This window comes from Serratia proteamaculans (assembly GCF_004684015.1).
Lineage (GTDB): Bacteria > Pseudomonadota > Gammaproteobacteria > Enterobacterales > Enterobacteriaceae > Serratia > Serratia proteamaculans_F.
Genome location: NZ_SRIA01000024.1, coordinates 1 through 113947, shown reverse-complemented (window position 1 = coordinate 113947; position 113947 = coordinate 1). Strand labels below are relative to the sequence as shown.

Here is a 113947-nt window from a genome sequence, read left to right as displayed (position 1 = left end):
CAGCACGCTGATCGATGAACGCGACAGGCGGCCGATAATGCGGAACACGTCCTGCATCGCCGGGGCTTCGCCGATAATGTCCGCCACCGGATCGTTGGCCGGCTGGCTGCGTGCCGGTTGTTGCTGCTCCTGATAATGGCTGATGGCACGCTCTACCAGCGCGACCGCTTCATCAATATCAAAGGGTTTTGGCAGATAATCGAACGCCCCTTGCTGGTAGGCGCTGACCGCAGCGTCCAAATCCGAATGTGCCGTCATTATGATGACCGGAAGCATGGGGTGACGCTGCTTGATCTGCTTGAGCAACGCCAGCCCATCCATACCCGGCATGCGGATGTCAGACAGCAACACGTCAGGAGTTTGCGTGGCCAGGGCTTCCAGTACCGCATTGCCACTTTCGAAGCTCACGCAGCTCACACCCGCTCCAGTGAGCGCGCGTTCAAGCACCCAGCGGATGGAGCTATCGTCATCGACGATCCAGACTATCCCTCGTTGCATAGAAAACCTCACTGGCGAATAGGCAGGTAAACCGAGAATTCGGTATGTCCTGGCCAACTGTTAAATTCAATTTTTCCGCAATGCTGATCGATAAGATTACGGGCGATGGATAAACCCAGGCCGGTTCCGCCTTCGCGTCCGCTGACCATTGGGTAAAACAGCGTGTCCTGCAACTGCGCCGGTACGCCGGGGCCGTCATCTTCAATATCGATACGTGCCGCTAACCGGTAGCGGGTGCCGTGCAGGGTTACCTGGAATGCGGTGCGGGTGCGCAGCGTGATGGTGCCGCCGGCTTCACCCAGCGCCTGCAGCGCATTGCGAGTGATGTTCAGCAACACCTGTTCAATTTGATCCGGGTCGTGCGCCAACTCCGGCAGACTCGGGTCGTAGTCGCGCACCAGCGTCACGTTATCCGGCTTCTCCAGCGACACCAGTTGGCAGACTCGTTCCGCCACCTGATGAATGCTCTGAGTAATGTGCTGGCCCGGCCGTTGCGGGCCCAGCAGGCGATCGACCAGATTGCGCAGGCGGTCGGCCTGTTCAATGATCACCTTGGTGTATTCGGTCAGCGACGGATCGGGCAGAGCCTTGGCCAGCAACTGTGCTGCACCGCGCAGCCCGCCAAGCGGATTTTTAATCTCATGCGCCAGGCCACGCACCAGATCGCGGGCGGCAACCTGCTGAGCGTGCTGCAGCTGTTCCTGGCTCAGGCGGCGTTGGTTATCCATGGGCGCCAGTTCGATCAGGATATAGCCTTCAGACAGCGTCTGGGCGGTCAGGGAGAGGATATGTGCGCGCCCGTCAACCACCAGGGTCACTTCGCTATCGGTAAAGCCCTGACCGGCACGCAGGCTCTCACGCATCAGATCGACGTTCAGCGAAAAATAGCCGAGCAGATCGGGTAACGGTGTACCGAAAAGTTTACGGGAACTTTGTGCCAGCAGTTGTTGTGCTGCCGGATTGGCGTAATGAACCGCCAGGTCATCATCCAACAGCAGGATGCTGTTGATGAGAGAATTGAGGATCTGCCCAGCATCGGGCAGCTTGCCAGTTGCCATACAGCAGACTCCTGCACCTTTTTAGTGCATCTATCCTACTCCATCCGCTATCTGCGCGGAACGGAATAGTTTTGCAGAAAATACGGTGGAGAAAAAAACCCATCCGAAGATGGGCAGAAAGTTTCCACGGCAACAAAAAAGACAACTAAATCTGAGCGCCGTCCGCAGACGGCGCGGTAGAACTTAAACGCTGTAGTACAGTTCGAACTCAACCGGGTGCGGCGTCATGCGAACGCGGTCCATTTCTTCTTTACGCAGATCGATGTAAGCGTCAATTGCGTCGTCGGTGAAGACGCCGCCACGGGTCAGGAACTCGCGGTCTTCGCTCAGTGCAGCCAGCGCTTCATCCAGAGAGCCTGCAACTTTTGGAATTTCAGCTTCTTCTTCCGGTGGCAGGTCATACAGGTTTTTGTCCATGGCATCGCCAGGGTGGATTTTGTTAATCACACCGTCCAGGCCTGCCATCAGCAGAGCCGCGAAGCACAGGTATGGGTTCGCCGCTGGATCCGGGAAACGGGCTTCGATACGGCGCGCTTTCGGGCTGGCTACCACTGGGATACGGATGGAAGCAGAACGGTTACGGGCTGAGTAAGCCAGCATTACCGGTGCTTCGTAGCCTGGGACCAGACGCTTGTAAGAGTTGGTGGTCGGGTTGGCCAGGGCGTTGATCGCTTTGGCGTGCTTGATGATGCCGCCGATGTAGAACAGGGCAGTTTCAGACAGGCCGCCGTATTTGTCGCCAGCGAACAGGTTAGTCCCGTTCTTGGACAGTGACATGTGGCAGTGCATACCGGAGCCGTTATCACCGAACATAGGTTTCGGCATGAAGGTTGCGGTTTTGCCAAATGCGTGAGCCACGTTGTGAACCACGTATTTGTAGATTTGGATTTCGTCGGCTTTCTTGGTCATGGTGTTGAAGCGGGTTGCCACTTCGTTCTGACCTGCGGTTGCCACTTCGTGGTGGTGCGCTTCAACCACCAGGCCCATTTCTTCCATGGTCAGACACATGGTAGAACGGATGTCCTGTGACGAGTCGACCGGAGGAACCGGGAAGTAACCGCCTTTGACTGCCGGACGGTGGCCTTTGTTGCCGCCATCGTATTGGGTGCCGGAGTTCCATGCGCCTTCGATATCGTCGATAGCTACGTGGGAACCACGGATGCTGCTGCCGAAGCGAATATCATCGAACAGGAAGAATTCTGGCTCTGGCCCGAACAGCACGGTGTCCGCGATGCCGGAAGAACGCAGGAAATCTTCTGCACGCTTGGAGATTGAACGTGGGTCACGGTCATAGCCCTGCATGGTGCCTGGCTCGAGGATGTCGCAACGAATGATCAGAGTGGATTCTTCGAAGAACGGATCCAATACCGCCGTGCTGGCGTCTGGCATCAGCACCATGTCAGATTCGTTGATGCCCTTCCAACCACCGATCGAGGAGCCGTCAAACATTTTACCTTCTTCGAAGAAGTCGGCATTTACCTGATGAGAAGGGATGGTAACGTGCTGTTCCTTACCCTTGGTGTCAGTGAAACGCAGGTCTACGAATTTCACTTCATGCTCATTCAGCATCGTCAATACGTGTTCAGCGGACATACTTAACTCTCCCGGATTTATCATTGTCTTCGTCGTGGAACGAATCTGTGGAACTGGCTTTTTTTGTCTTGAAAAGACTAAAGCGAAAACTGTGCCAACTTTGCGAAAGCGCTTTAATCGCCTTTCTGTGCGGCTTTTGCACAGAATCAGTATGCACCATTAGTGATGCATTGCACTTAAATGGTGCAATCAATGCGAGGTGGGGCACTGTAATGGTGCAAAAGTGCACCGGATGCTGCTTTTTGCACCGTGAAAGGGATCACATACTGACCTGTACACAGTTGTTTATAAGAGACTGTTGTGATCTTGTTTAGTCCCTCGCTTAATACGTGTACAATAGCGCGCTATTTCTAATGCCTGAGGCAAAGCTGTGATCGAAAATTTGCGTAACATCGCCATTATTGCCCACGTTGACCATGGTAAGACCACCCTGGTTGATAAGCTGCTGCAACAATCCGGTACTTTCGGAGAGCGTGTAGAAGCCACCGAACGCGTAATGGACTCCAACGATTTGGAGAAAGAGCGTGGGATTACCATCCTCGCTAAAAACACCGCCATTAATTGGAAAGACTACCGCATCAACATCGTGGATACCCCAGGACACGCCGACTTCGGCGGTGAGGTTGAGCGTGTGATGTCAATGGTTGACTCGGTGCTGCTGGTTGTGGATGCAATGGATGGCCCAATGCCGCAAACCCGCTTTGTGACCAAAAAAGCTTTTGCTAATGGTCTGAAGCCGATCGTGGTAATCAACAAGGTTGACCGTCCAGGCGCACGTCCTGATTGGGTTGTTGATCAGGTCTTCGACCTGTTCGTTAACCTCGACGCGACCGACGAGCAGCTCGACTTCCCAATCATCTATGCTTCTGCACTGATGGGGATCGCGGGTACTGACCACAACGAGATGGCGGAAGACATGACCCCGCTGTATCAAGCGATCGTAGACCACGTGTCTGCGCCGCAGGTTGAGCTCGAAGCACCGTTCCAGATGCAGATCTCTCAGCTGGACTACAACAACTACGTTGGCGTTATCGGCATCGGCCGTATCAAGCGTGGTAAGGTCAAGCCGAACCAGCAGATCACTATCATTGATAGCGAAGGCAAAACCCGTAACGGTAAAGTTGCCAAGGTTCTGACCCACATGGGTCTGGAGCGTATCGAAGCGCCTATCGCTGAAGCGGGTGACATCATCGCTATCACCGGTCTGGGCGAGCTGAACATCTCTGATACCATCTGTGATGTGAACGCGGTTGAAGCGCTGCCGGCACTGTCTGTTGATGAACCGACGGTAACCATGTACTTCAACGTCAACACCTCTCCGTTCTGTGGTAAAGAAGGCAAGTACGTGACTTCACGTCAGATCCTCGACCGTCTGAACAAAGAGCTGGTGCACAACGTGGCACTGCGTGTTGAAGAAACCGAAGATGCTGATGCATTCCGCGTATCTGGCCGTGGTGAACTTCACCTGTCGGTTCTGATCGAAAACATGCGTCGTGAAGGTTTCGAGCTGGCGGTTTCCCGTCCTAAAGTTATCAACCGTAAAATCGATGGCCGCATGCAAGAGCCATTCGAAAACGTGACGCTGGATATCGAAGAGCAGCACCAGGGTTCAGTCATGCAAGCCATGGGTGAGCGCAAAGGTGACGTTAAGGACATGATCCCGGACGGCAAAGGTCGTATTCGCCTGGATTACCTGATCCCTGCGCGTGGCCTGATCGGCTTCCGTACCGAATTCATGACCATGACTTCCGGTACCGGTCTGCTGTACTCCACCTTCAGCCACTACGATGACGTGCGCCAGGGTGAAATCGGCCAGCGCCAGAACGGCGTGCTGATCTCTAACGGCCAGGGCAAGGCAGTAGCATTCGCCCTGTTCGGTCTGCAAGATCGCGGCAAGCTGTTCCTGGGTCACGGTGCAGAAGTGTATGAAGGCCAGATCATCGGTATTCACTCACGTTCTAACGACCTGACCGTGAACTGCCTGACCGGTAAGAAGCTGACCAACATGCGTGCTTCCGGTACTGACGAAGCGACTACCCTGGTTCCTGCTATCAAAATGTCCCTGGAGCAAGCTCTGGAGTTCATCGATGATGACGAACTGGTAGAAGTTACGCCAACGTCCGTACGTATTCGTAAACGTCACCTGACTGAAAACGATCGTAAGCGTGCAAGCCGCGGTCCTAAAGAAGCTTAATCGCTGATTTAGTCTGCAACACTTAGGGCGCGTCCAGCGCCCTGAGTTTTTTCCTCTGCCTTTTCCCATTTCTGCCGCGTGCTATACGCTTTTCCACCTGCTCTCTATTCAGCCTCTGTTTTTCCCGCTACAGTAAAATCTCACCGGCCCATCAGGAGAGGACTATGCTGTATATCTTTGATTTAGGTAATGTGATCGTCGATATCGATTTCAAACGTGTACTGGGTGTATGGAGCAATTTAAGCGGTACGCCACTGGCGGTCTTGTCCGAACGTTTCACTATGGGCGAGTTGTTCCAACAGCACGAGCGCGGTGAAATCAGCGATGAAGATTTTGCTGAGCAACTCAGTGAAGAGATGGGCATCGCTCTGAGTTTCGAACAGTTCGCTACCGGCTGGCAGGCGGTGTTTGTCGCCCTGCGCCCGGAAGTGATCGACATCATGAAGCGTCTGCGTAGCGAAGGTCATCGGGTGGTGGTGCTATCCAATACCAATCGCCTGCACTGCAACTATTGGCCGCAACACTATCCACAAGTGGCTGAAGCCGTCGACCATCTGTACTTGTCTCAGGACCTGGGTATGCGCAAACCGGATGCCAACATCTTTCAGCATGTGTTAAGTGCAGAAAATACCTCGCCGGAGCAGGCCGTGTTTTTTGATGATGTGGCGGCTAACGTGGCAGCGGCTGAGGCACTGGGTATTAAAGGGGTGCACGTGACCGATCGTGACGTGGTACCGGCTTATTTTGCCCAATGACGGCGAAGGGTTAAGCTTAAGGCGTACAAACTGACATCAAGGAGTGGCTATGTCATTTTTCCGCCGCAAGAAGCTGCCCTCAGCGATCAAACCCAGCGTCACCTTCGGGCGGCTGCTGATCAAACGCGTCGACAGCGATGGCCTGACTATGCTGGCAGGCCATTTGGCCTATGTCTCTCTACTGTCGCTGGTGCCACTGGTGACCGTCGTCTTCGCGCTGTTTGCCGCCTTCCCGATGTTCTCCGATATCAGCGGCCAGCTGAAGAGCTTTATCTTTTCTAACTTCATGCCTGCCGCCGGCAACGTGATCCAGAGTTATCTGGAGCAGTTTGTCGCCAACTCCAACAAGATGACTGCCGTCGGCACTTGCGGGCTGATTGTCACCGCGCTGCTGTTGATCTCCTCAGTAGATAGCGTGCTCAATACCATCTGGCGCAGCAAGAACAAGCGTCCAATCGTGTTTTCGTTCGCAGTGTATTGGATGGTCCTGACCCTGGGGCCGTTGTTGGTGGGTGCCAGTATGGCGATCAGTTCCTATCTGCTGTCGCTTCACTGGTTGGCGCAGACCGGCGTCAATAGCCTGGTGGATCAGGTCTTGCGTATTTTTCCGCTGATCCTCTCGTGGATATCGTTCTGGCTGCTGTATTGCATTGTGCCGACGGTACGGGTGCCGCCCAAGGACGCATTGATTGGTGCGCTGGTGGCTGGGGTGTTGTTTGAGCTGGGCAAGAAGGGGTTTGCACTGTACGTCACCATGTTCCCGTCTTATCAGTTGATTTATGGCGTGTTGGCGGTGATCCCCATTTTATTCCTCTGGGTCTACTGGAGCTGGTGTATCGTGTTACTCGGTGCGGAAATCACGGTGACAATAGGGGAATACCGCGACTACCGCCAACAGAAGGCGGAACAACAGGATAGGTCATCAGAAGGGCAGCTATGATTGCGTTAATTCAACGGGTATTAAATGCCAGCGTCACGGTCGAAGGTCAGACGGTAGGTAATATCGGCCCAGGTTTGTTAGTGTTATTGGGCGTGGAACAAGGCGATAACGAGCAGAAGGCCGTGCGTTTGTGTGAACGTGTACTGGGGTACCGCATTTTTGGCGATGAGAACGACAAGATGAATCTCAATGTCCAACAGGCAGGGGGCAGCTTGTTGGTGGTCTCGCAGTTTACGCTGGTGGCCGATACGCAAAAAGGCATGCGTCCGAGTTTCTCACGCGGCGCGCAACCGCAGGAAGCCGATAGGTTATACCAATATTTTGTTGGCCAGTGCCGCGAGCGCGGCATAGAAACCCAAACCGGTGAGTTCGCTGCGGACATGAAAGTCGCGCTGGTGAACGATGGGCCGGTGACGTTTTGGCTTCAGGTTTAAGTATTTTCAAAGAGAAGGCGTCTATGTATCACCTACGAGTACCGGTAACAGAACAAGAACTGAAGGATTATTACCAGTTCCGCTGGGAAATGCTGCGCAAGCCGTTGCACCAGCCGGTGGGGTCGGAAAAGGATGCCTATGACGCCATGGCGCATCACCAAATGGTGGTGGATGAGGCCGGAAAAATTGTCGCGATTGGGCGGCTGTATATTAATGCCGACAACGAAGCAGCGATTCGTTTTCTGGCGGTAGACCCGACGGTGCAGGACAAGGGGTTGGGTACGTTGGTGGCCATGACCCTGGAGTCTGTGGCGCGCCAGGAAAGCGTGAAGCGTGTAGTGTGTAGCGCCCGTGAAGATGCGGTGGATTTCTTTGCCAAACTTGGCTTCGTCAATCAGGGGGAGATCACTGCACCGCAAACCACGCCGATTCGTCACTTCCTGATGATAAAACCCGTGGCGACGCTGGACGACATTCTGCATCGCCCCGACTGGTGCGGTCAGCTACAGCAGGCCTGGTACGATCATATTCCACTCAGTGAGAAAATGGGCGTGCGCATTAGCCAATACACAGGTCAACGCTTTGTCACCACCATGCCTGAGATCGGCAACCAGAACCCGCACCATACGCTGTTCGCCGGTAGCCTGTTCTCGTTGGCGACGCTGACCGCCTGGGGGTTGATCTGGCTGTTGCTGCGTGAGCGCCATTTGGGCGGCACCATTATTCTGGCGGATGCCCATATCCGATACAGTAAGCCGATCACCGGTCGGCCACGAGCGGTGGCGGATCTCAGTTCGTTAAGTGGAGATCTGGCCCGCCTGGCGCGTGGTCGCCGTGCCCGCGTGCAGGCGGAAGTTCACCTGTTCGGTGACGATGACAGAGGGGCGGTGTTTGAAGGTACTTATATGGTGCTGCCCGCCGAGCCGGAAGTGCCCCTGGACCAGGGCGGCTGCGAGGCGATCGTCTAGCGGAATAAGCATGAGAGTTACCTGGTTTGCATGAGGCTGGTGGCTTCTACAAACAGGTAACTCTCAATGTGTTAGCGGTTAGCAGCCTGGGTGCATGTTATCTGCGCCTTTAATACGCCATACGCCCCATTCACCGGCAGCTCCGGGCACATCGCCCTGGGTCCACCAACCGTTCATCCACTCTTTACCGTCGTAGGTCACTTTGGTGCAGAGTTTGTCGTAAGCCTTACTGCTATCCCAGGTGGGGGCCGATGCGACATCCAGCAGGGTAAAGCTCAAACTTTCCTGCTTTATCGATTCCCCTTGTTCATTGGTCGCCTTATATTTCAGGGCATACTGACCTGCTGTCACGTCCGTCAGCGCGATTTTTACCGTAGTGCTGTCATTTTCAATCGTCTGTTTTATCGCACCTTTTTTAGCGCCATTTTGACTGACCACTTCGGCTTCCAGCGTGATGTTTCCTTCCACCTGAGCGCTAAAACTCAGCGTTGAACGCCCTTGCTGGATGATCTCCGCCTGCAAATTTGAAATCGTCAGGCTTTCCTCTGCCGGGGTTTCACCGAGCATTTTTTCTGCGGCTTTCATCAAATCAGGCTGGGTGCCTATCGGTTGATGGGTATCGACCAGTGGAGTGCCGGTATCGCTCAGCAGCTTGCGCAATTGTTTTGGCGAGAGCGGTTTGCCGTATTTTTTTGCCAGCCCCGACAGACTGGCGGCCCCCCGGCGATAATCGGGTTAGCAGATGAGGTGCCTGCAAATGATCGGGTATATTGTGCATTGGATGCATTCCACAGATCTGCCGAAATATTATGTGACGTGGTGGTGACCACGTCCCAGCATCCCCAACTGGCGCTATCGATTCGTGAACCATAGGTACTGAAATGGGATTTTTTTCCATTTTCGGCACAAACAGCCCCGGCGATAATGGCACCGGAATCTCTGACATTACGATCGAATTTCCCCTGGAAAACAGGGCGATCGAGATTTACGTTCCCATTGCCCGCCGCCATAATGACGTGAATGCCGCTATCCGTGGCGGTTTTAATCGCATCAAACCAGGCTTGTTCATGTTCTACCGGCAGATAGCATTCGTTGCCATAACATTCAGATGCAGGGATAAGCGGAGTCCATCCTTGCTGCCCCAGTTGCACCACGTCCCCGGCTTTCAGCAATTTAACCCCTTTTATAAAGTCATCCACCGGCCAGGCGGCATAGGAAAATTGCGCTTGATGAGCAATGCCCAGCACACCAAAGCCATTGTCTTTTCCGGCCATAATGCCGAGTGAGCTGGTATCGTGATATCGAGATGGGGCATGATCTTGGCCGATGGAGAACAGGGCTTTGGGCAGGTCAACATGATTGGTATCCCAATGCCCGTTTTCGCTGGACATTACGGTGACGCCTTCGCCTTTAGCGCCGGAATAATGTTTGTGTAAGTTTAATGCATTGATACCGCCCAGAGCATAGCCGGCGCGTCGTTCGTCGGGGGATTTAAGGTAATCTTGTCGCTCAATAAAGGAAGGGATGCTACCGGTGCTGCGTTCTGGCATCTTATCCAATGAGAAATGGTCAGCATAGTCGGACTCAGTGGTATATTCATCCATTGGCACCGGTTTAGTGGCTGGATAAATGATATCGACATCTTTATCGTTCTCAAACATTCTGACAATATTGTTAATGTACTCAATACCCCTGGATTTCTCGTCGGGTATTTTCACTACGAAATACTTGTTTAAACCATTAACCTTACTGGCACGGCCAATCAGCGAACTGCGCTGAGTTTCCTTAAACAGTTTTTCAAACTTCATTTCAATCCCATCACTGCCGTACAGCGACAGGCTTTGCCCACCATTCCTGCTTTGTATGCCTTCGCCTATATCCTTCAAACCCTGATCGCTTAATTTAATCACGACTGACGAATAATCGATGTTTTCGCCGGCATAAAAATCGGCCTTGGCCATAGCGTTAACAGAGTAGATGGCAAGCAGGGTAAGAAGTAATGACTTTCTCATGATGACCTCGAGTTATTTTTAGTCTGCATTAAAACTCATGCGGAATATCCATTGATAATAAAAATACCAATTAAAATTGACGCTATCCTGACGGTGGTGGGTTTAACGGTGTGCAAGGTATACTTTGAATAAATACTCAATGACATAATGCTTTTATTAAAAATAATAAAAATTCATTATTTTTATTATTAATGCAGGGATTATGTAAGTCGTAATTAGAGGGATATAAGGCATTGGCACTATACCGATGCTTATCATACGGGCGGTGTTTTAAGGGGAAATAAGGGGGTTAAGAGAGTCAGTGCCACTCAGGCTGTGCACGGGCGGCATACAACGTTAAGTCGCTGCGATGCCGCCTTTTTTGTATCAAGGCAGTTGTTGTTCCAGCGTTTGCCCTGTTTTACTCGTAGCCTGCAACAGGCCCTGCAAAGAAGCCTTAAACGGCCCATCACTGTTCAGCAAGCCTTTCAACTGTAATTGCAGGTTACCGTCACCTTCCAGGGGCACCGGTTGCCAACCCCATTGTTGTAGCGTGTTCACCGGGACCGAGCGGCCGTTTAGCGACAGTGTGAAGGGTTTGCCCGGCAGTTGCTCAACGGTGGCTTTGGCCTCCAGCAGTCCCTGTGGCATAAAGGCACTGAGATCGGTAACGTTGATCTGGCCGTCATTGGCATTCAGCGCCAGAGAGGGGCGACGAACGTCGATCTTGTTGAAGGTGGCTTCGCTACCGTTGAGATTCAGCGTGCCGGACCAAATGCCCCATTGGTGGTCGCGTGCCAGCAGCAGGTTACTGCCGTATCCGTCCAGCGCGGTTATCTGGAACGGGAAAGCCGGATTGATATCTATGATCAGGTTGCGGTTGGTGGTTAGCTTGTTGACGTACACCTCTGCCAACCAGTGCGGTAGTTGTTGCAACCATAGCCCGCGCCAGTCGCTTGGCAAGGTGTATTCCAACGCGGCGACCGCGACCTCATCGAGCTGCAATCGGTTGTTGGCGCGCAGCCAGTTGCCGGAAGTGCGCAACAGTCCACCTTCCCAACGGGTGGTGAATTGTTGAATGGCAATGCCGGCCGGCGAGAGCCGCATATTCATGATCGGATCAATCAAATGGAAACTGCCGTTGATCAGATCGCTGGCATTGAAGTTCAGCGAACCGTCCGGACTGCTCCAGTCGCCCTGCTGAAAGGTGACGTTTTGCAGCGACAGGTCAAGATCGTTGAATGCCCACTCCTTACCTTCCAGACGCGCATCGATCAGATCAAAACGTTTGAGTGTGATCGGCGGCAGGGCAGTAAAGCGCTGCCAGAACTGTTCCAGCGTCAGGGGGGTCTGCAGGCGTACGCCGCTTAGCCGCAGGCGTTCTACCTGCCAACTGCCATCGGCGGCGCGGGTCGCTACGCCAGTCAAATCACCTTGTGCCAGGTCGGCACCGAAGTTGCTGAGCAGCAACTGGTTTTGTTTGAGTTCACCCTGAACCAATACCTGTGATGCGGGGATGCCATTTAGCGTCATGGAACCGGCGCTGAACTGGAACTGATTGTTTTCACCTAATGGATGACCGGTTTTCGGTTGCCATGGCGTGATGCCGGCATTGACCTGTTGCGCATTAAGCTGCCAGGTTTCATCGTTGGATTGCAGCGCCATCTTGCTCAGTTGCAGTACATCGGCCTGTATCGGCAATACTGCATTTTGCTGTGGGAGCTTAAGTGTACCCTCGCGTAGCGTTACGCTATGGAAATAACGCGGCTCGGTAAGTTGGCGCAGACTGAAGCCGAGATCCACCTGTTTGGCGACCAGAGAGGGTGGCTGATTTTTTGTCGCTAACTGAACGTCTTCCAGGCTGATTTGACCCGGCTGGTTCCAGGAGTGCGAGATCTTCGCTACCGACAGGTGATATTCACTGTTATCGCTGACCCAGCGGCTCAAGTAACCCGCGGCCCAACGGGTTTGCCCAATGACGTACAGCAACGCAATGGCAAGCACTACCAGCAGCAGCAACGTCAGCAACAGTTTCCCGATAAATTTCATCGTCTACATCCGCGTCGGTCAAAAAAGATACCCTGTTTATGCCGCAATTGGCCGGGCATCTCAAGTGCAATGGTCTGATAGGCAATAAAAAACGGCCGCGAGCGGCCGTTTAATGGCCAATATGGCCGATTATGGTTTTTCGTGTTCGTGCGGGAACACCAGGTTCAGCACGATAGCGGTGATACCGCCGGCAGCAATGCCTGAGGAGAGCAGGGTTTTCAGCCAGTCTGGCGCGAACTGCAGGATCAGCGGCTGCTGGGAAACGCCCATACCCACCGCCAGCGACAGCGCCATGATCATGATTGCGCGGCGATTCAGTCGTTCGCGTGACACGATACGTACGCCAGACGCGGCGATGGTGCCGAACATCACCAGGGTTGCACCGCCCAGAACCGGCTCAGGAATATGTTGTACGAAGCCGGCGACTGCCGGGAACAGCCCCAGCACGATCAGCATCAGTGCTACCACGAAACCGACATAGCGGCTGGCGACGCCGGTCAGTTGGATCACGCCATTGTTCTGACCAAAGCAGGAGTTGGGGAAGGTGTTAAATACTGCCGACAGCATCGAGTTCAACCCGTTGGCCAGCACGCCACCCTTCAGGCGCTTCATATACAGCGGACCGCTGACCGGCTGTTCCGACACGTCCGAGGTGGCGGTGATATCGCCGATGGTTTCCAGCGAGGTGACCATAAAGATCAGCATCAGTGGCAACAGCAGGTTCCAGTCAAAGCCCAGACCGTAATACAGAGGTGTTGGGATGATGATCGCTGCTGTTGCGGGTGTCGGTTGGTTTTGCGGCAACATGTCCATGGCCCAGGCAAGCAGATAACCGACCGCCATGGCAATCACCAGCGAGGCAACGCGCAGGTAGGGGTTGCGCTGACGGTTAAGCAGAATGATGACCAATAATACTGCACCAGCCAGCAGCAGGTTTTTGGGCGCTCCGAAGCTACCCCCGCTCATGGCGGCATAACCGCCGCCGATGGAGGTCAGCCCGACCTGGATCAGCGATAAACCGATAATCATCACCACGATGCCGGAAACCAGCGGGGTGATAATGCGTCGCGCCAGATGCAGTACGCGTGAAAGCAAGATCTCGGTGCAGGAGGCGACCATCAGCGTGCCAAACAACGCCGCCATCATGGTCGGCACGTCGGCACCGCCGTTTTTCAGCGCCAGACCACCCATAATCAGCGGTGCCACAAAGTTAAAACTGGTGCCCTGAATGGACAGCAGACCAGAACCGACCGGTCCCCAGGTTTTAATTTGCAGGATAGAGGCCAGGCCGGAGGCGAACAATGACATGCTGATAATGTGCTGAGTATCTTGTGCCGGTAAACCTAACGCCTGACAGATCAACAGCGCCGGGGTGATCACCGCAACGAACATCGCCAACAGGTGCTGACTGGCGGCAAACAGCGTCTGCGGCAGTGGTGGACGGTCCTCCAAACGATAAATCAGTTCACTGTTGCGGGCAGGGGAGGATGCTTTTTGCACAGCATCGAGCTCGGCGGATGGCATGGTCATGGTGTGGCATTTCCAGAAACGGCAAAGCAGGCATTTTAATGATTTGCCTCACAAAAGCAAACGGTTGCGCGTTAAAGTTATGTTAGCGTTATCGCCGGTTATGTCGCATTTTCATTCATTTTTTCTTGTGTTATCAGCGTTTTTTACTTCTAATCCTGCACTCATCAAGTTTTAAAAACTAAGCGGTTTTCTATAACTTATTATTTCTTAATTGGATCTTTCCCCTCACATGGAGTACCTGGATGTTTCATCTTGATACTTATGGCACGTTAGTCGCGGCAACATTGGTTTTGCTCCTTGGGGGCAAATGCGTTACCAGCATTCCTCTGTTGAGAAAATACACCATCCCCGCACCTGTCGCCGGTGGCTTACTGGTGGCACTCCTGTTGTTAGCCCTGAAAAAGCTGGTTAACTGGGAAATCAGCTTCGATATGTCGCTGAAAGACCCGTTAATGTTGGCCTTCTTCGCCACTATCGGTCTGAATGCCAACCTGGCGCGATTGCGTGCAGGCGGCAAGGCGTTAATGGTGTTCCTGTTTGTGGTGCTGGGCCTGCTGCTGGTGCAGAACGCCATCGGCATCGGTATGGCAAAAATGCTGGGTCTGGATCCGCTGATGGGTCTGATCGCCGGCTCCATCACCTTGTCCGGGGGCCATGGCACCGGGGCGGCCTGGAGCAAGTTGTTTATCGAGCGCTACGGGTTCGAAAACGCTACGGAAGTGGCGATGGCCTGTGCCACCTTCGGGTTGGTGTTGGGTGGCCTGATCGGCGGCCCGGTAGCTCGCTATTTGGTAAAACACTCTTCCACGCCGGAAGGCACGCCGGATGACAGTGTCCAGCCAAGCGGTTTTGAAAAGCCGGAGAGCGGCCGTTTGATCACCTCGCTGGTCATGATTGAAACCATTGCCATGATTGCCATCTGTCTGAGCCTGGGTCAGCTGATTTCCGGCTTACTGAGTGGCACGGTGTTTGAACTGCCAAACTTCGTCTGTGTGCTGTTTGTTGGCGTGATCCTCAGCAATACCCTGGCCTTCACTGGGTTCTACACCGTGTTTGAGCGTGCGGTATCGGTGCTGGGTAACGTTAGCCTGTCGCTGTTCCTGGCAATGGCGCTGATGAGCCTGCGGTTGTGGGAGCTGGCTTCGTTGGCCTTGCCGATGTTGGCTATCCTGGCGGTGCAAACGCTGGTGATGGCGCTGTACGCGATTTTTGTTACCTACCGGGTAATGGGGAAAAATTACGATGCGGCGGTGCTGGCCGCAGGCCACTGTGGCTTCGGTATGGGCGCGACGCCAACGGCGATCGCCAATATGCAGGCGATTACCGATCGCTTCGGCCCATCGCACCTGGCGTTTCTGGTGGTACCTATGGTGGGGGCGTTCTTTATTGATATTGCCAACGCGATTGTCATTAAGCTGTATCTGCTGTTGCCGATGTTCCCAACGATTGGCTGATTAGCAGGCTGCAATAACGAAAAAGGCGCCGATTGGCGCCTTTTTACATCACAGGGGGGATTAGGCGTTGGAGTAACGCGCTTTTTCCGGTAACCAACGTTCAATCAGGGCATGGGCATGTTGCGGATACTGTTGATGGATATGACGAGCAACGCGTTGTACTTCCGGGATCATGGCCTGATCACGCAGTAAATCAGCCACTTTAAACTCTGCACTGCCGGTTTGACGCGTGCCCAGCAGTTCCCCGGGGCCACGGATCTCCAGATCCTGCTGCGCAATGACGAAGCCGTCATTGCTGTCTCGCAGTACCTGCAGGCGCTTTTGTGCCGTTTTGCTTAACGGTGTTTTGTACAACAACACGCAGTGTGACGCCACGGCACCACGGCCTACGCGGCCACGTAGCTGATGTAACTGCGCCAGCCCCAGTCGTTCCGGGTTTTCGATGATCATCAGACTGGCGTTGGGTACGTCGACGCCGACTTCAATGACCGTTGTCGCCACCAACAGCTGGAGTTCGCCTTGTTTAAAGGCCTGCATCACGGCCTGCTTCTCTTGCGCTTTCATTCGGCCATGTATCAGTGCGACTTTCAGCTCCGGCAGCGCAGTTTTCAGTTCTTCCCAGGTGGCTTCTGCGGCCTGGGCTTCGAGTAGTTCAGACTCTTCGATCAGTGTACAAACCCAATACGCTTGTCGGCCTTCTTCCAGGCAGGCACTTTTCACCCGCTGGATAATATCGGCGCGCCGGGTATCGGGAATGGCGACGGTAGTGACCGGCGTTCTGCCCGGTGGCAGTTCGTCGATCACCGAAGTGTCGAGATCGGCATAGGCAGTCATCGCCAGCGTACGCGGAATGGGGGTGGCGGTCATGATCAACTGATGAGCATGGAAGCCTTGCTCCTCACCTTTCTCCCACAGAGCCAACCGCTGGTGGACACCAAAGCGGTGCTGTTCGTCGATGATCACCAGAGCCAGGCCGGAAAACTTCACCTGTTCCTGGAAGATGGCGTGCGTACCGACCACCATGGACACTTGCCCACTGGCAATCGCCTCTTGCTGCGCGATACGCGCCTTGCCTTTTTGCTTGCCGGCCAGCCAGCCGACTTCCAATCCCAGCGGCTCAAACCACTGGCGGAAATTGTTGGCGTGTTGTTCGGCCAGCAGTTCCGTGGGTGCCATCAATGCTACCTGCTTGCCATGGGCGATAGCGCGTAGCGCGGCCAGTGCGGCCACCAGCGTTTTACCTGAGCCGACGTCGCCCTGTACCAGCCGCATCATCGGGAAGCCTTTTTGCATATCGGCTTCAATATCTGCTACCACGCGGTCTTGTGCGCCGGTCGGTGTAAACGGCAACTGGGCGAGAAATTGTGTTTTAAGCCGATCATCCGGCATTAGAGGCAGTGCCTGATAGCTCTGAGCGCCGGCGCGTACCGCCAGCATACTGAGGTTATGCGCTAACAGCTCTTCCATGATCAGTCGTTTTTGCGCCGGATGTTTGCCCTGTTCCAAATCAACCAGCTGGATATCCGGCGGCGGGCGGTGCAGGGTATGCAAAGCTTGCGGCAGGCTCATCAAACCGCCGCTCAGTTCCGGCGGCAGCAGTTCGGTGATGGCGCAGGTATCCAACAGTTCCAGAGCCTGATCGGTCAGTTTACGCAGCGTAGCCTGCCGGATGCCCTCAGTCGTTGGGTAGACCGGGGTCAATGATTCTTGCAGCTCAACCTCACTGCTTTCCCCCTGAATACGGTATTCCGGATGAATAATTTCTGCGCCGTGGTTGCCGCGTTTGACTTCACCATAGGCGGTTACGCGACGGCCGGTTGCCAGGCTGTTTTTCATCGCCGCATTGAAGTTGAAGAAGCGCATGGTGAGTAGGCCGGTACCGTCGCTAATCTGGCAGGTCAGCATACGTCGACGGCCAAAACTGATGTCCGTACGCAGTACTTCACCTTCCACCGTGGCAAAAATGCCCGGTTGCAGGTCGTTTATTGGGTAGAGGCGGGTGCGGTCTTCGTAGCGCAGCGGCAGGTGCAGCAGCAGGTCCTGAATGGTTTCCAGGCCAATTTTGGCCAGTTTTCCCGCCTGGCTGGCACCCACACCGGAAAGTGTGGTGAGTGGGACAGCATCCAGCAGGCGGCCTTTCATTTGCGTACCGTCGATTGCATGGCTGCCCACCATTCGGCATCGGCGACCACCTGGCCCTGTTCATCAATGTGCGGACGCGGCAGTCTTTTACGTTTGGCGACGTTGGCCAGCACCGGATAACCGCCTTCAAACAGCAGACGCTGTTGCTCTTCCTGGTCGAGCATGCTGTGTTCACGGCGATACATACCGGCATTTTGCCGCTGGCGTTGCGCTTCGTACAGGATCAATGCTGAGGCGACCGACACGTTGAGTGATTGGACCATGCCGATCATCGGAATGATGATGTCCTGATCGGCCAGTGCCAGTGCTTCTTCGGTAATACCGGTTTTTTCCTGGCCCAGCAGCACGCAGGTCGGGCGGGTGTAATCCACCTCACGAAAGTCGACTGCACGGGCGGACAGGTTGGTCGCCAGAATTTGCATACCCTGATCTTTCAGATGGGTCACGGCGTCGACGATGGTGGGATGGGTTTTGACATTCACCCAACTGTTGCTGCCGGCGGCGGAGGAAACCAGGGTGCGCATGCGTGGAGTTGGCCATACGGCATGCAGTTGATGCACGCCGACGGCGTCGGCGGTGCGGATAATGGCGGAGACGTTATGCGGTTTGTGGACCTGTTCCAGGCAGACGGTTAAATCCGGCTGCCGGGTGGCCAGCATTTCACAAATCCGCGCATAGCGTTCAGGACTCATAAGCGCTAATTTCGGTTACGGTTAACTTTAATGACATCCGGCATGATACGGATTTTACGCATAATATTTGCCAGATGGATGCGATCGCGGGTGGTCAGGCGGATAAATGCACTATAGACCCGGCCGTCTTTTTCTTCGGTATTCAGGCTTTGAATATTGGACTCGGCCGCATTGATGGCTGCCGTCAGGTTGGCCAGCGCCCCCTGATGATTAAACATGTCCACTTTGATCTCGGCAATGAATTCCTGCTCGATGTCTTTATCCCACTCTACCGCCATGAATTTTTCAGGCTCTTTCTGGTAGCCGCGGATATTTCGGCAGGACTCATGGTGGATCACCAGGCCTTTGCCTGGGCTGACGTGGGCGATGATCGGATCGCCTGGAATAGGTCGGCAGCACTTGGCGAAGGTGATCAACACGCCGTCTGAGCCCTTGATCGCCAGGTTGCGAACCCCAGAAGAAGTCCCCAGATTAGACTGGTCACCCTGCAGGTTTTTAGCTACCACCACACTCATGGCATTGCCCAGGCCGATTTCAGCCAACAGGTCGTCCAGCGTCGCCAGTTTCATGCGATCCAACTCGTGTTGGATATTTTCCGTTGGAACCTCTGCCAGTTTGCGGCTGCCGCCCAACGCATGATTTAACAAGCGACGGCCAAGGCCGACTGAATCATCGCGCTTAAGGTTTTTCAGCATTTGGCGGATTTTTGCGCGCGCTTTTGAGCTGACGACAAAGTTCAGCCAGGCGGCGTTTGGTCGTGCACCCGGAGCCGTGATGATTTCGACCGTTTGCCCGCTGGTCAATGACTGTGACAGCGGATATGGCTGACGGTCAACACGTGCGCCAACGCAGGCGTGACCGATATCGGTATGCACCGCATAAGCGAAGTCGACCGGCGTTGCGCCCGCAGGCAATTCAACAATGCGGCCTTCCGGGGTGAAAACGTAAATCTCATCCGGGAACAGATCGGATTTTACGCTCTCGATAAATTCAAACGAACTGCCAGCGCTTTGTTGCAGCTCCAGCAAGCTCTGCATCCAGCGCTGAGCGCGGATTTGTGCGGTGGTGCCGGTTTCGCCCTGTTCTTTTTCTTTATAAGCCCAGTGCGCGGCGACCCCCATTTCGGCCATCTGATCCATATCTTCGGTACGGATCTGTACCTCAACCGGTACACCGTGTGGGCCGATCAGTGAAGTGTGCAACGATTGATAGCCGTTGGCCTTGGGAATGGCGATATAGTCTTTGACCCTGCCCGGACGCGGTTTGTACAGGCTGTGGGCCTGGCCCAGCACGCGGTAGCAGGTGTCGACTTCCTTCACGATCACCCGGAACGCGTAGATATCCATAATCGAATGGAAACGCTGTTCTTTCAGGTGCATCTTGAGGTAAATGGAATACAGATGTTTTTCCCGCCCGCTGACGCGGCAGGGAATGCCGGCCTCGGTCAGTCGCCCTTCGATCTCGGAGAGGATCTTCTGGATCATCTCTTTACGGTTACCGCGCGCGGCTTTCACCACTTCTTTGATTACGCGATAACGGTTCGGGTACAACGCCTCAAAGCCCAGCTCTTCAAGCTCGGTTTTCAGGTGATGAATACCCAGACGATGGGCCAGAGGGCTGTAGATTTCCAGGGTTTCACGCGCGATGCGCCGCCGTTTGTCAGGACGCAGCGAACCGAGGGTGCGCATGTTGTGCGTACGGTCGGCCAGCTTGATCAGCACGACGCGGATATCCTGCACCATCGCCATGATCATCTTGCGGAAGTTTTCCGCCTGAGCTTCTTTTTTATCCTGGAACTTCAGCTTGTCGAGCTTGGATACGCCTTCAACCAGTTCGGCGACGCTTTTGCCGAACAGTTGTTCCATATCCTGGTAGGTGGCCGGGGTGTCTTCAATGACGTCGTGCAGCAGTGCTGCCATCAGCGTCTCATGATCGAGACGCATTTCCGCCAGAATGCAGGCCACGGCGACCGGGTGAGTAATGTAGGGCTCACCACTGGAGCGTGTCTGTCCCTCGTGAGCATCACGTGCAACGAGGTATGCCTGTTTGAGGCGCTTAATCTGCTCCTCAGGCAGGTAACGTTGAATCAGCAGATTCAGGCTTTCAAACAGGTACAAAGGCAGACTCGCAGTCTAATTAACGACGACCTTCAGCAATGGCGGTAACCGCTTGAATCTCTGCGGCTTCCTGCTCTTGCTGCTCCTGACGATCACGAACATCGAGGATCTGGCTGGTGATCAGGCCTTCTTCGATTTCGCGCAGCGCGATAACGGTGTACTTGTCGTTTTCTTCCGGAACAAGTGCATCTTTACCGCCAGTCTGGATTTGACGTGCCCGACGAGCAGCGACCAACACCAGGTCAAAACGGTTACCAATTTTCTCTACAGCGTCTTGAACAGTTACGCGTGCCATATTTGTGCTACTCCACAGGTGACGAAAAGACTGGGCATAATACTGAAACTGTCTTCAGTCTGCCAATAGTTTGCTGATTAAAGCGTCATGCCGCAGTAATTGGCGGCCTAAACGCAGGCGTTCGGCGCGAATAATGGTTTTCAGATCGGACAGAGCCAGATCGAAATCATCGTTCACGATTAAATAATCATACTCCGCGTAGTGCGCCATTTCTGCCACGGCCTGCGCCATGCGTTTGGCGATCACTTCATCCGAGTCTTGCCCGCGGCCACGCAGGCGGCGGCCAAGTTCGTCCTTCGACGGCGGCAAAATAAAGATGCTGCGTGCCTGTGGCATTTTGGCGCGAATTTGCTGCGCACCCTGCCAGTCGATATCCAGGAAAACGTCTACGCCGGTCGACAGCACCTGCTCAATGGCGGCGCGTGAGGTCCCGTAATAGTTGCCGAACACTTCGGCGTGCTCAAGAAACGCATCCTGCTCAATCATTTGGCAGAATTCATCTTTTGAGACGAAGAAATAATGATCGCCGTGCTGTTCACCCGGGCGGCTGTCGCGCGTGGTGTGCGAAACCGAAACCTGCGTGTCGTACAGCGGTTGCGTCTTTAACAAAGCCTGAATCAGACTTGATTTCCCTGCGCCACTGGGGGCAGAGACAATATAAAGCGTGCCTTGAGCCATGATGATGTTCGTTGATAGCGGTTGATATGCCAATAACAGCGGATGAGTATTTTCTCCGCACAGTATACACGGCTAACGAGCCGGATGCAGCGTTAGCTCGCATTTTGCCCGCCGCTTTGTGCTGAAAAAACCTCAAACTGGCGGGTTTGCGCAGTGTATCGCTAAGTTTTGGCAGTTTTCTGCAACGCGATCTGCTTTTCTCGAGGTGTTTTGCAGAACGGCAGTTTGGTCATTGCCGTGTTTCCACTTCCCGGATTTACTGCCGGTTATCAGGGAGGTGGACAATGCAAAAGAGTGTCATGAGGATCGGGATGATCCTGCTGGGTTGTTTGGCGTTTAGTGGGGCGCTGTGGGCGGAGACTTGCCCGACATGGCGGCCGGAGAGGCTGCAACTGGAGATAACTACGTTAAAAAACCAGCTTGAGCGTTGGGATGTGGCTTATTACCAACAGGGAAACAGTTTAATTGAGGATGAAGTTTACGACAGCCTGCGGAAAAAGTTGCGGCTGTGGCTAGGCTGCGCCGGGCTGGCACCGGCAGATGAATCTGTTCCACTTTTACCGATGGGCAAGGTGGCGCATCCGGTCGCGCATACCGGATTACGTAAATTGCCGGATACAGCCGCCGTGGCGCAATGGCTAGAGGGCCGTAGTGATCTCTGGGTTCAGCCAAAGGTGGACGGTGTGGCCATTACGCTGGTTTATCGGAACGGCGAGCTGGTGGCGGCGATCAGTCGGGGAAATGGGCTAAAAGGGGAGAACTGGCTGAAAAAAGTACGTGCGATACCGGCGGTACCCACCAGTATCAAGGGGGCTCCACTGGCGCTGACTTTGCAAGGTGAGCTGTTCCTGATGGTGAACGGTCATCAACAGAAAGTCAGTGGCGGTATCAATGCCCGGGCCAAGGTTGCCGGTGCGTTGATGAAAAAGCAGCTTTCGCCGTTATTGCAACAGATTGGCCTGTTTGTCTGGGCATGGCCGGACGGTCCGCAGGCCATGCCGCAGCGTTTGCAACAACTTGCCGCAATGGGATTCCCCCTGGCCCTGGCTTACTCGCAGCCGGTGCAATCATTGGCACAAGTGCAGCAATGGCGGGAACACTGGCACCAGGCCGCTTTGCCTTTCGTTACCGATGGCGTGGTCATTCATCAGTCACATGCACCACAGGGCAGGTATTGGCAAGCGAAGCCCGGTGATTGGGCCGTGGCCTGGAAATATCCCCCGGTGCAGCAGGTTACGCAGGTCAATGGTGTTGACTTCAATGTGGGCCGCACCGGCAAGATTGCCGTGGTACTGAGGCTTGAGCCTGTCAGGCTGGACGACAAATGGGTGGCGCGGGTTAATCTCGGTTCGCTGTTACGTTGGCGGCAGTGGGCGGTTGCGCCAGGAGATCAAGTGGCGATCAGCCTGATGGGGCACGGTATCCCTCATCTCAATAAGGTGGTCTGGCGCGCAGCGGAAAGGGCGCTGCCCAGTGCGCCATCTGCAGAACAGTATCACCCGTTGAGTTGCTTTAGTTGGCGGCCGGATTGCCGTCAGCAATTTCTTGCCCGGCTGGTGTGGCTGGGTGGCCGACAGGGGTTAAATCTGCACGGCGTCAGTGAATCCACCTGGCAGGCACTCATCGATCAGGGTTTGGTACGGCATCTGTTGGACTGGCTGGTGCTGACGCCGGAACAGTTGATGGCGGCACCCGGCATTGGCGAAAAGCGGGGGCAGAATATTCATCGGCAATTTCAGTTGGCGCGGCAGCAGCCATTTGCCCGCTGGTTAATTGCTTTAGGTGCGCCACTGTCCCCACAGCAAGCGGTGACGTTGAAAAGTTGGCATCAGGCCCAGCAACGGCCAACCGAGACGTGGCGGACAATGGCCGGTATTGGTACCAAAAGGGCGCAGCAGATTGCTGATTTTCTCCAGCATCCCCCACTGTTGGCACTGGTCAATACGCTAGAGACCCAAGAAATAGCCGGCTTTGTCCCTGAGGCGGTTCCTGTTAATGATCCGGATGCTGGTAGTTAAATACCGGCAGACCCAAACGAAAACGCAGGGCGAGTAGGCGGGCGCTGAGACCAACGACCAGCGTGATGATCACTACCAGATTATGTGGCAGGCTAAAGTGCTGCAGGCCGATGTACAGCCAGGCGGCTGCAAAGGAGATCCCGGCATAGATTTCTTTTTGGAATACCAAAGGAATGCGGTTACAGAGCATATCGCGCAATACACCGCCGAATACCCCGGTGATCACGGCGGCAATCGCGGCGATGATCGCGCCATGGCCCATATCCAGCGCGACCTGCGCGCCAATGATTGAAAACACAATCAGGCCAACGGCATCCAAAACCAGGAACAGGCGGCGCAGGTGGCGCATCAGGGGGGCCAGCCAGGTAGTGACAATCGCCGCAATGGCGACGATAACGATGTATTCAGGATGTTTGACCCACCCCAGTGGGAAATGCCCGAGCAACATATCGCGTACCGAACCGCCGCCGATGGCGGTGGCAGAAGCGATAATAATGACGCCAAACATGTCCATTTGGCGACGGCCGGCTGCCAATGCGCCAGTCATGGCTTCAGCAGTGATGCCGATGATATAAAGAATGCTCAGTAACATAAGATATTCACAGGGTGAGTGGGAGCGAGTGTTAGGGGAAAGGGTAATCGCCGAGAAGGTATACCGCTACTGAGATTTTCTAACGGGTGATGTTTCGGATTACTTTTATTAATCCTTTAATGACCTGTTTTACTTGTTTGTTGCCTTTAATACTCTTTTATTGCTAGTAAAGGCATTAGAAATTTAGTGTTAGTTTCTATGGCTGACTATATTGATTGAATTTGGTCCGTGGTTGCATGTCGATGGCGGATAATGACCTTCACTAAGGAACATAAAGAAAATGAAAAGTACTTTCCTGCTGGCGACGGCGGTAACCGCGGGCTTACTGTTGAGCGGTTGCGTTACTCAGTCTCCGCACACTGCACAGCAAAAGCTGGCGACATGCACGGTAGGCGATCCCATGACCCAGACCACGCTTTATTTTGGCCTGAACCGGCCTGCGGGGCCGGTGATCAGCGCTACTGAATGGCAACGTTTTGTTGACCGGCAAGTGACGCCGCGCTTTAAAGATGGGCTGTCGGTATTTGATGCCAAAGGGCAGTGGCTGGGTAATGACGGCAAGTTGGCACGCGAGAACAGCAAAGCACTGATGCTGATCCATGCACCGGGCAAGGAAAGTGAAACCAATATCGAAGCGCTGCGTAGTAGCTATAAGCAACAGTTTGCCCAGGATTCCGTAATGCGGGTTGATACGCCGGTGTGTGTCGCGTTCTGATGAAGTCCCGGCCCGCAGGCCGGGATATTGCATTGTCTTACAGTACCAGCCCGGCGATGGCCGCCGAAAGCAGGCTGACCAGCGTAGAGCCGTAGACCAGCTTTAGGCCAAAACGAGAAACCACATTACCCTGCCGCTCGTTAAGCCCTTTGATTGCCCCGGCCACGATGCCGATAGAGGCAAAGTTGGCGAAGGACACCAGGAATACCGACAGGATACCCAGGCCGCGTGGCGTTAGTTCCGCCGCAATTTTCTTCAGTTCAATCATTGCGACAAATTCATTGGCTACCAGCTTGGTCGCCATGATGCTGCCTGCCCGCAGCGCATCCGGCGCTGGGATGCCGATTAGCCAAGCCAGGGGATAGAATACATAACCCAGGATCTGCTGGAAGCTGATACCGAACAGGGCGGAGAACAGGGCGTTTACCGCAGAAATCAGCGCAATAAAACCGATCAGCATGGCAGCGATAATCATCGCAATTTTGAAGCCCGCCAAAATATACTCGCCCAGCATTTCAAAGAAGCTCTGGTCTTCATGCAGCTTATTCAGCTTCAATTCAGGCTCATCGTCCAACTGATAAGGGTTGATGATAGACAAAATGATAAAGGTACTGAACATATTGAGGATCAGCGCCGCAACCACGTATTGCGCATCGATCATCGACATATAGGCACCAACGATGGACATGGAGACTGTCGACATGGCGGTCGCCGCCATGGTGTACATGCGGCGCGGTGATATATCACCAATAATGCCCTTATAAGCGATAAAGTTTTCCGATTGTCCGAGCACCAGCGTGCTGACGGCGTTGAAAGACTCCAGCTTGCCCATGCCGTTAACTTTGGACAACAGGGTGCCGACCACACGGATAACCAGTGGCAGAATGCGGAAATGCTGCAAAATACCGATTAGCGCGGAAATAAAGATAATCGGGCACAAAACCCCAAGGAAGATAAACGCCAATCCATCTTTGCTCATGCCGCCAAACACAAAGTCGGAGCCTTGTGCGGCGTATGTCAGCAGCGTTTCAAAGAAGCCGGCAACGTGTTTGATGACGCTAAGGCCACTTTCTGAATGCAGGAAGAAGTAGGCGAGTGCGCCTTCGATGACCAGAAGCTGAATAATATAGCGCAGGCGGATTTTCTTACGGTCATTACTGACCAGCAGCGCCAGGGCGATGATCACCACCAGGGCAAAAATAAATTGCAGAATTTGCGGCATAAAGGGTCCGTACGGCTTGCGGGCATGAAAAAACACATTTAGCCACAGCTTGGCCTACCTTTCATTACCTTAGGTGATAATTGGAATAAAATACTATCAGTCAGCGAGATAAGTTACCCATTGCCACCCGTGCCCACCCGGTCGCAGTTTTTCATAAACCCAGTTCGATCCGCATCCGATGTAATTTTTGCGTTATGGCGCGCAAAGGTTCTCCACTTCCAGGGTTGTTGCATAACGGCCTGGAACACAATGCTCAGAATACACAACGGGTTGTTCTAATAGATTGGTTTATTAAGGAGTAGCCAGGAAAATAGTCTGACATTTTCTCGCAAAAGATTAGTGACCCTTTTTCTCAGGATGAGGATACAGATGATGAACACCAGTACTTTATTGCGGGCATTAGCGAATGGCGTTAATCCCGATACCGGCGAGTTATTGAAACCCGCCTCAATGGCCAGTTCGCCGGAAGCGATACGCCTTCTGTTCGCTCTGGCCGAGGAGTTTCAGAGTGAAACTGAGCGCCAGAAAAAAACCAAGCTAACGCCTGAGGAAAGGCGACAGAAGAATATTTTCGAGGGGCGGCCGGCAAAATCTTATTTCCCCTGGGATGAAGAAGAGAAACAGCGGTTGCAGGAAAGCCATGCAGCCGGTATGACGCTGGAGATGATGAGCAGTGAATTTGAACGTTCGACCTGGGGCATTGCCGTTCAACTGCAGAAAATGGGATTGATTACCGAAGAGCAGGCCGCTGGTTTACCCAGAGCCTAGCCGTAAAAAAGCCCGCTGACGCGGGCTTTAAACGAATGAAGGAACACATCACTCGATATTCTGGATCTGCTCGCGCATCTGCTCAATCAACACTTTCAGCTCGATGGCGGAGGTGGTGACCTCTGCATTGATCGACTTGGATGCCAGGGTGTTGGATTCGCGGTTGAACTCCTGCATCATAAAGTCGAGGCGGCGGCCTACGGCTTCTTTTTTCTTCAGGATGTTGTGCGTTTCTTTTACGTGCGCTTCCAGGCGATCCAGTTCTTCGGCGACGTCAACACGCTGCGCCATCAACACCAGTTCCTGTTCCAGACGGGTATTTTCCAGCTGTACCTGAGCTTCTTCCAGCTTGCTGACCAGACGCTCACGCTGCCATTGCAGAATGTTTGGCATTTGGGCACGTACCTTGGTCACTTCGGCGCTAACGCCGTCCAAGCGCTGTTCAATCAGCGCTTTCAGTGCGGTACCTTCGCTTTCGCGAGCAATAATGAAGTCATCCAGTGCGCCTTCCAGCGCCTGCATTAGCTGTGCGCTGATAGCGTCCAGATCCTGCTCCTGGGCAGACATTACGCCTGGCCAACGCAGTACGTCGATAGGATCAATTTCCCCTTCGTCGCTTTGCATTTTTACCCAGTTGGCGGCTTCAACCAGCTGCTTGGCCAGTTTTTCGTTCAGGATCATTGAGCTTTGTGCGCTCGGATCCAGTTCGAAGCGCAGATTGCATTCCACTTTGCCGCGGGTCAGGCGGCCACGAATACGTTCGCGGATCACCGGCTCCAGGCTGCGGAACTGCTCTGGCAGGCGGATGTAGGTTTCTAGATAGCGTTGGTTCACGGAACGCAGCTCCCAAGCTGCGCTGCCCCATTCACCCTTGATTTCACGCCGGGCGTAGGCTGTCATGCTGCGGATCATTGATGCGTACCCGTAATAGGAAAAGATGAAGCGATTATAGCGTTGGAGATGCGGGCAGGATAGGCATTACGTCACTAAGCCCGTATAATGCGCAGCCAATCGTTGATTAGAAGCCGGAGAGAGCCCATGCGTCCTGCAGGCAGAGCACCACAACAAGTTCGCCCACTGACACTGACCCGTCACTATACCAAACATGCAGAAGGCTCAGTGCTGGTTGAGTTTGGCGATACCAAGGTTTTGTGCACCGCCACGGTAGAAGAGGGCGTTCCGCGTTTCCTGAAAGGTCAGGGCCAGGGTTGGATCACTGCTGAATACGGCATGCTGCCGCGTTCAACCCACAGCCGTAACGCCCGCGAAGCCGCAAAAGGCAAGCAGGGCGGCCGCACGCTTGAAATTCAGCGCCTGATCGCCCGTTCGCTGCGTGCAGCGGTAGATCTGAAAAAGCTCGGTGAGTTCACCATCACGCTCGACTGCGACGTCTTGCAGGCCGATGGTGGCACCCGTACCGCGTCTATTTCCGGTGCCTGCGTTGCGCTGGCCGATGCGTTAAATACACTGGTGGCCAACGGCAAGCTGAAAGCTAATCCGATGAAAGGAATGGTAGCGGCAGTTTCCGTTGGTATCGTTAATGGTGAAGCGCTGTGCGATTTGGAGTATGTCGAAGACTCAGCGGCAGAAACCGATATGAACGTAGTGATGATGGAAGATGGCCGCATGATCGAGGTGCAGGGCACCGCCGAGGGCGAGCCGTTCAGCCACGATGAGCTATTGGCGCTGTTGGCGCTGGCCCGAGGGGGCATCGATACCATCTTCCAGGCGCAGAAAGCGGCGCTGGCAGACTAATTATTAAGGCGACTCAATAGTCGCCTTTTTTACGCCCGGCGATCGGGCGGCAGTATTAACAGATCTAATCGACCAGACGAGGAGAAGCAGTAATGAAAGCCTATCAGCGCCAGTTTATCGAGTTCGCGCTTAACAAGCAGGTATTGAAATTCGGCGAGTTCACCCTGAAATCCGGCCGCACCAGCCCGTATTTCTTTAATGCCGGCCTGTTTAATACCGGGCGTGATCTCGCGCTGTTAGGGCGTTTCTATGCCGAAGCGCTGGTGGATTCCGGTATTGAGTTCGACCTGCTGTTTGGTCCGGCTTATAAAGGCATTCCGATCGCCACCACCACGGCGGTCGCATTGGCGGAACATCATGAGCGTGATGTGCCGTACTGCTTTAACCGTAAAGAAGCCAAGACTCACGGCGAAGGGGGCACACTGGTAGGCAGCCCGCTGCAGGGCCGTGTGATGCTGGTGGACGATGTCATCACTGCCGGTACGGCGATCCGTGAATCGATGGAAATCATCGGCGCTGGTGGTGCTACGTTGGCTGGAGTATTGATTTCTCTCGATCGTCAGGAGCGCGGCCGTGCGGATATTTCTGCCATTCAGGAAGTTGAGCGTGATTATCACTGCAAGGTCATTTCCATCGTGACGCTGAAGGACTTGATTGTTTATCTGGAAGAAAAACCGGAAATGGCGGATCACCTGGCGGCAGTTCGTGCTTATCGCGAACAGTACGGGGTTTAACGCGGGATCGACTATGCCGGGCGCAGCCAAATGCGCCCGGCATAGGGTTTATTGCAGTTGTGCCGCCAACAGTGGCCAGCGGCCATCGAATTCTTGTGTTGGGCGGTAGCGGAATTCGGAGCGCACATAGCGTGACAGCATGCCTTCGCAGAACGCCAGTAACTGACTTGCCAGCAGCGTTTCGTCCACGATAAAGCCTTTTCCTTCCCGCAGTTTACGTTCTTTCAACACCTGGCGTAGCTGCGCCTCGATGCGTTCAAACAGTTGGTTGATTCGCCCCTGCAGCCGATCCTGCTCAAACATTAGTGCGTGGCCGGTCATGATGCGCGTCAGGCCCGGGTTACGTTCGGCAAACCCCAGCACCAGTAGCAGAATCAAACGCAGGCGGTTAAAGGTCTCTTTCTCATCCTGCAGGATCAGGTTGATGCGGGTGATCAGGCTGTCTTCAATAAACTCGATCAGACTGTCGAACATCCGTGTCTTACTTGGAAAGTGCCGGTACAGTGCAGCTTCGGAGACTCCGACGTTAGCGGCAAGTTTAGCGGTGGTAATACGCTGGCTGCCGTCGCTGGATTCCAGCATTTGGGCTAACGCCTGCAGTATTTCCTCGCGCCGGTTCCTTTTGATTTTTTCTTTTTCTGCCATGTCTGATTAGACCCTTGCTAAAACTGCTTAGACTTTCGAAAACCCGGGCACCGGCCGCTGCAGAGATTATCTCTGTGCGGCTTATGTGATAGCTTTTTTACGATGCTGGGGTCAGCGGCCTTAACGACCTGTATTCTCCGCGCGTCCTGGTCTGCGCTGAAATCGTAGTCGGCCAAACCTTGCCATAGAGTTGTCCTTCTCTCCGGTGTGGCAAGATTTCAGGCAACGTTTCCCTGTCGGCAATCGGGTGTCGCTTAGTGGCGGCCGGAGTGGCCAAAACCACCGGCACCACGTTCGCTACTGTCAAATTCTTCGACCAGATTGAACTCAGCTTGCACCACTGGCACGAATACCATCTGCGCGATGCGTTCGCCGGGTTCAATAGTGAAGGATTTTTGACCGCGGTTCCAGACGGAAACCATCAGTTGCCCCTGGTAATCGGAATCGATCAGGCCGACCAGGTTGCCCAGCACCACACCGTGTTTATGGCCCAGACCGGAACGCGGCAAGATTACTGCCGCAAGATCGGTATCGGCGATGTGAATCGCCAGGCCGGTAGGCAGCAACTGGGTTTCACCCGGTGCCAGTTCAACGGCGCTGTCCAGGCAGGCGCGCAGATCGAGGCCGGCAGAGCCCGGGGTGGCGTAGGTCGGTAATGGGAAATCCTTGCCGATACGCGGGTCCAGGATTTTAACGTCGATTTTTTTCATCATAACGGCTGACTATCTCGTCTATTAAACGTTGGCCAAGGAGTGCCTTGTCGCTCAGCGCCAGGCGCTTTTCTCCATCCTGCCAAAAAAGGTGCAAGGCATTGGTGTCACTGTTAAACCCATGCTCTGCAAGCGATACATCATTAGCGCAAATTAAATCCAGTTTCTTACGCGCCAGTTTTTGTCGCGCGTATTCTTCCACATTCTGGGTTTCGGCGGCAAACCCCACGACAAAGGGGCGCTTTTTCGTCATTGCAGCAACGCCGGCAACGATGTCGGGGTTTTTTACCATTTTGAGGATGATTTCATCACCCTGTTTTTTTATTTTTTCATCGGAAATCTGTTCCGCACGGTAATCGGCTACTGCGGCGCAGGAGATAAAAATATCTTGCGCTGCGGCGCGCTGCTGTACCGCCTGCTCCATTTCCAACGCGCTGACGACGTCTACCCGGGTGACCCAGGGTGGCGTTGGCAGATTGACCGGCCCGGCTATCAACGTGACCTGCGCACCCCTGGCGGCGGCGGCCCGGGCGATGGCAAAACCCATCTTTCCGGAGCTGTGATTGCTGATGAAACGTACCGGATCCAAGGCTTCACGCGTCGGGCCGGCGGTGAGCATAATCTTCAAATGTTGCAGATCTTGTGGTGCAGAGAAATGGCTGTTCGCCAGTTCGACAATTTCCAGCGGATCGAGCATGCGGCCAGGGCCGATGTCACCGCAGGCCTGGCTGCCACTGTCTGGCCCCCACAGCAGCATGCCGCGTGCTTGCAGAGTTTGCAGGTTGGCTTGGGTGGCGACGGCACGATACATCTGTTGGTTCATGGCGGGTGCCGCGGCAATGGGTGCCGCAGTGGCCAGGCAAACCGTGGTCAGCAGATCGTTGGCCATACCGGCGGCGACGCGCGCCAGCAGATCGGCGGTGGCTGGAGCCAGGATCACCAGATCTGCCCATTTACCTAGCTCGATATGGCCCATTGCCGCTTCGGCGGCGGGATCCAGCAGATCGTCTGAGACCGGATGGCCGGAAACGGCCTGCAGCGTCAGCGGCGTGATAAAGGCTTTCGCCGCGCTGGTCATTATCACACGCACTTCGGCGCCTCTGTCACGCAGGCGGCGTACCAGTTCTGGGCATTTGTATGCGGCGATGCCACCACTGATGCCAAGCACAATATGTTTGCCGGAAAGTCCCGTCATCATGATTGTCCGATTGAATCCGAAAGATGTGCCATTTTAGCATAACCGCCAGACAGGTGAGCGATTCTGCTGAGACTGCAGTGCGTTACATTGTGCTTTGCGCAGTACTTCGCAATGTTATCAAACACCTGTCGTTGGCCTCTCCGCTGCGTGGCATGCTGTGGCGTTTTCAGGGAGGCGAAGATGAGCAGTCAGGTAATCACCTTGTGGCCGGACACGCTGGCACCACGGGAAAAACTATTGCGTTACGGTGCGTCGGCACTGTCTGATGCGGAGCTGTTGGCCATTTTTCTGCGCACCGGTTTTCCTGGGGTGCATGTCATGCAGCTGGCTGAACAGTTGTTGGAGCAGTTTGGCTCGCTGTATCACCTGATGTCGGCGGATCATTCGGTTTTTTGCAGCCATAAAGGCCTGGGTAATTCCAGTTATGCGCAACTGCAGGCGATTTCCGAGTTGGCGTTCCGCTTCTTTTCCAGCCATCTGGCGCAGGAAAATGCCATGCTGAATCCCAGGATGACCCAGCATTATTTGCAAAGTTTGCTGGCACATCATGAGCGGGAAGTGTTTTTGGTATTGTTTTTAGACAATCAGCACCGTGTTATTCGCCATCAGGAGATGTTTGCTGGTACCATCAGCAGCGTTGTCGTATACCCGAGAGAAATTGTGCGTGAAGCGTTGAAGGCTAATGCGGCCGCCATTATTCTGGCGCATAATCACCCTTCGGGTAAGGCGGAACCCAGTCATGCCGATCGTTTGATAACCGAGCAAGTGGTTAATGCCTGCCTGTTATTGGAAATCCGAGTGCTCGATCATTTGGTGATAGGTCGGGGTGAATGTGTCTCTTTTGCCGAGCGCGGATGGCTTTAAGCGATTTTTTCGCGATCCTTCTGGGATCTTTAGCTGTTCGGGACTTGAGCACTTACGCTTCAGAGCGTATACTACGCCACCTTTGAGAATCTTGGGTTTGGCGTAAGAGCCTATCTCAGCAGGTTTCCAACCTGATGTGTGGTTTCTAACCTGATGACGAGAGTCTCCTCAGTATGAAGTTTGCTGAGATGGGCTCTAAAAGCCTGACGAGGCGGCCATACTCTATACGAAGCTCGAGCTGATTTGATTTTTGGAGAATAGACATGTCACGAGTCTGCCAAGTTACTGGCAAGCGCCCGGTGAGCGGTAACAACCGTTCCCACGCAATGAACGCGACCAAACGCCGTTTTCTGCCGAACCTGCACTCACACCGTTTTTGGGTTGAGGCTGAGAAGCGCTTTGTAACGCTGCGTGTATCTGCTAAAGGTATGCGTGTTATTGATAAGAAGGGTATTGAGACGGTCTTGGCCGATCTGCGTACCCGTGGTGAGAAGTATTAAGGAACTGCATCATGGCTAAAGGTGTTCGCGAGAAGATCAAGCTGGTTTCTTCTGCTGGTACTGGTCACTTCTATACCACCACGAAGAACAAGCGTACTAAGCCGGAAAAATTGGAACTGAAGAAATTCGATCCAGTTGTCCGCCAGCACGTGATCTACAAAGAAGCTAAAATTAAATAATTTTAGTGGATTAATAAAAACCCGGCTCAGGCCGGGTTTTTTGCATTCTAAAGGTACCCGTCGCCTTTCAAGCTGCAGCGTTGTTAACTGCACTTATTTATGTGGCCCGTCCATGGGCCACACCCCTGCGGGGCCGCTGCTGGCAGCGTTCAAATCTGCTCCCGGCAGATTTGTCACCCCTGTCACTTACTTAGGTAAGCTCGAGGGGATGAATAAGCTGGCCGCCTAGCCGCAACTTGAAATTCATAGGGTATAGAAAGCACAGGAGAGCGCCAGATGCCTGAATTACCAGAAGTTGAAACCAGCCGCCGCGGTATTGAACCTTACCTGGTGGGTCATAGCATTCAGTATGCCGTGGTACGCAATGCGCGCCTGCGTTGGCCTGTCTCCGAGCAAATTCTGGCGTTGAGCGACCAGCCGGTACTCAGCGTGCAGCGTCGCGCCAAGTATCTGCTGATTGAACTGGCTAGCGGCTGGATTATCGTCCATCTGGGAATGTCAGGCAGCCTGCGGATGTTGGCGGAAGAAACCGAGGCTGGAAAGCACGACCACGTTGATCTGGTGATCAGCAATGGCATGACGCTACGTTATACCGATCCGCGCCGTTTTGGTGCCTGGCTATGGTGTGACGATCTGGCGACCAGCAATGTGCTGGCTCACCTTGGGCCGGAACCCTTAAGTGAAGCCTTTACCGCTGCCTATCTGTACGAAAAGTCACGCAACAAGCGGACGCTGATCAAACCCTGGCTGATGGATAACAAGCTGGTCGTGGGAGTGGGTAATATCTATGCCAGTGAATCGCTATTTACCGCCAGGATCCTGCCTGACCGGCCTGCGGGTTCGCTGAGCAAGGTGGAGGCTGAAGTCTTGGTGGCAACCATTAAGGCGGTATTGCTGCGTTCGATAGAGCAGGGCGGAACTACGCTGCGGGATTTCCTGCAGTCGGATGGTAAACCTGGTTACTTCGCGCAGGAGTTGCAGGTTTATGGCCGTGTGGGTGAGCCTTGTCGCGCTTGCGGCACGCCGATTGAATCCGCCAAGCATGGGCAGCGCAGCACTTTCTTCTGCCCACGCTGCCAGCGTTGATTATTGTGCGGCCAGCTTTTCGAACAATGCCTGAGTGACCACTGCCGGCAGGAAAGGGGCGATGTCACCGCCGTGGCGCGCCACTTCTTTCACCAGTGAGGACGAGATAAACGACCACTCTTCGGAAGGCATCAGGAATACGCTTTCCAGTGCCGGCATCAAATGGCGATTCATATTGGCCAACTGCAGTTCATATTCAAAATCAGAAACCGCACGCAGGCCGCGAACCAGAATATTGGCATTCTGATGGGCCGCAAAATGCGCCATCAGTTCACTGAACCCCAGCACTTCCACATTATCCAGATGAGATGTTACCTGGCTGGCTAAAGCTACGCGCTCTTCCAGTGTGAACAGCGGCTTTTTACTCGGGCTGGCGGCAATCGCCAAAATGACGTGATCGAACATTTTTGACGCACGGGTTACCAAATCCAGGTGGCCGTTGGTCATGGGGTCGAAAGTACCGGGATAAATGGCTTTACGGGTCATGATTCACTTCTCTGAAAAGTTGCGGCCCAATGCCCAGAGTGCGGCATATTTATTGAAAGTATATTGCGCGTTGACCACGGCTAACAGCAACCCCTGTTTACCGTCCAGGAAGCCGGCACGCAGCAGCCAGGTTTTGCAGAAGGCGCCAACAGTGTGGGTCAGTATCGAAAGATAGCCGCAGCGCTTGCCGGCCTGGTGGCGTTGATTGGCCCATTCTTCGGCATAACGTAGCTGTTTGCGTTGGAAGGCAAAAAAGTCACGACAGGTCAGATGCAGTAGATCGCCATTAAGAGGCACCACTTTCGCCCCGTTGATATTGAGCGACTCATGCACCAGATTATCGTTATAGCGATAGCGCTGGTTGGCGTACAACCGGTTGACGCGATCCGGGTACCAGCCGCTGTGACGCATAAAACGCCCGAGGAACAGGTTGCGGCGTGCGCAGCTGTAGACTTGATTATCGTCCGGCGCGGTCAACGTTTGTTCAATCGACTGGCGTAGCTCCGGTGTAACGCGTTCGTCGGCGTCGATCATCAGGATATAGTCGTGACTGGCGTAACTCTGAGCCAGCTGGCGCTGTTTGCCAAACCCCTGCCAGTCGACGTGGGTGAATACTTTGGCACCCAAGGCTTCGGCCACGGCGACGCTGTCATCCTGACTGCCTGAGTCGAGCATGACGATTTCGTCTGCCCAGGCTACGGATTGCAGACAATCCGGCAGCAGCCCGGCTTCGTTCTTGGCGATAATCACCACCGACAGGCTTTTGCGCGCACTCATTTAATGGCTCCGAGGCGGCAGGTGCGGTTCTAACAATTGCAGCAGGCGCTGCAGCGCACCCTGATTTTGATACAGCACTTCTACCGCATGGCGGCCGTAATAGCGGCGATAGTCTTCGTCGGTGAGTAGCGTAGCCACTTCCTTGACCAGCGACTCTTCGTCGGTCACGGTGATCAGACCTTCGGCTTGTGACAGCTTGGCGCAGATATCCTTGAAGTTGAAGATATGTGGCCCCATGAGTACCGGGATGGCGTGTGCAGCGGCTTCCAGCGGGTTATGTCCACCGCGTTCCACCAGGCTGCCGCCAACGAAGGCCAGATCGGCAATGCCGTACAGCAGCATCAGTTCGCCCATGGTATCGCCGATCACCACCTGGGTACCGCCGGAAGGGATTTCACCACTGCTGCGCAGGGTGTAGCTGAAACCGGCTTTCTGTACCAGTTCTTTGGCGGTAGAGAAGCGTTCCGGGTGGCGTGGCACCAGGATTAATAGCAGGTCAGGGTGTTTTTCCAGCAGTTTACGGTGTGCGGCCAGCAGAATGCTTTCTTCACCTTCGTGGGTGCTGGTGGCGATCCACACCGGGCGACGCGGCGCCCATTGACGGCGCAAGGTAACCGCACGTGCCGCCAACTCAGGCGTAACGGAAATATCGAATTTCAGGCTGCCGGTTACAGTCAGTTGTGAGCGTTTCAGGCCAAGTTCGACAAAACGTTCGCCATCTTCCTGATTTTGCGCGGCGATCAACGTAATGCGGCGCAGCATATCGCGGACGAAACCGCCGATTTTTTTATAGCCTGCGGCAGAGCGGGCCGAAAGTCGGGCATTGGCGATCACCAGAGGGATCTGACGCTGATGCAGGTCGTTAATCAGATTGGGCCACAGCTCGGTTTCCATGATGATAACCAGCTTGGGGTTCACCTGATCCAGGAAACGACGCATCGAGCCGGGCAGGTCGTAAGGGAGATAAACATGATGAACGTCTTTACCGAAGGCGGATTGTACGCGTTCTGAACCAGTCGGCGTCATGGTGGTCACAGTAATCGGTAAATAGGGGTAGCGGTGGCGTAACGCGCGAACCAACGGGATGGCGGCCAGCGTTTCACCCACGGAGACAGAATGCAGCATGATGCCGCCCGGTACGACTTTTCCGGCGCAGAAGCCATAGCGTTCTGCCCAGCGTTTACGGTAGGCTGGAGCTTTGCGGCTGCGCAACAGTAAGCGGAGCCAGATCAGGGGTTGGATGAGGTAGAGTAGTACCTGATATAAACGCAGCAACATTCTATCAATTTCATTTATATGGGTTATTCAGAATAGTACCATAACTGGAAGGGAAAGGCGCTAATTTGGTAACCTTGGGTGTCAATTTCAGACAACAGGCGAGAGATTTCGCTGATAGGCTTGGAATGAAGAATATTTTAATTATTCGCCGCGATAATATTGGCGATCTTGTTTGTACCACTCCGCTGATCGAAGGGGTGAAAATTGCCTATCCGGATGCCAAACTTTATCTGTTAATCAATAAAGTCAGTCAGGACGTTGTTAAAAATAACCCACATATCGAAAAGGTTTTCGTCTATAAAAAGGCCAAGCACAAGGCGAAAAATGAAACCACGCTGGGGGTTTATTTCGAACGCCTGATGATTTTCCTTAAACTGCGCAAAATAAAATTTGATGCGGCGATTCTGGCCAACCCGGTTCCCTGCAAGTACAGCCTGCGATTGGCGAAAATGGCGGGGATCAGCAATATTATTGGCGCAGACTTGGGCACAGCTGATATTCATCATCCTTTTCGTAAGGAAAATTTCAGCGGCAAGCATCAGGTAGAGCATACCTACAGTTACCTTTCTGCCATCACCGAACAGCACATTCCTATTCCCCCGGTGCGGGTGTATCTGACGGCAGAAGAGCGTCAGCAGGCGGCGCAGCGTTTGCAAAAATGCCTGCCGCCAGTCGAGCAAGTTTTTGCGGTTCACATCAGCAGTCGCAGCCCTAAGAGACGTTGGCCGATCGAACGCTATGCCGAAATTATCAATCGCTTACTCGCCGAACAGAACACGGGAGTACTGATCTTTTGGTCACCGCAGGGTACGCTGACGCCGGATGATGTCGGCGATCAGAAACGCGCAGAGCAGTTATTGGCGCTTTGTCAGAACGAGCGTGTAGCGTTGTACCCAACGGCGTCGGTGCGTGAATTACTTGCCGGTTTTGATTTATGCGACCGGGTGTTGTGCAGCGATGGCGGGCAGATGCACCTGGCTGCCGCGTTGAATAAAGACATGGTGGTGTTCTTTGGCGACACGGATAAAGAATCCTGGCATCCATGGACGGGTCGCTATCAGATCCTGCAAACCGAATCAGGCGACTGTATTGATGTTTCTGTTGAAGACGTCTGGCAAAGAATACAGACGTTAAATTAATTAAAGATGAGGCAGGGATCCCCTGCCTTATTTATTTCTTGAGTGCCAGGTATTGCTGGCAAATAGGTTTTAATCCATAGCTCAATAGCTGTTGTTGATTAATTTCTGGGGGATTGGCATAAATATCTGCCATTTTTTCCGCCAGTGATTTTTCATTGAGTTCTGCCAGTGCGTTATCCATTCCCGCTTTTTCCAGAATTTCCGCAGGCCCGCCCGGGCAACGGGTACTGACCACTGGAGTACCACAGAGTAGCGCCTCCACCAGCACGTTACCAAAGCCTTCGCTGTCGGAGCTAAGTACCAGCAGCGATGCGTGCCGAATAAACGGGTAGGGATTGGCCTGGAAACCCAGGAACAGCACGCGGTCTGCGATACCCAACTGGTTTGCCAGTTGTTTCACTTCCCCTACGCTGGTTTCGCTGCCGGTGCCAATCAATGCCAGCGGGGCTTGTATGCCCGATAGCGCATAGGCCTTTAGCAGACGGTCGTGGCGCTTATGAGGATGAAACCGTCCGACGTGTACCAGATAATCTTTGCCTGCCAGCTCGCAGGGTTCCGCTGCCTGCTGCTCGATGGCGGCAATATCAAACGGATTATTGATCACCGCCAATCTGTTTGGGCGGATCGGCAAGTTCTGCTGTAAGTCGTTGCCCACGGCTTGTGAGACGGCAACGATATTCCTGCCCTGGTAAACCTGGGAGATTTTCCGTTGTTTCAGCCAACGATCCAGCCCCTTGCGATGGCCCAGATAAGAGGTCGACAGGATACCGTGAATGCAGAACCACAGGCGGTCTGACGAGAGCAATTTGCTGCGGCTGACGATGCGATCGGTTTTATGCAGGTTGGAGAACACCAAGTCATAGGCACCCTGTTGGCGCTCATTGTCGGCGATTGCCCGATCCAGCGCGGCGGCGCGGCGTGACAGCTCGGTCAGTTTGCGCCATGGAGAGCGGCTGCTGTCCGCTACCACCTGATAGTGAATACCTGCAGGGATCGGGTAATTACAGACATCGCGCAATGAAATCAGGCTGACGTCATGACCCATTTGCTGCATACCCTGGCATAGGGTCAAAACCACTTTTTCAGCGCCTCCGCCAGGCAGGCCGTCGATAATCATCAGAATACGCATAGTTAATCCAGCAGCCGGTTATAAAGGGAGATCAGCTGTTCCGACAGGCGTGCCGGGGTAGCCGACATGATACGCGCTCTTGCTGCCTCACCCATGGCGGAGCCCAGGGCCTGGCGTGGTAGCGCAGCGATCGCCGCGACCAGCGCGGGAACATCAAGGGCATCGGTAACAAAGCCATTTTGCCCTTGGGTGATAAACTCCGAGCCGCCGCAGGTGGTGCTGGTAATGACCGGCAAACCGCAAGACATGGCTTCGAGAATCACGTTGGGGAACGGATCGTACAACGTGGGCAACAGCAGCGCATCGGCGGCCTGATAGAACGGCAGCGTTTGTTTCTGCACCCCCATAAACCGCACCCGATCGCTGCAGCCCAGTGATTGCGCCAGCGCCTGATAACGTTTTTCCGCCTTATCCTTACCTACTACCAACAGATAACTTTCGGTCGCCGCGACGGCACGGATGGCAGCGGCCAGCCCTTTGCGTTCAAAACCGGAGCCGACAAAAACCAGGCAGTGGGCCTGTTGCGGGATCTGATACTGCAGGCGCAGCTGCTGGCGTAGTTCGGCATCGGCGGGCGGAAATTTTTGATTATCGATGGCGTTGTAGATCACCGTGATTTTATCGGCGGGGACACCGAAGTCGTCGATGATTTCCTGCTTAATCATTTCGGCATTGCAGATAACGGCCTTCAGTTCCGGTGCGGCATACATTGCACGTTCCGCGCACATCACGTAACGGTGATAACGATTGGAAAACAGCCATTTACGACGCCACTCCGGTAACAATCGTGCCCGCTGCAATAACCAGCGGCGATGAACGCCATCACCGGCGCGGTAAATATCGCAGCCGGGGATGCGCTCATGGCTTTGCACCAGATCGAAGTTTTCTTTCTGCCACAGTGCTCTGGCCGCTTCGGCAAAGCCACGTTCACGGCTGATGCGGCCGAATTTTAACGGATTACACAGGTGGATATGCCAGTTTGGATTGGCGTCACCCTGCCATTCGCGGGTGATAACGTTCAGATCGAGGTCCTGCTGTTCCAGCGCCTCAAGGGCGCGGGAAACGAAACGCTCAGCGCCACCGTCCGGTCGGTATTTTTGGCGAACGATCGCCAAACGAAATGCTTTCATGCAAGCTGGCTCCGCGCGGCTGCAATCACCGCGTCTGTAGGAATAAGGTCCAGATAACGTTCATCGGTACCGGTATTGATGGCGTCCGGATCGGGTAACTCACCGTAGTCTCCGGCCCATATCACGTGGCCAATGACCTGCCAGGGACGCCAGAACACCAGTTTGGAAGGACCAAAAAGTGCGATGCAGGGGGTCTGCAGCGCCGCGGCCATATGCATAGGCACCGAATCTACGCCGATAAACAGTTTAGCGTGGTCGATCAGGGCAGCCAGTTGTCTCAGCGTCAGTTGGCCGGCCAGTGAAACCACGCCCTGTGGCGGACAAAGCGCCAAAATACGCGCCACCATTTCACGTTCTTTTGCGTCCGGCCCAGAGGTTATCACCAATTGGTGACCATCGGCCTGTAGCGCACCAATCGTGGCGGCCATTTTCTCTTCGCTCCAGCATTTGAAGAACCAGCGGGAGGTGGGTTGCACCACAATAAAATCACCGCTAATGCCTTGTTGCTGCAACAACTGCTCGCAGGTCTGCCAGTCCTGCGGTGGGTAGCTCATGGTCACCTGTTGGCTGAGGGTTGGCAGGCCGAGTGGTTGCAACAGTGACAAATTCTGTTCAACCGTATGCAGCCGGGCGTGATCGCTCACCGGGACTAAATGGGTATGGCAATGGCGCCATAAGAAGCCCTGACGTTTGGGAAAATCGAAACCCAGACGAATGCGCGCGCCGGTCAGCCTGGTGAGCAGGGCGCTGCGCCACTGATCGGCCAGATTGACCACCAGATCGTAACCCTGGGCTTTGAGCTGCCGTATCAGGTTAAGTTCATGGCGCAGATGCGCTTTGGTACCCTGTTTTTTCCATTGACGATCGATAGCGAAGACATTTGACAGCGCCGGGTGGCTGGCCAGCATCTCCTGGGTTTCTTTATACAGCAGTACGTCGATCTGCGCCTGCGGGTAGTTTTGCTGCAGGGTATTGATGACCGGCGTGATCAGTAACATGTCGCCATGATGGCGAAGTTTAACGATCAAAATACGCTGTATTGAGGTATCAGGAGCCAGGGCTGGTGCGTCGTTCATCATGAGTCGCTTTCAGGGAAACCAATCTTTGATTCTAAATGACCCGATCGCATGTGGCTACTGTTGCAGAGTTTTCTCGTTATACAGTGAAAAAATCATGGGGAAGAGAGACAAAAGGCCTTCAACGTTGTCCAAACCAGGCAGCGAAGTCGTTTGCCCTGGCGAAACGCCCTGCGTAACATAATGTATATCTATGGATATCAGGCTTTCTATTTATGACCAAACCGGCATTTCTCATCACCATTGATACCGAAGGCGACAATCTGTGGCAAAACCACGATCGTATTTCGACCGAAAACACGCGCTTTTTGCCGCGCTTTCAGACGCTGTGTGAGAAATATGGCTTCAAGCCGGTGTACCTCACCAACTACGAAATGGCGGTGGATGCAGAGTATGTCGAGTTCGCCCGCGATGTGATTGCGCGTAATACCGGGGAAGTTGGCATGCATCTACATGCCTGGAACAGTCCGCCGCTGACGCCCTTAACCGACGACGACTGGCGACATAAACCCTATCTGATCGAATATCCGGCCGATCAAATCCGTGCCAAGGTCGATCATATGACCAAGTTGCTGGAAGACAGCTTCCAGACCAAGATGCTCAGCCACCGTGCCGGGCGCTGGGCGTTTAATGAATACTATGCGGGTTTGCTGCTGGAATATGGCTATCAGGTGGATTGTTCGGTAACGCCACGAGTTAACTGGCAATATTCACCGGGTAACCCGCAGGGTAACGGCGGCACCGACTACCGTAACTTCCCATCGCAGGCCTATTTTATCGATCCGGGAAATATCGCCAGGGCGGGTTCCTCCTCGCTGCTGGAAGTGCCGATGAGTATCCAGTATAAGCATTCAGCGCTGATGAATACGCTTAAGCAGGGTTACGATAGCCTGCGTGGCAAACAGCGTTCACCGTCGGTCAACTGGCTGCGGCCCAGCGGCGGTAATCTGGAAAAAATGAAGTCGGTAGCTGAACGTTGCCTGGCGCAGGGGCATGATTACGTTGAATTTATGCTGCACTCGTCCGAGTTTATGCCCGGTGGCAGCCCGACCTTTAAAACACAGCAGGATATTGAAGTGTTATATCGTGATTTGGAACAGCTTTTCGCCTGGCTGCAGCAGCGCACGGTGGGTATGACGTTGGCCGAGTATTATCAGAACAAGAGTATCTCTGAGTAGCGCTATGAAAATCAAAAAACTGAAATATGCCCATTGGTTTTTGACTGTTTACAATTTTCTTTTCGGTAATATCAAACCAAAGTCGACGCTGCGGCCCGATCATGAATTCAAGCGTATCGTGGTGTATTCTACGACGGCATTGGGCGACTTTATGTTCAATACGCCCGCAATGCGAGCCCTGCGGCGGCGTTATCCTGATGCTCATATCACCTTGATAGCTGGCACGATAAATTATGGGATGGTTAAAGATTACGCCTGTTTTGATGAAGTGATTTTCTGGGATAATAAATTCAGAGAAATGCGCCAGGCCGTTGCCGAAATCAAAAAAAGAAAGCCTGAACTGGCAGTTATCTTACATGCGCATTTGCCTTACGACATTATTAGTGCAGCGCTTGCCGGTTGTCAGTATATCCTCCGTGATAATTATCTGACGCTGCCAAAAGGTATCGATTCCTGGGTACACAGTTGCTCGCTGAATTTCACCGGGCATTTGATACAGCGCAAACTGGACCTGATGAAATTTATTGGTGGGGATACCACCGATGTGGAGATGGAAATCCCTTGCCAATTTGATAAATTGCCACGGGAGCCTGGGCGTATCCGGATAGGGTTCAATATGGGGGCCTCCAGCCCTGAACGCTGCTGGCCAGTTGCTTATTTCTCTGAATTAGCTACCAGGCTCATTGCCCAGCATAAGAATGTTGAAGTGGTGATTATCGGTTCTCCAGCGGATAGTCGTTTGGAAAGCCTGTTTATGGCGGGGGTTGGGCCTGAAGCACGGTCTCAAATTACCAGCTATGTGGGGAAAACCTCGTTACCACAATTGCTTGGGGTGATCGACTCTCTGGATGTGTTAGTGACCGGGGATACGGGCCCATTGCATCTGGCTATCGCGCTAAAGGTGCCAACGCTCAGCCTGTTCGTGACCGCCAAGCCGCGGTTTACTGGCCCCTATCAAAATCGAGAGCTGCATCAGGTGATTGATCTGTCAGAGGACTATGACGGGTCGACCGAGGCGCCGCTGGCAATCATTCCCGTCACGCGGGTTTATGCCATGCTGGAAAATATGCGTATAATTTCGGCTTCGTCATGACATGAATAGTCCCCGCGTAAAGATAGATAAGGTCTGAATGAACATTATCATAGTCGGCTACTCCCTCGGTGGTTACGGTGGGATGGAAACCGTCTGCAAAAGGTTGGTCAAGCTTATTGCTGAAAACCAGCCCGAGACAAAGGTGAAATTCATCTTCTTCAATGAAAAAAAAGAGGTGTATGAGGATTGGTATGCGGAAATGGACGCTGTAACGGTTTCCTCTTCTGTTCACAATACCAAGTTAAGACGGTTGCACTTTGCCTGTTTACTGTCGTGTTTCTTACGCAAGAACAAGCCTGACCTCATTATCTCCCTGGACACCCTTTCTTGTTATATTGCGAATATGGCGAGAAGATTTTCCTTTGGGAAGTATCCGATTATTTCCTGGCTACACTTTTCAATTTATGACCTTTATAAATACAGCTACATTTTGAAGGCGGATGCTCATCTGGTGATCAGTAATGGCATTAACCAGCAGGTGAAAGAGTTAGGTGTGGCATCAGAGGATATTTATACGATCTTCAACCCAGTAGAGAAAACTGAAGAAACCATTAACTTGAGTAACACTCCGGCCAACTTTATTTATGTTGGGCGCGTTATTTTTGAAGGCCAAAAGAGGCTGAAGGACCTATTGGATTCTCTGGTCGGGCTACGGGGTGAATGGCAATTACATGTGGTGGGCAGCGGTGATGATCTGGCGCGGTGCCAACAATACGCTGAGACGTTAGATGTCGGCACCCGTGTGATATGGCATGGCTGGCAGGCACAACCCTGGCCGTACGTGAAGGATAATATAGGTCATTTGAAGGCGTTAGTGCTGACCTCTGCGTTTGAGGGATTGCCAATGACATTGCTTGAGGCAATGGCCCATGGGGTGTTCTGTGTCAGTTCAAATTGTCCAACAGGACCTGCTGATGTGATTGATGATTGCAATGGCCGTTTGTATGACGTGGGCGATATCACGCAACTAACGGCTACGTTGCAGGCGTTGATTGATGGGCATATTACTGTAGAACAGTCGAAGATTAAGAGTTCTATTGCCAAGTTCTATGACGAGAGCTACTACCGTAGCTTTACCCACGCTATACAAAATATTTTGGAAAAGCAGGCTAAAAAGTAAAGATACCGACGCTGTTGTACAGCGTCGGCAGAGGCTCTATTTGGCGAGCGAATCCAAGGTTCTTTTGGCAAACAACGCAATACAAACCATAAAGAACAGTAGCGATTCCGAGCTGATTAGCATGACGTCAGACAGGCCGTAAACAATCATGCAGCAGCCAATCATTAGCAACGGCGTATTCTTTTGCCGTACCGCCAGGGTGAGGGTATAGGTGTAGAAGAAAAGCACGGTTAGCAGGCCCACAATACCTTGCAACGAGGCCGCTTCAAGCAGTTCATCGTGCAGATGCGAGTTGATGTAAACCATCGCAGTTTTATTCTTCGGATCATGAGCAATGATCTCTGCTGCCTGTGCATGACGTGCTTCAACGGTATTGCCGTAGGGGTGCTGGAAGAATATATCCAAACCGACACTCCATAATGAGAAGCGCGATCCTAACGAGGAGAAGTCATCACCTTGCTGATAAAGTGTGATTTCCGTGCTGGTTTGTTCAATCTTGGGTTTGATGTACTTATCGTAAGACAGCGTTATGCCGATGCCGATCAAAACGATGGCGATCAACAACGATTTCAGGTGGATCTTGCGGTAATGGAACAGCACCATCAGCATAATCAGTAGCGGGTGTGCAAGTATCGCCGCACGGGTTCCTGTCATGGTAATAATCAGGAAGGAAATAATGAATACTGCCGCTGATGCAAGGGCATAGTTTAAGGTAACGTGCTTGGTCTTTATTAACAGATAAATTAGCAGAATCGATAGTGCGGAGTAAATATAGGCTGCAATGGTGGCACGGTTGGTACTCATGGCTATACGGTCAATGCCATTATGGATCTGATAAAGACCATAGCTGGTAGCAATGAGGAAGGCCAGTGAGAAGCTTATCAATAAATATCGGCGATAATTAAATGTCCCCAGATGGTGCGAGAACTGTGTGATATAAAAGATGAGGATCCCGCCAACAACCAGTTTCTTGCCTGAATCCAACTGTGTTGCCCCTAACCCATAATCGGGAGCATGGCGGTACAAGACCAATGTCCAGACTATTTTAACCAAGCCGATTAATATAATGGCATAAGAGATGTCCATTTTGGGCCAGCGGATATTTTTTCTTTCGAAGAAAAGGCCAAACATGGCAGCATAAAAGGCAAAATAAAAAAGCTCTCGTTGTTTCGCTACGGTGAGTAAAGCGAATACGATCGACAGCATCGCTAACACCAAACTGGTGAAGTATAACTTTCGTTCTATTTTTTCCATAATGACTCTACGGCTTTTCTTTTGTAACTTAATCGTATAGATGGGTTTAGAAAGAAACCGATCTTGTGGGTATCACGTATTTTTTGCTTCAAAATAGCTAATTGCTCTGGCGCGGTAATCCACTGCTTTTGCTTTAATTGAATATCCAGCCAATGACACAAAACCAGATCGTGAAATTTTTCACCAAAGATTGCATCCATTCTTTCAGTACAGACAAAAAGATTGTGCATTTTTTCTTCAGATGGCGAGTTGGACAAGCTGGCTTCGCGCTTTATATACAGGTAATGACTCTCGCTCGAGAAAACGATCGTCTTTGATTGGGTTAACAAACTCGGGAAGATGTAAAAGTCTTCGTAGCAGCTAAAGGCCGGTATCGGCGATGCCTGTAACAAAGGACGTTTGATAAATTGCCCAATCAGATGCGCCTGGAAATCTTTATGATTCAGAAAACGAGTAATCGCCTCATCAACGGACAGTTCTTCCGGTTGCAGCCCTTTCCAGATTTTATCCGCCGCCGCAAGAGCGCGCACTTCATGCAGTTTAGTCAGCAGTAAATCGGGGGCCCTGGCCTCAAGAAAATCGATAATCTCTTGAAGAGAATCCTTTTTAAGGAGGTCATCACTGTCGAGCATGGTGATGTAATCACCATGGCTGTTAGCAATAGCGAAGTGACGTACTTTGCCAATGTTTTTGAATTCGACGTGGTAATAACTTGCTTGCGGTACTGCCCGCGCAAAATCCGTCAGCAGGGTGGCGGTATCATCACTGGAGGCGTCGTTAACCAGAATAATTTCGCATTTTGCGATGCCGCTCCCTAACGCCCCAAGCAGGCTACTTAGGGTTTCCTGGAGATAATTTCCGCTGTTATGCGCAGCGATGATAATGCTGAGTAATATTTTCTGCGCAGGCATGTTATACGCCGTCCTGCTCGATAAGAAGAGGAGCTAGTAGTGTCATCACATTGTCCGCGCTGATATTCGCCATTTTGTTGCCTGCTTGTGGGCGGCAGGCAAACTGGTTCTGACCATAGCCGCCGATCAAGCCTGGATCGGTAGGGCCAAACAGTGTGATATTCGGTTTGTCGAGCGCGGCGGTCAAGTGGCTGAGGCCGGTATCAACCGAGACCACGGCTTTCGCGCCAGCCAGCACTTCAGCCACCTGTTGCAGGCTAAGTTTTGGCAATACTTCTACGTGCGGGAAGCCTTCCGCCAGGCGCAGTGCGCGTTGACGTTCGTGTTCTGCGCCCCATGGCAGTTTAATCTTTAATCCGCTCGGCGCGGTTAACGCAATCAGATCGCGCCAATGCGCTTCCGGCCAGTGCTTATCATCGCGGGTGGTGGCGTGTAAAAACACCAGATACTGCCCGGCGTCCGCCGGCAGGTGGCTGAGAAAGCGGGCCGCAATGGCGTAATCACCATAGCTGTCCGGCTTGTCATAGCCCAGGCTTTTGGCGAACAGCTCACGCGTGCGTTCCACGGCATGCTGTTGTTTGTCGATATCGTGGCGGTGGTTGTAGAACCAACTGGCGAAAGGCTCACGGGCACTTTTACTGTCCTGACCATGTTTGCTGCCTTTGGCGATGCGAGTGATCAGGGCGGCACTTTTGATTAACCCCTGGGCGTCGATCACGACATCGTAGTCGCGTTCCTGCACCACACGTTTAAAGTCACAGCGTTGCTGTCGAGTTTCGCTGCCGAACCAGTTTTTGCGCCAACGGCGGATCGCTACCGGGATCACGCGGTCTACCGCCGGGTGCCAGGTGGGAATTTGGCTAAAACCTTCCTCGACCACCCAGTCAAAGCGGATGTCGGGAATAGCCCGCATGGCGTCGGTCAGCGCCGGCAGTGTATGGAGCACATCCCCCATGGAGGAGGTTTTTACAATCAACACCTGCATGTTTATTCCTCGCTGGCGGCAAGTAACGGCGTCAGCGCGTCCAACACCTGCTGTGGCTGAATATCGATCAGGCTCTGATGATAACCCTGGTCGGCATCGCCTTTGCGTATCTTATGGTAACCACTGATTAAGCGGATCACCTTGGCCTTGTTGGACAGCGGCGGTGTAAAGTCCGGGCTGCTTGGGCCGTATAAAGCTATCAGTGGCTTATTCAACGCGGCTGCTACGTGCATCAGGCCGGAGTCGTTACTGACCACGGCCGAACAGGAAGCCAGCAGGATCACCGCTTGCTCAAGCTGGGTTTCTCCCGCCAGATTCATGCAAAAGCCGCGAGAGTCATCATCCAGCGCGGCCCGTATCTGCTCACCCGCTTCATTATCTTTGGCGGAGCCAAACAGCGCGATTTGATAACCCTGGTCAATCAGCTTCTGCGCCAGTGCGGCGTAGTGATAGTGCGGCCAACGTTTGGCCGGGCCAAATTCGGCGCCTGGGCAAAAGCCGATAATCGGCCGGTGATCGGTCAGATTGAAGGCAGCGGTGGTTTCGGCAATCTCTTCGTCGCTCACCTGCAGTTGCGGCCATAGCAATGGCTGCGGCAGATCTTCGGCGCGTTGAATGCGTTGTTTATCGTAGGCCAGCGCCACGTAGCGCTGCACCATCAGTGGAAAAGCGGCCTTGTCCAGCACGCGAATATCATTGAGCAGGCCATAGCGCATTTCCCCGCGCCAGCCGGTGCGTTGCGGCACCTTGGCAAAAAATGGCACCAGCGCGGATTTGAATGAGTTTGGCAGCACATAGGCGCGATCATAGCCGTTGGCTCGCAGGGCATGCCCCAGTCGTCGACGTTCACCGAGCGCCAGCGCACCGTGGCCCAATGGCATCGACAGGGCCTGATTGACCTCTGGCATACGTGCCAGTAATGGACGGCACCAGGCCGGCGCCATCACATCAATTTCTGCCGTCGGGTGCTCGGCCTTCAGGGTGCGGTAGAGACTTTGCGACATCATCATATCGCCAACCCAAGAAGGGCCGATAACCAGTATTTTCATACCCTACGTCAAATCCCTTCAGCTTAAGCGGTACGGTTTAACCAGGCCATGTACTCTTTCACGCCTTCGGCGACCGTTTTGAATGGTGCGTTATAGCCGGCAGTGCGCAGCTTGGTCAGATCGGCCTGGGTAAACGCCTGGTAGCGGCCCTTCAGCTTTTCCGGGAACGGGATGTTTTCTACCGCACCTTTTTGGTGGAAGTCGACCACCGCATCGGCGACTGCCTGGAAGGTTTCCGCACGGCCGGTACCGCAGTTGAAGATGCCGGAGACGCCGCTTTTCAAGAACCAGAGGTTCACTGCCGCCACATCACCGACGTAAATGAAGTCGCGTTTGAAGTCCTGGCTACCGTCGAACAGTTTTGGATTTTCGCCGCGATTGATCTGGCCGTTCAGGTGGAACGCCACGCTGGCCATGCTGCCTTTGTGACCTTCGCGTGGGCCATAAACGTTGAAGTAACGGAAGCCGCAAATCTGCGACTCCGCCTGCGGCAGAATTTCGCGGACATATTGGTCGAACAGGAATTTGGAGTAGCCGTAGACGTTCAGCGGGGCTTCAAATTGGCGCTCTTCGATAAATTCTTCGCGGCCGCCGTAGGTAGCGGCAGACGAGGCATACAGGAACGGGATCTCACGATCCAGGCAGTAGTGCAGCAGGTCTTTGGAGTACTGATAGTTATTGTCCATCATGTACTTGCCGTCCCACTCGGTGGTGGAAGAGCAGGCGCCCTCATGGAAGATGGCGTCGATTTCGCCCAGATCGTCACCGGCGATGATATTGGCGATGAAATCTTCTTTATCGATATAGTCGGCGATATCGAGATCAACCAGATTGGCGAATTTGGTGCCGTCTTTCAGGTTATCTACCACCAGGATATCGCGATACCCTGTGTCATTGAGCGCTTTAATGATATTGCTGCCGATCATGCCGGCGCCACCAGTGACGATAATCATTGGGTTACCCCTGTCATTCTTCCCGGTGGGACAGGCTGTCCCACACACAATGTCGCTTATAATAGCATTTCATGTCGCCGCAAACATCGGACGGGCTCCGAATATCCCGCAATGTCGAGCACCGCAGCACTTTGCCGTGATATCTGCTGCAATTTTCATATTCTCTCCCGCAGATTCTCGTCAGTTTGGTTACAAATCAGTAAAATATGTTGAAAACAGACCCATCCTGGAGATAACCGAATGTCCGCGTCTTTTTATCAGCAGTTGGAACAACAACTTGAGACCACCCGTAGCGAAGGTTTGTTCAAAGAAGAACGCATCATCATCAGCGCTCAGCAGGCGGATATTGCCGTTGCTGACGGCCGCCATGTGATCAACTTCTGCGCCAACAACTATCTTGGCCTGGCCAACCACCCGGCAATGATTGCGGCAGCCAAGGCCGGTATGGACAGCCACGGTTTCGGCATGGCGTCGGTGCGCTTTATCTGTGGTACTCAGGACAGCCATAAGCAGTTGGAGCAAAAGCTGGCCGATTTTCTCGGTATGGAAGACGCTATTCTGTATTCCTCTTGCTTTGATGCCAACGGCGGGTTGTTCGAAACACTGTTGGGCCCGGAAGACGCGATTATCTCCGATGCGTTGAACCATGCGTCGATCATTGACGGTGTGCGTCTGTGTAAGGCGAAGCGCTACCGCTACGCCAACAACGACATGACCGAACTGGCCGCACAGCTTGAGCAGGCGAAAGCTGACGGCGCGCGTCACATTATGATCGCCACCGACGGTGTGTTCTCAATGGACGGTGTGATCGCCAACCTGAAAGGGGTGTGTGATCTGGCGGACCAATATCAGGCGTTGGTGATGGTCGATGACTCCCACGCGGTCGGTTTTGTCGGGGCCAACGGGCGCGGCACCCATGAATATTGCGAAGTGATGGGCCGTGTCGACATCATTACCGGCACCCTGGGCAAGGCATTGGGCGGCGCTTCCGGCGGTTATACCGCGGCGAAGAAAGAGGTGGTGGAGTGGCTGCGTCAGCGTTCGCGTCCTTATCTGTTCTCCAACTCGTTGGCACCGGCGATCGTAGCCGCTTCGATTAAAGTCCTGGAACTGCTGGAGCAGGGTGACGCGTTGCGCGATCGCCTGTGGGCTAATGCCAGCCTGTTCCGTGAAAAAATGACCGCGGCAGGCTTTACGCTGGCCGGGGCCGATCACGCCATCATCCCGGTGATGTTGGGTGAAGCAAAACTGGCGCAGGAATTTGCCAATGCGTTGCTCAAGGAAGGCATTTATGTAACAGGTTTCTTCTATCCGGTGGTGCCGAAAGGTCAGGCGCGCATCCGTACCCAGATGTCCGCCGATCACACCCCGGAGCAAATTGAACGTGCGATTGCGGCGTTCATTCGTATCGGTAAAGATCTTGGCGTTATTGCATAAGGTAAAACCATGAAAGCATTGTCAAAACTGAAAGCGGAAGAAGGGATTTGGATGACCGATGTGCCTCAGCCGGAGCTGGGCCATAACGACATCATGATTAAAATCCGTAAAACTGCGATCTGCGGTACCGATGTTCATATTTATAACTGGGATGAATGGTCACAGAAAACCATCCCGGTCCCTATGGTGGTTGGCCATGAATATGTCGGTGAAGTGGTTGCCATCGGTCAGGAAGTCAAAGGCTTCACCGTCGGTGACCGCGTTTCCGGCGAAGGCCATATCACCTGCGGCCATTGCCGTAACTGCCGTGGTGGCCGTACGCACCTGTGTCGTAATACTACCGGCGTGGGCGTAAACCGCCCAGGCTCATTCGCTGAATATCTGGTGATCCCGGCGTTTAACGCCTTCAAAATCCCGGACAATATTTCCGACGAGCTGGCGTCTATCTTCGACCCGTTCGGCAATGCGGTGCACACCGCGCTGTCGTTTGATCTGGTTGGCGAAGACGTGCTGGTATCCGGTGCCGGGCCGATCGGCATCATGGCGGCGGCAGTGTGCAAGCACGTTGGTGCCCGCCATGTGGTGATCACCGACGTTAACGAATATCGCCTGGATTTGGCGCGCAAAATGGGCGTGACCCGTGCGGTGAACGTCAGCAAAGAAAACCTGAATGACGTGATGGCCGAGCTGGGCATGACCGAAGGGTTCGACGTTGGGTTGGAAATGTCCGGTGCGCCACCGGCGTTCCGTACTTTGCTCAATGCGATGAACCACGGTGGGCGCATCGCCATGCTGGGTATTCCACCGTCGGATATGTCGATCGACTGGAACCAGGTGATCTTCAAAGGGCTGTTTATCAAAGGGATTTACGGCCGCGAAATGTTCGAAACCTGGTACAAGATGGCAGCGTTGATCCAGTCTGGTCTGGATCTGACGCCTATCATCACCCACCGTTTCTCCATCGACCAGTTCCAGCAGGGCTTTGACGCCATGCGCTCCGGCCAGTCCGGCAAAGTGGTTTTGAGCTGGGATTAAGCATAAAAAGGGCCGGAATTCCGGCCCTGAGTTTGACCAGGCTCAGTCATTGACCTCGTGCATCAGCGATGCTGTGCGTGTTCAGGTCAGTGTCACACACAATACCTGGTACACACCTTTATCGGAAATAATAATGCCTGCGGTTTCGTGTTCAAACCCTGGGAATGTGGTATCCCACAGCTGCAATGCGCGCAGATAGGCAATTTGCGGACTTTCTACTTTATCGTCTGGTTCACCGAATTTCTCACCGGACATCAACATCGGGATGCCTGGTGGGTAAGGGAGCACCGCATTGGCCGCTATTCGGCCATGTAGGTCATCAAGACCGACCTGCTCAACATCGCCCCTAACCAGTGACTGGTAGGCGACCCGTGGGGGCACTACCGCTGTTGGCAGATCTTTATAAGCTATGTTAAGCAGGTCGCCGAGGTTAGTCTCCTTTGTACTCAGGAACTTAAACATCTTGATACCGAGATCTTTCAATCCCAATTTGCCGTAATCGGCGCTGTATTTTGCGGCAAGGTCAGGCAACACCTCGGTCAGTGGGGTATTGGCATCATAGTGGCGTTTAAAGGACAGCAGGGCTTCCAGCAGGGTGCCCCACTTGCCTTTGGTCACGCCCATAGAGAACAGGAACATCAGTTGGAAGTCGGTAGTGCGGGTAGGCACAATACCGTTGCGGGCCAGCCAGGCATTAACCAGGGCTGCGGGCACCCCTGGGTTTTGCTTATCCAGCCTCCCCCACAGGTCAATGCCAGGAGCGAGAATACTGACTTTGACCGGGTCGATCATCGCCCAATTTGGGTCGATCGGCCCGAAGCCGTGCCACTCACCTGGTTTTGGCTTTTCTGACTCTGCTGGCTTTTCTGGTATTGCTGTTTCTGGCTGCATCACCCAGTAGTTTTGATCGGTGGCAAGTTTTTCCGCAGGGATATCTTTGAACAACGTCTCTTTATTTGTCTCGGTGTCTGTCCACTTTTCCAGGTTCCAGGGTTTAAAGAACCATTCGCCTTTACTCTTGAATTCGTCATACAGACGGGCTAATGCCTGGCGGAAGTCCACCGCCTCATTGATCGCCTCTTGGGTCAACGATTTGCCGGATTCGCCATCCATCATATTTGCGGCAATGTCGTTAGACGCGGCAATAATGTAAGACGGCGAGGTGGTGGTGTGCATCATATAGGCTTGGTTAAAGAGTGGGAAATCTAAAGGTTGCACACCATTTCGGATATGGATATACGAAGCGGGCGACAGCGCATTGAGCATTTTATGGCTGGACTGGGTGGCGATGACTGTTGATGCATATGGTGGCTTAGGCGTTTTGGGATCACCGCGCATGGCAAAGTAATTAGTATACATAGGGTTAAATCGTGCGTAGCCGTACCAAGCTTCATCAAAGTGCACGACTGGAGCTATGTTTTTCCCTTCTGTGCCATAGACGGTATTTTCAACTTTTTTTGCGTTATAGCAAACTCCATCATATGTACAGTTTGTCAGTACAAGATAATCGATGTATTTGCCGGGAGGAAGGTCTTCTAGTTTTTTTAACAAATAATCATGTTCCATTTGTGATTTCGGCACTGGCCCGATAATGCCATAAGGGTTGCGGGTGGGGATCATATAGATGGGAGTGGCACCGGTGAGGATCAGCCCCTGTTCAATTGATTTATGGCAGTTACGGTCAACCACTGCCGCCGACTCCTCGGTCAAACAGGCCTGCATGACGCTGCGGTTGGAGCCGGAGGTGCCTACCACGCCGGAATAGGATTGGTCAGCGCCAAAAATGCGGGCAATGTTTTTTTCACTGTCTTTGAAGGCACCGGTATGGTCCAGCAATGAGCCTACTGAGGTGCGTTCGATGCCCGAGTCGGTGCGGAACAGGTTCTCCCCGTAGAAATCATGAAACAGGCGGCCGGCCGGCGTTTTGGTAAAGCCGACCCCGCCCTGATGCCCGGGCACTGCCCAGGAATATTCATGGGTCTGATTATATTTCACGATCGCTGACATCAGCGGCGGCAGCAGATTCTGACGATAGCGCCGCATAGCGGCCATGATGCGTCCGGCGATAAAATCCGCCGAGTCTTCGAGGATCCAGGCAAATTCGCTGATTTGCTCCATCATGTCGAGACTCATTTCTTTGGTTACGGTACCGCGATCGCTCAACAGAAACACTGGTGCGTTGACCTGGCGCTCATGCAGGTTTTTCAATAAATTCAGTGCCGGATCTTCTTGGGCTACTTTATTCTCAGGCATACTGCGAGCCAGTAACAGGCAATCAATGGGTTCATTAGCATCAATAATGGACTGACCATCCTCCAGGGAAGTGGCATGCATGACCTTAACACTCCGGCTATTCAACTGCTCAACCAGGCGTTCAATGGCTGCGGTGGGGTAGCCTGCGGGCGTAGTAAATTTACTTTCTACCAGTAATGCTCTCATACTGATTAACTCCCTTTATGTATTGATCGTTGTTTAACCTATGCCTGTTTTGGATGGGTATTATTGATATAGGTTAATAAAAATTAATATATGAGTGAGTTATTAGTATTTTTGAGATTATATAAATTGTATTTATTGGTATTGTTTTTTGTTGAAACTATTGATTTTTAATTGTACATGTTGCTTTCTTTTATATATTTTTGCTATTTTCAGTGAGGGCTTTATTTTAATAATGGTTAATTTGTTTTTCGTCTTTAGGCGTGAAATGATGCGGATTATGTCGGTGATTTCTAGGGTTAATCACTTTCTAATCATGATTTATAAAGATATATTTATGATTTTTCTTGAGGCGGGCTATAGCGTGTTTGTTTGCTACACGTGAAAAAGCGACAGGCATATGCTGCCTATCGCTTTTTCAGAGTAAGTCTTAGGGTTTTACTTGTTCTGAACCTGTCCAGCGTTGCCACTGGCGTTTGATAAAGGTCACGGCCGGCGACTGCGTCAGGCTTTCGCCGATCACGCTTATGGCCTTGCCTGCACTGACTTTTTCCTTCGGCAACTTGACCTTGCACTGCTTGATACCGCCGGTGAACGGGTTCTTCGGCTGCGGTTTCGGCGGTTTGACCGCTGGTGGGACGTAACTGCCCCCGCTGCCGCCCTGCGGTTCATTCAGCAGTGAGCTGGGTTTCACCAACACAATATCGGCCGGCAATGTCGGCAGCATTTGCTGTAACACTCTGACCGTCGCCGGGCGAGGGTGGCCAATGGCGATGGCGGAGCCGTTGCGTCGCGCCAACTCGACCGCACGGTTGAACTGGCGGCGGATGTCGGCTTCGTTGGCGGTATCGTCCAGGAACACCTTACGCTTGATCACCTTCACGTGTGTGCCGGCGGCCGCGCGGGTGGCCTGGCTATTGCCAATGGTCATGCTGTCGAGGAAATAGAGCTGGTAGCTGTCCAGCGCCTGCATCACTTTCTGCATGCCCGGCAGGCTGGAGGTCATGGCGCTGCCCATATGGTTATTCATACCCACCGCATAGGGCACATTATTGACCGCATTGCGGATAATACGCTGGATCTCTTCACTGCTCATGGAGGGCTGCAACGTATCGCGTTCCAGCGGTTGTTTGCTGAGCGGTGCCATCGGCATATGGATCAACACTTCGCGACCCTGGCTGTGGGCGCGGGTAGCCATTAAGCGGGCATGGGGTGCGTTTGGCAATACGGCGACGGAGATCGCCGTCGGCATCTGCAGCACGGCACCTTCTTCATGCGGGCGATAGCCCACATCATCGATAACTATGGATAATTTCCCTGCCTGTGCGGCGCAAACCTGCAGCAGGCAGCCAATCAATACGACAGTACGGGTTTTGATATAGCGCAAATCTATCTTCCCAACCACGGCAGTGGGTTAACGGCCTGACCCTGGCGACGGATTTCGAAATAGAGCGACGGCGTTCCCTGGCCCCCGCTGGTACCCACTAAAGCTATTGGTTGACCGGCACGCACCTGCGCCCCGACATTGACCAACGCGCTTTGGTTGTAGCCATACAGGCTCATGTCACCCTTACCGTGCTCGATGACGACAACCAGGCCATAGCCCTGCAACCAGTCGGCCAGCAATACGCGGCCATCGGCAATGGCTTTCACTTCGCTGCCTTCTCTGGCTTCAATGACCATGCCTTTCCAGCGTAACTCGCCTTGCAACTGTTCGCCAAAGCCATGCAGTGTGCGGCCGCGCACTGGCCATATGGCCTGTCCGTTTGGCCGACCGAGACCGCCGGTACGGGCCATCAGCGAGCGATCGGCTTCGCTTGGCTTATAACTGGTACCGGTTTTCTTCGCCTGCTGTTCTTTGACGCGAACCTGCTCGCGCACTTTGGCGGCTTCACGCGCTTCGCGTTCCGCGCGGGCGCGGGCTTCACGTTCGGCACGGGCGATTTTGTCGCGCATGCGGGTTTCGTTCTGACGCAATTCCACCAGACGCTGCTGATCTTTTTCCAGCGAAGCTTCCAGTGCGGTCAGCGTTTTCTTACGTGCGCCACGCGCCTGTTCCAGCTTTTGCTGTTGTGTCTGTTGTTCGCTCAGCAGCGATTTCTGTTGGCCTTGCTTGGCGACCAGCGTGGTTTTTTGCTTGGCCAGTTCAGCGCGGGTTTGCTTCAGTTCTTCAATCGTTTGCTGGCGTGCTTCGTTCAGGTAGCCGAAGTAAGCCAAAATACGCTCGCTGCGCTGGCTTTCTTCACCGCTGAGCACCAACTGTACAGCGCTGTGCTGACCCTGCCTAAAGGCGGCATCAAGTTGTTTGGCCAGGATTTCTTGCTGGGTAGACTGCTGCTTTTGCAGCTTGGCGATTGAGGCGTTCAGGCCGGAGATATCTTTGCCCAACTGGCTCAATGTGCCCTGGGTATCTCGCAGCTGGCGGCTGGCCTGGGCAATGGTTTTTTCTTGCTGTTTAAGCTGATCCTGCAGTGAGCTGCGCTGTTGCTGCTGCTGTTTAACCGCCTTTTCTTTCTCGGCGATGCTCTGCTGGATGTCTTTGAGCTGGGATTTGTTGTCCTCCGCCGCCAGGCTGGCTAACGGCAACAACAAGACGCCAGCGTAAAATACGCTGGCGCACATGGTGGTCAACTTCCTTGGCGCGGTGCGTTCAGGCAGCGGCTGGCTGCCTGCGTTTGCGCTTCGGGTTACCCTTGATAGTGCAAAAAACGCCTTCTCCCTCATGGAGAAGGATTATTCCACGATGAACAGCGGCTTACCAGTCATCTCTTGCGGGATTTCCATTCCCATCAGCGTCAGCATGGTTGGCGCGATGTCCGAAAGCTTGCCACCATTGACTGCTTTGGCAGGCTTGCCGATGTAAATCAGCGGTACCGGCAGGCTGGTGTGGGCGGTATGCGCCTGGCCGGTAGCCGGGTCACGCATTTGTTCGGCGTTGCCGTGATCGGCGGTGATCAGCAACTGCCCGTCGGCGGCCTTAACGGCCTCGACCACCTGAGCGATACAATTATCCAGCGTCTCTACGGCTTTCACCGCCGCGTCGTAAACCCCGGTGTGACCTACCATGTCGCCATTCGGGTAGTTGCAGATAATGGCGTCGTACTTGCCGCTGCCAATGGCTGTCAGCAGTTTATCGGTCAGTTCGGCCGCGCTCATTTCCGGCTGCAAATCGTAGGTAGCGACCTTCGGTGAGTTGATCAGCACGCGATCTTCACCGGTGAAGGGTTCTTCAACACCGCCGTTATAGAAGAAGGTCACGTGGGCGTATTTTTCGGTTTCCGAAATGCGTAGCTGGGTTTTGTCATGCTTCATCAACCATTCGCCGAAGGTATTGCTCAGCGATGCTGGCGGATAGGCGCAAGGGGCTTTGATGTCGGCGGCATACTCGGTCAACATTACGAAATCACCAAAATTGATGACTTTGGCGCGAGGGAAACCGTCGAAATCGGCATTAACGAAGGAACGGACGATCTGGCGTGCGCGGTCGGCACGGAAGTTCATGAAGATCAGTGCGTCGCCATCCTGTAATGCGGCAGAGGCTTCACCGGCGGCTTGTAGCACGGTCGGCTTGACGAATTCGTCGTTTTCACCGCGCTCATAGGCGGCCTGCAGGGCACCCACGGCGTTATCGGCGACATAATCCCCCTTGGCCTGGGTCAGCAAATCGTAGGCCAGTTGAACGCGGTCCCAGCGGTTGTCGCGGTCCATGGCGTAATAACGGCCAATCAGTGATGCGATGCGCCCGGTACCCAGTTTGGCATAGGCTTCGCTAAAGCGTTGCAGAGAGGTTTCTGCACTGCGCGGCGGGGTATCGCGGCCGTCCAGGAAGGCGTGCAGGTAAACGGCTTTGGCACCGCGCTGCGAAGCCAGTTCAATCATCGCCAGAATATGGTCTTCGTGACTGTGAACGCCGCCCGGTGACAGCAGGCCCATGATATGCACCGCTTTGCCTGCCTGTACGGCTTTGTCGACCGCTGCCGTCAGCGTTGGATTGGCGAAGAAATCACCTTCTTTGATTTCTTTATCCAGTCGGGTCAGGTCCTGATAAACGATGCGCCCGGCACCCAGGTTGACGTGGCCGACTTCGGAGTTACCCATCTGGCCGTCAGGCAGGCCGACATCCAGCCCGGACGCGGCGATCAGCGTGTGTGGTTGCTGTTGCCACAGACGATCCATCACCGGTGTTTTGGCATTCAGAATGGCGTTGTCCTGTTGCTCCTCGCGGTGGCCGTAACCGTCCAGGATCACCAGTACCATCGGCTTTTTGTTGCTCGACATTGCGTTAACCTCGTTATGAACTTTTAAGTTGTGAATAGTCATCAACCCATGGCCGGGCGGATGGCTATTCACTCTCAAAACTGCCCGATTTTACAACGCAAACGCTTAAAAAGAGCCCAGAGAGATCAAAGTTGCGGTGAACAAGGGCGGCTTTTATGCTGTGGCATCGTGAATTTCTCAGCGTAGCCCGCAGTTTCTGCAATAGCGCTTGCTTATTGGCTGTATTTGCTGCACTCGGCAGGTATACTCTGGAACCTTGAGTTATTTTTTCCCTTAACTAACGGGAGTTGTTACACCCCATGCTGCAAGAAATTATGCAATTCGTTAGCAAGCATCCCATACTGAGCCTGGCCTGGATCGCCCTGCTGGTTGCGGTGATCGTCATGACGTTCAAGAGCAGTTTCTCCAAGGTGAAAGAAATCACCCGTGGTGAAGCTACCCGCCTGATTAATAAAGAAGATGCCGTTGTGGTTGATACCCGCAGCCGTGATGATTTCCGCCGTGGCCATCTGGCCAACGCCATCAACCTGACCGCCAGCGAAATCAAAAGCGGCAGTCTGGGCGAGCTGGAAAAACACAAGGCTCAGCCGATCATCGTGGTTTGTGCCAACGGTACCACCTCCCGCGAGCCGGCAGAGAACCTGAGCAAGGCCGGTTTTGAAAATGTAGTTACGCTGAAAGACGGTATTGCCGGCTGGAGCGGGGAAAACCTGCCGTTAGTGCGCGGTAAGTAATTCTTTAACGTATTTGAGGTGGTAATCCATGGCTAACATTGATATCTACACCAAAGCGACCTGCCCGTTCTGTCATCGCGCCAAAGCGCTGCTGAACAGCAAGGGAGCCGCGTTTAACGAAATCGCCATTGATGGTGATAATGAAAAACGCGAAGCGATGATTGCGCGCAGTGGGCGTACCACCGTGCCTCAGATTTTCATCGACGGCCAACACATCGGCGGCTGTGATGATTTATATGAACTCGATGCTCGTGGTGGTCTGGATCCGCTGCTTTAAGCGGGTGACTGCCGGTTACTGAGTATCAATAAGGACGTTTAACCAAGGGTATTACACACATGTCAGAACAAAACAACACAGAGATGGCTTTCCAGATCCAGCGTATTTACACCAAGGATATCTCCTTCGAAGCGCCAAAAGCTCCGCAGGTTTTCCAGCAGGAATGGCAGCCAGAAGTTAAACTGGATCTAGATACCGCTTCCAGCCAGTTGGCTGACGAAGTGTATGAAGTTGTACTGCGCGTAACCGTGACGGCGTCTCTGGGCGAAGAAACTGCGTTCCTGTGTGAAGTACAGCAGGCAGGCATTTTCTCCGTAGCAGGCATCGACGGCACACAGCTGGCACATTGCCTGGGTGCATACTGCCCGAACATCCTGTTCCCGTATGCGCGCGAGTGCATCACCAGCCTGGTTTCTCGCGGTACATTCCCGCAGCTGAACCTGGCACCGGTTAACTTTGACGCGCTGTTCATGAACTATCTGCAGCAGCAGTCAGAAGGCGAAGGTGCTGCACCACATCAGGATGCCTGATGAACACCGTCAATGCTTCAATGACTGTAATCGGTGCCGGCTCGTACGGCACCGCATTAGCTATTACGCTGGCGCGTAACGGCCACTCCGTGGTGCTGTGGGGCCATAACCCCGAGCAAATTCAAAAGATGCAGCGCGATCGCTGCAACCAGGCATTTCTTCCCGATGTCGCTTTCCCCGACACGCTGCTGCTCGAGGCGGATTTGCCGCGCGCGCTGGCAGCCAGTCGCGATGTGCTGGTGGTGGTGCCAAGCCATGTATTCGGCGATGTGCTGCGCCAGTTAAAACCGCATCTACGCCCGGATGCCCGCATTGTGTGGGCGACCAAGGGGCTGGAAGCGGAAACCGGCAGGCTGTTGCAGGACGTGGCACGCGAAGCGCTGGGCGAGACGATCCCGCTGGCGGTGGTCTCAGGGCCGACGTTCGCCAAAGAGCTGGCTGCCGGGCTGCCGACTGCAATTGCACTGGCGGCTACCGATGCACAGTTCGCCGAAGATCTGCAGCAGTTGCTGCACTGCGGCAAAAGTTTCCGCGTTTACAGCAACCCCGATTTTATCGGCGTGCAGCTGGGCGGGGCGGTGAAGAACGTGATAGCCATCGGTGCCGGGATGTCTGACGGTATCGGTTTTGGTGCCAATGCGCGTACTGCACTGATTACCCGTGGCCTGACGGAAATGACCCGTCTCGGCTCTGCATTAGGCGCTGATCCATCGACCTTTATGGGCATGGCTGGGTTGGGCGATCTGGTATTAACCTGCACAGATAATCAATCGCGTAACCGCCGTTTCGGTATTATGCTGGGACAGGGTAAAGGGGTACAAGAAGCGCAGGACAGCATCGGTCAGGTGGTCGAAGGTTATCGCAATACCAAAGAGGTATTGGCGCTGGCGCAACGCTACGGCGTAGAAATGCCGATTACCGAACAGATTTATCAGGTGTTGTATTGCCATAAAAATGCCCGAGAAGCTGCGCTGAGCTTGCTGGGGCGTACCAGAAAAGACGAAAAGCACAGCGCATAATCTATATACCCTATGGCTTTCAAGCGATTGAATTGGGCTGCCTGACTGCGATGCGGTGAGGCAGCCTGTTTTGCAAGGCGGAGAGGAACCTGATGTCGTCAGAAGAGTTAGAGCAGGTCTGGAATAGCATCAAATCAGAGGCGAGAGAGCTGGCTGAGTGTGAACCGATGCTGGCTAGCTTTTATCATGCGACGTTACTCAAGCACGATAATCTGGGCGGTGCGCTCAGCTATATTCTGGCAAACAAGCTGGCCAACCCGATTATGCCCGCCATTGCCGTGCGTGAAGTGGTGGAGGATGCCTATCTGGCCGATCAGCAAATGATCGCTTCAGCGGCTCGCGATATTCTGGCGGTGCGCTTGCGCGACCCGGCAGTAGACAAGTACTCAACGCCGCTACTGTATCTGAAAGGTTTCCATGCGCTGCAGGCTTATCGTATCGGCCATTGGCTGTGGCTGCAGGGGCGGCAAGCGCTGGCAATCTATCTGCAAAACCAGATTTCGGTCGCTTTTGGCGTGGATATTCATCCGGCGGCGACCATTGGCTGCGGCATCATGCTCGACCACGCCACCGGCATCGTGATCGGTGAAACTGCCGTGGTAGAAAACAACGTCTCTATTTTGCAGTCGGTCACGCTTGGTGGTACCGGGAAGACCAGCGGCGATCGCCATCCGAAGATCCGCGAAGGTGTCATGATTGGCGCCGGGGCTAAAATTCTCGGCAATATCGAAGTGGGGAAAGGGGCGAAAATCGGTGCCGGTTCGGTGGTGCTGCAATCGGTGCCGGCACATACTACCGCTGCCGGCGTACCGGCGCGCATTGTCGGCAGACCGGAAAGTGATACGCCATCGATGGATATGGATCAGTATTTCAACGGTACCAACCACGGTTTTGAGTACGGCGACGGCATTTAAGCGGGCTGTCTAAGAGACAAAACAAGGGGAGCTTTTGCTCCCCTTGCTCTTTTTCGGCGACGTTTAGCCCTGTTTTGGGAAGTCGGTGATATCGGTAACAATATCGTCTATCGCCGCTTTGACCTCTTCGGCTGTGACCGGTTTACTGTCGTTGCTGACCGTTTTGCCATAGGCTTTACGCGCCACTTCAATTACCGTTTTTCCTGTGTCCTGATCGATCAGTTCGCCCTCAATGTACAATGTCGTGTTTTGCGTTCGGTAGCCACTCACTGCCATGGTGCTTGCCAGCACTGCCGCAACCGGTACGACTTCATAGAACTTCATATCTTCGTTTTCAGCAGAGACGGCAGTAATAGCGAGCTTGGCTACCAAAACGTGCGATCCCTTCGGGCTTTGCAGAATAGTGAAGCGATTTTGAAGGGCGGTTTTAATCCGCTGGGTGGAATAGGCCTTAATCTTGTCTAGTGTGGCCTGGCTTACGCGTGCTGTTGGTTTTTCAGCCGGGAAATAGATTACCGGTTGAAAGTAGATACCGCGATAGTTGGATTCTTTGTAGTTTGGATCAATCCAGCGCAGTGTTTTATGACCGCTTGGCGAAGTCGTTTCCTGTAGTTTGCTGTAGTCAGACAGGAACCCTGAGTATTGATCCGTTTGGGTCACTTTAGACGAGCAACCCGCCAGTGACAGAACCACCGTCAATGCCGCCATAGCAACGCAAGTGCGTTGTTTTTTCATACAATTTCCCATATTGAGTACCGAAGCCCTTATAAAAATGCGGCTTATTATTCGCTACCGTAGCGAATCTTTTCGGCGCAGGACGTGCCATGTCTCAGCTTCTCTGGTCAGGATCGTGATGTGTGGTGTGTTTTTTACCTGTGGTATCGAGCACCTTTGATAACGGATCCAGTGTCGCTTCCGCATTTTGTCGTGCGATTTCCATCGCTTCTTGCCATTGCGACAGCAGCGGCCAGAGGTCCTGCTGGTTTTCGGCTTGTTGACACCAGACAAAGCGATCGTGCCAATCGCCGAGTGCGCTTTGAGTTGTTTTCAGGCAGGTGACAGCCTCGGGGGTGAGGAGCGAAAGTTGTGGATAGGCATCGACCCCATAGCGAAGGCGCTTGACCAGCAGGCGTAGCCGGTGCCGATCGTATTGCTTATCGGCCAGTGCGAGTCGCAGCTGTATCACCTGGAGAGTCAGACGACGGGTGATATGACGTTTTGCGTGGCGGTGTCTGGCATGGCGCAAGGTTTTTAACCAGGCATGTAGGCGTATCGGAATTTCGCTCAGCAATGGCAGGGAGAGTAAAGCGAGTTTCCGGCTTTGCAGCTCGGTCTTGCGAGTGTTGGCCTGCCACGCTAACTGATGCTGTTCCAGTTCGGCGATCAGCACCTCCAGATCGCGTATCGGGGTGGTTATTTTCCCCAGGCTGGCGGCGGCTTGATTTAGCTGTGCAACGCCGGGAGTGCCACGTAATGGCCGCAGCAGGCTCCTGATACGTCGCAGGTTGATGCGTACGTCGTGCAGCGCCTCATTGTCTGCCGGATCCGGCAAACGTAGTAGCGCCTGATTCAACATGCGCTCGAGCCTGCGCGCTTGCGCGACAATATTTTCGATCAAAGCCATGTGATGTCCCCGGAGAGGCGACCTTAAAAGATTATCCTCCCCACAAAGCAGGTTGTCATCGGTTAAGCTTTAATCAAGGCTCCTGCATAGTCCAGTTGCCGCCAGGCTTCATACACCACCACGGCCACGGCGTTAGACAGGTTCATGCTGCGGCTTTGCGCCTGCATGGGAATGCGGATTTTCTGCTGTGCGGGCAGTGCCTCGAGGATCTCTGCAGGCAGGCCGCGGGTTTCCGGTCCAAACAGCAGGTAGTCGTCGGCCTGATAGCTGACCGCGCTGTGTGCCGGCGTGCCCTTGGTGGTCAGGGCAAACAGCCGCTGCGGGTTTTCGCTGGCGATAAAGGCGGCGTAGTCGGCGTGACGTCGGATGCTGGCGAATTCATGATAGTCCAGCCCGGCGCGGCGCAGACGTTTGTCATCCCACGGGAAACCCATAGGTTCTATCAGGTGCAGTTGAAAGCCGGTATTGGCGCACAGGCGGATGATATTACCGGTATTGGGTGGAATTTCAGGTTCGAATAAAACAATGTTCAGCATGTAAAAAGCCCCTCATGACGAGGGGCGCAGAATAGCAAAATCTTACCGACCTGTCTTAGGCGATCAGCGCTGATGCAGCGGTAACCACAACACCAAGCGCAGCCCACCGAGTGGGCTGTCTTCCGCTTTTACCCAGCCACGATGCTGGTTGACCGCCGCTTCTACGATAGCCAGGCCCAAACCGGTGCCGCCGGAGGCGCGATCGCGCGCTTCGTCAGTACGATAAAACGGTCGGAAAATTTGCTCGCGGTCTTCCGTACTCACGCCTGGGCCGTCATCGTCGACCACAATGGTGATACCCTGGTTGTCGGCGCTGAACGCCACCGCAATACGTGTGTTCGAATAGCGCAGTGCGTTACGCACAATGTTTTCCAGTGCACTGTCCAACGCGCCGGCGTTGCCGAACAGCGTCCATGGACCGGGAGGTGCGGTGACCTCCAACTGCTTGCCCATTTGCTCGGCTTCAAAACCGGCGTCATCGAGTACATTGGCCCATAGCTCATTGGCCAGTAGCCGCTCACGGACCAACTCGCTTTTCTGCTGTCCGCGTGACAACACCAACAGATCGTTGATCATCGAGTCCAGACGCTGTGCCTCGGTTTCGATGCGCTCCAGCTCACGTCCTTCACCGTGGCGACGACGCATTAACGCGGTAGCTAACTGCAGACGGGTTAGCGGGGTGCGCAGCTCGTGCGAGATGTCGGAGATCAGCCGCTGCTGGGCGGTCATCATACGTTCCAGCGAACTGACCATTTGGTTGAAACTGGCACCGGTGGCCAGAAATTCTTGCGGCCCGGCTTCCAGCTCCGGATGCTGTTTCAGGTTGCCACGGGCGACGTCATCGGCCGCGTTTTTCAGTTTACGTGCCGGTTTCGCCAGACTCCAGGCCAGCCATAGCAGCAATGGGGCGCTGATCAACATGGTGACGATCAGCAGCAGCAGCGGCCGGTCGAACATCAGGTTGATGAAGTCGGATTGTGGGCTGTTGGCGGGACGAATTAAGTACAACTGGTAGTTGTCTTCACCATCACGCACGGAGAAGGGACCGACCAGCTCGACGCGGCCGTATTTTTTCTTCTTCGGGTGGTCGGAATTATCAGATTGGCCGATAAAATTACGCACCAACTGCATTTCGTTGCGTTGCATGTTGCCAATCACCCGGCCTTCGCTGGTGACCAGGATCAGGCGCTGCCCAGGCGGGGCCCATTTCTCAATGGCGCGGAATAAACGCCGCCACCACATCAGGTCGTTGGCCGGATCGTTTTGCAACTCGGCCTCGACATGTTGCTCCAGCATCAGCCCCTGCCGCTGCTCGCTGTCCAGCAGCGAGGTCATTTGGCGGGAGTCGAGCTTGGGCACCATCAACACCAGCATCAGCACCAGGGCTAATGTGAACCAAAAAATGGCGAAGATGCGTGCCGTCAAACTGTTGATCATGTTGCAGATACCATTAAGTAACCCCGTCCACGCAAGGTTTTGAACCACGGGTGGCCGTCTTTGCGGTTCGGCAGTTTACGTCGCAGGTTGGAGATGTGCATGTCAATGGCGCGATCAAACGGCGTCAGGCGTTTGCCCAGCACTTCCTGACTCAGCAGTTCACGTGAGACCACCTGGCCGAGATGCTGTGCCAACAGGTACAACAGGGTAAATTCGGTGCCGGTAAGATCCAGCGTTTGGCCGTCAAAGCTGGCTTCCTGGCGGCCCGGATTGAGCTGCAAACCGTCAACGTCCAACGTGGGTGCGCCGGTATCGACATTTTGCTGCTGTTCGCTCCAGTTGGAACGGCGCAGAATCGCCCGAATGCGCGCGACCAGTTCACGGTCGTTAAAAGGTTTTGGCAAGTAGTCATCGGCACCCAGTTCCAGACCCAGCACGCGGTCCAGTTCGCTGCCGCGAGCGGTCAGCATAATGACCGGCGTCTGGTGGTGCTGGCGCAGTTCTTTCAACGTATCGATACCGTTTTTCTTCGGCATCATGATATCGAGCAACAGCAGATCGATGGAGCTGTCCAGTAGCGACAACGCCTGTTCGCCATCGTAAGCCACGACGATGGTAAAGCCTTCCATTTCAAGCAGTTCTTTTAACAGCGAGGTCAGCTCGCGGTCGTCGTCAACTAACAGAATTTTGTTCATCGTATTTTTTCCTCCTGACGCAAAATACGTCATCAACTGTTGGCATTCCATGACTTTACGTAGTTTTACATGCACTGACGCATGTTTGCAGGTGCAGCAGTACACTGCTCCTCGTTGATTCGCAAAGTGAGAAAGCACGAGGAGTTAAAATGCGTAAGGTGACCGCATTAGTTATGGCATCAATGCTGGCAATAGGTTCTACCGCTGCGTTTGCTGCCGACACTACATCGGAAACTGCACCGACTCCCGGCAACGACGCGATGACCCGAGCACCAGGCCAGCATCACATGTTTGACGGTGTCAGCCTGACTGAACAGCAGCGTCAGCAAATGCGCGATTTAATGCGCCAGGCTCGCCACGATTTGCCTGGTGTCAATGTAGCTGAAATGGAAGCCATGCATAAGCTGGTGACCGCAGACAAATTTGATGAAGCCGCCGTGTATGCCCAGGCGGAACAGATGGCTCAGCAACAGGTTAAGCGTCAGGTCGAAATGGCCAGAGTACGCAACCAAATGTATAACCTGCTGACGCCACAGCAAAAAAGTGTTTTAGACCAGAAACATCAGCAGCGCATGCAGCAGATGGAGCAACAAATTTCTGGTTTGCAGCAAACTTCTGCCCAGAAGTTAAGTATGACTGAGTAGTCCCTGTTTTTCCTTGCCATAGACACCATCCCTGTCTTCCCCCGCCATGATGGCGGGGTTTTTTTTGTCCATCATTCCGCTATATTGACCCTCTCGATGTTTAACCAGGATGGGTTATGGAACCGCAATATGCGCGTCTGGTGAAATCTGCCGCGTTAGCTGCCACCGCGTTGGCCTCCATACTGCTACTGATCAAAATTGTCGCCTGGTACCACACCGGTTCGGTGAGCCTGCTGGCGGCGCTGGTGGATTCATTGGTGGATATTGCCGCGTCGCTGACAAACTTGCTGGTGGTGCGTTATTCGTTGCAGCCGGCCGACGAGGAACACACCTTCGGGCATGGTAAGGCCGAATCGTTGGCCGCGCTGGCGCAGAGCATGTTTATTTCCGGTTCGGCGCTGTTTCTGTTCCTGACCGGCTTCCAGCATCTGTACTCCCCGGAAACGCTGCGCGATCCCGGTATCGGTATTGCCGTGACGGTGGTGGCGTTGTTCAGCACCTTGCTGTTGGTTACCTATCAGCGTTGGGTGGTAAGAAAAACCCGTAGTCAGGCAGTACGAGCAGATATGCTGCATTATCAGTCAGATGTCATGATGAATGGTGCTATTCTTATAGCGCTTGCGCTAAGCTGGTACGGTTTTCAACGAGCGGATGCGCTGTTTGCATTGGCAATTGGCGTCTACATTCTTTATAGCGCGTTGCGGATGGGTAATGAAGCTGTGCAATCGCTGCTGGACAGGGCATTGCCGGATGATGAACGTCAGGCGATCATTGATGTGATTTCTTCCTGGCCAGGGGTGAAAGGGGCGCACGATCTGCGGACCCGCCAGTCCGGTCCGACGCGTTTTATCCAGTTGCATCTGGAAATGGACGATGCGCTGCCGCTGATGCAGGCGCATCTTCTGGCCGAGCAAGTGGAGCAGGCACTGTTGCATCGTTTCCCCGGGGCGGATGTCCTCATCCACCAGGATCCCTGTTCTGTGGTGCCAGAGGGCCGACAGGGGCGTTGGGAGCTATAATCAATGCAAGGCCTGTAAGATGAGTGCTTCGGGTGAATAGCGGAGTTAGCTCGGCGTGCCATAGTGGTTTTTTACCGCAATATTGCGTGACTTGAATCAATTCAGCTGGGTGTTTTTGTTATAATATCCAGCAATAAGCCGTAAAGCTGATTTTCTGCAGCCGGAGAGGTTCCAAGACAATCGGCGAATACAGAATTCTTAAGAAATTGCATCTACAGTTCAGAGGTAGTCATGATCAAGAAAATCGGTGTACTGACGAGTGGCGGTGATTCGCCGGGTATGAACGCTGCGATCCGTGGCGTTGTGCGTGCTGCACTTTCAGAAGGTCTGGAAGTTTTTGGTATTTACGATGGCTACCTTGGCTTGTACGAAGATCGCATGGAAAAATTGGACCGCTACAGCGTGTCCGATATGATCAATCGCGGCGGCACCTTCCTTGGTTCTGCCCGTTTCCCGGAGTTCAGAGACGACAGCGTACGCGCCAAGGCGATTGAAAATCTGCAAAACCGTGGTATTGATGCGCTGGTGGTGATTGGCGGCGATGGTTCCTATATGGGGGCTAAACGCCTGACGGAAGAGGGTTTCCCTTGTATTGGCTTGCCGGGCACTATCGATAACGACGTGGCTGGTACCGACTACACTATCGGTTTCTTCACCGCACTTGAAACCGTGGTAGAAGCAATTGACCGCCTGCGTGATACTTCATCTTCACATCAGCGTATTTCTATCGTTGAAGTGATGGGGCGTTATTGCGGCGATCTGACGCTGGCGGCGGCGATTGCCGGCGGCTGCGAGTTTATCGTGTTACCTGAAATTGAGTTTAACCGCGAAGATTTGGTGTGTGAAATCAAAGCCGGCATCGACAAGGGTAAAAAACACGCGATCGTGGCGATCACCGAGCATATCTGCGATATCGATGAGCTGGCGCGCCATATCGAACAAGAGACCAAGCGTGAAACCCGCGCTACTGTGTTGGGGCATATTCAGCGCGGCGGTTCTCCGGTAGCTTACGACCGTATTCTGGCTTCCCGCATGGGGGCTTACGCCATCGAGCTGTTGTTGCAGGGCTACGGCGGCCGCTGTGTCGGTATCCAGAACGAGAAGATGGTGCACCACGATATCATCGATGCGATCGAAAATATGAAGCGTCCATTCAAGGGCGACTGGCTGGAAACGGCGAAAAAGCTGTACTGATCCCGTTTTTATTCAGGTAATCGAAGCCTCCGCATGTGGAGGCTTTTTTATGTCTGCAGCGCTTATATTCCAGAATCGTCTAGCCCAACATTTTTTATTCTTTAATTGATAGACAAGTTTCTGGCAGGCTCTGATGCTAAATCAACCGATTGAGGTTGCGATTATTTTTCCTGGGGGAGCGAGTCGATGCGTATGCGTAAATGGGGTGTAGGTCTGACAATAATGCTGCTGGCGTCCGGTGCCATGGCGAAAGATATCCAATTACTGAATGTTTCATACGACCCGACGCGTGAATTCTATCAGGAATACAACACCGCATTCGGTAAATACTGGCAGCAACAGACCGGTGATAAAGTCACGGTACGTCAGTCGCATGGTGGCTCCGGCAAGCAGGCGACCTCGGTGATTAACGGCATTGAGGCAGACGTGGTGACACTGGCGCTGGCCTATGACGTGGATGCTATCGCCGAGCGCGGGCGCATTGACAAAGCGTGGATCAAACGCCTGCCGGACAACTCGGCGCCTTATACCTCGACCATTGTATTCCTGGTGCGCAAAGGCAACCCAAAACAAATTCACGACTGGGCGGATTTGATCAAGCCGGGCGTCTCGGTAATTACTCCGAACCCGAAAACCTCTGGTGGCGCGCGCTGGAACTATCTGGCCGCCTGGGGTTACGCACTGCATCAAAACAATAACGATCAGGCCAAGGCGCAAGAATTCGTTAAAAACCTGTATAAGAATGTCGAAGTGCTGGATTCCGGTGCGCGCGGCTCAACCAATACTTTCGTTGAACGTGGTATCGGTGATGTGTTGATTGCTTGGGAGAACGAAGCGCTACTGGCGGAAAAAGAGCTGGGCAAGGACAAGTTTGAAATTATCACACCAAGCGAATCGATTCTGGCCGAGCCGACCGTGTCGGTAGTGGATAAAGTGGTTGATAAGCGCGGTACCCGCGATGTGGCTACGGCTTACCTGAAGTATTTGTATACGCCGGAAGGGCAGACCATCGCGGCGAAAAACTATTACCGTCCACGCGATGCGTCAGTAGCGGCCAAGTTTGCCGACCAGTTCCCGAAACTGAAGCTGTTCACCGTGGATGATACTTTCGGTGGTTGGACCCAGGCGCAGAAGGTGCACTTTGCCACCGGCGGTGTGTTTGACGAAATCAGCAAACGTTGATGCTCAATTGGCAGCAATAAAAAACCCCGGCTTGCCGGGGTTTTGTTATTTATAAGCCGGGTGAAATCAGGCTTTTTTAGCAGCTGCAGCGGCTTTGACGATCACGGCGAAAGCATCGGCTTTCAGTGAGGCGCCGCCAACCAGCGCACCGTCGATGTCCGGCTGGGTGAACAGCTCTGCAGCATTTTTGTCGTTCACGGAGCCGCCGTACTGGATGATCACTTCTGCAGCCACGGCTGCGTCCTGCTTGGCGATGTGATCGCGGATAAATTTGTGTACTGCCTGTGCTTGCGCAGGGGTAGCAGACTTACCGGTACCGATAGCCCAAATTGGCTCATAAGCGATAACGGCACCTTTAAAGGCTTCTGCACCCTGGGTTTTCAGTACGGCGTCGATTTGACGTGCGCAAACTTCTTCGGTTTTACCCGCTTCGTTTTCAGCGTCAGTTTCACCGATGCACAGCACGGGGATCAGACCGGCAGTTTTCAGCACGGCAAATTTCTCGGCGATCGCTGCGTCAGTTTCTTTGTGGTAAGTGCGACGCTCGGAGTGGCCGATGATGATGTATTGCGCACCAATATCTTTCAGCATGTCGGCGGAAACTTCACCGGTGAATGCGCCGGACAGGTTCACGTCTACGTTTTGGGCGCCCAGAGCGATGCGGCTGCCGGCCAGCGCGTGCTTGGCCTGGTCCAGGTACATGACCGGTGGTGCGATAGCGACGCCACAACCGTCAACGCTGCTCAGTTCATTGCGCAGCGCGGCGATCAGTTCGTTAACCATGTGAGTGCTGCCGTTAAGCTTCCAGTTACCCATAACTAATGGATGACGCATGTTTTTTCCTCCAACAAGGGAACGCGAGAGTCGAAATAACCACTGCCGGACCGGCAGTTTACCTGCCCAACAGTATAGAGATGATTAAGCGCGAAGGCTTTGCTTTTCGTCATTAAATGACCGGCTGTTACGGCTCGGATAGCGTCAGCTTAACCGGTTCAACAGCGAAAGTTACCCCTTTATCACCGTTATCCGCGACCACATAACGGATCGCACCAACTTGCTGTTGGTAAAAGCGTGACCCTTTGCCTTTCTCCAACAGGTTGGCCACTTTGCTCAGGCTTTTTTCCACCGTCAGCGCCGGTTCAAACTGGCGCATCAGTGCGGCCATATAGCTGATGGCAATGGTGCGGGCCGCCTTTTCTTCGCTGCTTTGTTGCAGCGGCAGATGGGTAATTTGCAGCGTTTTGATTTTGCCGGTGCCCTTCTCCAGCGCAGTGGAGGCGTAGAGATTTTCGTTCAGCTTGCTGGCGGCACGTGTCAGCAGTGGCGTATCGTCTTCTGCGGTGGCGATGGCGCGAAATTCGCCAATCGGCAGCGCCGGGTTGTCGCGGTTATATTTTTCGCGGAATTTTACCACCGTCAGATCAAACGTCGGCGCGCCGGCCTGCAGGTATGGCGCTGTGGGTGATGCACTGACTGCGGCATCCGGCGGATCGGCCCAGGCACTGCTGATACTCAGCAACAGGCAGGCGACGGCGATGGTTTTTCTCAGCATGGTATAACACGGCATCAAGAACAAAGATGGCTCCGATTAAAGCGATAACCGAGGGGGATTGTCAAAGATCCCGCGCCATTATCGCTTGCTGACAGGAAAGCTGTGCGTTACTCCGCGTAATGCAGGGCAGAAATCTTCGCCCGGCAGCGCCTATGTTACACTGCACGGCAGAATATGGGCAGGCTAACAACGCAGGATTCAATGACAATACAACAGTGGTGCTTTTCGTTTAAGGGCCGAATTGGGCGGCGTGATTTTTGGATTTGGATGGTGCTGTGGCTGGTGCTGATGGTGGTGGCTTTTTCTCTCGCCAGTCGTGAGCTGGTGGATATCCAGACCATCGCATTCTTTATCGTGGGCTTGCTATGGCCGACGGCGGCGGTGCTGGTGAAACGGCTGCATGACCGTAATAAAGCCGGTTGGTGGGCGTTATTGCTGATCCTGGCGTGGTTGCTGGCGGCGGGTAACTGGGACATGCTGGCACCGCTCTGGCAATGGGGCGTCGGGCGTTTTATCCCGACGCTGATCATTGTGATGATGATGATCGATTTGGGCGCCTTTGTCGGCACGCCAGATACCAACCGTTTTGGCCCGCCGGCCGAGCCGGTGAAGTTCAGCGCACAATGAGGCCGTAAGCTACCAGTATTGCTCGCTGGTGATATGGCCAGGCTTGCGGCGCAGGTGCTTGCGCATCTGCCGCTGATCCTTCAGCATTTGCTGGGTATCCCGCACCATTTGCGGGTTACCACACAGCATCACATGGTCGGTTTCCGCGTTGAGGGGTAATCCCACCGCCGCTTCCAGCCGGCCATCCTCGATCAGCGCCGGTACGCGGCCGGTCAACGAGCCGGTGACTTCTTCACGGCTGACAATAGTCTGAATGCGCAGTTGGCCGTTGTAACGCTGCTGTAATTGCTGCATCAGCGGCAGGTAGCTGAGGTCACGCGCAAAGCGGGTGGCATGCACCAGCACCAGATTTTTGAAGCGCTCCAGGTCTTTGCCTTCCTGCAACATCGACAGGTAAGGGCCGATGGCGGTGCCGGTCGCCAGCATCCACAGGGTGTCGCATTCAGGTACTTCCTCCAGCACGAAAAATCCGGCGGCCTCTTTGGTCACCATCACTTCCGAACCCGGTTGCAACTGATTGAGGCGTGGGCTCAGTTTGCCTTCCGGCACGGTGACCAGGTAAAACTCCAGGTTTGGATCGCTGGGGGCGTTGACGTAGGAATAGGCGCGCTGTACGCGTTCACCGTCAATTTCCAACGCCAGTTTGGCAAATTGCCCGGCGATAAAGGGAGCAATGGGCGCATGGACGGTGATGCTGAACAACCCGTCGGTCCATTGCGTGACTTGCGTAACCTTGCCATTAACCCAGTCAGCCATACTCTAAAGCTCCAATGGTCGAATCAAATAAGCACAATGTCGTGAGCCGGAAATAGCGTGCGCAGTACGCTCTATGCGATAACCCTGGCCAAACAGACGGTTAAACAATTGCAGCTCCGAGTTGCACAGGCTGCTGCAGGCGGTGGCCGCCACGCCGATTGGGCAGTGGTTTTCCACCAGTAACATGCCTTGCGGATGTTCTAACAGTTCGGCCATGTAGCCATCATGCTGCCGCAGGCGCACCAGTCGGGCGAGTTTGGCCTGATGGCAGTTTTCCTCTGACAGTTCTTCAGCATAGCGCTGATAAAGCTTGTCTTCGCGCGCGCTGAGCAACTGCTCCACGCCTTCAGCACCAAACAGCTGATGGGCAGATCCCAACAGCTCTGTCGCCAGCCGATCGTGGCCATTGGCAAACTGGGCGTGGCCCTGCTGGGTCAGCGACCAGTAGCGTGTGGGGCGACCTACCTTGGTGCGCGCTTCCTCGTAACCCACCAGCTCACGTTTTTCCAGAGATTGCAGATGCTGACGAATACCCATGGGGGTGATGTCCAGACGCTCAGCCAGCATTTTGGCGGAATGCGGCCCCAAGGTTTTTAACTGCAATAAAATCAGCTCTGTTGTCTTCATAAACCCAATCCCTATGGCGTTATTTTATTTCAAGATGATGAAAATAATTATCGATTAAATGCTAAAGCCAAACTATTGAAAGTTTGCCATTTTTAACCCATAAGCAGTAGACGTACAGTTTAATTTACGAGGCTGGTTGGCTTTGCTGCCACTGTGACGCAGATCAATATCTGTCTGAAACTCGCTAAAAAAATTAAATTTGTTAGCTTATGCCGCCATAGAGGGCTGCTCGCCGTTCTGGCTGAATGTGGGGCCATACCGGGACGCTGTGACGAGTTAATACGTTAACGAAGATAATGAGAAAAATAGAAAACTTTCACCTGTTGGTGATGCTTACCCTGTTAGTGGCCGTCGGTCAGATGGCACAAACCATTTATGTTCCCGTGATTGCTGATATTGCCAAGGATCTGTCGGTGCGCTCCGGTGCCGTGCAGCGCGTGATGGCGGCCTATCTGATGACCTATGGCTTCTCGCAGTTGATTTACGGCCCGCTGTCGGACCGTATTGGCCGTCGGCCGGTGATCCTGGCCGGGATGATGATCTTCATGATGGGTGCGCTGGGCGCGCTGTTGTCCACGAACCTGACGATGCTGGTTGCCGCCAGCGCCATTCAGGGGATGGGGACCGGTGTGGCGGGGGTGATGGCGCGAACCATGCCGCGTGATCTCTATGCGGGGACTTCGCTGCGCTATGCCAACAGCCTGCTCAACATGGGCATTCTGGTCAGCCCGTTGCTGGCGCCGATTATCGGCGGGGCATTGGCGATGGTATTCGGCTGGCGCGCCTGTTATGCCTTCTTGTTGGTATTGTGCGCCGGTGTGGCCTTCGCCATGTTCCGCTGGCTGCCGGAAACCCGACCGCAGCAGACTGAAAAACGGCGTATGTTGGCGAGCTTCCGCAAGCTGCTGGCGGACAGTACTTTTAGCTGTTATCTGGTGATGCTGATCGGTGCTCTGGCGGGGATCGCGGTCTTTGAAGCCAGCTGCGGCGTGCTGATGGGCGGCGTGTTGGGCCTTAGCGGGCTGACCGTCAGTATCCTGTTTATTCTGCCCATCCCGGCGGCGTTCTTTGGGGCCTGGTATGCCGGTCGTGACGGCAAAAGCTTCCACAGTCTGGTGTGGCATTCGGTGATCAGTTGCCTGCTTGCCGGTCTGATGATGTGGATCCCGGGGTGGTTTGGCGTGATGAATATCTGGACGCTGATTGTGCCGGCGGCACTGTTCTTCTTCGGTGCCGGGATGCTATTCCCGCTGGCCACTACCGGGGCGATGGAGCCGTTTCCTTATCTGGCCGGTGCGGCGGGCGCGTTGGTCGGCGGCATGCAGAATATGGGCTCTGGCCTGGCGACATGGCTTTCCGCCATGCTGCCGCAGACCGGGCAGTTCAGCCTCGGCCTGCTGATGTTTGCCATGGCATTACTGATTTTGCTGTGCTGGTGGCCGTTGTCGCACCGGATGCAGCATCAGGGACATACCGTATAAATAATCAGGGCGCCGAAGGCGCCCTGATTATTTACAGCAGGAACTCGTGCAGCGCCGGGTCTTTACGATCCAGATAGTGGGTCGAACGGATACGGCGGATAGTGCGTGATTTGCCGCGGATCAGCAGGGTTTCCGTGGTCGCCATATTGCCTTGACGGCTAATGCCTTCCAACAAATCGCCCTTGGTGATGCCGGTAGCGGAGAAAATCACGTTGTCGTTGCGCGCCATATCATCCAGCAGCAACACCTTGCCGGCTTCAATTCCCATCTCTTTGCAGCGCGCCAGTTCTTCCTCGCCGATGCGACGATTCTCGGCGCTGTCGCCTTTGACCTGGTGACGCGGCAGCAGACGTGCCTGCATATCACCGTCCAGTGCGCGGATCACCGCAGCGGAAATGACCCCTTCAGGCGCGCCACCGATGCCGTACATCACGTCGACTTCACTGTCGGGCATGCAGGTCAGGATCGAGGCCGCCACGTCGCCGTCGGGAATAGCGAAGACTCGTACCCCGAGTTGCTGCATCTGGGCGATAACGCCGTCGTGACGCGGCTTGGCCAGAATGACCACCGTCAATTGGCTCAGCGGCTTGCCCAGGCAGACCGCGACCTTGTTCAGGTTCTCAGCCAGCGGCAGGTTAAGGTCGATAGCGCCGCGTGCTGCCGGGCCCACCACCAGTTTTTCCATATACATGTCAGGGGCGTGCAGGAAGGTGCCGCGATCGCCCACCGCCAGTACTGCCAACGCATTGGGCTGGCCCATGGCGGTCATGCGGGTGCCTTCGATCGGGTCGACGGCGATATCCACCGCGTCGCCCTGGCCGCTGCCGACCTGCTCGCCGATATACAACATTGGCGCTTCATCAATTTCGCCTTCGCCGATCACGATGCGGCCATCGATATCCACTTTATTGAGCATTATGCGCATTGCGTTGACCGCAGCACCATCGGCGGCGTTCTTATCGCCGCGTCCCAACCATTTGTAGCCCGCCAGCGCGGCGGCTTCGGTAACACGGGAAAATTCGATGGCTAATTCACGTTTCATGGCAAAACCTGTCTGTGAGAAAGGGAGAAAATATCGACAAAGTTTATCACAGCGGGCGAGGGTGGGGCGGGGCAAAAAAAACGCGCCACCCGGAGGCAGCGCGTAATGGGGTTAACCTGACCAGACAGCGTTAGTCGTGCTCTTCCCATGCTTGCGCGCGGGCAACCGCTTTTTTCCAGCCGCTGTAACGGAAGTTACGTTCGGTGGTTTCAATGCTTGGACGGAACTCACGCTCGATGACCGCCTTGCTCTTCACTTCATCCAGATCATTCCAGTAGCCGATCGCCAGGCCTGCGAGGAAGGCTGCACCGAGTGCAGTCGACTCACGCACTTCAGGACGCTCTACACGGGTCCCGAGGATGTCAGACTGGAACTGCATCAGGAAGTTGTTGGCGACCGCACCACCGTCCACACGCAGCGATTGCAGGCGGGTATTGGAGTCAGCCTGCATGGCATCCAGCACGTCGCGCGTCTGGTAGGCAATGGATTCCAGCGTGGCGCGGATGATGTGGTTGCTGTTCGCGCCACGGGTCAGACCGAAGATCGCGCCACGGGCATACGGGTCCCAGTAAGGCGCGCCCAGACCGGTGAAGGCAGGCACTACATACACGCCGTTGCTGTCTTTCACCTTGGTGGCGAAGTATTCGGAGTCGGCCGCATCGCTGATCAGTTTCAGCTCATCGCGCAACCACTGAATAGAAGCGCCGCCGATGAAGACTGCCCCTTCCAGCGCGTAGTTCACTTCGCCGCGTGGGCCGCAGGCGATAGTGGTCAGCAGGCCGTGGCTGGAACGTACCGCTTCTTTGCCGGTGTTCATCAGCAGGAAGCAGCCGGTGCCGTAGGTGTTTTTCGCCATGCCCGGTTGAACGCACAATTGGCCGTACAGCGCCGCCTGCTGATCACCGGCGATACCGGCGATAGGAATACGCGTACCGCCTTTACCCCCGATGTTGGTCTGGCCGTACACTTCCGATGATGGGCGGACTTTCGGCAGCATGGCGCGCGGGATATCCAGCGCTTCCAGCATGCGTTCATCCCAGTCCAGCTCATGGATATTGAACATCATGGTGCGCGAGGCGTTGGTGTAATCGGTCACATGCACCCGCCCCTGGGTCATTTTCCACACCAGCCAGGTATCGACGGTACCGAACAACAGCTCGCCACGCTTGGCGCGCTCACGGGCCCCTTCCACGTTATCGAGTATCCATTTTACCTTGGTGCCGGAGAAGTACGGGTCAACCACCAGGCCGGTGTTGTGACGGATGTACTCTTCCATGCCATCGCGCTTGAGTTTTTCACAGATATCGGCGGTACGGCGGCATTGCCAGACGATGGCGTTATAGATCGGTTTGCCGGTCTCTTTTTCCCAGACGATGGTGGTTTCGCGCTGGTTGGTGATGCCGATACCGGCGATTTGATCGGAGTTGATGTCGGCTTTCGCCAGCACTTCCACCAGCGTGGAGCTCTGTGATGACCAAATCTCCATCGGATCATGCTCAACCCAGCCGGCTTTCGGGTAAATCTGCGTGAATTCACGCTGCGACACCGCAACAATATTGGCATCGTGGTCGAGCACTACGGCACGTGAACTGGTAGTTCCCTGGTCGAGCGCGACAATGTATTTTTTTTCTACAGTCATGATTTTAGTCCTGCTGTTGTTAACCGTTTTAAAACTGTGCCAATCACGCTTTACGCTGCTGAGCCTTGGCGGCGGGTTTTTCTTCTTCTACGCAAACGTCACACGGCAGATTGCGGCCAATGAGCATGCGGTAGCCGAAGGCACCCAGGCAGGCACCGATGATTGGGCCAAAGATTGGCACCAGGAAGTACGGGATATCACGTGCACCGGTGAAGGCCACTTTGCCCCAACCGGCCAGATAAGCGAACATTTTCGGACCGAAGTCACGGGCCGGGTTCAGTGCAAAGCCGGTCAATGGTCCCATAGAGGCGCCGATCACGGCAATCAGAATACCGATTAACAGCGGTGCCAGCGGGCCACGAGGGATGCCGTTGCCGTCGTCGGTCAGCGCCAGGATCAGGCACATCAGGATCGCGGTAATCACCGTTTCAACCAGGAAAGCCTGGCCAACGGAGATGTGTGCATTAGGGTAGGTGGAGAAGATGCCGGCCAGGGCCAGGCTTTCGTCGCTGCCCCGCACCATATGGTTGGCCGCTTCAAAATCGAAGAACAGGTTGTAATACAACCCGTAGACCAGGGCTGCTGCGCAGAAGGCTCCGGCAATCTGTGCAACGATGTAAGGCAGTACTTTGCGTCCGTCAAAGCAGGCGAACAGCCACAGTGCGATGGTGACTGCCGGGTTGAGATGCGCGCCGGAAATGGCAGCGGTCAGATAGATGGCCATGGCAACGCCCAGGCCCCAAATGATACTGATTTCCCATTGGCCGAAGCTGGCGCCAGCCAGTTTCAACGCGGCAACGCAGCCTACGCCAAAAAATATCAACAGGCCGGTGCCGAGAAACTCAGCGATACATTGGCCTTTTAGGGTCGGACTGGTGGTTTGGCTCATAATGTTGTTGTCCTGCAAAACGGCGGTTATGGGTTTATAGGCTCGGGATGTGTATCGATCTGGCCTATGGGTACAGTTTTTTTCATCTCGTCCAATTATTAATTGAGGACGTGATGTAAATTTATCGTTAACGAACATAAACGAGAAATAGCGAAATCAAAATGTGTGTGCTTCGTCATAAAATTGAGCGAATTCGCGTCGTTTTGTGTTCTTTCTACGCCATAAAACTGTGATCTGACCAGTGATTTGGCCACCGTTCGTTAACAAATCAATTTACGCACCGTGGGTCTTTTCAGTTTTTGCTGATGGTCGCGGCAGGAAAATTGCAACAGACTGCGCGTTGAGCCGGATGTTGCTAGACAGTCGGGGACAGGCTACTTACAATCGTTTTTATCGAAAGAAGCGTTTTATCGAGACAGGCGCGTTATTTTCAATAAAAGCGTGTGTCACTTGGCGCGATGCATATTCGCAGCAGTTGCAACCAAAGTTGCGGCCGTTACCTATAGATGTACGCCTTGCTATCATGAGGGGACTGAAGAATGTCATTTGAAGTATTTGAGAAATTGGAATCAAAAGTTCAGCAGGCGATCGATACCATCACCCTGCTGCAGATGGAAATTGAAGAGCTGAAAGACAAAAACAACACTCTTTCACAGGAAGTTCAGGCTGCCTCTGGCAACCACGAATCGTTGGTTCGCGAGAACCAGCAACTGAAAGAAGAGCAGCACGTATGGCAAGACCGTCTGCGTGCGCTGTTGGGCAAAATGGAAGAAGTCTGATTCCGTATTGCACGATCGAAAAGGGCGCCTTGGGCGCCCTTTTTCATATCTGAAGATTACTCGATATCGAGTGGATCCTCGGACAGGATAATACCGGTATTGTCGGCATACAGATGATCGCCGGAGAAGAAGGTCACACCGCCGAAGTTAACGCGGATGTCGCTTTCGCCAATGCTTTCACTGGCGGCGCCGACCGGAATGGCTGCCATCGCCTGAATACCAATGTCCATCTCTTCCAGATCGTCTACCTGGCGAACTGCGCCGTAAACCACGATGCCTTCCCACTCGTTCTGGGTGGCCAGACGGGCCAGTTCTGCGTTGATCAGGGCACGGCGTACCGAGCCGCCGCCGTCAATCACCAGAACACGACCACGGCCGTTCTCTTCAAGCAGCTCGAATAACAGACCGTTATCCTCAAAGCATTTCACCGTAGTGATTTGCCCGCCAAATGAAGTACGCCCGCCAAAATTGGAGAATAGAGGCTCAACTACGTTCACCTCTTCGTGATAGATGTCGCAAAGTTCGGAAGTATCGTATTTCATAGGATTTTACGTCTGTTTGCCGCTGGAATAACCAGTATATCCCTTTATTCGCCCTGTTGGCAAAATCATCAGTTCGATGGCTAACTGAGCACCACGCCGATAGCGAACAATATATTGGCCAGTAACGCCGCCTTGACCATATGCTCAAGCATCGGTCGCATGCCGGCTGGCGTAGGGTCACGCAACACGCGCAAGCCATGGCGTACCAGCAATGGGATAGCCAATACGAACAGCCAGCCCCACAGGCCATGCAGGTTGAGCAGCGTGAACAGCGTAAAGCAAGCCACCGCGCCGATCAGCAGCAACAGGTGGTAATAACGCGCCTTCTGCGGCCCGAGCCGGACTGCCAGGGTATTCTTGCCGTTGGCACGATCGCTTTCGATATCGCGCAGATTATTGATATTGAGCACGGCCGCTGCCAGCAGGCCACAGGCGGTGGCTGGTAGCATCACTATGCTGTCAAAGGTGTGGGTTTGCAGGTAGAAGGTCCCCGCCACGCTCAGCCAGCCGAAGAACACCAGCACCGAGATATCGCCCAGCCCCAGATAGCCGTAAGGTTTGTTGCCGACGGTATAGGTAATGGCGGCAACGATAGAAAGCCCACCCAAGACCAGGAAACCCACCACATCGCTGGGTTGTTCACAGGCTACGGCGATCAGCGAACTGCCGGCGATGGCGATCAATACCACCGTCACCACCAACGCCCGTTTCATCTGCGCCTGGGTGATCATGCCTTTTTGCATGCCACGTAGCGGCCCGATGCGGTCTTCTTTGTCGCTGCCTTTTACCGCATCGCCATAGTCGTTCGCCAGGTTGGAGAGAATTTGCAGCAGGCCGGCCGTCAGCAGCGCCAACAGCGCCACGCCGGGTTTCAGGTTACCTTGCCAGGCGGCAATGGCAGAACCGACGACGATCGAGGCAAAGGCCAGCGGCAGGGTGCGCGGTCGTAAACTTTCAAGCCAGGCTCTGGCCGGGGAGATGGTAGTTGATGAGCTCATTTTTCGCTTCAGAGTTAGTGGCTGTGTCCGTTAGAAATAATTGTGGGAGGCAAAATGCCTCCCACAGATGACTGACTGGACATGATTGAGCGATTATAGGATAAAACGACTCAAATCTTCATCCGCTACCAGTTCATCCAGATGATTACGTACGTAATCCGCATCAATTGTAATGGATTGACCGTTAATTTCACTCGCATCATAGGAAATATCTTCCATCAGACGCTCAAGCACGGTGTGTAAACGACGTGCGCCGATGTTTTCGGTGCTTTCGTTAACCTGCCATGCGGCTTCGGCGATGCGACGGATGCCTTCGGCGGTAAACTCGATATTGACGCCTTCGGTGCCCATCAGCGCTTTGTACTGCTCGGTCAGCGAAGCGCTTGGCTCGGTCAGAATACGCTCGAAGTCTTCGGTGGTCAGCGCCTGTAACTCAACGCGGATCGGCAGGCGGCCCTGCAGTTCCGGGATCAGGTCTGAAGGGCTGGCGGTCTGGAATGCGCCGGAAGCGATAAACAGAATGTGATCGGTCTTCACCATGCCGTGCTTGGTGGAAACGGTACAACCTTCCACCAGCGGCAGCAGGTCACGCTGTACGCCTTCGCGAGACACGTCAGGGCCGGAGCTTTGGCCGCCACGCTTACAGATTTTGTCGATCTCGTCGATAAACACGATGCCGTGCTGCTCAACCGCTTCGATCGCCTGTTCTTTCAGCTCTTCCGGGTTCACCAGCTTGGCCGCTTCTTCTTCCACCAGCAGTTTGAAGGCTTCTTTGATCTTCAGCTTGCGTGGTTTCTGCTTCTGGCCGCCGAGGTTCTGGAACATCGACTGCAGCTGGTTGGTCATCTCTTCCATGCCTGGAGGCGCCATGATTTCTACGCCCATTGGCGCAGCAGCCAGATCGATCTCAATTTCCTTGTCGTCCAACTGGCCTTCACGCAGTTTCTTGCGGAATGCCTGGCGTGCCGCGGACGGCTCCTGATGCTCTTCCGCCTGGCCCCAGTTGTTCTTGGCCGGTGGGATCAATGCATCAAGGATGCGCTCTTCCGCCAGCTCTTCGGCACGGGTACGGTTCTTGTCAATTGACTGCAGACGCACCATTTTGATCGCAGCATCGGTCAGGTCGCGGATAATAGAATCCACTTCTTTCCCGACGTAGCCGACTTCGGTGAACTTGGTGGCTTCAACCTTGATGAACGGCGCATTGGCCAGTTTCGCCAGACGGCGGGCGATTTCGGTTTTACCGACGCCGGTCGGGCCGATCATCAGAATGTTTTTTGGTGTGACTTCATGGCGCAGCATCTCGTTGAGCTGCATCCGGCGCCAGCGGTTACGCAGGGCGATGGCAACGGCACGTTTGGCTTTGTTCTGGCCAATGATGTAGCTGTCCAGTTCGCTGACGATCTCGCGCGGGGTCATTTCAGACATAGTATTCGATCCTTACGCTTTGGAAGGCAATTCTTCAATGGTGTGGAAATGGTTGGTGTAAATACAGATGTCACCGGCGATGTTGAGGGACTTATCAACAATTTCGCGGGCGCTCAGTTCGGTATTTTCCAACATCGCGCGGGCGGCTGCCTGGGCGTACGGACCGCCGGAGCCAATCGCAATCAAATCATTTTCAGGCTGGATCACGTCACCGTTGCCGGTGATGATCAGCGAGGAATTCTCATCCGCTACTGCCAGCAGCGCTTCGAGCTTGCGCAGCATGCGGTCGGTACGCCAGTCTTTCGCTAATTCAACGGCTGCTTTCACCAGGTGACCCTGGTGCATTTCCAGCTTGCGCTCGAACAGCTCAAACAGCGTGAAGGCATCCGCAGTGCCACCGGCAAAACCGGCAATCACTTTGTCGTTATACAGGCGACGCACTTTCTTGACGTTGCCCTTCATTACCGTATTGCCCAAGGTAGCCTGGCCATCGCCACCGATCACTACCTGGCCGTTACGGCGTACGCTTACAATTGTTGTCACGAGCAGACCCTCGTTGAAGACGGAAAGAAGCCCTCGCAGTATCTGCTTGCGCAGACACTACGAGGCATATTGAGAGTATAGATGGGGGGGGATTGAAGCTTTTCAACCCCCAACGGAGAGGGGAATGCAACTTGACATGCCTACGCCTTTCAGGCGCGACAGGGTTTTGTCCGCAGCAGCCCGGCTGCTGTAAGGGCCTAGCACCACACGATTCCAGCCGCCGCCGGCGGTGATACGGCTTTCAATACCTTCAAATGCCAGGCGCGCGCGCACGGATTCTGCCTGATCGGTTGCGCGGAATGAGCCACACTGCACCATCCACTTTTGCTTCGACTCAGGTTTGGTTTCCTGCTTGGCCGTTTCCTGTGTCACTTCCGGTTTCGGCTGCGGTTTCGGCTCTGGATGCTTAACCTGCACCGGCGGCTGGGTTACCGGCTGCGGCTTGGGTTGTGGCTTCGGCTGCTGTACCGGGGTTGTCGTCGCGCCGTTGTTAAACGGGTTACGCGGTTGAGTCACCGGCGGTTGCTGCACCTGTTGCTGCTGAATCTGCTGTTGTTGCACCTGCTGCTGCTGACGACTACGTGCGGCGGCCTGTGAAGGGTCGTTATACGGCACTTCATTGAGCTGTGTCGGACGTTGTTGCATATCCGCCTGCATCTGATCCAGCAGTTGGCGCTGTTCCGCCGTGAGCTGAGTCTTGGAGTTGGCTTCACCGCCTGCCGTAGGTTCGGTCGGGGTTTGCACACCAATCTGACGGTTTTCCAGCTCTTTGATGTAGCGCCAACGCTCTTCCGGTTTCGGCGGCAAGCCGTTACCTGGGCGAGCGCTGTGCACAGGCAGCAGCGGCGAGTCATCCGGCTTGTTGTGCGTAATGAAATAGAGGCCACCGATAAAGACAACCAGAAGTGCGACGGCCAGCGCCAACACGGTTTTGGATACCTTCGGAGAACTGCGTTTTTTACGGCTGGGGGTTTTACGCTTAGCTCCTGCTGCGCGCCCACGGCTTACATAGTCTTTTTGTGCCACTATTATTCCGCTGTGTCCTGATGAGGGGATAAGTCCGTCATGTTACTGAACCCTAAAATATTTGACTAGCGTTTCGGGGCAGCGGTGCTGCCTCTGATAATCAATTCACTGTCCAATAGCCGGGAGCCGCTTGCCACGGTCTGCCCGTGTAGTTGCTCCAACAGCAATAACATTGCCTGCTGGCCAATTTGGTAGCGCGGTTGAGCCACCGTGGTTAATGGCGGATCGCAATACTGCGCCAGTTTAATATCGTCAAAACCGATGATAGAAAGGTCCTGCGGGACTCGCAGCCCCATCTTTTTCGCCTGTGACAGCACGCCGATCGCCATTACGTCACTGTGGCAGAACACTGCCGTCGGTGGTTTTGGCTGTGCCATCAACGTTGCCAGCGCCTGAGCGCCAGCTTCGTAGGTGAAATCACCCCGGGTAATATAGCTGCTTTCGACGTTAATGCCATTACGACGTAGCGCCTGAATGTAACCTTGCAGGCGATAATGGCTGAGCGGCATCTGCTCCGGCCCGGCGACACAGGCGATTTGCTGGTGGCCGAGCTGATGCAAATAATGTACGGCTTCGAAGGCGGCAGTCAGGTTATCGATGTGCACCGTCGGCAGTTCCAGCTCCGGAGCAAACTCGTTGGCCATTACCATCGGCGGCAGGTTGCGCTGCTCTTCCTTACTGGCATCGAACGGCAGGTTGGAGCCGAGCAGCAGCATGCCATCAATTTGTTTGGTGATGATCAGATTGACGAAGGTGCGTTCCTGCTGGTTTTGCTGAGCGCAGTCACCAATCAGCACCAGGTAGCCCTGTTGTGCGGCGGTTTGCTCGATCCCCTGGATCACATCGGCGAAAAACGGATCGCAAATGTCGGGGACGATCACCAGGATAGTCCGGGATTCGTTACGCTTGATATTGCGTGAGAGGGCATGAGGAGAATAGCCCACGGCCAGTACGGCCTGTTCCACTTTCTGACGCGTCGGCGTTGACACCTTTTCCGGGTTCATCAGCGCACGCGACACGGTTGCCGTTGAAACGCCCGCCATTTCGGCAACGTCTTTCATGGTTGCCATGGATAATTCTTTCTTGTGTTCCAACGCCTTTCTCCTTGCGTTAGCCCCATGCCAACGCGACGACTTCAGTTTGCTCACAAATTCTGGCGTGCGGTGGTGTTGTTATCATTTAGCGCCATCCGCGCTCAAACATTCCGTCACTGTCCTGCAAGAGGTGACAAAATTGCCTTCGCAGTTATTCTAAACAGAATACGTCCTGCCTTTGTTACCTAATTTGCATAAAAAGTGTGACCTGGGAAGGTTTTTTAGCGTTCGCTCGCAATTTCAAGGGTAAACGTTTGCATTGGATCAACTGAATCAGACTTTTCTGGGTTCAGCTGTCTATCGGATCGATATCCAGCGTCCATTTCACCTTACGTGCCTGTGGCAGGGTGCCGACCAGCGGCAGGGAGCTCTTCATTAACTGTTGCAGTACCCGCCGGGAAGGGTGTTGCAGCAGCAGTTGCCAGCGAAAGCGACCGCCGCGTTTCGACTGCAGCGCCGGGACTGGCCCCATCACCCATAGCGAGTCGTCTTTCAGCGGGCTGGCTTCCAGCAGATTGCGCAGTTGCTGCAGGAATTGGGGGGCCTGCTGGTTATCGTGATCTTCCGAACGCACGATGATATGGCTGGTATAGGGCGGCAGGAACACGCTGTTGCGTTCCGCCAACGTCTGTTTGGCAAAGGCGTCGTAACCCTGTTGCAGCAGAATTTGCAGCAGTGGGTGTTCCGGATGGTGGGTCTGCAACAACACCTCACCAGGCTTGCCGGCACGGCCGGCGCGACCGGAGACCTGAGTATACAGCTGGGCAAAGCGCTCGGCGGAACGGAAATCGGCCGAGAACAGAGCGCCGTCGACATCCAGCAGCGCTACCAACGTCACATCCGGAAAATGGTGGCCCTTGGCCAGCATCTGGGTGCCGATCAAAATGCGTGAGCCGCCGCGGTGAATATCCGCCAGATGCTGTTCCAGCGAGCCTTTGCGGCTGGTGGTGTCGCGATCGATACGGGTGATCGGTGTTTCCGGGAACAGCGGCGCCAGTTCGTGCTCCAACTGTTCGGTGCCGACGCCGACCGACACCAGATGAGTCGAGCCGCACTGTGGGCACTGGTGGGGCACCGGACGCTGGCTGTCACAGTGGTGGCAGCGCAGTTGACGATGATTCTGGTGGAAGGTGTAGTAATGATCGCAACGCTGACATTCGGCGATCCAGCCGCATTCGTGGCACAACAGCGCCGGTGCGTAGCCGCGCCGGTTAAGAAACAGCATCACCTGATTACCGGCCTTCAAATGATGCTGCATGCTTTTCAGCAACGGCTGCGACAGGCCGACTTTCAGCGGCAGGCCTTTCAGGTCGATCAGGTGCTGGGTCGCCGGTTTGGCGTTGCCCGCGCGCTGAGTGAGTTTGAGCTGGCGATATTTACCCAGTTGCACATTGTGCAGCGTTTCCAGTGCCGGCGTGGCGGTGCCCATGACCATCGGGATGTTTTCCTCGCGGGCACGGAATACCGCCAGATCGCGGGCGTGGTAGCGCCAGCCTTCCTGCTGTTTATAAGAGCTGTCGTGTTCTTCGTCGATGATGATCACGCCCAGGCGTGAAAACGGCGTAAACAGCGCCGAGCGGGTACCGATAACAATTGCTGCCTCGCCGCTGCGGGCACGTAGCCAGACTGCCAGTCGTTCACTGTCGTTAAGGCCGGAGTGCAGCACCTCCACCGGGGCGTTGAAACGTTCGCGAAAACGGGCAATAGTCTGCGGTGTCAGGCCGATTTCCGGCACTAGTACCAACGCCTGTTTGCCCTTCGCCAGAATGTTTTCCAGCACGCTGAGATAGACCTCGGTCTTGCCGGAACCCGTGACCCCGGCCAGCAGCCAGGTGGCGAACTGCTCATCTTCGCTGCGAATGGCACCCACGGCGGTCGCCTGTTCGGTGTTCAACCGCAGCCGTTCACCCAGCACTTCAAAACCGGGCCGCCAGTCCTGAGTTGCCACCGTCTGTGCCCGTAAATCGATCAGCCCCTTGGTACGTAATGCCTGCAAGGCGCTCTCGGTTAATTCCAGTTCACTGACCTGATGGCGATAGACTGGACGTTGCAGCAATGCGGCCAGCGCTTGCTGCTGCTTGGGCGCACGTTTCAGGCTTTCCGGCAGTGTAGCGCGGCCCTGTTCGGTAGCGAACCACTGCCACAGCGGTGCCGTTTCAGCCGGTTTTCCCTGACGCAGCAGGATAGGCAATGCGTGGAACAGCACTTCACCGATCGGGTAATGGTAGTAGTCGCTGGCCCAACGCAGAATGCGCCACAGGCTGGGGGAGAACAGCGAGGCGTCGTCGAGAACGCTGTCGATGGGTTTGAGCTTATCCAGCGGTAATTCGCTGGTTTCGCTGCAGCCGGTGACGATGCCGATCGCCCGTTGCTTGCCCCAGGGCACACCTACGCGCGCGCCGACCGCCGGCTGCAGGCCCTGCGGCAGCAGATAGTCGAAGGTGCGGGCGAGGGGGACCGGCAAAGCAACGTGAACAACAGGCATGAGGTCATCCAGAGTGAAAAAAATAGTCCATCAGTTTACACTGCGCATCGGCAAATGTACGGTTCCGATTGCGCGGCATTTTTAATTCTGTATAATTTGCCGCCTTTGGTATAATTCGATACCAAATTCTTTATCAACCACGTGTGGTGTCTGGCGAAACAGGGCTGGATAGCGACACGGCCTTAACTGAGGTTTCCCATGAAACAAGGTATCCACCCAAAATACGAAGAAGTTACTGCTAACTGCTCTTGCGGTAACGTGATCAAAATCCGCTCTACAGTGGGTCACGATCTGAACCTGGACGTTTGTGGCGAATGCCACCCGTTCTACACTGGCAAGCAGCGTGATGTTGCTACCGGTGGCCGCGTTGACCGCTTCAACAAGCGTTTCAGCGTGCCAGGCGCTAAGAAATAAGATTTCTTATCGTCAGATGAAAAAGGCGCCTTCGGCGCCTTTTTTCGTTTCTACCGTCTGCAAGCAAGTGCAGACCGGCGCTTAGTATTCCCAGGTATCGGGATCCACACCCAATTCACGCATCAGCAGTTTCGCGGCTTCCGGGATTTCATCGCTGCGTTCTTTGCGCAGGTCTTCGTCGTTCGGCAGCGGCTGGCCGGTAAAGGCGTGCAGGAATGCTTCGCACAGCAATTCGCTGTTGGTGGCATGGCGCAGGTTATTCACCTGGCGACGCGTCCGTTCATCGGTAAGGATTTTCAGGACCTTCAGCGGAATGGATACCGTGATTTTTTTTACTTGCTCGCTTTTTTTACCGTGTTCAGCGTAAGGGCTGACATACTCGCCGTTCCACTCAGCCATGGGACACCTTAAAATTGTCAGAAAAATTACAAAATTCTAAAAACCGGCCAATTATGCCCGATCTTCACTGTTCTCACTAAATAAATGTCAATTTTACGCGACCAGGGTCACTGAATGCGGACGATCAATAGGCGTCGCCTATGCATTCCGGGTTAACATCGTATCGTCATCTAAAACTGGCATAATTTTAGCGGGTATTAGGCTTTTGCTCAATCTATACGCAAAGAAGTTTAGATGTCCAGATGTATTGACGTCTATCCTCGCTGCGATTAATCTTTAGGCCTCATTCATCCCAATCCCGAGAGCCGAGAGACCCTATGACGCGTAAACCTGCCACGATTGCCGTACGTAGCGGCCTGAACGATGACGAACAGTACGGCTGCGTTGTCCCGCCGATCCACCTTTCCAGCACCTATAATTTCACCGACTTCAACCAGCCTCGTGCTCATGACTACTCGCGTCGCGGTAACCCGACGCGTGACGTAGTCCAGCGTGCGCTGGCAGAACTGGAAGGTGGCGCCGGTGCGGTGATGACCAGCAGCGGGATGTCGGCAATCCACCTGGTGACCACGGTATTCCTGCAACCCGGCGATCTGCTGGTGGCACCGCATGATTGCTATGGTGGCAGCTATCGCCTGTTCGACAGCCTGAGCAAGCGTGGCGCTTACCGCGTGCTGTTTGTCGATCAGGGGAATGAAGAAGCACTGCAGCAGGCGCTGGCGCAAAAGCCCAAGTTGGTGCTGATTGAAAGCCCAAGCAACCCGCTGCTGCGCGTGGTAGATATTGCGGCGATTTGCGAAGCTGCACACTCCGTGGGGGCGTTGACGGTGGTGGACAACACCTTCCTCAGCCCGGCGCTCCAGCAGCCGATTGGGCTGGGTGCCGATTTGGTGGTGCATTCCTGTACCAAATACCTCAATGGCCATTCCGACGTGGTGGCTGGCGCGGTGATCGCCAAAGACAAAGATCTGGCGGTGGAATTGGCATGGTGGGCCAATAATATCGGTGTGACCGGTGGCGCGTTCGACAGCTATTTATTGCTGCGCGGCATGCGCACGCTATCGCCGCGTATCAAGGCAGCGCAACAAAACGCCGATGCGATTGTCAGTTATTTACAGCAGCAACCCTTGGTGAAAAAGCTGTATCATCCTTCTCTGCCTCAGAACCCTGGGCACGAGATTGCACGTCGTCAGCAACGCGGCTTTGGCGCGATGCTCAGCTTTGAACTGGACGGTGATGAAGCGCTACTGCGCCGTTTTCTGTCTGCCCTTGAGCTGTTTACTCTGGCAGAATCCTTGGGCGGCGTAGAAAGCCTGATCTCGCATGCAGCGACCATGACCCACGCAGGTATGGCGGCAGAAGCCCGTGCGGCGGCCGGTATTTCCGAGAGCCTGCTGCGTATCTCCGTGGGTATTGAAGACAGTGAAGATTTGATTGCCGATCTGGAACGAGCCTTCCAGGCGGCGGCAACGAGGTAAGCATGAATGCAATTGCGGTAGCAGGGCCGGTGAGCGGGCGTCAACTACACAAGTTTGGCGGCAGCAGCCTGGCGGACGTGAAGTGTTATCTGCGGGTGGCCGGGATCATGGCCGAATACAGCCAACCGGGTGACATGATGGTGGTATCGGCTGCCGGCAGCACCACCAACCAACTGATTAGCTGGCTGAAGCTCAGTCAAAGCGATCGTCTTTCTGCGCATCAGGTTCAGCAGACGCTGCGTCGCTATCACAGCGAACTGATTGGCGGTCTGCTCCCACCGGAAACTGCCGAGCCGTTGATCGCCGAGTTTATTCAGGATCTGGAGCGTCTGGCGGTGTTGCTGGACGAAAAACTCGACGACGCCGTATACGCCGAGGTCGTCGGGCATGGTGAGATTTGGTCGGCGCGGCTGATGGCGGCGGTACTGAACAAGCTGGATATGCAGGCCGCCTGGCTGGATGCGCGTGACTTCCTGCGCGCGGAACGTGCCGCTCAACCCCAGGTTGACGAAGGCCGCTCTTATCCATTGCTGCAACAGTTGCTGGCTCAGCATCCGGGCAAACGCCTGGTGGTGACCGGCTTTATTTCACGCAACGACGCCGGTGAAACCGTGCTGTTGGGGCGTAACGGCAGTGACTATTCCGCTACCCAGGTAGGTGCGCTGGCCGGTGCGGAGCGTGTGACCATTTGGAGCGACGTGGCCGGGGTGTACAGCGCCGATCCGCGCAAGGTAAAAGATGCCTGCCTGCTGCCACTGTTGCGGTTGGATGAAGCCAGTGAACTGGCGCGCCTGGCGGCACCGGTGCTGCATACTCGCACCCTGCAGCCGGTATCCGGCAGTGATATCGATCTGCAACTGCGCTGTAGCTATCAGCCGGAGCAAGGCTCAACGCGTATCGAACGCGTGTTGGCTTCCGGCACCGGCGCGAAGATTGTCACCAGCCATGACGACGTCTGTTTGATTGAGCTGAACGTTGCCAGCCAGCATGACTTCAAACTGGCGCAGAAAGAGCTGGATTTGGTCCTCAAGCGCGCGCAAATCAAACCGCTGGCGATCGGCATTCATCCTGACCGTAATCTGGTTCAACTGTGCTACACCTCGGAAGTGGTGAACAGTGTGCTGCGTACCTTGCAGGATGCGGCATTACCGGGTGAACTGCGGCTGCGTGAAGGCCTGGCGCTGGTGGCGTTGGTGGGCGCAGGGGTTTGCAAGAATCCGCTGCACAGCCATCGTTTCTATCAACAGTTGAAAGACCAGCCGGTAGAATTTATCTGGCAGGCCGAAGACGGCATCAGCCTGGTCGCGGTACTGCGTCAGGGGCCGACTGCGTTGTTGATCCAGGGCCTGCACCAGACCCTGTTCCGCGCCGAAAAAAGCATTGGCCTGGTGCTGTTCGGTAAAGGCAACATCGGCGCACGTTGGCTGGAGCTGTTTGCCCGCGAGCAGAAAAACATTTCCGCCCGCAGCGGCTTTGAGTTCAGCCTCGCGGGCGTGGTGGACAGCCGCCGCAGCCTGCTCAATTACGATGGGCTGGATGCCAGCCGGGCCCTGGCGTTCTTTGAGGACGAAGCACAGGAGCTGGACGAAGAGTCCTTGTTCCTGTGGATGCGTGCGCATCCGTTCGACGATCTGGTGGTGCTTGACGTGACCGCCAGTGAGGAACTGGCCGAACAGTATCTGGATTTCGCCAGCTATGGCTTCCATGTGATCAGCGCCAACAAGCTGGCGGGCGCATCGTGCAGCGATAATTATCGCCAAATTCGTGATGCCTTCGCCAAAACCGGTCGTCACTGGCTGTATAACGCTACCGTCGGTGCCGGTTTGCCGGTCAACCATACGGTGCGTGACCTGCGCGACAGCGGCGACAGCATTCTGGCGATCAGCGGTATCTTCTCCGGTACGCTTTCCTGGCTGTTCCTGCAGTTCGACGGCACGGTGCCATTCACCGAACTGGTGGATCAGGCCTGGCAGCAGGGGCTGACCGAACCGGACCCACGGGTCGATCTGTCCGGCCAGGACGTGATGCGCAAGCTGGTGATCCTGGCGCGCGAAGCGGGCTACGATATTGAACCGAATCAGGTGCGAGTCGAATCGCTGGTGCCGGCGGGTGCTGAGCAGGGCTCTGTCGATCAGTTCTTCGAAAACGGCGATGCATTGAACCAGCAGATGCTACAACGTTTTGAAGCCGCCAGTGAAATGGGGCTGGTGCTGCGCCACGTGGCGCGTTTCGATGCCAACGGTAAGGCGCGAGTCGGCGTGGAAGCGGTACGGCCTGAACATCCGCTGGCATCGTTGCTGCCGTGCGATAACGTGTTCGCTATCGAAAGCCGCTGGTACCGTGACAACCCGTTGGTGATCCGCGGGCCGGGTGCCGGGCGTGACGTCACTGCCGGTGCGATCCAGTCAGACCTTAACCGTTTGGCGCAACTGCTTTAATTTTCTTGTGGGCGCGGATCTGCCGCGCCCTTCATTTTTCCTGCCATAATTCTTCTTATTCTGAACGTGAAGTTCTTTCTCTTAACGGGTGAGGATTAATCATCTTATTCCCCTCAGTTTCCTGTTGACTCTTTAGCCAACATACGGCATTTTCTATCTAGACGTCTAAACGTATAGACGCTTAATAAGATAAAGCAAAACAGTGATCGATAAGAGGCGGACAGGGTATGAGTTTTTTTCACGCAAACCAGCGGGAAGCGCTGAATCAGAGTCTGGCAGAGTTAAACGGCCAGATTAACGTATCATTCGAGTTCTTCCCGCCGCGCACCAGCGAGATGGAAGATACCCTGTGGCAGTCCATCGATCGTCTGAGCAGCCTGAAACCCAAATTTGTCTCTGTGACCTATGGTGCCAACTCCGGCGAGCGCGATCGTACCCACAGCATTATCAAAGGGATTAAGGAGCGTACCGGTCTGGAGGCAGCACCGCACCTGACCTGTATCGACGCCAGCCCGGCTCAATTGCGTGAGATTGCCACCGACTACTGGAACAGCGGTATCCGCCATATCGTGGCGCTGCGAGGTGACCTGCCACCGGGCGGCGGTAAGCCCGATATGTATGCCACCGATTTGGTGGCCCTGCTGAAAGACGTCGGCGATTTCGATATCTCGGTGGCGGCCTACCCGGAAGTGCATCCGGAAGCCAAAAGCCCGCAGGCGGATCTGATTAACCTGAAGCGTAAAGTCGATGCCGGTGCCAACCGCGCGATTACCCAGTTCTTCTTTGATGTGGAAAGCTACCTGCGTTTTCGTGACCGCTGTGTGGCGACCGGCATTGACGTGGAAATCGTGCCGGGTATTCTGCCGGTGTCCAACTTCAAGCAGTTACAGCGTTTTGCCACCATGACTAACGTGCGTGTGCCGAGCTGGATGACCAGCATGTTTGAAGGGCTGGACGACGATGCCGAAACCCGCAAAATGGTCGGGGCCAATATTGCGATGGATATGGTGAAAATTCTCAGCCGCGAAGGGGTGAAGGATTTCCACTTCTATACGCTGAACCGCGCCGAGATGAGTTACGCCATTTGCCATACGTTGGGCGTGCGCCCGGCGGTGATTGCCTAATTTAATTGATGAATTATGAAAAGGGCGCTGTGTAATGACAGCGCCCTTTTTAGTGGATAAAAAACGGCCTCTGCAAAGAGAGGCCGTGCTTTGACACTTAATCTGGACCTAGCCGGTGTTGCGCATCCCGGCGGCGACGCCGGCAATGGTCACCATCAGCGCCTGCTCAACGCGGGCATCCGGTTGTTCCTGTTGACGCGAACGGTGTAGCAGTTCCGCCTGCAGTACGTTCAGCGGATCGGTATACACGTTACGCAGCGCAATGGATTCGGCGATCCATGGCAGGTCTTCCATCAGGTGCGCGTCATTGGCGATGGTCAACACCACCTTGATGTCGCTTGCCAGCTGGTCGCGCAATTGCTGGCCCAGTGGCCACAGCGATTTGTCGACCAGACGCTGATCGTAGTATTCCGCCAGCCACAGGTCGGCCTTGGCGAACACCATTTCCAGCATCGCGATGCGGGTGGAGAAGAACGGCCAGTCGCGGCACATGGCTTCCAGTTGGTCCTGCTTACCGGCCTTCACCGCTTCTTGCAAACCGGCACCGGCACCCAGCCAGGCCGGCAGCATCAGGCGGTTCTGCGTCCAGGCGAAGATCCACGGAATGGCGCGCAGGCTCTCAACGCCGCCGTTTGGCTTGCGTTTGGCCGGACGTGAACCCAGCGGCAGCTTGCCAAGCTCCAGTTCCGGCGTTGCGGCGCGGAAGTACGGCACGAAGTCCGGGTTTTCACGCACGTAACCGCGATACATTTCACATGAGGTGTCTGACAGGTCATCCATCAGCGCACGCCACTCTTTTTTCGGCTCCGGTGGCGGCAACAGGTTGGCTTCCAGAATGGCACCGGTGTACAGCGCCAGGCTGCTGATGGTGACTTCCGGCAGGCCAAATTTGAAGCGGATCATCTCGCCCTGTTCGGTGACGCGCAGGCCGCCTTTCAGGCTGCCCGGCGGTTGCGACAGCAGTGCCGCATGTGCCGGTGCGCCACCACGGCCAATCGAGCCGCCGCGGCCATGGAACAACGTCAGCGCCACGCCGGCTTTTTCACAGGTTTTGATCAGGGCGTCTTGCGCGCGGTACTGCGCCCAGGAGGCGGCCATCACCCCGGCGTCTTTCGCCGAGTCGGAATAGCCAATCATCACCATTTGTTTGCCCTGGATAAAGCCGCGGTACCAGTCAATATTCAGCAACTGGGTCATCACGTCGTCGGCATTGTTCAGGTCGTCGAGGGTTTCGAACAGCGGGGCCACCGGCAGGGCGAACGGGCAACCGGCTTCTTTCAGCAACAGGTGAACCGCCAGCACGTCAGAAGGCGTACGTGCCATGGATATCACGTAGGCGGCAATCGAACCCTGTGGCGCTTCGGCAATGACCCGACAGGTTTCCAGCACTTCCTGGGTGTCGGCACTCGGCTCCCATTTTAGCGGCACCAGTGGGCGTTTTGAGTTCAGTTCGCGGATCAGGAACGCCTGTTTGTCGGCTTCCGACCAGTTTTCGTAATCGCCCAGGCCCAGATAGCGGGTCAGCTCGGCAATGGCTTCGGTGTGGCGAGTGCTTTCCTGACGTACGTCAATACGCACCAGCGGCACGCCAAAGCAGCGCACGCGACGTAGGGTATCGAGCAACTGGCCATTGGCGATGATGCTCATGCCACAGGCCTGCAGCGACTGGTAACAGGCAAATAGCGGTTCCCACAGCTGTTCGTTATTCACCAGCAGGTCGTGCGGTTTGAGTACGCGCTCACCCTTCAGGCGGCCTTCCAGATACGCCTGAGAACTCATCAACTGGCTGCGCAGTTGTTTCATGATCTCGCGGTACGGCTCTTGTACCTCGTCGCCACCGGCCCGTGCGCGCAGTTCCGGAGTACATTCGGTCATCGACAGCTCGGACACCAGCACCTGAATATCGCGGGTGAACAGGTCGCAGGCTTTCCAACGGCTGAGCAACAGCACGTGGCGGGTGATTTCAGCCGTCACGTTCGGGTTGCCGTCGCGGTCACCGCCCATCCAGGAGGTGAAACGTACCGGCACTGCTTCCGCCGGCAGGCTGTAATCGATGGAGTTTTCCAGCTGTTCGTTGAATTCACGCAGGAAGGCAGGCACCCCTTCCCACAGGCTGTTTTCCACCACCGCAAAGCCCCACTTGGCTTCGTCGATCGGGGAAGGGCGATGTTTGCGGATCTCGTCGGTATGCCAGGACTGGGCGACCAATTGGCGCAGACGGCGCATGATCTTGTTGCGCTCGTAGTCGGCCAGATCGTTATGGTCGAGTTGGCTGAGGCAGGTGTTGACCTCAACCAGCTTGTGGATCAGGGTGCGACGGGTGATTTCCGTCGGGTGCGCGGTCAGCACCAATTCGATGGAAAGCTGGGATACCGCATTTTGCAGCTCTTTGGTGCTGAGCTTTTTGTCTTTCAGCCGGGTGAACAACTGCGCCAGCGCTTCCGGATTGCTGGCGGCTTCGCCATTGGGTGAAATGCTGTGGTACTGCTCGGCGACGTTGGTCAGATTGAGAAACTGGCTGAAGGCGCGCGCCACTGGCAGCAATTCGTCGTTGGACAGGTTTTGCAAGGTAGAAAGCAGCTCCTGGCGATGCGCTTCGTTACCTGCACGTGAAGATTTGGAAAGCTTACGGATAGTTTCAACGCGATCGAGAATATGCTCGCCCAGCGCTTCTTTGATGGTATCGCCGAGCAATTTGCCGAGCATACTGACATTACTTCGCATTGCCGAATATTGTTCGTTCATATAACCCCTGACCCAGTTCTGTATGATTTTTATCTTGTAAGTAAATTTCACGTGTCAGGCGAACCGCGCCTGTTTCATCTCGCCACGTGCCTGTCCAATGGTCAATTGACACTATTTTTAGCAAAAAAACATCAAAATCGGCGCATTTTCTGAAATTTAATTACGGCACGCCGGTTATCAGTCTGGCTTATTTCATTGGTTTGATACTTCTTAAGAGGTAGGGGGATGATAAATCATTACCCTACCTTGTATCAGGTTTATTGGCGGCAGAAATGAGTGACCAACTGACCCAACAGCTTACGTGTCGGTTCGATAAAGCCGGTATCTATGTATTCATCTGGTTGATGAGCCTGGTCGATAGAGCCGGGGCCCAATACCAGTGTTGGGCAGACCTGCTGGACGAACGGTGCCTCGGTGCAGTAGTTAACCACCTGGGTGCGAGAGCCCAGCAATTTTTCGATCACCGCCACCATATGGTGATCGGTCGGGCACTCGTAACCCGGCACCGAAGCATGCAGTTCCTCAATGCTCAGGCGGCCCGGCCAACGCTGGCTGACCGGCTCGAGCGTTTGTTGCATCAGTTCGTTGATATTGTCGAGCGTCATGCCCGGTAAAGGACGGATATCCAGATGCAGCTCGCAGCAGGCGCAGATACGGTTGGCCGCATCGCCCCCGCTGATATGACCGAAGTTCATGGTCGGGTAGGGCACGGCAAAGGCCGGGTTGTTAAAGCGCTCTTGCAGCGTTTTGCGCAATTCCATCAGGCGGCCGATGGTTTCATGCATCAGATCGATGGCGTTCACGCCGCGCGCCGGGTCGCTCGAGTGGCCGGATTGGCCGACGATGCGGATAGCGTTGGCTATATGGCCTTTATGCGCACGCACCGGCTGCAGCGAGGTCGGCTCACCGATAATGGCGAAGTCCGGACGAATGCTGGTCGAGGCGGCGAAGTAACGTGCGCCGGCCATCGTCGTTTCTTCATCTGCGGTGGCCAGAATGTACAAGGGTTTGGTCAGTTGGCTGGCGTCGATGTCGCGCACCGCATCCAGAATAAAGGCAAAGAAGCCTTTCATGTCGGCGGTGCCCAGACCGTACAGCTTATTGTCGTGTTCGGTCAGAGTGAAAGGGTCGCGCGTCCAGCGGCCTTCATCATAAGGCACGGTGTCGGTGTGGCCCGCCAGCAGCAGACCGCCGCTACCTTCACCGATACTGGCCAGCAGGTTGAATTTGTTGCGGCTATCCGGCACCGGCTGCACGTCGACGCGAAAGCCCAAATCGGCAAACCAGCCGGCCAACAAGTTGATTAACGCTTCATTACTCTGATCGAGGGCGCCATCGGTGGCGCTGATCGATGGAGTGGCGATCAACGCCCGGTACAGCTCAATAAATGGAGGTAATTTCATCTTCACTGTTGACAGCCTTTGGTTAGGTTGGTATCAATATTCATGCAGTTATTGTGAATAAAAATACAGTAAGCTGGAGCGTAAGGGAACCCGATTCCCGGATGATTATAAAAACATCAACGCTCGACCTCGTGGGTGAACGGCAAAACAACGCTGGTGAGCCTGGAAACCTGAGTCGAATACGACCAAACGCAAGTCTAGAAGGTGAAAGGCCCCATGTTGAATACGCTGATTGTCGGTGCCAGCGGTTATGCCGGAGCAGAGCTCACGGCGTACCTTAATCGTCACCCACACATGAACATAACCGCTTTAGCGGTTTCAGCGCAAAGTGCAGATGCAGGAAAATTGCTTTCCGATTTGCACCCCCAGTTAAAAGGCATCGTCGATCTCCCCTTGCAGCCGCTGGTTGACGTAGCCGCCGCCGCTGTGGGTATCGACGTAGTGTTCCTGGCGACGGCGCACGAGGTCAGCCACGATATCGCGCCGGCATTCCTTGCCGCAGGTTGCGTGGTGTTCGATCTCTCTGGCGCGTTCCGCGTGAAAGATGCCGCCTTCTACAGCCAATATTACGGATTTGAACATCAGCATGCCGACCTGCTGGAGCAGGCGGTGTATGGCCTGGCGGAATGGCAGAGCGACAAAATCAAACAGGCGCAGTTGATCGCCGTACCGGGCTGTTATCCGACGGCGGCGCAGTTAGCGCTGAAACCGCTGATCGACCAGGAGTTGCTGAACCTTGATCAGTGGCCGGTGATCAACGCGACCAGCGGCGTCAGCGGTGCGGGCCGCAAGGCCAGTGTCACCACCAGTTTCTGCGAGGTGAGCCTGCAGCCGTACGGCATTTTCACCCATCGTCATCATCCGGAAATCGTCGCGCATTTGGGCGTGCCGGTCATCTTCACGCCACATTTGGGTAACTTCCCGCGTGGTATTCTCGAAACCATCACTTGCCGCCTGAAAGCCGGCGTGACCGCGCAGGACGTGGCCGCCGTTTATCACGCCGCCTATGACGACAAACCACTGGTGCGGCTGTATGAGCAGGGCGTACCGGCATTGAAGTCCGTCGTCGGGCTGCCGTTCTGCGACATCGGCTTTGCCGTGCAGGGCGAACACCTGATAGCCGTAGCCGTGGAAGACAACCTGTTGAAAGGCGCAGCCGCTCAGGCGGTGCAATGCCTGAATATTCGTTTTGGGTTCCCTGAAACCCAGTCATTACTTTAATAAATCACCAGCGTGGGATGTAAACAGCGATGAACCCGTTAATTATCAAGTTAGGTGGCGTGTTATTAGACAGTGAAGAGGCGCTGGAGCGTCTGTTTACCGCACTGGACAGCTACCGTCAGCAGCATCAGCGCCCGTTGGTGATCGTTCACGGCGGCGGTTGCCTGGTGGATGAGCTGATGAAAAAGCTTTCCCTGCCGGTGGTGAAGAAGAATGGCCTGCGGGTGACCCCGGCCGATCAGATTGACATTATTACCGGCGCGCTGGCCGGCACCGCCAACAAAACCTTGCTGGCGTGGGCCATCAAGCACCAGATTAACGCGGTTGGCCTGAGCCTGGCGGACGGCGGCAGCGTCACCGTCACCCCGCTGGATCCGGCGCTGGGCCACGTGGGCAATGCGCAACCGGGTTCCCCGCTGCTGCTCAATACCCTGCTGGCTGCCGGTTATCTGCCGGTGATCAGTTCCATCGGTATCACCACCGATGGGCAGTTAATGAATGTGAACGCCGATCAGGCGGCGACGGCCCTGGCCGCCACGCTGGGTGCGGATTTGATCCTGCTGTCGGATGTCAGTGGCATCCTCGACGGAAAAGGGCAACGCATCGCGGAAATGACGGCGCAAAAAGCGGAACAACTGATTGCCCAGGGCATCATCACTGATGGTATGGTGGTGAAGGTGAATGCGGCGCTCGATGCGGCCCGCACCCTCGGTCGCCCGGTAGATATCGCCAGTTGGCGCCATGCCGATCAGCTTCCTGCACTGTTTAACGGCGTGTCAATTGGCACCCGGATCCTCGCTTAAATTTAGAATTAAAAAGGAAAAGACCATGCAAAACCAAGGCATCAAAAAAATCGTTCTGGCGTACTCTGGCGGTCTGGATACTTCGGCCATCATTCCCTGGCTGAAAGAAAACTACGGCGGCTGCGAAGTGGTAGCCTTCGTGGCGGATATCGGCCAGGAGCGCGGCGATCTGGAAGGTGTGGAGCAAAAAGCCCTGCAATCCGGTGCCTCTGAGTGTCACGTGGTTGATCTGCGTGAAGAATTCATCCGTGACTACGTTTACCCGGTACTGCAGACCGGCGCCCTGTATGAAGGCAGCTATCTGCTGGGCACCTCCATGGCGCGCCCGATTATCGCTAAAGCACAGGTTGAACTGGCGCTGAAAGTCGGTGCTGACGCGCTGTGCCACGGCGCAACCGGTAAAGGTAATGACCAGGTGCGTTTCGAAACCACCTATACCGCACTGGCCCCACATCTGAAAGTGGTTGCCCCTTGGCGTGAGTGGAACCTGCGTTCCCGAGAAGCGCTGCTGGACTACCTGAAAGAGCGCAACATCCCGACCACCGCGTCGCTGGAAAAAATCTATAGCCGTGACGAGAATGCCTGGCACATCTCCACCGAAGGCGGCGTGCTGGAAAGCCCGTGGAACGCACCGAACAAAGACTGCTGGGTCTGGACTGTGGATCCGCAGGAAGCGCCGGATCAGCCTGAGCAAGTGACGATCACCGTTGAGAAAGGCTGCGTCGTGGCGGTTAACGGTGAAGCGCTGAGCCCGTACAAATGTCTGGAAACTCTGAACGTGCTGGGTGCCAAACATGGCGTGGGCCGTATCGATATCGTGGAAAACCGTCTGGTGGGCATCAAATCCCGTGGCTGCTACGAAACGCCGGGTGGCACCATCATGGTGGCGGCACTGCGTGGCGTTGAGCAACTGGTGCTGGATCGCGACAGCTTCAAATGGCGTGAGCAACTGGGCCTGGAAATGTCTTACGTGGTATACGATGGCCGCTGGTTTGCTCCGCTGCGTCGTTCACTGCAGGCCTCCGCCGAAGCGCTGGCTGAAGAAGTTAACGGCGAAGTGGTGTTGCAGCTGTATAAAGGTCAGGTGACGGCGATTCAGAAGAAATCCGCCAACAGCCTGTACTCCGAAGAGTTCGCGACCTTCGGCGAAGACGAAGTTTACGATCACAGCCACGCGGGCGGTTTTATCCGTCTGTTCTCACTCTCTTCACGCATTCGCGCGCTGAACGAGAAAAAGAACAAGTAACTTAGTAATTATTCGGCGTGACTTGATAGGGGCGCAGCGTGCTGCGCCCCTATTCGCATAAAAATCAGGAGTAAGGTATGGCACTTTGGGGCGGACGGTTCAGTCAGGCGGCAGATCAGCGGTTCAAACAATTAAACGATTCTCTGCGCTTCGATTATCGCCTGGCGGAACAGGACATTGTGGGTTCGGTGGCCTGGTCGAAAGCGCTGGTCACCGTCAACGTATTGACGGCAACCGAGCAGCAGCAGCTTGAGCAGGCGTTGAACGGGCTGTTGGCCGAAGTGCAGGCCGATCCGCAGGCGATTGTCAGCAGCGATGCAGAAGATATTCATAGCTGGGTGGAGCAGAAGCTGATCGATAAAGTCGGCGATCTGGGCAAAAAATTGCACACCGGCCGTAGTCGTAACGATCAGGTCGCGACCGATTTGAAATTGTGGTGTAAACAGCAGATTGGCGAGTTGCATCAGGCCATTGTGCAACTGCAACAGGCGCTGGTGGAAACTGCTGAAGCCAATCAGGACGCAGTAATGCCGGGCTATACCCACCTGCAGCGTGCGCAGCCGGTGACCTTTGCCCACTGGTGTTTAGCCTATGTGGAAATGTTGGCGCGTGACGAAAGCCGTCTGCAGGACACGCTGAAGCGTCTGGACGTCAGTCCGTTGGGCAGCGGTGCGCTGGCCGGTACCGCCTATCCGATCGACCGTGAACAACTGGCCGGTTGGCTGGGTTTTGCCTCCGCCACCCGCAATAGCCTGGACAGCGTTTCCGACCGCGACCACGTGCTGGAGCTGTTATCCAATGCCTCTATCAGCATGGTGCACCTGTCGCGCTTCGCCGAAGACCTGATCTTCTTCAACAGCGGCGAAGCTGCCTTCGTCGATCTGTCTGACCGTGTGACTTCCGGATCCTCGCTGATGCCACAGAAGAAAAACCCGGATGCGCTGGAGCTGATCCGTGGCAAATGTGGCCGTGTGCAGGGTGCATTGACCGGTATGATGATGACGTTGAAAGGCCTGCCGTTGGCATACAACAAAGACATGCAGGAAGACAAGGAAGGGCTGTTCGACGCGCTTGATACCTGGATGGACTGCCTGCAGATGGCTGCGCTGGTGCTGGATGGCATCCAGGTGAAACGTCCGCGTTGTAAAGAAGCGGCGGAGCAGGGTTACGCCAACTCGACCGAACTGGCGGACTATCTGGTCGCCAAAGGTGTGCCGTTCCGTGAGGCGCACCATATCGTCGGTGAAGCGGTAGTGGAAGCCATTCGTCAGGGCAAGGCGCTGGAAGCCCTGCCGTTGACTGATTTGCAGAAATTCAGTGCAGTGATTGACAACGATGTGTACCCGATCCTGGCACTGCAATCCTGTCTGGATAAGCGTTCAGCCAAAGGTGGCGTTTCTCCTCAGCAGGTCGCCAGCGCGATCGCCGCAGCGAAACAGCGTTTGGCTTAACTCAAAGTAACAGGGATGTTTATGGATTATTTACAGTTAGTGCCTGTTTTTACGGATTTCTACATACGCAAGGCAGAGGCAAACAAAGCCTCTGCCGGATATGGAGAAATCAATGTACAAAAACAGAAAGCGTGGATTACGTCGCCATCACTATTATCGTCTAAAAAGTAATCGAAAAGATTACTACGGCGGAATAATTTATCCGGAGTTATCCACGGCGCAGGTAATTGCCCGTAGAGCAGGTAAATTAGTTACTACAGCACCTGATTGCAGTTGCTGGATGTGCGGGAATCCTCGTCGATACTTCCTCCGTGTTACTTTGCAGGAATTAAAGGCGAATGATAGTGAAGGTGATGGGTGGAAAGAGTTAAACGCTGAGTCCGTTTGATTCTGACATGTATCAAGGGCGCAGTTCATAGGCAGAACTGCGCCCTTTGTTTTTAGAAAGATTACTCGCCCGGGCAGCGCTGGCAGCGTTCGGCCTCGGCCTCGCCCAGTTTTAGTTTGGCCTGCAGATCGCGCAGTGCGGTGCGCAGGCCTTCTTCGATCACCGGATGGTAAAACGGCATGTCCAGCATCTGGTTGATGGTCATTTGCTGTTGGTGTGCCCAGGCCAGCAGATGGGCGATATGCTCAACCTCCGGCCCCATCATCTCGGCACCGAGGAAACGCCCGGTACCCTGTTCGCCGTAGACGTGCAGGATGCCCTTATTGCGCAGCATCACGCGCGAGCGCCCCTGATTCTCGAACGACACCTCACCGACTTCAAAACAACCACAGGCGCTAAATTTCTCGCTCAATTCGCGAAAGGTAGAGCCGACCATGGCAATTTGCGGATCGGAGAAGACTACCGAGATCGCGCTGCGGCGCAGGCCTGGGCTGACTTCCGGGAAGCTGCCGGCGTTGCTCCCGGCAATACGTGCCTGATCGCTGGCTTCATGCAACAGCGGCAGTTGGTTGCTGGCGTCACCGGCGATAAAGATGTGCGGCACGCTGGTTTGCATCGTCAGGCGATCGGCCAGCGGCACTCCTCGGGCATCCAGCCGCAGGCCGGTATTCTCCAGGCCCAGATTATCGACGTTCGGTCGGCGACCGGTGGCGGCCAGTACATAATCCACCATGATCTCCTGCGGCTTGCCGTGTAAATCCTGATAACGGATAAACACTTTGTCGCCTTCGCGCTGCATCATCTCCACTTTCACATCGGCATCAAGATAGAACTCTTCACCCAGGGTTTTGGCGGCGTAGTTGCGAACTGCGCTGTCAGTCAACGGGCCGACGGCGCCGCCAACGCCAAACACTTTGGTCTCAACCCCGAGACGATGCAGCGCCTGACCCAGCTCCAGGCCAATCACGCCTGGCCCGAACACTGCCACCGATTGCGGTAAATCATTCCAGTTGAAGACGTCGTCATTGACGATCAGTCGGTCACCCAGTGCATTCCAGGGCGCGGGCCAGCTTGGGCGAGAACCGGTGGCGATAACAATGCGCTGCGCCACGATGCGCGTATGTTCATCCACCTGCAGGGTGTTGTCGTCGATAAAACGGGCGTAGCCGCTAATTTTGTCGGTCGCCGGGATCTCGTCGACACCTTCCAGCACAAAGCCGACGAAGCGGTCGCGTTCGCGTCTGACGCGGTCCATGACTTCACGACCATTAATGGTGGTTTTGCCCGCGGGATACACGCCAAAGCCCGGTGCCCGCTCGATTTGATGTACCGCCTCGGCGGCGGCGATCAGTAACTTGGATGGCATGCAGCCAACGCGTGCACAGGTAGTGCCGTAGGCTCCGCCCTCAATCATCACTACACTGGGGGTCGAAAGCTTGGCGGCGCGATAGGCGCCCAGACCGGCGGTGCCGCCGCCAATGACGGCGACGTCAACATTCAACTGTTTCATATCCGCTCCTGAAAGCTAAAAAAAGGCGGGCCGGAGCCCGCCAAAAGTTCACGTTGGCTTTGTTATTACTTATAAATCAGGCTGACAGGAAGGTTTCCAGGTCATCGCTACCGCCAATATGACGGCCGCCGATGAACACCTGCGGTACCGTGGCACGGCCGCTGACGGCGCGCAGGCTGACGGTAGTCGCGTCCTGACCCAGTACGATCTCTTCATACTGAATGCCACGTTCCTGCAGCATTTGTTTGGCTTTGGCACAGAACGGGCAGCCCGGTTTGGTAAACAGCGAAACCGATTCCTGCACTTTGAATTCTGGCGCCAGGTATTTCAGCATGGTGTCGGCGTCAGACACTTCAAACGGGTCGCCCGGCTTGTTGGGCTCGACAAACATTTTCTCTACTACGCCGTTACGCACCAGCATCGAGTAACGCCATGAGCGTGGGCCGAAGCCCAAATCGGCTTTCTCGACCAGCATGTTCATGCCTTTGGTGAATTCACCGTTGCCGTCCGGCACGAAGGTGATGTTTTCAGCATGTTGATCGGCTTTCCAGGCGTTCATCACGAAGGTATCGTTCACCGAGACGCACAAAATGCTATCAACACCGTGCTGCTGGAATACGCTGGACAGCTCGTTATAGCGCGGCAGGTGGCTGGAAGAGCAGGTCGGAGTGAACGCGCCTGGCAGTGAAAATACGATGACGGTTTTATCTTTAAACAGGTCGTTGGTAGTCACATCGATCCATTGGTCACCCTGGCGGGTGTGGAAGGTGACCTGAGGAATTTTTTTGCCTTCTTGACTGGTAAACATGAATTAACCCCTTAATTAGGAAAAATAATTTTTAGCTTTCAGCGTTATGCCGCTTTGTTGGGACACATTATTGCCGCCGGGGGTTGATAGATCTAATCGCTCATTGCTATCTTATCTATCGCCATGAGCTATCGTGGTTTGGAGGGAAACAATGAATATTCGTGATTTAGAGTACCTGGTCGCCTTGGCCGAGCACCGGCATTTCCGCCGTGCCGCCGATTCATGCCATGTTAGCCAACCCACGCTCAGTGGGCAGATCCGCAAGCTGGAAGACGAACTGGGTGTGATGTTGCTCGAACGCACCAGCCGCAAGGTGTTATTTACCCAGGCGGGCCTGTTGCTGGTGGAGCAGGCGCGTACCGTGCTGCGCGAAGTCAAAGTTCTGAAAGAGATGGCCAGCCAACAGGGTGAAGCCATGTCCGGGCCGTTGCATATCGGCCTGATCCCGACCGTCGGGCCTTATTTGCTGCCGCAGATCATCCCTACGCTGCACAAAACCTTTCCCAAGCTGGAAATGTACCTGCATGAAGCGCAAACCCAACAGCTGCTGGCGCAACTCGACAGCGGTAAACTGGACTGTGCGATCCTGGCGCTGGTGAAGGAAACCGAAGCCTTTATCGAAGTGCCGTTGTTTGATGAGCCAATGAAGCTGGCGGTGTACTCCGATCACCCATGGTCGCAGCGTGACCGTGTGGCTATGCCGGATTTGGCAGGGGAAAAACTGCTGATGCTGGAAGATGGCCACTGCTTGCGCGATCAGGCAATGGGCTTTTGCTTCCAGGCCGGTGCCGACGAGGATACCCATTTCCGGGCGACCAGCCTGGAAACGCTGCGCAATATGGTTGCGGCGGGCAGTGGTATTACGTTGCTGCCGTCATTGGCGGTACCGCCACAGCGTGAGCGTGACGGCGTGTGCTATCTCGACTGTTATAAACCTGAACCCAAGCGCACTATTGCGCTGGTGTACCGCCCCGGCTCTCCATTGCGCAGTCGTTATGAGCAATTGGCCGAGGCGATCCGCGAGCACATGCAAAACTACCTGGGTACCACGCTAAAACAGGCGGTTTAAGCCGTTCAGCGCTGCCACCCGGTAGGCTTCGGCCATGGTCGGATAGTTGAAGGTCGTATTAACGAAATACTCGATAGTATTGCCTTCACCTTTCTGTTCCATGATCGCCTGACCGATGTGAATGATCTCCGCCGCACGCTCACCGAAGCAGTGGATCCCAAGGATCTGCAGGGTGTCACGATGGAACAGGATCTTCAGGCTACCGACGTTCATCCCGGCAATCTGCGCACGCGCCAGATGTTTGAACTGGGCGCGGCCCACTTCATACGGCACCTTCATCGCCGTCAGTTCCTGCTCGGTTTTACCGACGGAGCTGATTTCCGGAATGGTGTAGATACCGGTTGGGATGTCTTCAATCAGATGTCCGCTGGCTTCGCCGGAAGCAATCGCCTGTGCGGCAATGCGGCCCTGATCGTAAGCGGCAGATGCCAGGCTCGGATAACCAATTACGTCACCCACGGCATAAATGTGCGATAGCGCTGTCTGGTACATGCTGTTCACTTTCAGCAGGCCACGGCTGTCTGACTCCAGACCGACGTTCTCCAGCCCCAGTGAGTCAGTATTACCGGTACGGCCGTTGGCATACAGCAGGCAGTCCGCTTTCACTTTCTTGCCGGACTTCAGGTGAACAATCACGCCGTCGTCGGTGCCTTCGATCTTCTCGAACTCTTCGTTGTGACGGATCACCACGCCGTTGTTCCAGAAGTGGTAAGACAGCGAGTCCGACATTTCCTGGTCGAGGAACGCCAGCAGGCGATCGCGGGTGTTGATCAGGTCCACCTTCACGTTCAGACCACGGAAGATAGACGCATATTCGCAGCCGATGACCCCGGCGCCGTAAATGATCACGTGGCGCGGTTCGTGGTTCAGTTCGAGGATTGAGTCGCTGTTGTAAATGCGCGGATGGTTGAAATCGACGCTTGACGGGTTATAAGGGCGCGAGCCGCAGGCGATGACGATATGATCGGCGCGGATGGTGTCCTGGGTGCCGTCCATATAGCTGACGCTGACGGTGTTGGCGTCGATAAAGCGTGCATCGCCGGCAAACAGCTTACATTGGTTACGCTCATAGAACCCTTGGCGCATCCGGGTTTGCTGGTTAATCACGTTATCGGCATGGCGCAAAATATCAGGGAATGTCGCGCTGAGTGTGCGTGAATTGTTATAAAGCGGGTTCTGGTTGAATTCGATAATGCGGCTAACGGCGTGGCGGAGGGCTTTGGACGGGATGGTACCCCAGTGGGTACATCCGCCGCCTACGTTATTGTACCGTTCGATAACGGCCACGCGGGCGCCCTGTTTCACCAACCCCATAGCGGCACCTTCACCACCAGGGCCCGAGCCAATAACTATGGCATCAAATTGATAGTGCTGTTGCATAGGGGAGAGACCTGTCTTATACAAAATTACAACGGTATCTTAACATCATAGCGCTGAGTGCCCAATCACCATTAGGCTTTTTGAGGCAAAGCACAAATGGTGCAGTCGGAAACTGTGACAGGACGCGTTTGTATAAATGCTGTTGCAATAAAATTTGCTATATTGCCGGGTCTACGGCGTTAGACTGACAAAATGGATCTTATCTGGATATGCATATGGGCGTCAGAGCACAACAAAAAGAACGGACTCGTCGTTCCCTCATTGAGGCGGCCTTCAGCCAGCTAAGCGCCGAACGCAGCTTCGCCAGTTTGAGCCTGCGTGAAGTCTCGCGTGAAGCGGGCATTGCACCGACTTCATTCTACCGCCACTTCCGTGACGTGGATGAGTTGGGGCTGACCATGGTTGATGAGAGCGGTCTGATGCTGCGGCAACTGATGCGTCAGGCGCGCCAGCGTATTGCCAAGGGCGGCAGCGTGATCCGCACCTCTGTCTCCACCTTTATGGAGTTTATCGGCAATAATCCCAACGCCTTCCGCCTGCTGCTGCGTGAACGCTCCGGCACCTCGTCGGCCTTCCGTGCGGCGGTAGCGCGTGAGATCCAACATTTTATCGCCGAACTGGCAGATTACCTCGAGCTGGAAAACCATATGCCGCGCAGTTTCACCGAAGCGCAGGCGGAAGCCATGGTGACCATAGTATTCAGCGCCGGTGCTGAAGCGCTGGATATCGATATCGAACAACGGCGTCGTCTTGAGGAACGTTTAGTGCTGCAACTGCGGATGATTTCCAAAGGTGCTTATTATTGGTATCGCCGCCAACAAGAAAAAGCTTCTGTATCCCACGTATAAAAGGTAGAAAGCGATGGAAAAACCAAGCCGTGAGAATGGCACCTTACTGCTGGCGTTGATTGCCGGCCTTTCGATCAACGGTTCGTTCGCCGCGCTGTTCAGCTCGGTGGTGCCGTTTTCGATTTTCCCTATCCTGACTTTGGTGTTGGCGGTTTACTGTCTGCATCAGCGTTATCTGCACCGTGCGATGCCGGACGGCATGCCCAAGCTGGCCGCAGCGACCTTCCTGTTGGGGGTGTTGTTGTACAGTGCGATCGTCCGGGCCGAATACCCGCAGATGGGTTCTAACTTCCTGCCGGCGATTGTTTCCGTGGCGCTGGTATTCTGGATTGGTATCAAGCTGAAAGCGCGTAAGGCGCTGGATGAGAATACGACGGCCTGAAGGGTGTAAAGCAGGGGCGCAGCAATCATGGCGCCCCTGTCAGATTAAACGCGTTTTTCCAACAGCACGCCACATTCCATATGATGGGTGTACGGGAACTGATCGAACAGTGCCAGGCGGCTGATACTGTGGGTTTCCTGCAGGGTCTCCAGATTGGCGCACAGCGTTTCCGGGTTGCATGAGATATACAAAATACGCGGATAGGTTTGCACCATTTTCACCGTTTCATCGTCTAGCCCACTGCGTGGCGGATCGACGAAAATGGTTTCACAGTTATAGCTGCTTAAATCGATATCTTTCAAACGATTAAACTCGCGTACTCCGTTCATTGCCTGGGTGAAATCCTCCGCGGCCATACGGATAATCTGCACGTTATCGATATGATTGGCGGCAATGTTGTATTGCGCCGCCGCGACCGAAGGTTTGGCGATTTCGGTGGCCAGCACCCGCTCGAAGTTACGCGCCAGTGCCAAAGAGAAGTTACCGTTCCCGCAATACAACTCCAGCAAATCGCCTTTAGAACCGGTGGTCACGTCCAGCGCCCATTCCAGCATCTGTATATTCAGTGCCGCATTCGGCTGGGTGAAGCTGTTTTCCACCTGGCGATAGATCATGTCGCGGCCGGCAACCGGCAGCACTTCGTCTACATAATCCTGATCCAGCATGATTTTCATTTTCGACGCGCGGCCAATCAGCTGCAGGTCAAAGCCCTGCGCGTGCAGATCATCACGCAGCTTTTCTGCCTGCTGCTGCCATTCGTCGTCCAGCTTGCGGTGATACAGCAACGAGGCGATGATTTTGCCGCTGCGGGTCGACAGGTAGTCAATCTGGAACAGCTTGCGGCGCAGAATCGGTTCTGGCTTGATGGCGGCGATCAGCGCACTCATCAGGCGGTTAATCAATTCGCTGGCGGCAGGAAACTTGTCGACGCGGATGCGTTGTTTGGTCTGCTGATCAAACATGATGTGGTACATCTCGTCTTCATCATGCCAGATGCGGAATTCGGCGCGCATGCGGTAGTGGCTTACCGGCGAGCGGAACACTTCCGGCTCGGGTGCCGTGAACGGTGACATCAGCGTTTTCAGCCGGGCAGTTTTCTCCGCCAGTTGGTCATCGTAACGTTCAATAGGCAAATTCTCGGGCGTCATGTTTCTTCTCGTCAGGCAAAATTGATCAGCGGGGATTGTAGGGAATCAGTCCGTGAAGTCCAGTTTTGTCGTGTTTATTATTTGTAACACTGATAGCAGTCTAGACATCTATTTACATTGATCGTAGCATTGTCGTCCGGCCTCAAGCAGCGAGTGAAAAGGGAATCCGGTTCGAATCCGGAGCTGACGCGCAGCGGTAAGGGGAAGTCACGGCGATAGCGTTTTACGCAGACACTGTCCATTGCAGGATGGGAAGTCATCGCCCGGTGCAGGTAGCTCACAGGCCACCCGCAACTCCCAAGCCCGAAGACCTGCCGGTGTTACGTCGCAATGCCCGTGGCCGTCGCGAAATACCGGCCATGATCCTGCGGCATCCGCCAATTAAGTTTGGATGCTTTTTCATGACAATTACAAAAAATACACTGCTGGCGGTGGTTTCTTCGATCACGGCTTTTTCTGGATGGGCGCAAGACAACACCACAGCCAAGAACAGCGATGACCTGGTAGTTTCCGCTAACCGTTTTCCACAGCCGGTTTCTTCCGTGCTGGCACCCACCTCTGTCGTCACCCGCGATGATATCGACCGCTGGCAGGCAAAAAGCCTGACCGATGTGATGCGCCGCCTGCCGGGTGTAGATGTGTCGCAAAATGGTGGTCTGGGACAAGCCAGTTCGCTGTTTATCCGCGGTACCAACTCCAGTCATGTCCTGGTACTGATTGACGGCATTCGTCTGAATCAGGCTGGCGTCAGTGGTTCTTCCGACCTCAGTCAAATTCCGATCTCGCTGGTGCAGAAAGTCGAATTTATCCGTGGGCCGCGTTCGGCGGTCTATGGTTCCGATGCCATCGGTGGTGTGATCAACATTATTACCACTCGTGAAAAAAACGGGACTACGCTTTCTGCCGGCATGGGGTCAAACGGCTATCAGGCCTATGACGCCTCCACCCAGCAACAACTTGGCGAGAGTACGGTTGCGACCTTCGCCGGTAACTACACCTATACCAAAGGCTATGATGTGGTGGCGAATCTGCCAGACAGCTTTGGTAACCCGGCGCAAACTGACCGCGACGGTTTCATGAGCAAATCACTGTATGCCAACATAGATCATAAGTTTAACGAGGCGTTCAGCGGGTTCGTTCGTGGCTACGGTTATGACAACCGTACGGCTTATGATGGTAATTACAGTTATTCCGACCCGGCACATTCAGACGCACTGCCGGATACCCGCCAGCTGTATAGCCAAAGTTGGGATAGCGGTCTGCGTTACCAGGACGGTATTTATGCCACTCAATTGATTGCCAGCTATAGCCACAGTAAGGACTATAACTACGATCCCAAGTATGGCCCTTATTCTGCGTCTGCAACTTTGGACGATTCCACACAATACAATGTGCAGTGGGGTAATACGTTCCAGGTTGCCAATGGCAACATCAGTACGGGTGTTGATTGGCAGGATCAGAAAATTGAGCCTGGCACAGCTTATGTTACCGACAGCAAGAGTCAGCGTAATACCGGACTTTATCTGACGGCACAGCAGCAGATCGATTCCTTTACTCTGGAAGGGGCGGTGCGAGGTGATGATAATTCGCAATATGGCTGGCATGGCACTTGGCAAACCAGTGCTGCGTGGGAGTTTGTTGAGGGTTATCGTGCCATTGCTTCCTACGGGACTGCGTTTAAAGCACCGAATCTGGGACAACAATACGGTAGCTTTGGCGGCAACCCGGATTTGAAGCCAGAGGAAAGCAAACAGTGGGAAGGGGGCTTTGAAGGATTGACTGGGCCGGTGACCTGGCGCGTCACGGGTTATCGTAACGATATAGACAACCTTATTAGCTATGCATCCAGCGGCTCTGGTTCTGCTTATTACAACGTTAATCAGGCAACCATTAAAGGCGTTGAAGCTACGGCTTCCTTTGATACCGGGCCGTTGACCCACCAGATTGGCTATGACTATGTTGATCCACGCAATGCCAAAACCAACGAAGTTCTGCTCCGTCGTGCCAAGCAGCAGGTGAAGTATGAGCTGGACTGGCAGGTCTATGATTTCGACTGGGCCGTGACCTACCATTATTTGGGGGAGCGTTATGATGGCGACTACAGCGGTTACACTACGCGCACGGTCAAACTTGGTGGTGTCAGCCTGTGGGATCTCGCAGTTTCGTATCCGGTCACATCTCATCTGACAGTTCGTGGTAGAATCGCCAACCTGTTTGATAAAGATTATGAGACGGCTTATGGCTACGCTACTCCAGGAAGAGAATACTACCTCACTGGAAGCTATACCTTCTAACACCACCGCGAAGGCCCGTCCGACGGTGCTGGTATTTGATTCCGGCGTCGGCGGGTTATCGGTGTATCAAGAGGTTCGGCAACTGCTGCCGGACCTCCACTATATATACGCTTTCGATAATGTGGCGTTTCCCTACGGTGAGAAATCCGAAGAGTTTATTGTTGAACGCGTGCTGGAGATTGTCAGTGCGGTGCAGCAGCGCCATCCTCTGGCGATAGTCATCATCGCTTGTAACACCGCCAGTACCGTATCCTTACCGGCTCTGCGTGAACGCTTTACCTTCCCGGTCGTGGGTGTGGTACCTGCCATCAAACCTGCCGCCCGTCTGACCGCCAATGGCGTCGTCGGCCTGTTGGCTACCCGCGGTACCGTCCAGCGCACTTATACCCATGAGTTGATTGCCCGCTTCGCCACCGATTGCAAGATAGAGCTATTGGGGTCCTCAGAGCTGGTGGAACTGGCAGAAGCCAAACTGCATGGCGAAGCCGTACCGTTACCAACGCTGAAGAAAATCCTGCATCCATGGCTAAGCATGCGTGAGCCGCCGGATACTGTCGTGCTCGGCTGCACCCACTTCCCTTTATTAGCAGAAGAGTTAATGCAGGTGTTGCCTGAGGGAACCCGGCTGATCGATTCCGGCGCGGCAATAGCCCGTCGCACCGCCTGGTTGATCTCGACACAGGAAAATCTGGTGTCTACGCAGGAAGATAATCTGGCGTATTGCATGGCGTTAAATGAAGACACTGACGCTTTATTGCCCGTTCTGCAGGGATATGGCTTTAAATCGTTGAAAAAACTGCCTGTTTAAGGCCGTTTTGGTCAAACATTCAACGGTCAGAAAAAATATTGAAATTAGGGGTTGCGGCCTTCTGAGAACTCCCTATAATGCGCCTCCACTGACCGGGAACAACGACTCCTCTAACGAGAACCAGTCGCCCAGCCAGGAAGAAGCAAGCCGGTGAAAACG

General features: G+C 54.5%; 105 protein-coding genes and 1 riboswitch (1 of these 106 cut by a window edge). Of the genes, 46 read left to right on the top strand and 59 right to left on the bottom strand.

From position 1 onward, the window contains the following. From glnG to glnA, 3 genes are all read right to left on the bottom strand, one after another. On the bottom strand, positions 1–498 hold the 5' end (the start) of the coding sequence (gene glnG, locus E5C26_RS24455; protein ID WP_135318561.1) for a nitrogen regulation protein NR(I). The gene continues 915 nt to the left of window position 1, outside the view; the window shows 498 of its 1413 coding nt (coding positions 1–498); the start codon lies at positions 496–498; the stop codon falls past the left edge of the window. Between the two features lie 8 nt (positions 499–506). Then, positions 507–1556, bottom strand: a complete 1050-nt coding sequence (gene glnL / locus E5C26_RS24450) for a nitrogen regulation protein NR(II) (protein ID WP_135318560.1) — start codon at positions 1554–1556, stop codon at positions 507–509. A 183-nt stretch (positions 1557–1739) separates the two neighbouring features. Next, positions 1740–3149, bottom strand: coding sequence for a glutamate--ammonia ligase (gene glnA / locus E5C26_RS24445; RefSeq protein ID WP_135318559.1), 1410 nt, complete (start codon positions 3147–3149; stop codon positions 1740–1742). 370 nt (positions 3150–3519) lie between these two features. Between glnA and typA the strand changes: the two genes are divergently transcribed. The 5 genes from typA (at position 3520) to fabY (ending at position 8440) form a co-directional block, all read left to right on the top strand. Further along, positions 3520–5343, top strand: coding sequence for a ribosome-dependent GTPase TypA (typA, locus tag E5C26_RS24435; RefSeq protein WP_012147548.1), 1824 nt, complete (start codon positions 3520–3522; stop codon positions 5341–5343). A gap of 164 nt (positions 5344–5507) precedes the next feature. After that, complete coding sequence (yihX, locus tag E5C26_RS24430) at positions 5508–6098, top strand: glucose-1-phosphatase (RefSeq protein WP_135318557.1); 591 nt, start codon at positions 5508–5510, stop codon at positions 6096–6098. A gap of 49 nt (positions 6099–6147) precedes the next feature. Further along, positions 6148–7038, top strand: a complete 891-nt coding sequence (locus tag E5C26_RS24425; protein WP_135318556.1) for a virulence factor BrkB family protein — start codon at positions 6148–6150, stop codon at positions 7036–7038. After that, positions 7035–7472 (top strand): D-aminoacyl-tRNA deacylase, encoded by a 438-nt coding sequence (gene dtd / locus E5C26_RS24420; protein ID WP_135318555.1) that lies wholly within the window; start codon positions 7035–7037, stop codon positions 7470–7472. The genes E5C26_RS24425 and dtd overlap by 4 nt, the downstream gene beginning before the upstream one ends. 23 nt (positions 7473–7495) lie before the next feature. Then, positions 7496–8440: a fatty acid biosynthesis protein FabY gene (gene fabY / locus E5C26_RS24415; protein WP_135318554.1), complete on the top strand. Its 945-nt coding sequence runs from the start codon at positions 7496–7498 to the stop codon at positions 8438–8440. A gap of 78 nt (positions 8441–8518) precedes the next feature. On the opposite strand, the gene E5C26_RS24860 is transcribed toward fabY, so the two are convergent. From E5C26_RS24860 to E5C26_RS24400, 4 genes are all read right to left on the bottom strand, one after another. Beyond that, entirely contained in the window at positions 8519–9100 is a 582-nt protein-coding gene (locus E5C26_RS24860) for a copper resistance protein CopC (RefSeq protein WP_240776146.1), read from the bottom strand. After that, the gene (locus E5C26_RS24410; RefSeq protein ID WP_240776145.1) at positions 9085–10452 is read right to left on the bottom strand and encodes a S8 family serine peptidase; all 1368 of its coding nucleotides are present in this window, start codon (positions 10450–10452) and stop codon (positions 9085–9087) included. The genes E5C26_RS24860 and E5C26_RS24410 overlap by 16 nt, the downstream gene beginning before the upstream one ends. A 366-nt stretch (positions 10453–10818) precedes the next feature. Next, a complete protein-coding gene (locus E5C26_RS24405) occupies positions 10819–12480 on the bottom strand; it encodes an AsmA family protein (RefSeq protein WP_135318553.1) in 1662 nt (553 codons plus the stop codon). Positions 12481–12609: 129 nt separating this feature from the next. Next, the gene (locus tag E5C26_RS24400; RefSeq protein WP_135318552.1) at positions 12610–14010 is read right to left on the bottom strand and encodes a nucleobase:cation symporter-2 family protein; all 1401 of its coding nucleotides are present in this window, start codon (positions 14008–14010) and stop codon (positions 12610–12612) included. A 242-nt stretch (positions 14011–14252) separates the two neighbouring features. Here E5C26_RS24400 and gltS point away from each other — a divergent pair, with 242 nt between their 5' ends. Next, positions 14253–15464, top strand: a complete 1212-nt coding sequence (gene gltS / locus E5C26_RS24395; protein ID WP_135318551.1) for a sodium/glutamate symporter — start codon at positions 14253–14255, stop codon at positions 15462–15464. 60 nt (positions 15465–15524) lie between these two features. Here the strand turns inward: gltS and recG are convergent, their stop codons facing one another. Genes recG through gmk form a run of 5 tightly spaced genes read right to left on the bottom strand, consistent with a single transcriptional unit; the run spans position 15525 to position 21388 of the window. After that, positions 15525–17606: an ATP-dependent DNA helicase RecG gene (recG, locus tag E5C26_RS24390; protein WP_135318550.1), complete on the bottom strand. Its 2082-nt coding sequence runs from the start codon at positions 17604–17606 to the stop codon at positions 15525–15527. Continuing rightward, entirely contained in the window at positions 17603–18298 is a 696-nt protein-coding gene (gene trmH, locus E5C26_RS24385) for a tRNA (guanosine(18)-2'-O)-methyltransferase TrmH (protein ID WP_135318549.1), read from the bottom strand. The genes recG and trmH overlap by 4 nt, the downstream gene beginning before the upstream one ends. A 5-nt stretch (positions 18299–18303) precedes the next feature. Next, positions 18304–20415: a bifunctional GTP diphosphokinase/guanosine-3',5'-bis pyrophosphate 3'-pyrophosphohydrolase gene (gene spoT, locus E5C26_RS24380; protein WP_135318548.1), complete on the bottom strand. Its 2112-nt coding sequence runs from the start codon at positions 20413–20415 to the stop codon at positions 18304–18306. 19 nt (positions 20416–20434) lie between these two features. Next, positions 20435–20710, bottom strand: coding sequence for a DNA-directed RNA polymerase subunit omega (gene rpoZ / locus E5C26_RS24375; RefSeq protein ID WP_004953385.1), 276 nt, complete (start codon positions 20708–20710; stop codon positions 20435–20437). A 54-nt stretch (positions 20711–20764) separates the two neighbouring features. Then, positions 20765–21388, bottom strand: a complete 624-nt coding sequence (gene gmk / locus E5C26_RS24370; RefSeq protein WP_012147536.1) for a guanylate kinase — start codon at positions 21386–21388, stop codon at positions 20765–20767. A 284-nt stretch (positions 21389–21672) separates the two neighbouring features. Here gmk and ligB point away from each other — a divergent pair, with 284 nt between their 5' ends. Then, positions 21673–23406 (top strand): NAD-dependent DNA ligase LigB, encoded by a 1734-nt coding sequence (gene ligB, locus E5C26_RS24365; RefSeq protein WP_135318547.1) that lies wholly within the window; start codon positions 21673–21675, stop codon positions 23404–23406. Here ligB and E5C26_RS24360 read toward each other — a convergent pair. Beyond that, positions 23381–23998 (bottom strand): trimeric intracellular cation channel family protein, encoded by a 618-nt coding sequence (locus tag E5C26_RS24360; RefSeq protein ID WP_112349260.1) that lies wholly within the window; start codon positions 23996–23998, stop codon positions 23381–23383. The two genes, ligB and E5C26_RS24360, sit on opposite strands and share 26 nt — an antisense overlap. A 280-nt stretch (positions 23999–24278) precedes the next feature. Between E5C26_RS24360 and E5C26_RS24355 the strand changes: the two genes are divergently transcribed. Beyond that, positions 24279–24713: a DUF3574 domain-containing protein gene (locus E5C26_RS24355; protein WP_135318546.1), complete on the top strand. Its 435-nt coding sequence runs from the start codon at positions 24279–24281 to the stop codon at positions 24711–24713. A gap of 37 nt (positions 24714–24750) precedes the next feature. Here the strand turns inward: E5C26_RS24355 and E5C26_RS24350 are convergent, their stop codons facing one another. Next, entirely contained in the window at positions 24751–25935 is a 1185-nt protein-coding gene (locus E5C26_RS24350; RefSeq protein ID WP_135318545.1) for a NupC/NupG family nucleoside CNT transporter, read from the bottom strand. A 372-nt stretch (positions 25936–26307) separates the two neighbouring features. On the opposite strand from E5C26_RS24350, the gene E5C26_RS24345 reads away from it, so the two are divergent. Next, entirely contained in the window at positions 26308–26703 is a 396-nt protein-coding gene (locus E5C26_RS24345) for a hypothetical protein (RefSeq protein WP_167796701.1), read from the top strand. Between the two features lie 48 nt (positions 26704–26751). Here E5C26_RS24345 and E5C26_RS24340 read toward each other — a convergent pair whose 3' ends face one another. Continuing rightward, entirely contained in the window at positions 26752–27615 is an 864-nt protein-coding gene (locus E5C26_RS24340) for a YicC/YloC family endoribonuclease (protein WP_135318543.1), read from the bottom strand. Between the two features lie 126 nt (positions 27616–27741). Between E5C26_RS24340 and rph the strand changes: the two genes are divergently transcribed. Both rph and pyrE read left to right on the top strand, forming a co-directional pair. Continuing rightward, positions 27742–28458, top strand: coding sequence for a ribonuclease PH (gene rph, locus E5C26_RS24335; RefSeq protein ID WP_135318542.1), 717 nt, complete (start codon positions 27742–27744; stop codon positions 28456–28458). Between the two features lie 92 nt (positions 28459–28550). Continuing rightward, positions 28551–29192 (top strand): orotate phosphoribosyltransferase, encoded by a 642-nt coding sequence (gene pyrE, locus E5C26_RS24330; protein ID WP_012147517.1) that lies wholly within the window; start codon positions 28551–28553, stop codon positions 29190–29192. Between the two features lie 48 nt (positions 29193–29240). Here the strand turns inward: pyrE and slmA are convergent, their stop codons facing one another. From slmA to coaBC, 3 genes are all read right to left on the bottom strand, one after another. Continuing rightward, positions 29241–29837 (bottom strand): nucleoid occlusion factor SlmA, encoded by a 597-nt coding sequence (slmA, locus tag E5C26_RS24325; protein WP_012147516.1) that lies wholly within the window; start codon positions 29835–29837, stop codon positions 29241–29243. Between the two features lie 254 nt (positions 29838–30091). Beyond that, on the bottom strand, positions 30092–30550 hold the full coding sequence (gene dut / locus E5C26_RS24320; RefSeq protein ID WP_012147515.1) for a dUTP diphosphatase: 459 nt from the start codon (positions 30548–30550) through the stop codon (positions 30092–30094). Continuing rightward, positions 30528–31745, bottom strand: coding sequence for a bifunctional phosphopantothenoylcysteine decarboxylase/phosphopantothenate--cysteine ligase CoaBC (coaBC, locus tag E5C26_RS24315; protein WP_167470802.1), 1218 nt, complete (start codon positions 31743–31745; stop codon positions 30528–30530). The genes dut and coaBC overlap by 23 nt, the downstream gene beginning before the upstream one ends. Positions 31746–31925: 180 nt before the next feature. On the opposite strand from coaBC, the gene radC reads away from it, so the two are divergent. From radC to mutM, 4 genes are all read left to right on the top strand, one after another. Next, positions 31926–32609 (top strand): RadC family protein, encoded by a 684-nt coding sequence (gene radC / locus E5C26_RS24310; RefSeq protein WP_135318541.1) that lies wholly within the window; start codon positions 31926–31928, stop codon positions 32607–32609. 263 nt (positions 32610–32872) lie between these two features. Then, positions 32873–33109, top strand: a complete 237-nt coding sequence (gene rpmB, locus E5C26_RS24305; RefSeq protein WP_004953342.1) for a 50S ribosomal protein L28 — start codon at positions 32873–32875, stop codon at positions 33107–33109. Positions 33110–33120: 11 nt separating this feature from the next. Next, entirely contained in the window at positions 33121–33288 is a 168-nt protein-coding gene (gene rpmG, locus E5C26_RS24300) for a 50S ribosomal protein L33 (protein ID WP_004392084.1), read from the top strand. A gap of 276 nt (positions 33289–33564) precedes the next feature. Continuing rightward, on the top strand, positions 33565–34374 hold the full coding sequence (mutM, locus tag E5C26_RS24295; RefSeq protein WP_135318540.1) for a bifunctional DNA-formamidopyrimidine glycosylase/DNA-(apurinic or apyrimidinic site) lyase: 810 nt from the start codon (positions 33565–33567) through the stop codon (positions 34372–34374). On the opposite strand, the gene coaD is transcribed toward mutM, so the two are convergent. Genes coaD through waaA form a run of 3 tightly spaced genes read right to left on the bottom strand, consistent with a single transcriptional unit; the run spans position 34375 to position 36915 of the window. Continuing rightward, on the bottom strand, positions 34375–34860 hold the full coding sequence (gene coaD / locus E5C26_RS24290; protein WP_135318539.1) for a pantetheine-phosphate adenylyltransferase: 486 nt from the start codon (positions 34858–34860) through the stop codon (positions 34375–34377). Between the two features lie 3 nt (positions 34861–34863). Continuing rightward, on the bottom strand, positions 34864–35637 hold the full coding sequence (locus E5C26_RS24285; protein WP_135318538.1) for a glycosyltransferase family 2 protein: 774 nt from the start codon (positions 35635–35637) through the stop codon (positions 34864–34866). Further along, positions 35638–36915 carry a lipid IV(A) 3-deoxy-D-manno-octulosonic acid transferase gene (gene waaA, locus E5C26_RS24280; protein ID WP_135318537.1) on the bottom strand — a complete coding sequence of 426 codons (1278 nt, stop codon included), beginning with the start codon at positions 36913–36915 and terminating at the stop codon, positions 35638–35640. A gap of 125 nt (positions 36916–37040) precedes the next feature. Here waaA and E5C26_RS24275 point away from each other — a divergent pair, with 125 nt between their 5' ends. Continuing rightward, complete coding sequence (locus tag E5C26_RS24275; RefSeq protein ID WP_135318536.1) at positions 37041–38054, top strand: glycosyltransferase family 9 protein; 1014 nt, start codon at positions 37041–37043, stop codon at positions 38052–38054. Between the two features lie 31 nt (positions 38055–38085). Here the strand turns inward: E5C26_RS24275 and E5C26_RS24270 are convergent, their stop codons facing one another. Genes E5C26_RS24270 through rfaQ form a run of 3 tightly spaced genes read right to left on the bottom strand, consistent with a single transcriptional unit; the run spans position 38086 to position 41392 of the window. Next, positions 38086–39183, bottom strand: coding sequence for a glycosyltransferase (locus tag E5C26_RS24270; protein WP_135318535.1), 1098 nt, complete (start codon positions 39181–39183; stop codon positions 38086–38088). Positions 39184–39185: 2 nt separating this feature from the next. Beyond that, entirely contained in the window at positions 39186–40313 is a 1128-nt protein-coding gene (locus E5C26_RS24265; protein ID WP_135318534.1) for a glycosyltransferase family 4 protein, read from the bottom strand. After that, entirely contained in the window at positions 40310–41392 is a 1083-nt protein-coding gene (gene rfaQ / locus E5C26_RS24260; protein ID WP_135318533.1) for a putative lipopolysaccharide heptosyltransferase III, read from the bottom strand. The genes E5C26_RS24265 and rfaQ overlap by 4 nt, the downstream gene beginning before the upstream one ends. 212 nt (positions 41393–41604) lie before the next feature. On the opposite strand from rfaQ, the gene E5C26_RS24255 reads away from it, so the two are divergent. From E5C26_RS24255 to waaB, 3 genes are read left to right on the top strand one after another with little or no spacing between them, the layout of a single operon-like run. Beyond that, positions 41605–42567, top strand: a complete 963-nt coding sequence (locus tag E5C26_RS24255) for a polysaccharide deacetylase family protein (RefSeq protein WP_135318532.1) — start codon at positions 41605–41607, stop codon at positions 42565–42567. A 4-nt stretch (positions 42568–42571) separates the two neighbouring features. Next, positions 42572–43660, top strand: coding sequence for a glycosyltransferase family 9 protein (locus tag E5C26_RS24250; RefSeq protein WP_135318531.1), 1089 nt, complete (start codon positions 42572–42574; stop codon positions 43658–43660). Between the two features lie 37 nt (positions 43661–43697). Next, positions 43698–44780, top strand: a complete 1083-nt coding sequence (gene waaB / locus E5C26_RS24245; protein WP_135318530.1) for a lipopolysaccharide 1,6-galactosyltransferase — start codon at positions 43698–43700, stop codon at positions 44778–44780. 36 nt (positions 44781–44816) lie between these two features. Here waaB and E5C26_RS24240 read toward each other — a convergent pair whose 3' ends face one another. Genes E5C26_RS24240 through rfaD form a run of 5 tightly spaced genes read right to left on the bottom strand, consistent with a single transcriptional unit; the run spans position 44817 to position 49932 of the window. Next, complete coding sequence (locus E5C26_RS24240) at positions 44817–46034, bottom strand: O-antigen ligase family protein (RefSeq protein ID WP_135318529.1); 1218 nt, start codon at positions 46032–46034, stop codon at positions 44817–44819. After that, the gene (locus E5C26_RS24235; protein WP_135318528.1) at positions 46022–46945 is read right to left on the bottom strand and encodes a glycosyltransferase family 2 protein; all 924 of its coding nucleotides are present in this window, start codon (positions 46943–46945) and stop codon (positions 46022–46024) included. The genes E5C26_RS24240 and E5C26_RS24235 overlap by 13 nt, the downstream gene beginning before the upstream one ends. Before the next feature lies 1 nt (position 46946). Further along, on the bottom strand, positions 46947–47930 hold the full coding sequence (gene rfaC / locus E5C26_RS24230; RefSeq protein ID WP_135318527.1) for a lipopolysaccharide heptosyltransferase RfaC: 984 nt from the start codon (positions 47928–47930) through the stop codon (positions 46947–46949). A gap of 2 nt (positions 47931–47932) precedes the next feature. Continuing rightward, positions 47933–48979: an ADP-heptose--LPS heptosyltransferase RfaF gene (gene rfaF, locus E5C26_RS24225; RefSeq protein ID WP_135318526.1), complete on the bottom strand. Its 1047-nt coding sequence runs from the start codon at positions 48977–48979 to the stop codon at positions 47933–47935. 23 nt (positions 48980–49002) lie between these two features. Further along, entirely contained in the window at positions 49003–49932 is a 930-nt protein-coding gene (rfaD, locus tag E5C26_RS24220) for an ADP-glyceromanno-heptose 6-epimerase (RefSeq protein ID WP_135318525.1), read from the bottom strand. Between the two features lie 240 nt (positions 49933–50172). Here rfaD and kbl point away from each other — a divergent pair, with 240 nt between their 5' ends. Both kbl and tdh read left to right on the top strand, forming a co-directional pair. Continuing rightward, positions 50173–51369, top strand: coding sequence for a glycine C-acetyltransferase (kbl, locus tag E5C26_RS24215; protein ID WP_135318524.1), 1197 nt, complete (start codon positions 50173–50175; stop codon positions 51367–51369). A gap of 9 nt (positions 51370–51378) precedes the next feature. Further along, on the top strand, positions 51379–52404 hold the full coding sequence (gene tdh, locus E5C26_RS24210) for an L-threonine 3-dehydrogenase (protein ID WP_135318523.1): 1026 nt from the start codon (positions 51379–51381) through the stop codon (positions 52402–52404). An 81-nt stretch (positions 52405–52485) separates the two neighbouring features. Here the strand turns inward: tdh and adiA are convergent, their stop codons facing one another. The 4 genes from adiA to gpmM all read right to left on the bottom strand — a co-directional run bounded on the left by adiA (position 52486) and on the right by gpmM (position 59118). Further along, on the bottom strand, positions 52486–54843 hold the full coding sequence (gene adiA / locus E5C26_RS24205; protein ID WP_135318522.1) for an arginine decarboxylase: 2358 nt from the start codon (positions 54841–54843) through the stop codon (positions 52486–52488). Between the two features lie 427 nt (positions 54844–55270). Continuing rightward, positions 55271–56227 (bottom strand): divergent polysaccharide deacetylase family protein, encoded by a 957-nt coding sequence (locus E5C26_RS24200; RefSeq protein ID WP_135318521.1) that lies wholly within the window; start codon positions 56225–56227, stop codon positions 55271–55273. 2 nt (positions 56228–56229) lie between these two features. After that, a complete protein-coding gene (gene envC / locus E5C26_RS24195) occupies positions 56230–57564 on the bottom strand; it encodes a murein hydrolase activator EnvC (protein ID WP_135318520.1) in 1335 nt (444 codons plus the stop codon). 9 nt (positions 57565–57573) lie between these two features. Further along, positions 57574–59118, bottom strand: coding sequence for a 2,3-bisphosphoglycerate-independent phosphoglycerate mutase (gpmM, locus tag E5C26_RS24190; RefSeq protein ID WP_135318519.1), 1545 nt, complete (start codon positions 59116–59118; stop codon positions 57574–57576). Positions 59119–59417: 299 nt separating this feature from the next. Between gpmM and E5C26_RS24185 the strand changes: the two genes are divergently transcribed. The 5 genes from E5C26_RS24185 to cysE all read left to right on the top strand — a co-directional run bounded on the left by E5C26_RS24185 (position 59418) and on the right by cysE (position 62592). Continuing rightward, positions 59418–59852, top strand: a complete 435-nt coding sequence (locus E5C26_RS24185; RefSeq protein WP_012147491.1) for a rhodanese-like domain-containing protein — start codon at positions 59418–59420, stop codon at positions 59850–59852. 28 nt (positions 59853–59880) lie between these two features. Continuing rightward, the gene (grxC, locus tag E5C26_RS24180; protein ID WP_012147490.1) at positions 59881–60129 is read left to right on the top strand and encodes a glutaredoxin 3; all 249 of its coding nucleotides are present in this window, start codon (positions 59881–59883) and stop codon (positions 60127–60129) included. Between the two features lie 59 nt (positions 60130–60188). Next, positions 60189–60659, top strand: a complete 471-nt coding sequence (gene secB / locus E5C26_RS24175) for a protein-export chaperone SecB (RefSeq protein WP_135318518.1) — start codon at positions 60189–60191, stop codon at positions 60657–60659. Continuing rightward, positions 60659–61678, top strand: coding sequence for an NAD(P)H-dependent glycerol-3-phosphate dehydrogenase (gene gpsA / locus E5C26_RS24170; RefSeq protein WP_135318517.1), 1020 nt, complete (start codon positions 60659–60661; stop codon positions 61676–61678). Before secB ends, gpsA begins: the two co-directional genes overlap by 1 nt. A gap of 92 nt (positions 61679–61770) precedes the next feature. After that, positions 61771–62592 carry a serine O-acetyltransferase gene (cysE, locus tag E5C26_RS24165; protein ID WP_135318516.1) on the top strand — a complete coding sequence of 274 codons (822 nt, stop codon included), beginning with the start codon at positions 61771–61773 and terminating at the stop codon, positions 62590–62592. A gap of 63 nt (positions 62593–62655) precedes the next feature. Here the strand turns inward: cysE and E5C26_RS24160 are convergent, their stop codons facing one another. The 5 genes from E5C26_RS24160 to cpxR form a co-directional block, all read right to left on the bottom strand. Continuing rightward, entirely contained in the window at positions 62656–63327 is a 672-nt protein-coding gene (locus tag E5C26_RS24160; RefSeq protein ID WP_135318515.1) for a DUF3313 domain-containing protein, read from the bottom strand. Between the two features lie 94 nt (positions 63328–63421). Next, complete coding sequence (locus E5C26_RS24155) at positions 63422–64216, bottom strand: CHAD domain-containing protein (RefSeq protein ID WP_135318514.1); 795 nt, start codon at positions 64214–64216, stop codon at positions 63422–63424. Positions 64217–64278: 62 nt separating this feature from the next. Beyond that, positions 64279–64752 carry a tRNA (uridine(34)/cytosine(34)/5-carboxymethylaminomethyluridine(34)-2'-O)-methyltransferase TrmL gene (trmL, locus tag E5C26_RS24150; RefSeq protein ID WP_135318513.1) on the bottom strand — a complete coding sequence of 158 codons (474 nt, stop codon included), beginning with the start codon at positions 64750–64752 and terminating at the stop codon, positions 64279–64281. A 63-nt stretch (positions 64753–64815) separates the two neighbouring features. Next, a complete protein-coding gene (gene cpxA, locus E5C26_RS24145) occupies positions 64816–66189 on the bottom strand; it encodes an envelope stress sensor histidine kinase CpxA (protein WP_037421674.1) in 1374 nt (457 codons plus the stop codon). Then, a complete protein-coding gene (gene cpxR / locus E5C26_RS24140) occupies positions 66186–66884 on the bottom strand; it encodes an envelope stress response regulator transcription factor CpxR (RefSeq protein ID WP_004953234.1) in 699 nt (232 codons plus the stop codon). The genes cpxA and cpxR overlap by 4 nt, the downstream gene beginning before the upstream one ends. Before the next feature lie 149 nt (positions 66885–67033). Here cpxR and cpxP point away from each other — a divergent pair, with 149 nt between their 5' ends. The 4 genes from cpxP (at position 67034) to E5C26_RS24120 (ending at position 70923) form a co-directional block, all read left to right on the top strand. Then, complete coding sequence (gene cpxP / locus E5C26_RS24135) at positions 67034–67528, top strand: cell-envelope stress modulator CpxP (RefSeq protein WP_135318512.1); 495 nt, start codon at positions 67034–67036, stop codon at positions 67526–67528. A 116-nt stretch (positions 67529–67644) separates the two neighbouring features. Next, the gene (gene fieF, locus E5C26_RS24130) at positions 67645–68547 is read left to right on the top strand and encodes a CDF family cation-efflux transporter FieF (RefSeq protein WP_135318511.1); all 903 of its coding nucleotides are present in this window, start codon (positions 67645–67647) and stop codon (positions 68545–68547) included. 231 nt (positions 68548–68778) lie between these two features. Continuing rightward, positions 68779–69741: a 6-phosphofructokinase gene (gene pfkA, locus E5C26_RS24125; protein ID WP_012147481.1), complete on the top strand. Its 963-nt coding sequence runs from the start codon at positions 68779–68781 to the stop codon at positions 69739–69741. A 192-nt stretch (positions 69742–69933) separates the two neighbouring features. Next, positions 69934–70923: a sulfate ABC transporter substrate-binding protein gene (locus tag E5C26_RS24120; RefSeq protein ID WP_135318570.1), complete on the top strand. Its 990-nt coding sequence runs from the start codon at positions 69934–69936 to the stop codon at positions 70921–70923. A 66-nt stretch (positions 70924–70989) separates the two neighbouring features. On the opposite strand, the gene tpiA is transcribed toward E5C26_RS24120, so the two are convergent. Beyond that, positions 70990–71757: a triose-phosphate isomerase gene (gene tpiA / locus E5C26_RS24115; RefSeq protein ID WP_012147479.1), complete on the bottom strand. Its 768-nt coding sequence runs from the start codon at positions 71755–71757 to the stop codon at positions 70990–70992. 127 nt (positions 71758–71884) lie between these two features. Further along, positions 71885–72475 carry a DUF1454 family protein gene (locus E5C26_RS24110; RefSeq protein ID WP_135318510.1) on the bottom strand — a complete coding sequence of 197 codons (591 nt, stop codon included), beginning with the start codon at positions 72473–72475 and terminating at the stop codon, positions 71885–71887. Between the two features lie 201 nt (positions 72476–72676). Here E5C26_RS24110 and E5C26_RS24105 point away from each other — a divergent pair, with 201 nt between their 5' ends. Continuing rightward, a complete protein-coding gene (locus E5C26_RS24105; protein ID WP_135318509.1) occupies positions 72677–73102 on the top strand; it encodes a DUF805 domain-containing protein in 426 nt (141 codons plus the stop codon). Positions 73103–73111: 9 nt separating this feature from the next. On the opposite strand, the gene fpr is transcribed toward E5C26_RS24105, so the two are convergent. Both fpr and E5C26_RS24095 read right to left on the bottom strand, forming a co-directional pair. After that, positions 73112–73858, bottom strand: a complete 747-nt coding sequence (fpr, locus tag E5C26_RS24100) for a ferredoxin--NADP(+) reductase (protein ID WP_135318508.1) — start codon at positions 73856–73858, stop codon at positions 73112–73114. A gap of 3 nt (positions 73859–73861) precedes the next feature. Further along, a complete protein-coding gene (locus tag E5C26_RS24095; RefSeq protein ID WP_135318507.1) occupies positions 73862–74485 on the bottom strand; it encodes a helix-turn-helix transcriptional regulator in 624 nt (207 codons plus the stop codon). Positions 74486–74781: 296 nt separating this feature from the next. Here E5C26_RS24095 and emrD point away from each other — a divergent pair, with 296 nt between their 5' ends. Then, positions 74782–75966: a multidrug efflux MFS transporter EmrD gene (gene emrD / locus E5C26_RS24090; RefSeq protein WP_135318506.1), complete on the top strand. Its 1185-nt coding sequence runs from the start codon at positions 74782–74784 to the stop codon at positions 75964–75966. A gap of 31 nt (positions 75967–75997) precedes the next feature. On the opposite strand, the gene glpX is transcribed toward emrD, so the two are convergent. From glpX to E5C26_RS24075, 3 genes are all read right to left on the bottom strand, one after another. Continuing rightward, the gene (gene glpX / locus E5C26_RS24085; RefSeq protein WP_017894418.1) at positions 75998–77008 is read right to left on the bottom strand and encodes a class II fructose-bisphosphatase; all 1011 of its coding nucleotides are present in this window, start codon (positions 77006–77008) and stop codon (positions 75998–76000) included. A gap of 130 nt (positions 77009–77138) precedes the next feature. Then, the gene (glpK, locus tag E5C26_RS24080; protein WP_130382914.1) at positions 77139–78647 is read right to left on the bottom strand and encodes a glycerol kinase GlpK; all 1509 of its coding nucleotides are present in this window, start codon (positions 78645–78647) and stop codon (positions 77139–77141) included. A gap of 43 nt (positions 78648–78690) precedes the next feature. After that, positions 78691–79536, bottom strand: coding sequence for an MIP/aquaporin family protein (locus tag E5C26_RS24075; protein ID WP_012147471.1), 846 nt, complete (start codon positions 79534–79536; stop codon positions 78691–78693). Between the two features lie 539 nt (positions 79537–80075). Between E5C26_RS24075 and zapB the strand changes: the two genes are divergently transcribed. Beyond that, positions 80076–80315: a septal ring assembly protein ZapB gene (gene zapB / locus E5C26_RS24070; RefSeq protein WP_012147470.1), complete on the top strand. Its 240-nt coding sequence runs from the start codon at positions 80076–80078 to the stop codon at positions 80313–80315. 56 nt (positions 80316–80371) lie between these two features. Here the strand turns inward: zapB and rraA are convergent, their stop codons facing one another. From rraA to priA, 7 genes are all read right to left on the bottom strand, one after another. Continuing rightward, the gene (rraA, locus tag E5C26_RS24065; protein WP_012147469.1) at positions 80372–80857 is read right to left on the bottom strand and encodes a ribonuclease E activity regulator RraA; all 486 of its coding nucleotides are present in this window, start codon (positions 80855–80857) and stop codon (positions 80372–80374) included. Positions 80858–80937: 80 nt separating this feature from the next. Beyond that, entirely contained in the window at positions 80938–81855 is a 918-nt protein-coding gene (locus E5C26_RS24060) for a 1,4-dihydroxy-2-naphthoate polyprenyltransferase (protein ID WP_135318505.1), read from the bottom strand. Positions 81856–81948: 93 nt separating this feature from the next. Beyond that, positions 81949–83283 (bottom strand): HslU--HslV peptidase ATPase subunit, encoded by a 1335-nt coding sequence (gene hslU, locus E5C26_RS24055; RefSeq protein ID WP_135318504.1) that lies wholly within the window; start codon positions 83281–83283, stop codon positions 81949–81951. 12 nt (positions 83284–83295) lie between these two features. After that, entirely contained in the window at positions 83296–83826 is a 531-nt protein-coding gene (gene hslV, locus E5C26_RS24050; RefSeq protein WP_012147466.1) for an ATP-dependent protease subunit HslV, read from the bottom strand. A 102-nt stretch (positions 83827–83928) separates the two neighbouring features. Then, positions 83929–84852 carry a cell division protein FtsN gene (ftsN, locus tag E5C26_RS24045; protein ID WP_135318503.1) on the bottom strand — a complete coding sequence of 308 codons (924 nt, stop codon included), beginning with the start codon at positions 84850–84852 and terminating at the stop codon, positions 83929–83931. Positions 84853–84917: 65 nt separating this feature from the next. Then, a complete protein-coding gene (gene cytR / locus E5C26_RS24040; protein WP_135318502.1) occupies positions 84918–85946 on the bottom strand; it encodes a DNA-binding transcriptional regulator CytR in 1029 nt (342 codons plus the stop codon). Positions 85947–86235: 289 nt separating this feature from the next. Further along, on the bottom strand, positions 86236–88431 hold the full coding sequence (priA, locus tag E5C26_RS24035; RefSeq protein ID WP_135318501.1) for a primosomal protein N': 2196 nt from the start codon (positions 88429–88431) through the stop codon (positions 86236–86238). A gap of 198 nt (positions 88432–88629) precedes the next feature. Here priA and rpmE point away from each other — a divergent pair, with 198 nt between their 5' ends. Beyond that, positions 88630–88845, top strand: a complete 216-nt coding sequence (gene rpmE, locus E5C26_RS24030; protein WP_012147462.1) for a 50S ribosomal protein L31 — start codon at positions 88630–88632, stop codon at positions 88843–88845. A gap of 81 nt (positions 88846–88926) precedes the next feature. Here the strand turns inward: rpmE and metJ are convergent, their stop codons facing one another. Continuing rightward, positions 88927–89244, bottom strand: coding sequence for a met regulon transcriptional regulator MetJ (gene metJ, locus E5C26_RS24025; protein WP_012147461.1), 318 nt, complete (start codon positions 89242–89244; stop codon positions 88927–88929). 317 nt (positions 89245–89561) lie between these two features. Here metJ and metB point away from each other — a divergent pair, with 317 nt between their 5' ends. The 3 genes from metB to metF all read left to right on the top strand — a co-directional run bounded on the left by metB (position 89562) and on the right by metF (position 94284). Next, positions 89562–90722 carry a cystathionine gamma-synthase gene (gene metB / locus E5C26_RS24020; RefSeq protein WP_135318500.1) on the top strand — a complete coding sequence of 387 codons (1161 nt, stop codon included), beginning with the start codon at positions 89562–89564 and terminating at the stop codon, positions 90720–90722. A gap of 2 nt (positions 90723–90724) precedes the next feature. Continuing rightward, positions 90725–93160 (top strand): bifunctional aspartate kinase/homoserine dehydrogenase II, encoded by a 2436-nt coding sequence (locus E5C26_RS24015; protein ID WP_135318499.1) that lies wholly within the window; start codon positions 90725–90727, stop codon positions 93158–93160. A gap of 227 nt (positions 93161–93387) precedes the next feature. Next, positions 93388–94284 (top strand): methylenetetrahydrofolate reductase, encoded by an 897-nt coding sequence (gene metF / locus E5C26_RS24010; RefSeq protein ID WP_135318498.1) that lies wholly within the window; start codon positions 93388–93390, stop codon positions 94282–94284. Positions 94285–94392: 108 nt separating this feature from the next. Here the strand turns inward: metF and ppc are convergent, their stop codons facing one another. Together ppc and argE are read right to left on the bottom strand one after the other, a co-directional pair. Next, positions 94393–97029 carry a phosphoenolpyruvate carboxylase gene (ppc, locus tag E5C26_RS24005; protein ID WP_135318497.1) on the bottom strand — a complete coding sequence of 879 codons (2637 nt, stop codon included), beginning with the start codon at positions 97027–97029 and terminating at the stop codon, positions 94393–94395. A 257-nt stretch (positions 97030–97286) separates the two neighbouring features. Further along, positions 97287–98432, bottom strand: a complete 1146-nt coding sequence (argE, locus tag E5C26_RS24000) for an acetylornithine deacetylase (protein WP_167796700.1) — start codon at positions 98430–98432, stop codon at positions 97287–97289. Positions 98433–98648: 216 nt separating this feature from the next. Here argE and argC point away from each other — a divergent pair, with 216 nt between their 5' ends. The 4 genes from argC (at position 98649) to argH (ending at position 103153) form a co-directional block, all read left to right on the top strand. Continuing rightward, entirely contained in the window at positions 98649–99653 is a 1005-nt protein-coding gene (argC, locus tag E5C26_RS23995) for an N-acetyl-gamma-glutamyl-phosphate reductase (protein ID WP_135318495.1), read from the top strand. A 29-nt stretch (positions 99654–99682) separates the two neighbouring features. Beyond that, on the top strand, positions 99683–100456 hold the full coding sequence (gene argB / locus E5C26_RS23990) for an acetylglutamate kinase (protein ID WP_135318494.1): 774 nt from the start codon (positions 99683–99685) through the stop codon (positions 100454–100456). 25 nt (positions 100457–100481) lie between these two features. After that, positions 100482–101702 (top strand): argininosuccinate synthase, encoded by a 1221-nt coding sequence (locus E5C26_RS23985; protein WP_135318493.1) that lies wholly within the window; start codon positions 100482–100484, stop codon positions 101700–101702. 77 nt (positions 101703–101779) lie between these two features. Beyond that, a complete protein-coding gene (gene argH / locus E5C26_RS23980) occupies positions 101780–103153 on the top strand; it encodes an argininosuccinate lyase (RefSeq protein WP_135318492.1) in 1374 nt (457 codons plus the stop codon). A gap of 449 nt (positions 103154–103602) precedes the next feature. Here argH and E5C26_RS23975 read toward each other — a convergent pair whose 3' ends face one another. Both E5C26_RS23975 and E5C26_RS23970 read right to left on the bottom strand, forming a co-directional pair. Next, positions 103603–105051 carry a dihydrolipoyl dehydrogenase gene (locus tag E5C26_RS23975; protein ID WP_135318491.1) on the bottom strand — a complete coding sequence of 483 codons (1449 nt, stop codon included), beginning with the start codon at positions 105049–105051 and terminating at the stop codon, positions 103603–103605. Positions 105052–105127: 76 nt separating this feature from the next. Further along, positions 105128–105859 (bottom strand): glutathione peroxidase, encoded by a 732-nt coding sequence (locus E5C26_RS23970; protein ID WP_135318490.1) that lies wholly within the window; start codon positions 105857–105859, stop codon positions 105128–105130. Positions 105860–106010: 151 nt separating this feature from the next. Between E5C26_RS23970 and oxyR the strand changes: the two genes are divergently transcribed. Continuing rightward, the gene (oxyR, locus tag E5C26_RS23965) at positions 106011–106928 is read left to right on the top strand and encodes a DNA-binding transcriptional regulator OxyR (RefSeq protein WP_012147449.1); all 918 of its coding nucleotides are present in this window, start codon (positions 106011–106013) and stop codon (positions 106926–106928) included. On the opposite strand, the gene sthA is transcribed toward oxyR, so the two are convergent. Beyond that, positions 106911–108308 carry a Si-specific NAD(P)(+) transhydrogenase gene (gene sthA, locus E5C26_RS23960; RefSeq protein ID WP_012147448.1) on the bottom strand — a complete coding sequence of 466 codons (1398 nt, stop codon included), beginning with the start codon at positions 108306–108308 and terminating at the stop codon, positions 106911–106913. The two genes, oxyR and sthA, sit on opposite strands and share 18 nt — an antisense overlap. A 215-nt stretch (positions 108309–108523) precedes the next feature. Here sthA and fabR point away from each other — a divergent pair, with 215 nt between their 5' ends. Together fabR and E5C26_RS23950 are read left to right on the top strand one after the other, a co-directional pair. Then, positions 108524–109156 carry an HTH-type transcriptional repressor FabR gene (gene fabR, locus E5C26_RS23955; RefSeq protein WP_085120094.1) on the top strand — a complete coding sequence of 211 codons (633 nt, stop codon included), beginning with the start codon at positions 108524–108526 and terminating at the stop codon, positions 109154–109156. Positions 109157–109169: 13 nt separating this feature from the next. Further along, positions 109170–109538 carry a YijD family membrane protein gene (locus E5C26_RS23950; RefSeq protein WP_135318489.1) on the top strand — a complete coding sequence of 123 codons (369 nt, stop codon included), beginning with the start codon at positions 109170–109172 and terminating at the stop codon, positions 109536–109538. 44 nt (positions 109539–109582) lie between these two features. Here the strand turns inward: E5C26_RS23950 and trmA are convergent, their stop codons facing one another. After that, entirely contained in the window at positions 109583–110686 is a 1104-nt protein-coding gene (gene trmA, locus E5C26_RS23945) for a tRNA (uridine(54)-C5)-methyltransferase TrmA (protein WP_135318488.1), read from the bottom strand. Between the two features lie 124 nt (positions 110687–110810). Further along, a riboswitch (cobalamin riboswitch) is annotated at positions 110811–111019 on the top strand. Positions 111020–111087: 68 nt separating this feature from the next. Here trmA and btuB point away from each other — a divergent pair. Both btuB and murI read left to right on the top strand, forming a co-directional pair. After that, on the top strand, positions 111088–112980 hold the full coding sequence (gene btuB, locus E5C26_RS23940) for a TonB-dependent vitamin B12 receptor BtuB (RefSeq protein WP_135318487.1): 1893 nt from the start codon (positions 111088–111090) through the stop codon (positions 112978–112980). Continuing rightward, positions 112925–113788 carry a glutamate racemase gene (gene murI / locus E5C26_RS23935; RefSeq protein ID WP_135318486.1) on the top strand — a complete coding sequence of 288 codons (864 nt, stop codon included), beginning with the start codon at positions 112925–112927 and terminating at the stop codon, positions 113786–113788. Before btuB ends, murI begins: the two co-directional genes overlap by 56 nt. Positions 113789–113947 lie beyond the last annotated feature (159 nt).

What these genes read in the sequence shown, in the direction of transcription:
- glnL (WP_135318560.1), bottom strand. Translation starts at nt 1,556, where the DNA reads ATGGCAACTGGCAAGCTGCCCGATGCTGGGCAGATCCTCAATTCTCTC.
- glnA (WP_135318559.1), bottom strand. Translation starts at nt 3,149, where the DNA reads ATGTCCGCTGAACACGTATTGACGATGCTGAATGAGCATGAAGTGAAA.
- yihX (WP_135318557.1), top strand. Translation starts at nt 5,508, where the DNA reads ATGCTGTATATCTTTGATTTAGGTAATGTGATCGTCGATATCGATTTC.
- E5C26_RS24425 (WP_135318556.1), top strand. Translation starts at nt 6,148, where the DNA reads ATGTCATTTTTCCGCCGCAAGAAGCTGCCCTCAGCGATCAAACCCAGC.
- dtd (WP_135318555.1), top strand. Translation starts at nt 7,035, where the DNA reads ATGATTGCGTTAATTCAACGGGTATTAAATGCCAGCGTCACGGTCGAA.
- fabY (WP_135318554.1), top strand. Translation starts at nt 7,496, where the DNA reads ATGTATCACCTACGAGTACCGGTAACAGAACAAGAACTGAAGGATTAT.
- E5C26_RS24410 (WP_240776145.1), bottom strand. Translation starts at nt 10,452, where the DNA reads ATGAGAAAGTCATTACTTCTTACCCTGCTTGCCATCTACTCTGTTAAC.
- E5C26_RS24405 (WP_135318553.1), bottom strand. Translation starts at nt 12,480, where the DNA reads ATGAAATTTATCGGGAAACTGTTGCTGACGTTGCTGCTGCTGGTAGTG.
- E5C26_RS24400 (WP_135318552.1), bottom strand. Translation starts at nt 14,010, where the DNA reads ATGACCATGCCATCCGCCGAGCTCGATGCTGTGCAAAAAGCATCCTCC.
- gltS (WP_135318551.1), top strand. Translation starts at nt 14,253, where the DNA reads ATGTTTCATCTTGATACTTATGGCACGTTAGTCGCGGCAACATTGGTT.
- recG (WP_135318550.1), bottom strand. Translation starts at nt 17,606, where the DNA reads ATGAAAGGCCGCCTGCTGGATGCTGTCCCACTCACCACACTTTCCGGT.
- trmH (WP_135318549.1), bottom strand. Translation starts at nt 18,298, where the DNA reads ATGAGTCCTGAACGCTATGCGCGGATTTGTGAAATGCTGGCCACCCGG.
- rpoZ (WP_004953385.1), bottom strand. Translation starts at nt 20,710, where the DNA reads ATGGCACGCGTAACTGTTCAAGACGCTGTAGAGAAAATTGGTAACCGT.
- gmk (WP_012147536.1), bottom strand. Translation starts at nt 21,388, where the DNA reads ATGGCTCAAGGCACGCTTTATATTGTCTCTGCCCCCAGTGGCGCAGGG.
- ligB (WP_135318547.1), top strand. Translation starts at nt 21,673, where the DNA reads ATGCAAAAGAGTGTCATGAGGATCGGGATGATCCTGCTGGGTTGTTTG.
- E5C26_RS24360 (WP_112349260.1), bottom strand. Translation starts at nt 23,998, where the DNA reads ATGTTACTGAGCATTCTTTATATCATCGGCATCACTGCTGAAGCCATG.
- E5C26_RS24355 (WP_135318546.1), top strand. Translation starts at nt 24,279, where the DNA reads ATGAAAAGTACTTTCCTGCTGGCGACGGCGGTAACCGCGGGCTTACTG.
- E5C26_RS24350 (WP_135318545.1), bottom strand. Translation starts at nt 25,935, where the DNA reads ATGCCGCAAATTCTGCAATTTATTTTTGCCCTGGTGGTGATCATCGCC.
- E5C26_RS24345 (WP_167796701.1), top strand. Translation starts at nt 26,308, where the DNA reads ATGAACACCAGTACTTTATTGCGGGCATTAGCGAATGGCGTTAATCCC.
- E5C26_RS24340 (WP_135318543.1), bottom strand. Translation starts at nt 27,615, where the DNA reads ATGATCCGCAGCATGACAGCCTACGCCCGGCGTGAAATCAAGGGTGAA.
- rph (WP_135318542.1), top strand. Translation starts at nt 27,742, where the DNA reads ATGCGTCCTGCAGGCAGAGCACCACAACAAGTTCGCCCACTGACACTG.
- pyrE (WP_012147517.1), top strand. Translation starts at nt 28,551, where the DNA reads ATGAAAGCCTATCAGCGCCAGTTTATCGAGTTCGCGCTTAACAAGCAG.
- slmA (WP_012147516.1), bottom strand. Translation starts at nt 29,837, where the DNA reads ATGGCAGAAAAAGAAAAAATCAAAAGGAACCGGCGCGAGGAAATACTG.
- dut (WP_012147515.1), bottom strand. Translation starts at nt 30,550, where the DNA reads ATGATGAAAAAAATCGACGTTAAAATCCTGGACCCGCGTATCGGCAAG.
- coaBC (WP_167470802.1), bottom strand. Translation starts at nt 31,745, where the DNA reads ATGATGACGGGACTTTCCGGCAAACATATTGTGCTTGGCATCAGTGGT.
- radC (WP_135318541.1), top strand. Translation starts at nt 31,926, where the DNA reads ATGAGCAGTCAGGTAATCACCTTGTGGCCGGACACGCTGGCACCACGG.
- rpmB (WP_004953342.1), top strand. Translation starts at nt 32,873, where the DNA reads ATGTCACGAGTCTGCCAAGTTACTGGCAAGCGCCCGGTGAGCGGTAAC.
- rpmG (WP_004392084.1), top strand. Translation starts at nt 33,121, where the DNA reads ATGGCTAAAGGTGTTCGCGAGAAGATCAAGCTGGTTTCTTCTGCTGGT.
- mutM (WP_135318540.1), top strand. Translation starts at nt 33,565, where the DNA reads ATGCCTGAATTACCAGAAGTTGAAACCAGCCGCCGCGGTATTGAACCT.
- coaD (WP_135318539.1), bottom strand. Translation starts at nt 34,860, where the DNA reads ATGACCCGTAAAGCCATTTATCCCGGTACTTTCGACCCCATGACCAAC.
- E5C26_RS24285 (WP_135318538.1), bottom strand. Translation starts at nt 35,637, where the DNA reads ATGAGTGCGCGCAAAAGCCTGTCGGTGGTGATTATCGCCAAGAACGAA.
- waaA (WP_135318537.1), bottom strand. Translation starts at nt 36,915, where the DNA reads ATGTTGCTGCGTTTATATCAGGTACTACTCTACCTCATCCAACCCCTG.
- E5C26_RS24275 (WP_135318536.1), top strand. Translation starts at nt 37,041, where the DNA reads ATGAAGAATATTTTAATTATTCGCCGCGATAATATTGGCGATCTTGTT.
- E5C26_RS24270 (WP_135318535.1), bottom strand. Translation starts at nt 39,183, where the DNA reads ATGCGTATTCTGATGATTATCGACGGCCTGCCTGGCGGAGGCGCTGAA.
- E5C26_RS24265 (WP_135318534.1), bottom strand. Translation starts at nt 40,313, where the DNA reads ATGAAAGCATTTCGTTTGGCGATCGTTCGCCAAAAATACCGACCGGAC.
- rfaQ (WP_135318533.1), bottom strand. Translation starts at nt 41,392, where the DNA reads ATGATGAACGACGCACCAGCCCTGGCTCCTGATACCTCAATACAGCGT.
- E5C26_RS24255 (WP_135318532.1), top strand. Translation starts at nt 41,605, where the DNA reads ATGACCAAACCGGCATTTCTCATCACCATTGATACCGAAGGCGACAAT.
- E5C26_RS24250 (WP_135318531.1), top strand. Translation starts at nt 42,572, where the DNA reads ATGAAAATCAAAAAACTGAAATATGCCCATTGGTTTTTGACTGTTTAC.
- waaB (WP_135318530.1), top strand. Translation starts at nt 43,698, where the DNA reads ATGAACATTATCATAGTCGGCTACTCCCTCGGTGGTTACGGTGGGATG.
- E5C26_RS24240 (WP_135318529.1), bottom strand. Translation starts at nt 46,034, where the DNA reads ATGGAAAAAATAGAACGAAAGTTATACTTCACCAGTTTGGTGTTAGCG.
- E5C26_RS24235 (WP_135318528.1), bottom strand. Translation starts at nt 46,945, where the DNA reads ATGCCTGCGCAGAAAATATTACTCAGCATTATCATCGCTGCGCATAAC.
- rfaC (WP_135318527.1), bottom strand. Translation starts at nt 47,930, where the DNA reads ATGCAGGTGTTGATTGTAAAAACCTCCTCCATGGGGGATGTGCTCCAT.
- rfaF (WP_135318526.1), bottom strand. Translation starts at nt 48,979, where the DNA reads ATGAAAATACTGGTTATCGGCCCTTCTTGGGTTGGCGATATGATGATG.
- rfaD (WP_135318525.1), bottom strand. Translation starts at nt 49,932, where the DNA reads ATGATTATCGTCACTGGTGGCGCCGGCATGATCGGCAGCAATATCATT.
- kbl (WP_135318524.1), top strand. Translation starts at nt 50,173, where the DNA reads ATGTCCGCGTCTTTTTATCAGCAGTTGGAACAACAACTTGAGACCACC.
- tdh (WP_135318523.1), top strand. Translation starts at nt 51,379, where the DNA reads ATGAAAGCATTGTCAAAACTGAAAGCGGAAGAAGGGATTTGGATGACC.
- adiA (WP_135318522.1), bottom strand. Translation starts at nt 54,843, where the DNA reads ATGAGAGCATTACTGGTAGAAAGTAAATTTACTACGCCCGCAGGCTAC.
- envC (WP_135318520.1), bottom strand. Translation starts at nt 57,564, where the DNA reads ATGAGGGAGAAGGCGTTTTTTGCACTATCAAGGGTAACCCGAAGCGCA.
- gpmM (WP_135318519.1), bottom strand. Translation starts at nt 59,118, where the DNA reads ATGTCGAGCAACAAAAAGCCGATGGTACTGGTGATCCTGGACGGTTAC.
- E5C26_RS24185 (WP_012147491.1), top strand. Translation starts at nt 59,418, where the DNA reads ATGCTGCAAGAAATTATGCAATTCGTTAGCAAGCATCCCATACTGAGC.
- grxC (WP_012147490.1), top strand. Translation starts at nt 59,881, where the DNA reads ATGGCTAACATTGATATCTACACCAAAGCGACCTGCCCGTTCTGTCAT.
- secB (WP_135318518.1), top strand. Translation starts at nt 60,189, where the DNA reads ATGTCAGAACAAAACAACACAGAGATGGCTTTCCAGATCCAGCGTATT.
- gpsA (WP_135318517.1), top strand. Translation starts at nt 60,659, where the DNA reads ATGAACACCGTCAATGCTTCAATGACTGTAATCGGTGCCGGCTCGTAC.
- cysE (WP_135318516.1), top strand. Translation starts at nt 61,771, where the DNA reads ATGTCGTCAGAAGAGTTAGAGCAGGTCTGGAATAGCATCAAATCAGAG.
- E5C26_RS24160 (WP_135318515.1), bottom strand. Translation starts at nt 63,327, where the DNA reads ATGAAAAAACAACGCACTTGCGTTGCTATGGCGGCATTGACGGTGGTT.
- E5C26_RS24155 (WP_135318514.1), bottom strand. Translation starts at nt 64,216, where the DNA reads ATGGCTTTGATCGAAAATATTGTCGCGCAAGCGCGCAGGCTCGAGCGC.
- trmL (WP_135318513.1), bottom strand. Translation starts at nt 64,752, where the DNA reads ATGCTGAACATTGTTTTATTCGAACCTGAAATTCCACCCAATACCGGT.
- cpxA (WP_037421674.1), bottom strand. Translation starts at nt 66,189, where the DNA reads ATGATCAACAGTTTGACGGCACGCATCTTCGCCATTTTTTGGTTCACA.
- cpxR (WP_004953234.1), bottom strand. Translation starts at nt 66,884, where the DNA reads ATGAACAAAATTCTGTTAGTTGACGACGACCGCGAGCTGACCTCGCTG.
- cpxP (WP_135318512.1), top strand. Translation starts at nt 67,034, where the DNA reads ATGCGTAAGGTGACCGCATTAGTTATGGCATCAATGCTGGCAATAGGT.
- fieF (WP_135318511.1), top strand. Translation starts at nt 67,645, where the DNA reads ATGGAACCGCAATATGCGCGTCTGGTGAAATCTGCCGCGTTAGCTGCC.
- pfkA (WP_012147481.1), top strand. Translation starts at nt 68,779, where the DNA reads ATGATCAAGAAAATCGGTGTACTGACGAGTGGCGGTGATTCGCCGGGT.
- E5C26_RS24120 (WP_135318570.1), top strand. Translation starts at nt 69,934, where the DNA reads ATGCGTAAATGGGGTGTAGGTCTGACAATAATGCTGCTGGCGTCCGGT.
- tpiA (WP_012147479.1), bottom strand. Translation starts at nt 71,757, where the DNA reads ATGCGTCATCCATTAGTTATGGGTAACTGGAAGCTTAACGGCAGCACT.
- E5C26_RS24110 (WP_135318510.1), bottom strand. Translation starts at nt 72,475, where the DNA reads ATGCTGAGAAAAACCATCGCCGTCGCCTGCCTGTTGCTGAGTATCAGC.
- E5C26_RS24105 (WP_135318509.1), top strand. Translation starts at nt 72,677, where the DNA reads ATGACAATACAACAGTGGTGCTTTTCGTTTAAGGGCCGAATTGGGCGG.
- fpr (WP_135318508.1), bottom strand. Translation starts at nt 73,858, where the DNA reads ATGGCTGACTGGGTTAATGGCAAGGTTACGCAAGTCACGCAATGGACC.
- E5C26_RS24095 (WP_135318507.1), bottom strand. Translation starts at nt 74,485, where the DNA reads ATGAAGACAACAGAGCTGATTTTATTGCAGTTAAAAACCTTGGGGCCG.
- emrD (WP_135318506.1), top strand. Translation starts at nt 74,782, where the DNA reads ATGAGAAAAATAGAAAACTTTCACCTGTTGGTGATGCTTACCCTGTTA.
- glpX (WP_017894418.1), bottom strand. Translation starts at nt 77,008, where the DNA reads ATGAAACGTGAATTAGCCATCGAATTTTCCCGTGTTACCGAAGCCGCC.
- glpK (WP_130382914.1), bottom strand. Translation starts at nt 78,647, where the DNA reads ATGACTGTAGAAAAAAAATACATTGTCGCGCTCGACCAGGGAACTACC.
- E5C26_RS24075 (WP_012147471.1), bottom strand. Translation starts at nt 79,536, where the DNA reads ATGAGCCAAACCACCAGTCCGACCCTAAAAGGCCAATGTATCGCTGAG.
- zapB (WP_012147470.1), top strand. Translation starts at nt 80,076, where the DNA reads ATGTCATTTGAAGTATTTGAGAAATTGGAATCAAAAGTTCAGCAGGCG.
- rraA (WP_012147469.1), bottom strand. Translation starts at nt 80,857, where the DNA reads ATGAAATACGATACTTCCGAACTTTGCGACATCTATCACGAAGAGGTG.
- E5C26_RS24060 (WP_135318505.1), bottom strand. Translation starts at nt 81,855, where the DNA reads ATGAGCTCATCAACTACCATCTCCCCGGCCAGAGCCTGGCTTGAAAGT.
- hslU (WP_135318504.1), bottom strand. Translation starts at nt 83,283, where the DNA reads ATGTCTGAAATGACCCCGCGCGAGATCGTCAGCGAACTGGACAGCTAC.
- priA (WP_135318501.1), bottom strand. Translation starts at nt 88,431, where the DNA reads ATGCCTGTTGTTCACGTTGCTTTGCCGGTCCCCCTCGCCCGCACCTTC.
- rpmE (WP_012147462.1), top strand. Translation starts at nt 88,630, where the DNA reads ATGAAACAAGGTATCCACCCAAAATACGAAGAAGTTACTGCTAACTGC.
- metJ (WP_012147461.1), bottom strand. Translation starts at nt 89,244, where the DNA reads ATGGCTGAGTGGAACGGCGAGTATGTCAGCCCTTACGCTGAACACGGT.
- metB (WP_135318500.1), top strand. Translation starts at nt 89,562, where the DNA reads ATGACGCGTAAACCTGCCACGATTGCCGTACGTAGCGGCCTGAACGAT.
- E5C26_RS24015 (WP_135318499.1), top strand. Translation starts at nt 90,725, where the DNA reads ATGAATGCAATTGCGGTAGCAGGGCCGGTGAGCGGGCGTCAACTACAC.
- metF (WP_135318498.1), top strand. Translation starts at nt 93,388, where the DNA reads ATGAGTTTTTTTCACGCAAACCAGCGGGAAGCGCTGAATCAGAGTCTG.
- ppc (WP_135318497.1), bottom strand. Translation starts at nt 97,029, where the DNA reads ATGAACGAACAATATTCGGCAATGCGAAGTAATGTCAGTATGCTCGGC.
- argE (WP_167796700.1), bottom strand. Translation starts at nt 98,432, where the DNA reads ATGAAATTACCTCCATTTATTGAGCTGTACCGGGCGTTGATCGCCACT.
- argC (WP_135318495.1), top strand. Translation starts at nt 98,649, where the DNA reads ATGTTGAATACGCTGATTGTCGGTGCCAGCGGTTATGCCGGAGCAGAG.
- argB (WP_135318494.1), top strand. Translation starts at nt 99,683, where the DNA reads ATGAACCCGTTAATTATCAAGTTAGGTGGCGTGTTATTAGACAGTGAA.
- E5C26_RS23985 (WP_135318493.1), top strand. Translation starts at nt 100,482, where the DNA reads ATGCAAAACCAAGGCATCAAAAAAATCGTTCTGGCGTACTCTGGCGGT.
- argH (WP_135318492.1), top strand. Translation starts at nt 101,780, where the DNA reads ATGGCACTTTGGGGCGGACGGTTCAGTCAGGCGGCAGATCAGCGGTTC.
- E5C26_RS23975 (WP_135318491.1), bottom strand. Translation starts at nt 105,051, where the DNA reads ATGAAACAGTTGAATGTTGACGTCGCCGTCATTGGCGGCGGCACCGCC.
- E5C26_RS23970 (WP_135318490.1), bottom strand. Translation starts at nt 105,859, where the DNA reads ATGTTTACCAGTCAAGAAGGCAAAAAAATTCCTCAGGTCACCTTCCAC.
- oxyR (WP_012147449.1), top strand. Translation starts at nt 106,011, where the DNA reads ATGAATATTCGTGATTTAGAGTACCTGGTCGCCTTGGCCGAGCACCGG.
- sthA (WP_012147448.1), bottom strand. Translation starts at nt 108,308, where the DNA reads ATGCAACAGCACTATCAATTTGATGCCATAGTTATTGGCTCGGGCCCT.
- fabR (WP_085120094.1), top strand. Translation starts at nt 108,524, where the DNA reads ATGGGCGTCAGAGCACAACAAAAAGAACGGACTCGTCGTTCCCTCATT.
- E5C26_RS23950 (WP_135318489.1), top strand. Translation starts at nt 109,170, where the DNA reads ATGGAAAAACCAAGCCGTGAGAATGGCACCTTACTGCTGGCGTTGATT.
- trmA (WP_135318488.1), bottom strand. Translation starts at nt 110,686, where the DNA reads ATGACGCCCGAGAATTTGCCTATTGAACGTTACGATGACCAACTGGCG.
- btuB (WP_135318487.1), top strand. Translation starts at nt 111,088, where the DNA reads ATGACAATTACAAAAAATACACTGCTGGCGGTGGTTTCTTCGATCACG.
- murI (WP_135318486.1), top strand. Translation starts at nt 112,925, where the DNA reads ATGGCTACGCTACTCCAGGAAGAGAATACTACCTCACTGGAAGCTATA.